Here is a 110,980-nt window from a genome sequence, read left to right as displayed (position 1 = left end):
GGGCGGGCAGCCGCCATCCCGGGCGGGGGAAGTGGCAGGTGTAGCCGTCCGGGTAGCGCTGCAGGTAGTCCTGGTGCTCGGGCTCGGCCTCCCAGAAGGGGCCGACCGGCTCCACCTCGGTGACCACCTTGCCCGGCCACAGGCCGGAGGCGTCCACGTCCGCGATCGTCTCCTCGGCGATCCGCTTCTGCTCGTCGTCCACGTAGTAGATCGCCGAGCGGTAGCTCAGGCCGATGTCGTTGCCCTGGCGGTTCTTGGTGCTCGGGTCGTGGATCTGGAAGAAGAACTCCAGGAGCGCGCGGTAGTCGGTCTTCTCGGGGTCGAAGAGGATCTCGATGGCCTCCGCGTGCGTGCCGTGGTTGCGGTACGTCGCGTTCGGCACGTCACCCCCGGTGTATCCCACCCGGGTCGCCGTCACGCCCGGAAGCCGGCGGATCAGCTCTTCCATCCCCCAGAAGCATCCGCCCGCCAGCACGGCCCTCTGCGTCTGCGCAGCCATTGCAGTCCTCCCATATCGGTCAGCTCGGTCACTCGGGCGACGCTGCTCACGCACCATCGGCATCCCGTGCCCACCCCCCTCAACGCGCGAGGGTCCCAGCCGATTCCGGGCCGCACCTCGGGGGGAAACCGGTCGCCGCGCGGGGCGACCGTCCCCCACGCTGCACGCCATGGAAGATCCACAGCGCGGCATCCGTGCGGTCCACACAGAGTCCACGATCACCGTCTACCAGGCCTACCCACCGGAGATCGGCGGGCCCGCGGCCCGCGCGGGAGTACTCGACCACGGAATCGGGATCCCGGCGCCTTACGCCTTCGGTTACCGCAACGACGCCGGCGTTGTGCCGCCGCAGATCAGCCAGCTGAGCGTCTGCCCACTGCTGGTACTCACGCTGGTACGACGCCAGCTGCTGCTGTCTTTGCCCCTCCGCGGCCTGGGCAGCATGCCAGTCCCGCTCGAAGCGCGCCTGTGCTTCGGCCTGAGCCTGGGCCCGGCGACTCGCAGTCCAACCGCTCTGCGTTTGGTAGTGATTGAGATCCGGCATGGGAACGGGCCGCGCCAATGGTCCTGGATCAAAGGGCTGGACCTCTTCAGGCCGCATGAGAGAGGAAGCCCTGAAAGCCGGAGCCTGGCACCCTGAGGCGAGAAGACCTTGCAGCGACGCCACCTGTGCGTCCAGTTCCGCTGTGCGGCGTTGTGCCTCTGCTTGCCTGTACTCACGGTGGCTCTGGGCGGCTCGCCGTTGGTAGGCACGTGCCTGTTGTTCCTGCTGCCTCCGCTGTCTGGCTTCAGCCTCCTGCTGGCGCTGTTGCTGCCGTTGCATCTCAGCCCAGACGCCGACAAAACCACTGGAGCGACGACTCATGTGCTGCAGGCCCTCCCCAGGACATTGGCAGCCGAAAGGCACTTTGGTTGTCCCCGCAACCAGTTGTGACGAGACGACTCTATCCAGCAATCACCGTCTCGGACATCCACTCGTCAAAGGCGACCAGATCGAGCCGTCCCCGCAGGTCAACGTGACTGTACGTTGACCAAGGCCGCTCCGGACCGCAGTGCGGCGGAACCGGGGTCGAAGCCTGGGAGCTGCTTCCGCGGGAGCAGCCGTACCCCGCGGGGGACGAACTCCTGGCCCGTCTGCGGCCGTCGGCTGCCGTAAATTCGGTTGCCGCGTCGCGTGCCGATGCGGGCTAATGCCACCCATGGCTGACATCCAGGGCTCGTACGACGGTCTGTTCACCGCGGTGCCCAACCGGCTGGCGCAGTTGCTGGACACCGGGGACGCGGGCGGCTCGGTGGCCGTCTTCGTGGACGGCGAGCCGGTGGTGGACGTGTGGGGCGGCTTCGCCGACGCCGAGCGCACCGTGCCGTGGGAGCGGGACACGATCGTCAACGTCTTCTCCGTCACCAAGACCATGACGGCGCTGTGCGCGCTCGTCCTGGCCGACCGCGGCGAGCTCGACCTGGACGCACCCGTGGCCCGGTACTGGCCGGAGTTCGCCGCGGCGGGCAAGGAGCGGGTCCTGGTCCGGCATCTGCTCTCGCACACCGCCGGTCTGCCCGACTGGGACGGGCCGGTCGAGGAGATCTACGACTGGCCGTCCGCCACGGCACGGCTCGTCGCGCAGGCCCCGCAGTGGGAGCCGGGCGGCGCGGCCGGGTACCACTCGCTCACCCAGGGGTTCCTCGTGGGCGAGGTGGTGTGGCGGATCAGCGGGCGCAGCGTGGGCGAGTTCTTCGCGGACGAGATCGCCGGGCCGCTGGGAGCCGACTTCCACATCGGGCTGGCCGCCGAGCACGACCGGCGCGTCGCGCTCACGGTGCCGCCACCGGGACGGGACGAGGAGTACACCGCGAGCGCGCCCGGCCGGGGCTCGACGCCCGCCGCCGGGACCGCCATCCGGGTCCGCGACGGCAACAGCGTGGCCTGGCGCCGTGCCCAGATCCCCGCGGCCAGCGGATTCGGCAACGCCCGCTCGGTCGCGCTCGTGCAGTCGGCGATGGCCTGCGCAGGGACGGTGCGCGGAGTGCGGTTGCTGTCGCGGGCGGGGTGCGAGCGCGCCTGGGAGGAGCAGTTCAGCGGTGACGACCGGGTGCTGGGCATGCCGGTGCGCTGGGGGCTGGGCTACGGGCTCTTCGGCAACACCTACGGGTGGGGCGGCTGGGGCGGGTCGATGGTGATGATCGAACCCGAGTCCCGGATGGTGGTGGCGTACGTGACCAACCAGATGCACGAACCCGCCGAGGACAACCGGGGGTTGGAGATCGTCATGTCCGCCTACGACGGTCTCGTGGGACTGCGGGCCTGACCGGCGGACGGGGAGAGAGTGGGGGCACTGATGGGCAGCGGGGGCAGCCGTACGTTCCTGATCGGGGGCGGCTGGGACGCGACGGCCGCGCACGCCGTCTACGGGCCGTTCCTGCGGGCGGCGACCGGGCCGCGCATCGGCTGCGTCGTGCTCGACGAGGGGGACGGCAGCGAGCAGTTCGGTCGGTACGAGGCCGTGCTGCGGAAGGTCGCCGACTGCAGCCCTGTACCGCTGCTGGTGCCGCTCGGCGCGGAGTTCGACCCGGACCGCCTCCAGGATCTGCACGGGCTTGTGGTCTGTGGCGGGCTGACCCCCGCGTATCAGGACGCGTTCGCCGGGTGCCTGGACCGACTGCGGTCCGCTCTCGCCGAGTTCGGCATCCCGTACGCCGGTTTCTCCGCCGGGGCGGCGGTCGCCGCGCGGCACGCTCTCGTCGGAGGGTGGCTCGACGACGGCGTACCCGTGTGCCACGAGGACACCGCCGAGGACCTGGAGGAGATCGAAGTGCGGCCCGGGCTCGGACTGGTGCCCTTCTCCGTGGAGGTGCACGCCGCGCAGTGGGGGACACTGCCGCGCATGATCGCCGCGGTCGCAGGGCACGGACTCCCGCAGGGCGTCGCGATCGACGAGAACACGCTCGTGGAGGTCGGCCCGGACGGACGCGCCCGGGTCTCGGGGCTCGGACGCGCACACCGCGTGCAACCGTCCACCGACGGGGGCGTCCTCGTGCGGTCCTACGGAGCCGGCGAGTTCCTTCCCGCGGGGTGAAGCGGCAGTTCAGCTCCCGCTGCCGTACGGCCTGGTGATGATCTCCAGGTTGTGGCCGTTGGGGTCGTCGAAGTACGCGCCCCGCCCGCCGTCGTTGTGGTTGATCTCGCCGCGGCGGTGGTGGTACGGATCCGCCCAGTAGGTCAGCCCGGCGTCCCGGATACGGCCGAAGATGGTGTCGAAGTCGTCCTCGGACACCAGGAACGCGTAGTGCTGGGGCGTGATCTCGCCGTCCGTCTCCATGTAGTCGAGGGTCACGCCGTTCGGGATCTGGACGGGGATGAAGGGACCGAACGGCGGGCTGGGCTCCAGCCCCAGGATGTCGGCGAGGAACTGGGCCGACGCCTTCTTGTCATGGGCGGCGACGATGGTGTGGTTCAGCTGCACGTTCATCGTGTGGGCCTCCTCACGCCCAAGATACTCCGAGCAGCGAAAGGCCCCGGCGTCGCCTTCCGCGCCGGGGCCCTGCTTGTCAGGCCTGTCAGACCTCTAAGACCATGCCAGACCTGTCAGACCTGACCTGTCAGATCGTCGCCGTGTCGATCACGAAGCGGTAGCGGACGTCGCTCGCCACCACCCGCTCGTACGCCTCGTTGATCTGGTCCGCGCTGATCACCTCGATCTCGGCGCCGAAGCCGTGCTCGGCGCAGAAGTCGAGCATCTCCTGGGTCTCGGCGATACCGCCGATCATGGAGCCGGCGAGGGTCTTGCGGCCGGCGATCACCGAGAAGAGGTTGAGGGCGATCGGCTCCTCGGGGGCGCCGACGTTCACCAGTGCGCCGTCCCGCTTCAGCAGCGACAGGAACGCACCGAAGTCGAGCGGGGCCGAGACCGTGGAGAGGATCAGGTCGAAGGAGCCCTGCAGGTCCTTGAAGGTCTGCTCGTCGCTGGTCGCGTAGTAGTGGTCGGCGCCCAGCTTCAGGCCGTCGTCCTTCTTGCGCAGGGACTGCGAGAGGACCGTGACCTCGGCGCCGAGGGCGTGGGCGATCTTGACGCCCATGTGGCCGAGGCCGCCCATGCCGAGGATCGCGACCTTCTTGCCGGGGCCGGCGTTCCAGTGCTTCAGCGGGGAGTAGGTGGTGATGCCGGCGCACAGCAGCGGCGCGGCCACGTCCAGCGACAGGGCGTCGGGGATGCGGACGACGAAGTTCTCGTCGACGACGACCTTCTGCGAGTAGCCGCCGTAGGTGGGCTCGCCGTCCTTGCCGATCGAGTTGTACGTGCCGACGTTGCCGCCGGTGCAGTACTGCTCCTCGCCGGCCTTGCAGCTCTCGCACTGACGGCAGGAGTCGACCAGGCAGCCGACGCCCACCCGGTCGCCGACCCGGTACTTGGTGACGCCCGCGCCGACCTCGGAGACGATGCCCGCGATCTCGTGACCCGGGACCATCGGGAAGATCGCCTCGCCCCAGCCCTCCCGCGCCTGGTGGATGTCGGAGTGGCAGATACCGGCGAACTTGATGTCGATCAGGACGTCGAACTCACCGACCTCGCGGCGCTCGATGGTGGTGCGCTCCAGCGGAGCCTTCGCGGCGGGGGCGGCGTAAGCGGCAACAGTGGTCATGCCGGGGGTCTCCTAGCGGTGGTTACGCGCCCGGCTGCCTTCCGACCGGGCATGTCGTTCAGCATGCCGAAGCGCGGGGCCTTCACCCAGCCCACGCTTCTGCGTACGTCCGCTGTGCCTACCACTGGTGGGGTCAGGATGGTGTGCGTACGACAGTGAATACTTGAGGCATGGACCAACAGCCCCGTCCCGTGTCCGAGCCCGCGGGGGCGCTGGACCGGCGTGCCGAGCTCAGCGAGTTCCTGCGCACCCGGCGCGCCCGGCTGAAACCGGAGGACGTGGGGCTGCCGGACTTCGGCCGGCACCGGCGGGTGCCCGGGCTGCGCCGCGAGGAGCTGGCGCAGCTGGCGGGCGTCTCGGTGGCGTACTACACGCGCCTGGAGCAGGGCAACGGGCGGAACGTGTCGGCGGAGGTGCTCGACGCCATCGCGCGGGCGCTGCGGCTGACCGACGCGGAGCACAACCACCTCACGCATCTTGCGAAGCCGAAGCAGCACAAGAAGAAGCCGGCGGCGCGGTCTCAGCAGGTGCGCAGGTCGCTGCGGCAGCTGCTGGACACGATGGACTCGGTGCCGGCGTACATCGGTGGCCGCTACTCGGACATTCTCGCCTGGAACCGGATGGCCGCGGCCGTCTTCGGCGACTGGGGGGAGCTGGCGCCGCCGGAGCGGAACTGGGCCCGGCTGGTGTTCCTGAACCCGGCATACCGCGAGCTGTTCGTGGCGTGGGAGGAGAAGGCGTCCGACGTCGTCGCCCTGCTGCGCATGCAGGCGGGCTGCTACCCGGACGATCCGCGGCTGTCCGCCCTGGTCGGCGAACTCTCCGTCAAGAGCGAGGAGTTCCGGCGGCTGTGGGCCATGCACGACGTCAAGGAGAAGAGCCACGGCGTCAAGCACCTGCACCACCCGCTGGTCGGCGACCTGATGCTGAACTACGAGTCGTTCCCCGTGACCGACGGCAGCGATCAGGCCCTGCTCGTCTACCACGCGGAACCCGGCTCGCCCTCGGCGGAGGCGTTGCGGCTGCTGGCCAGCTGGGGGGCGGACGCCACGCGGGCGGGGCAGTCGGCGACGTCTTCCTGAGCCGTGGCCGGCGGTTGGCGCGCCCTGCTGGGGGCTGCCGCCCCCAGACCCCGCTTTCGGCCTGAACCGCCTCGTCCTCAAACTCCCCCGCTCTCGGCTTCGCTCGAGCGGGGGGACCCCCATGACGGGCTGGTTTCACCGACCGCCGCTGAAGGACGTCACCCCCGGTACGGCGGCATCGCCCCCCACGTCCACCGCGGCACCGGCTGCTCCGCCGGCGGCTTTGCGTCGGGGCCGGAGAAGTACACCGCCAGCCTGGTCCCCCACTCCACATACGCCAAGAACGCCGACCGGAACTCGGCATCCGTCGGGAGTCCCGCCTCGTCCGCCGCGTCCTGGATCAGATTCACCCAGCGGCGGCGCTGTGGCTCGGTGATGTGCTTGCCGAGATGCTTGGCGACCATGTGGCCGTGGCCGCCCTGGGTGAGGGAGTAGGTGGCGGGGCCGCCGAAGACCTCGCCGAGCCAGACAGCCACGTGTTCGGCGTGGTCGGGGGCGAGATCGGCGAAGAGCGGGGCGAGGAGGTCGTCCTTCAGGACCTTGTCGTAGAAGACCGACGTCAGACGGGTGAAGGCGGCGGCGCCCCCGGCCCAGTCGTACAGCGTCGGCACCGAGGAGCCCGTACCGCGTACCGTCGTCGGCTTGTAGTGGCGCATCTCCTCGATGTTGCCGACGTACGGGCGGATCTCCGCGAGGAAGTCGGGGAACAGGTCCGAGCTGCGGAAGCCCTCCAGGTGGTCCTCGGTCGACGTCCAGGTGATGCGCAGGACGTAGTGCTCGAAGTCCTCCTCGCAGCGCGCGAGTTCGTAGTCCACGCACTGCGGTGCCGCGGCCAGCCGGCCCGCGGCCCGGGTGTAGGCGGCGAGGAACTCCGCCGAGTGGTCTTCCGGGATGCGGTAGCGGATGTACTCGACGGTCTGTGTGGTCATGCACCCACGGAAACACGGACCGTCCGCCGGAAGCTGTACTTCCGGCGGGCGGTCCGCTCAGCGCTCAGCGAACCTGCGGCTCACTTGGCGTAGTACGCGTTGTAGATCGAGATCGTCGACTTGTTGTTCTGCTTGTCGGTGATCTTGGCGTGGAAGGAGATGGCCTTGCCCTTCTCCGGGTTCTTCACCTTGATCTTGCCGCCGACGACGTCGAGCTTCGTCCAGGTCTGGCCGTAGTCGTACGACACGTACACCGACAGCGACTTGAGGTTGCTGCCCTTGGCTGCGCCCTCGACGGTGACCGGGATCGTCACCGTCTTGCCGGCCTCCACCTTGTTGTCCAGGCCGGTGGCCGCGTTGAAGCGGACCATGGACGCGGGCAGGGTGGCCACGTCGGAGGTCTTCTTCGAGCGGAACGTCCAGCTCGCGTCGATGCGCGTGGAGGCCTCGGCGACCAGCACGCTGCGCTTCACGGACGTCGTCAGCTTGTACTCGGCCTCGCCGGACGGGACCTTGAACTCCCTGCCGAAGAGCGGGTCGTCGTTGGAGCCGACCTTGGTGCCGTTGCGGTAGAGGGTCGTGGCGACCGCGGTGAGGTCCGAGGAGCCGGCGTGGCCCGCCCCGTCGGCGAACAGCGGCAGGGAGCCGTAGATGCTGTTGCCCTCGCGGAAGAGCCCGAAGTCCTTGTTCAGATGCGGGCCGAAGACCGCTGTGTTGAAGGTCTTCGTGTACTTCTGGCCCGCCTTGAAGGTCTGCGGGTAGCCGAGCGTGTAGGACGCCTCCGGGATCGGGATGCCGTTCGCGTCATGGCCCTTGATCTGAAGGAAGTCCCACGTCCACTGGATCTTGTCGGAGGTCGACAGGTACAGCGTGCGTACTCCCGGCAGCTTCTGCTCGACGCCGTTCACGAAGACGGCGTCGTCCGGGAACACCCCGACGGGCTCCAGGGCACCGGTCTTGCCGGGGACTCCCGAACCGAGGTTGTTCTTCACCGTGGCGAGCTCGCTCGCCTTGAAGTGGCGGACCTTGTCGCCCTGGATCTTCTTGACCTTGGCGGTGGTGGCCACGTCGTACTCGGCGTCGTCCCCCTTGGTCCACTGGCCGTTCCACGTCTGGCTCAGGCCCGAGACCTCGCCGCCCAGCGGCGCCATGCGTATGTCGGCGAAGGACTTCGCGTCGAAGCTGCCACCGCCGCCCGCGGGGTCATAGCTGTAGTTGATCGTCGCCAACTGCTGCTTCGCCTGCGCGTCCGGCACCGTGATGTCGGCCGCCCTGGTCCTGCGGGCGTCGATCGTCACCGTGGTGTTCTTGGTGACGCTCAGCTTCGGCTGGACCAGCCAGTCGAGGCCGCCCTCGAAGTGCACGAGGTCCTTCGCGATCCAGGCGTCCAGCAGGTAGTCGCCCTTGGGCAGCCGCATCGTCGTCGTACCGGAGTCCGAGACGGTCACCGGGTACGCACGGTCCTCGGCCAGGCCCGAGTAACCGGACAGGATGTCGTTGTAGTTCCCGGTCGGCTGCCCGTCCCGCCCGATGTGCTTGAACGTGACGCTGTACGACTGGATCTCGCGCTGTACGCCCGCTGCGGTGCGCACGGTCTGGCCGCCGCCCGTCGCCGTCACATACGCGGAGTACGCGCCGTCGAGCGTGCCGCCCAGCTTGGTGTTGACCGTCAGGTTGACGGAGGCCTTGCCGCCCGCCGGGACGGTCACCTTCGTCGCGCCGAGCTTGAAGAAGCCCGCGGGGGCCGCCCGGCCCTTGGGGTTCGTGGCGGCGGCGGACAGGTTGAGCGTGATGTCCTTCGTACCGAAGTTGCGGTACGTCAGCTTCTTGGTGACCGGCTTGTCGTCGCTGTGCGGCCACTGCTGCACACCGAAGCTCACCGACACCGGGTCGGCGATCACCGTCTGCTTGATGGCCTTGTCGACGGCGATACGGCCCGCGCCCTGCTGGAACGCCGTGTACTTGCCGCCCTTCGCGGAGCCCGTCAGCGCGCCCTTGAGCTCGGAGAACTTCCAGTCCGGGTGCTCCTGCTTCAGGATCGCCGCCGCACCCGCCACATGCGGGGTCGCCATCGACGTACCCGAGAGGGTCAGATAGCCGGGCGGGTTCTCGCCGAGCTCCTGGTCGATGACGCTGCCCTTGGCCGCGGCCGCCGTGATGTCCACGCCGGGCGCGGTGACGTCCGGCTTGATGGCGCCGTCGAAGGTCGGGCCGGTCGAGGAGAAGTCGGCCAGCTTGTCGTGGTCGTCGACCGCGCCGACGGTGAGGGCGTCCTCGGCGCTGCCGGGCGAACCGACCGACTCGGGGCCGGAGTTGCCCGCGGCGATCGCGAAGAGGATGCCCTTCTGCTCGGACAGCTTGTTGACCTCGGCCTCGAGCGGGTCGATGCCGGGCGCGTCCCGGCTGCCGAGGCTGATGTTGACGACGTCGGCGCCCTGCGCGGCCGCCCACTCCATGCCGGCGAGGATGGAGGAGTCGTCACCGGAGCCGGTGTCGTCGAGGACCTTGCCGTTGAGGATCTTCGCGCCGGGCGCGACACCCTTGTACTTGCCGCCCGACTTGGCGCCGGTGCCCGCCGCGATGGACGCGACGTGCGTGCCGTGCCCGAAGTGGTCGGTGGCGTCGGCGGCCGTGGAGAAGTTCTTGGACTCGATGACCTGGGTCGCCAGGTCAGGGTGGGTGGCGTCGACACCGGTGTCCAGTACGGCGATCTTGACGCCCTTGCCGTCGTAGCCGGCGGCCCATGCCTTCGGTGCGCCGATCTGCGGGACGGACTTGTCGAGGCTGGCCTTGCGGGTGCCGTCGAGCCAGACGTGCGCGATGCCCGAGGCGGCCCTGCCGCCGTTGGTGACGGCGTCCCAGAGTTCGGGAGTTTCCTTCTGCGGGGTCTGAACGGCGTCGGCATTCAGGGACTTGAGGGTCCTGCGGAGGGTGCCCGCGTCACGGACGTCGGCCTTCGCGGTGGTCGCCGTGCCCTGGTAGCCGACGATGACCTTCAGGCCCTTGGCCTGGGACGTGCGGGTCGCGGACTTGTTGAGCTCGGTGATGTCGAACAGCCGCTGGTCCAGCTTGCCGGTGGCGACCAGCCGGGCCGCGTCCGCCGGTACGACGAGCGTGTGCCCGCCTGCCTTGCGGAACTGAACGGGTATGTGCTCGCGCCCCTTCGCCCGCTCCAGGCCGACGACCCGGCCCTTGGAGTCGACGACCACGCGGTCGCCGGTGATCAGGGTGATGCGGTGCTTGGACGTGAACTGAGTCTGCGGAGCAGCCGCCGACTGCTCCGGCTTCGCGGACGCCGGGCTGGTCATGCCCGCCGCAAGGGCCACGGCCGCCGCCGTGGCAACGGTCGCCGCGCACGCTCTTTTCACTTGTCTGCGCAAGTCTCCCCCTGGAGATGAAGTACCGGGTGGTTTCCCCTGTCACCCGGCCGGGGGCGGTCCCGCACACATGAACGCGTGCACCCCCCGGAACACGCAGTATGCCGGGGGGTGATCAGGCACCTCAATAGTTGAGAGGAGGGTAAGAGCCGCCCCTGGGGACTGTTACGAGCCGGTCCCAGAGCCGTTACCTTCCCGCGCGGTCACGCGCCCGCGTTCTCCTTGACGGTGAGCTTGCCCTTGCGGATCGTCGCCAGCCGCGGGGCCTTCTTCGCGATCGCGGAGTCGTGGGTGACCATGATGAAGGTCAGCCCGAGCTCCTTCCACATGCGCTCCAGCACCTCCATGATCTCGTCACGCATCGACTCGTCGAGATTTCCGGTGGGTTCGTCGGCGAGCAGCACCTTCGGCTGCTTGACGAGTGCCCTGGCTATGGCGACGCGCTGCTGCTGTCCTCCGGACATCTCGCCGGGCAGGTGCCCCAGCCGCTCGCCGAGACCGACCGAGGTCAGCGCCTCGGCGGCCCGCTCGCGCCGCTCCTTCCCCCTCACCCCGAGGGGTACGAGAGCGGTTTCGACGTTCTCCTGGGCGGTGAGGGTGGGGATGAGGTTGAAGGACTGGAAGACGAAGCCGATGTTCTCGCTGCGGACGCTGGTGAGCTTCGCCTCGGAGAGCCTGGCCAAGTCCGTGCCGTCGAGGACGACTTCGCCGGAGGTGGGGCGGTCGAGACCGCCGAGCATCTGGAGGAGGGTGGACTTGCCGCCGCCGGTGGGGCCCTGGATGACCAGGCGGTCCCCGTCGGCGATGGAGAGGTCGACTCCGTCGAGGGCGTGGATGGTGTCCTTGCCTCGGGTGTAGCGCTTCGTGAGGTTTCTCAGCTCATACATGAGGTGACTCCTGGGTGGGTTCGGGGTGGTGCGCTGCGTGGTTTGCCTGCGGGTGAGTGGGGGCTTGTCGCGCAGTTCCCGCGCCCCTGAAAGCCGCTGCAGCCGCCGCAGGCGCGTAGCCGCCGTAGCTGCCGCAGTCGCTTAGCCGCCCTGGCTGCGGGCAGTCGTGCCGCTAGGGGCGGCTCCCGTCCCGAAGAGAGCGGCACCCCGCCGGCGCGGGCCGAGCACACCCGCCCTTGCCCAGCCCCAGCCGACATCAGCTACTCGACGCGCCTCAGCGCATCCGCCGGACGGAGCCGAGACGCCCGCCAGCCGCCGAACGCCCCCGCGATCAGACCGCCCGCCACCGCAAGAGCCACCGCCAGCACGATCGTCGTCACGCTCACCGGCGCCGTCAGCGCAACCTCCAGCGTCCTCGCCGCCCGCCGCCCGGGCCCCCCGAAGCCGCCCCCGGGGCCACCGCCCCCCAACTGCGCCTGCAGCGTGGGGCTGACGCTGGTCACGGCGTACGCCCCCGCCAGGCCCAGCGCGATCCCCAGCACACCGCCCAGCAACCCGTTGACCATGGCTTCGCCGACGACCTGCCGGGTCACCCGCCCCGACTTCCACCCCAGCGCCTTCAGCGTGCCGAACTCCCGCACCCGTCGCGAAACGGCAGCGGACGTCAGCAGCCCCGCCACCAGGAACGCGGCCACCAGCACGGCGATCGACAGCCACTTGCCGACATTCGTGGCGAGGGACGAGGCCGTGGACAGCGACCCGGACACCGTCTTCGCGAGGTCGGTGGACGTCGTGACCGTCGTACCCGGGACGTTCTTCTGGATGGTCGACTTGACGGAGTCGATCTGCTGGGAGTCGGTCGCCTTGACGTAGACCGTCGTGATCTTGTTCTTCTCGCCGGCCAGCGACTGCGCCTGCTGGAGCGGGACGTACAGGTTGGCCGCCGCGTCCCCGCTGTCCGCCGTCGCGATGCCGATCACCGTGAACTTGACGTTCTTGATGGTGACGGTCGAACCGACCTTGTACTTCTTCTCCTTGGCGTACGCGGAGTCCGCCACGACGACCTTGGCGTCGGTCTCGGTCGACTTGAAGGTACGGCCGCTGGTGATCTTCGACGAGGTCAGCGGGCCGAGCGCGGTCTTCGTGACGTCGGTGCCGTACACCGTGTACTGGTTGATGTCGAAGTCGGCGCCGCCGCCCCGCACCTGGCCCTGCGGCTGCCCGTTGCCGCCGCCCGCGCCGCGGCCGCCCGCGGAGTTCTGGTTCTGCTGGAACTGCCCTTGGGTGAACTGGCCGTTGACCTTCACCACGTTGAGGCTCAGCCCGCCCACCGCGGACGAGACGCCCTTCTGGTCCGCGACCTTGGTGACGGTCGAGGAGGCCAGGGTCGTGAAGCCCTGCACCAGGACCCGGTCGCTGCTCTGCGTCGAGTCGTCGCCGTCGCCCCGCGCGTCGAACTGGAAGCGCGGGCGCTGGGAGTCGCCCGCCGTCGGCGTCGCCGCCTTGGTGACCGTCATGTCCGTGCCCAGCCCGTACAGCGACTGGAGGACCTTGTCCTGCGCCCTGCCCATGCCGGACGACACGGAGCTGACCACGATGACGAGCGCGATGCCGAGGGCAAGACCGGAGGCGACGACGAGGGCCGCCTTTCTGCGGCGGCGCAGTTCGCGCCTCAGGTAGGTGAAGAACATGCGCCGCAAGCTAGGGACGCCCCGTGATGACTCGATAAGGCCCCCATAAGAGCTGCATGAGAACGCTGTGCAGGGGCCCGGAAACACCGAAGCCGCCCCTGGGGGGCGGCTTCGGAGAGCTGTGAACCGACGGTGGGTCAGATGGCCGAACCGGCCTTCCAGTCCGCCCAGCTCAGGTTCCAGCCGTTGAGGCCGTTGTCCGGCTGGACGATCTTGTCGCCGGTGTGGGAGACGACCACGACGTCACCGACGATCGAGTGGCTGTACATCCAGTAGCCCGGCGTGCTGGTGTCGTTGGCGCCCTTGGTGTCCGAGAGGCCCACGCAGCCGTGGCTGGTGTTCACCGAGCCGAAGATGGACTTCGCGCCCCAGTAGTTGCCGTGCAGGAAGGTGCCGGAGTTGGTGAGCCGGATGGCGTGCGGCACGTCCTTGATGTCGTACTCGGCCTTGCCGTCGTTGTCCGTGAAGCCGACGGTCGTGCCGTTCATGCGCGTCTGCTTGTACTTCTCGGACATCACCATGATGCCGTTGTACGTCGTGTGCTCCGGCGAACCGGCCGAGATCGGGATGGTCTTGATGACCTTGCCGTCCTGCGTGACCTTCATCTGCTTGGTCTTGGCGTCGACGTACGAGACCTGGTTGCGGCCGATGTGGAAGGTGACCGTCTTCTGCTGCACACCGTAGACACCGGAGGCGCCCTGGACACCGTCGAGCGCGAGCTTCAGCGTGACGGTGGAGTTCTCCTTCCAGTAGTTCTCGGGGCGGAAGTCGAGGCGGTTGGCGCCGAACCAGTGTCCGACGACCTCCTGGCCGCTGCTGGAGGAGACCGTGATGCCCTTCTGGACCGCGGCCTTGTTGGTGATCGCCTTGTCGAAGTTGATCGACACCGGCATGCCCACGCCGACGGTCGAGCCGTTCTCCGGCGTGAAGCTGCCTATGAAGCTGTGGGCCGGGGCGACCGTGGTGAACGAGGCGTTCTCGTGCGCGACGCGACCGGCGGAGTCCTTCGCCACCGCCGCGACCTTGTAGGTGGTCGAGCGCTCCAGCTGGGCGTTCGGCTTCCAGCTGGTCTTGTCGGCGGAGAGCGTGCCGGCGACGGCGGTGCCGCTCTCGGTCGTCATGGTCACGCCCGTGAGCGTGCCCTTGCTGACGGTGACGGCCGCGGAGTTGTTGATGGAGGCGTTGTCGGAGCCGTCCTTCGGCGTGATCTTGATATCCGCCTCGGACGCCTTCTGGGCCGCCGCCTCGTCGGCCTTGGCCTGCGAGGTGTCCTTGCCCTTGCCGCCGGAGGCGTCGTCGCCGCCACCGCCGGAACAGGCCGAGAGCACCAGAACCCCGCCGAGCAGTGCGGACGCGACCGTCAGGCCCCTGCGCCGCTTACTGTTCGTCATCACACGCTTCTCCATTGTCGCCGTATCCCCAAAAAGCCCCGAGAGTCACCGTCAACGAACTTCAACGCTACGGCCGGTTGATCCCGTTCCACATATGCCGCAGGTGTGGGGCACACCACGTCGGAGACGAAGAAACCCCGGACGGCGATCGCCACCCGGGGTCACGTTTTCCCAAGCCGCTCAGGAGACGCGGCCGGCCCCCTCGTCTTCGTCGTCCTCGGCCACATCATCCTCGTCCAGGTCCCAATCCGGCGAATCGGGGTCGTAGTCGATGGGCTCGCTCGACCAGGAGGCCTGCGCGAGGTCGACCCCCGGCACCTCGCTCACCAGGTCGAACGGGTCGATGAGAGAAGCCAGGGCCTCCGCCGTGTCTTCCGTCACAGCACCTTCGGCGTGCGCCCGCTCGTCGGCCGGCATGTCGGCGTCGTCGGCGAGGCGCCGCAGCGCCGCCTTGGTCAGTTCGCCGGCATCCTCGATTTCGAGGACGAGTTCCACCCGAAGGCGGACAAAACGTGATGTCTCTTCAGTGTTCATGTCCGGAGCGTAAGGCCCGGGGCTCCCGTGACTTTCCTGTGACCCGCGCCTTTCACTAACATCGCCCCACACGGCCAATTCGCCAGCGCCACAAGGGGATCGATATTCCGTGTCATCCGCTCGACGTCCGTTGCTGACCGCCACCGCCGCAGGCACCGTCCTGTGCGCCCTGTGGTTCGTTCCCTCCGCCAAGGCGACCGGGGAAGAACCGGCGGCAAGAGCGTCGGCGCCGGCCCCGACCTCGCAGGTCACAGCGCAGGCGCGAGCCGTCTCGGAGAGCACGGACAGCTCCGGCACCGAGGCCCAACTCGCCGACACGGGAAGCCCCGACACCACTCCGTACCTCATCGGCGGCACCGTCTTCCTCGGGATCGGCGCCGGATTCGTGGCGTATTCGGTGCGTCGCGAACGCCTCGGTTTTTGAATTCGCTTGACGTTTCCTTGACGCCACCTTCATAGTCCGCGCATGAAGAGATCATCGAGGGTGCGTACGGGCGCCACGGCTGCCGTGGGCGTGCTGTCGCTCACCCTCATCACGGGTTGCGGCGGGAATTCGGACGACTCCAAGGGCTCCGGCTCCACGGACTCGTCCTCCTCGCCGACTGCGGCCGCGAAGGCGCTCAGCGCGGCCGAGCTGAAGAAGCTCATCATCAGCCGGGCGGACCTCGACGGCTACGACGTCAAGCCCGCGGACACCGGCGGCAAGTTCGCCGCGTCCAAGGACCAGGTGAAGGTGGCCGACGCCAAGTGCGCACCGCTCGCCTACGTCCTCACCGGCTTCGCGCCGGGCGACACGAGCGCGTACGTCAACCGGATGGCCACGGAGAAGAGCGACAGGCCCACCCCGACGGGCACCTCCGACAAGGACCTCGACGCCGCGATGAACGGCCTTCAGGACGTCCTGGAGTCCAAGTTGACGATCGTCTCGCTGTCCTCGTACGACGGCGACGGCGCCCAGGACACGATGAAGTCCGTGTCGGACGCGGTGAGCGGCTGCGCGAACGGCTTCACGGTCTCGGCCAAGGGCCAGGACACCCAGAAGTTCACGAAGGTCGCCGAGGAGAAGTCCTCCGGCAGCGGTGACGAGTCGGTGGCGTTCGCCGTGACCAGCAGGGCCGACGGCGACACGACGACGGTGCACGGCGAGGTGGTGCGGCACGGCTCCACGGTCGCCACCTACTACTCGATCAGCCTGGCGGCTCTGGCCGGCAAGCAGGACAAGTACGGCGTCCCCGCCGAGATCGTCAAGGCGCAGGCGGCCAAGCTCGCCCAGAGCTGACACACGGGGAGGGCCGCCGCCGGGGGGGAACGGCGGCGGCCCTCGTACCTACCGGAGCGGTCAGGCGAGCGGTCCCGTCACTCGCTCCACCGCGGCGACCAGGTGCCCCTCGCGCACGAACGCGTCCGCGGCGGCGAGGTCGGGCGCCAGGAACCGGTCCGGGCCGGGGCCCTGCACCCCCGCCGCGCGTGCGGCCGTGATGGCGGCCTGCGAGGCGGGCGCCGGGGCCAGGCCCTCGCGCAGCTCGATGGCGCGGGTGGCGGCGTACAGCTCGATGGCGATCACCCGCGTGAGGTTGCCGACGGCCGTACGGAGCTTGCGGGCGGCGGACCAGCCCATGGAGACGTGGTCCTCCTGCATGGCGGAGGAGGGGATCGAGTCCGCGGACGCCGGTACCGCCAGCCGCTTCATCTCGCTGACCAGCGCGGCCTGCGTGTACTGGGCGATCATCAGCCCCGAGTCGACACCCGCGTCGTCGGCCAGGAACGGCGGCAGGCCGTGGCTGCGGTTCTTGTCCAGCAGCCGGTCGGTGCGCCGCTCGGCGATCGAGGCGAGGTCCGCGGCGGCGATGGCGAGGAAGTCCAGGACGTACGCCACCGGGGCGCCGTGGAAGTTGCCGTTGGACTCCACGCGCCCGTCGGGCAGTACGACCGGGTTGTCCACGGCCGAGGCCAGCTCGCGCTCGGCGACCAGCCGGGCGTGCGCCAAGGTGTCCCGTCCGGCGCCGGCGACCTGCGGGGCGCAGCGCACCGAGTAGGCGTCCTGGACGCGCGGCGCGTCGTCCTGGTGGTGCCCGGTGAGCTCCGAACCCTTCAGTACCGCCAGCATGTTGGCGGCGGAGGCGCCCTGCCCGGGGTGCGGGCGGATGGCGTGCAGCTCGGGGGCGAGCACCTTGTCCGTGCCGAGCAGCGCCTCGAGGGACAGGGCGGCCGTGATGTCGGCGGACTTGTAGAGGGCGTCCAGGTCGGCGAGGGCCATGACCAGCATGCCGAGCATGCCGTCGGTGCCGTTGAGAAGGGCGAGGCCCTCCTTCTCGCGCAGTTCGACGGGGGCGATCCCGTGCTCCGCAAGCAGCTCGCCGGCGGGACGCACGACCCCGTCCGGCCCTTCCGCCTCCCCCTCGCCCATGAGGGTGAGGGCGCAGTGGGACAGGGGTGCGAGGTCACCGGAGCAGCCGAGGGAGCCGTACTCGTGGACGACGGGGGTGATCCCGGCGTTGAGCACGTCGGCCATGGTCTGCGCGACCTCGGGCCGCACGCCCGTGTGCCCCGAGCAGACGGTCTTGAGCCGCAGGAACATCAGGGCCCGTACGACTTCCCGCTCCACCCGCGGCCCGAGGCCGGCGGCGTGCGAGCGGACGATGTTGCGCTGCAGCTGAGCGCGGAGTTCCGGGCTGATGTGCCGGGTCGCCAGGGCGCCGAAGCCGGTGCTGACGCCGTAGACGGGCTCGGGCTTGGCCGCCAGCGCGTCCACGATCTCCCGGGCGGCGGCCAGGGCCGCCACTGCCTCCGCGGAAAGCTCGACCCGGGCACCGCCGCGCGCCACGGCAAGAACGTCGGACGCGGTCACCCCGGACGTCCCCACCACCACAGTGTGCATATCCATATTCAGGAGCGTACGCAGTGAAGACGAAGATGTCACTACCGGGTTGCCAGTAGACCCCTTACACGCCGGTCACCTCTCGGCCCCCGGTCGGGCCATGGCCTTTCAGCCCGTCATGGGGGTCCCCCCGCTCGAGCGAAGCCGACAGTGGGGGAGTTTGAGGACGAGGCCGTTCAGGCCGATCGGGGGTCTGGGGGCGGAGCCCCCGGCACGTCCTTCCGGGCTCCCCGGAACCGCCGGCGCTCCGCAGGACCCTGCGGCGACGGCTCGTCGGCCAGCCGCACCACGGGGTCGTCGGGCCCCGCCCGCCCCGCGACCACGGGACTGCTCGCGCGGAGCGCCTTCGCCCGGTACTGGGCCGCGTCCGCCAGCCGGAACAGCCGCCGGGCCGACCGCACGGGCCCGATGGGGTCCCCGGTGGAAGCGACCCCGCAGGCGACCCCGTCGCCGAGTTCCAACTCGGCGGCGCGGCGGCAGAGTTCGTCGGCCGCCTTGACGGCCTCGTCGGCGGACGGGCCGACCGAGAGCAGACAGAACTCGTCGCCACCGAGGCGGGCGGCGAGCGTACCGGGGAGCATCGCGCCGCACAGGGAGAGGACGGAACCGAAACGCTCCAGGAGACGGTCGCCGACAGCGTGCCCCTGGGTGTCGTTGACGTGCTTGAGGCCGTTGAGGTCGCAGACGACGAGGCTGACGACCGTGCCGTCCGCGCGGTGCCGCTCGACGGCCTCGTCCAGCTTCGCGTCGACGGCACGGCGATTGGCGAGACCGGTCAGGGCGTCGGTGTAGGCGAGCCGCCGCACCTCCTCCAGCCGCTCGGCCTGCGCGATCCCGGCGGCGACGACAGCGGCCAGGACGGTCGCGAAGTCGGCGTCGCCCCGGTCGAAGACGGGAGCCCCGGCAGGGCGGGCCACGTAGAGCTCCCCCCACGCGCGCCCGTGCAGCACGATCGGGGCGACGACACAGCACCCGCGGCCCCGGCGGCGCAGGGCGGCGACCCGCTGGTGGAGGTATCCGGGGCGGCCGCCCGCCGCGGGCCCCTGCGCCGTCTCGACCCAGGCGTCGGGCTCGCCGCCGCCAGCCCACCGCTCGTGCAGGAACTCGGTGATCTCGGGGAACTGGTGCACGGGGTACGACTCGTCCTCCGGGAACTCCTCCTCCCCCTCCGCCCGCTCCCCCACGTTGGCGAGGACCCGCAGCCGGCCGAGCTCCCGCTCCCACACCGACAGGGCGGCGAAGCTCCCGCCGAGCGCACGGCACCCCCCGGCCGCCGCCGCCCGCCACGCCTCGCGCGAGCCGTGGGCCGCGGCCATGCCCTGCGCCAGCGCGACGACCGCTGCCAGACGTTTGTCCTCACCCATTACTCCAGGTTAGGGAGGTTTCCAGCGGTTTGTTCTATTGATACGGCGGTGGGGTGACCGGCCCCTGGGGGCGCTGCCCCCAGACCCCCGTGTCGGCCTGAACGGCCTCGTCCTCAAACTCCCCCACTCTCGGCTTCGCTCGAGCGGGGGGACCCCCATGACGGGCTGGTTCACTCGCCCGGCCACACCGGCTTCCGCTTCTCGTTGAACGCCGCCACACCCTCCGCCCGGTCCCCTGAGAACGCCACCGACCGCCATGCCGCGTCCTCGACCTCGAGCCCGGCGCGCAGGTCGAGCCCGTGCCCGAGGCGCAGTGCGCGCTTGGCGGCCCGCAGGCCGACCGGGGAGTTCACGGCGATGCGCGCGGCCAGCTCCAGCGCCGCCTCGCGGTCGCGTCCCTCCTCCACCAGCTCGTCCACGAGCCCCAACTCCCGTGCCTCCGCTGCCTGCAGCCGCCGTGCGGTGAAGATGAGCTCGGCGGCCCGCGCGGCCCCCACCCGGCGGGGCAGCAGTTGCGTACCGCCGCCGCCCGGGATGACGCCCACGGACACCTCCGGCAGCCCCACCACCGCCGTACGGTCGGCCACGATCAGGTCGCACGACAGCGCCAGCTCGAAGCCCCCGCCCAGGGCGAACCCGTGCACCGCCGCGATCGTCGGCACCGGCAGCTCCAGGACCCCGGTGTAGGCGGCCCGCGCGACCGGCCGCTGCCGGAGCAGATCGGCGTCGGTGAAGGAGTTGCGCTCCTTGAGGTCGGCCCCGACGCAGAACGCCCGCTCGTGCGTGGACGTCACCACGACCACCCGTACGTCACGGTCCGCGGCGAGTGCCGTGCAGGCCCCGGCGATCGACCGCGCCATCTCGCTCGACACGGCGTTCATGGCCTTGGGCCGGTCGAGAACGAGCTCCGCGACATGCCCGGCGTCCCCGACACCCTCGTCGCCGTGTCGCCGCACCACCACGAACTCCCCGAACCGCTCCTCACCCATGACACCCTCCGGTTAACGCGGGTTAACAACCGTCGGCCCGATCATTGCAGGGTTTCGTTCCGTTGTCCCCGTTCGGGTGACATCCCGCCCAACTCCCGCCACACCGCCCACGGGAGCGCATACGGTGCGTCCGCCACGGCGCGCAGGGGAGCGCGGGCGCAAAGGGGGAGGGGACATGATGACGGTGACGGCGGAAACATCGATGAGGCGCGGCCGGCATCGCAGGCCCCGCCCGCGCAAACTGCTGTTCGCCGTCAGCGGCCTGGCCCTGGCCGCGGGCGCCCTGAGCCTCGTCCGGATGGCCCCGGATCCGGGAAGCGCGGGTCTCGGAACCACGGAGGCGGACCCCCAGCAGGATCCGGCCACCGACACCGACCAGTCGACCACCACCGTCGCCGCTGCAGAGACGGCACCCCGGGTGAGCCCGTCGGCGACGTACCCGATGGGCGGCGCGAACACGACGCCGACGGTGCCTTCCACCCTCGTACGGCCCGAAATGGCAGCCCCGTCACCGAGTGTGGCGCCCACTGCGGGCACCACAACCATCCCGGTCACACCGAACACCCCGGCGCCCACGACCACTCAGCAGCCGCCTGCGCCGACGCCCTCCGCCCCCCAGCCGCGTGAGACACACGGCAGCACCACACCCCCACCGCCGCCGCAGCCGGGCGAGACCGGCCTGTGCGTGCCGGCAATCGGCCTGTGCCTAGGCTCACTCACCGCCGGGTGAGGAGTGCGCCCCAAAGGGGCGCGGGGAACTGCGCGACCAGCCACAACGAAGCCGCAGCCGAAAAGGAGCCCACGCGGCGGAGCCGCACATCGGGCACACCGGCGGGGCGCTCAGCCCCGCCGCGTGAGCAGCCACGGCTCAACGACACCAAGCCCCCGCACCGGCCGCTGCCACATCGGCTGCAGCGCGAACCGGTACACCGGCGGCTCCTCGCCCTCCTTCTCCGCCGCGGCAGCCGCTTCGGCCGCCTCGGCCTCGGAGGCCGGTGCCTCCCCGGTGCGGATCAGCTCCTGGGCGAAGTCGGCGTCGACCAGGACGGCGTCCCGCGGGGCTATCGACGTCAGCCGTGAGGCCAGGTTCACCGTCGTACCGAAGACATCGCCCATACGAGTGGTCACCGTGCCGAAGGCGATGCCGACGCGCAGCTCGGGCATCGTCTCGTCGTTCGCCATGGTCTCTATGAGACGCAGCGCGATCTCGGCGGCGATCCCGGCGTCGTCGGCCGCGTAGAGCACCTCGTCGCCCAGCGTCTTGACCAGCCGGCCGCCGTGCGCGGCGACCAGGTCGGCGGCGGTGGTCTCGAAGGCCTCGACGAGTTCGCCGAGTTCCTCCTCCTCCATGCGGCGGGTCAGACGGGTGAAGCCCACCAGGTCCGCGAAGCCGACGGCCAGCCGCCGGTCGACCATCTCCTCGTCGTCGGCGGCCTGCACCACCCGCCCGGCGGAGGCGGCGAGCTGGCGCCGCCAGACGTAGACGAGGAACTCCTCCAGCTCGGGCAGGAGCAGTTCGACGATCGGGTACGTGACCTCGGTGCGGGTCATTCCGGGCTCCGGGGGCTCGGTGAGGCCCTCCAGGAAGGAGTCGATCTGCCACTCGGCGAGCCGGGCGGTGGTCTGGCCGGTGGACCGGGCCACCTGCACCGCCATCGCCTCGCTCAGCAGCCCGGCCTCGACGAGACCGGACAGGCGGCGCAGCGCGAGCACGTCAGCCTCGGTGAGCGCCTTGGCCTGCCCGATGTCGGCGAAGCCCATGGCCCGCCAGAAGCGGGTGGCCAGCTCCACCGAGACGCCCGCGCTGCGGGCCGCCTGAAAGGGGGTGTAGCGTCGCTCCGCGCCGAGGATCAGGTGCTCGAGACGCAGGGCGAGCGGGTCCTCGCCGGGATCGGCGGCGTGGGGGTCCACCCGGCCGTCCGCGCCCGTGCCGGAGCCCGTGTCGTCGACGGTCACGCCTGCTGCCCTTCCGATCTGCCACGGTCAGGTATCGACCGGCCTCAACTGTACGGCAGGTGTGCGGTAGCTCACTCCGTTCGGGCGCCGGCAGGGGTGGTCACCCCTGTGCCGGTCGCAAGTGAACGACGTCTCCCGCACCCACCGGTTCCTGCACCCCGTCCGCCGTGGCGATCACCAGCCTTCCGTCGCCGTCCACCGCCACCGCCTCCCCGGTGATCGAACGGTCGCCCGGCAGCTCCGCCCGCACCGTCCTGCCCAGCGTCGCGCAGCCCGCCGCGTACGTCTCCTGCAGGCCGCTGACCGACGGATCGCCGCCCGCCTCGCGCCAGCGCCCGTACCACTCCTCCAGGGACCGCAGCACGGCCCTGAGCAGGGGGTCGCGGTCGGTGCTCACCGCTCCGGCGAGGGCCAGCGAGCCCGCCTGCGGCACCGGCAGCTCGGCCTCCCGCAGGGTGACGTTGATGCCGACCCCGATGACCACGCCGTCGTCCCCGGCCCGCTCGGCGAGGATGCCGCCGGCCTTGCGTTCCTCGCCGCCGATGGAAACAAGCAGGTCGTTGGGCCACTTGAGTGCCGTGTCGACGCCCGCGGAGCGGGACAGGCCGGTCGCCACGGCGACCCCGGTGAGGAGCGGCAGCCAGCCCCAGCGGGCGACCGGCACCCCGGCGGGTTTCAGCAGCACGGAGAAGAAGAGGCCGGAGCGGGCCGGTGCCGTCCACTGGCGGTCCAGGCGGCCCCGCCCGGAGGTCTGCTCCTCGGCGACCAGGACGTACCCCTCGCCGGCCTTGCCCGCGCCCGCCAGGGCGACCAGGTCGGAGTTGGTGGAGCCGGTGCTGCGCACCACCTCCACCTCGCGCCACAGCCCGCCCTCCTGCACGAGCCCGCGCCGCAGCGCGGTGGCGTTGAGCGGAGGCCGGTCCAGGTCGGACCAGCGGCTGTCGTCTGAAGCATCTCGCGGCGTCATGCAAGCCACCCTAGGTGTGTGAAACGCCGCACTGCTGATTCGTAGCGCCACCACTACTCTACGGATGAGTAACCGTCCCCCCTTTTGAGCAGGCAGGGAGCCGCGATCCCGATGTCCGAGCCGGAAGAGATCGATATCCACACCACCGCGGGCAAGCTCGCGGATCTCCAGCGTCGTATCGAGGAAGCGACGCACGCCGGCTCCGCACGCGCCGTCGAAAAACAGCACGCCAAGGGCAAGTTGACGGCCCGTGAGCGCATCGAGCTCCTCCTCGACGAAGGCTCCTTCGTCGAGCTGGACGAGTTCGCCCGGCACCGGTCGACGAACTTCGGTCTGGAGAACAACCGCCCGTACGGGGACGGCGTGGTGACCGGTTACGGCACCGTCGACGGCCGCCCGGTCGCGGTCTTCTCCCAGGACTTCACCGTCTTCGGCGGCGCCCTCGGCGAGGTCTACGGCCAGAAGATCGTCAAGGTGATGGACTTCGCGCTGAAGACCGGCTGTCCGGTCATCGGCATCAACGACTCCGGCGGCGCCCGCATCCAGGAGGGGGTCGCCTCCCTCGGCGCGTACGGCGAGATCTTCCGCCGCAACACCCACGCCAGCGGTGTCATCCCGCAGATCAGCCTGGTCGTCGGCCCGTGCGCGGGCGGCGCGGTCTACTCCCCCGCGATCACCGACTTCACGGTCATGGTCGACCAGACCTCGCACATGTTCATCACCGGCCCCGACGTCATCAAGACGGTCACCGGCGAGGACGTCGGCTTCGAGGAGCTGGGCGGCGCCCGCACCCACAACTCCGCCTCCGGCGTGGCCCACCACATGGCCGGCGACGAGAAGGACGCCATCGAGTACGTCAAGCAGTTGCTGTCGTACCTGCCGTCCAACAACCTCTCCGAGGCCCCGGTCTTCCCGGAGGAGGCGGACCTGGCGGTCACCGCCGAGGACCTCGAGCTGGATGCGATCGTGCCGGACAGCGCGAACCAGCCGTACGACATGCACACGGTGATCGAACACATCCTGGACGACGCCGAGTTCTTCGAGACGCAGCCGCTGTTCGCGCCGAACATCCTCACCGGGTTCGGGCGGGTGGAGGGCCACCCGGTCGGCATCGTCGCCAACCAGCCGATGCAGTTCGCGGGCTGCCTCGACATCGACGCGAGCGAGAAGGCCGCGCGCTTCGTGCGCACGTGCGACGCCTTCAACATCCCGGTCATCACCTTCGTCGACGTGCCGGGCTTCCTCCCCGGCGTCGACCAGGAGCACACCGGCATCATCCGCCGCGGCGCCAAGCTGATCTACGCCTACGCCGAGGCGACCGTCCCGCTGATCACGGTCATCACCCGCAAGGCCTTCGGCGGCGCCTACGACGTCATGGGCTCCAAGCACCTCGGCGCGGACCTCAACCTCGCCTGGCCGACCGCCCAGATCGCCGTCATGGGCGCCCAGGGCGCGGTCAACATCCTGCACCGCCGCACCATCGCGGAGGCGGAGGCCGCCGGAGACGTCGAGGCGACCCGCGCCCGGCTGATCCAGGAGTACGAGGACGCCCTCCTCAACCCCTACATCGCGGCCGAGCGCGGCTACATCGACTCGGTGATCATGCCGTCCGACACCCGCCGGCACGTCGTACGCGGCCTGCGTCAGCTGCGCACCAAGCGGGAATCCCTGCCCCCGAAGAAGCACGGCAACATCCCCCTCTAGGAGCCGCCATGACGATCAAGGTCGTACGGGGCAACCCGACCCCGGAGGAGCTGGCCGCCGCCCTGGCGGTGGTCCGAGCCCGCGCCGCGGCGGAGGCATCGGTCCCGCCGGGCGCACCACGAGACAGGGACTCCTGGTCCGACCCGGCCCGGATTGCCGGCCACCGCCTGCCCCAGCCGGGGCCGACGGCATGGAGCCGTACCTACTGGCCGGCGTAACGGCTTTTTGCTTCCAGGGGCGCGGGGCCTGCGCATCTCCTGGGTTCGCGGGGAACTGCGCGTTCTTAGGGGCGCGGGGAACTGCGCGACAAGCCCCCACCGGCCCGCAGACGAACAACAACGTCTGCGGGCCAAGTTGAGTACGCGTACTCAGGCCACGCCCCCCGCCCCAGCCCCACGCTGGTGGCATGCTGTGGTCCGACCCCGAGAACGAGCCCCCCAAGGAACTCCGCGACATGCAGGAGATGCTGCGGCGGCTCGGCCTCCTCATGGCGCTGGCCATGATCCTCGCGATGGTCGTGATCGGCCTGCGGTGACCCCGCCGCATCGATGTGCGGCTCCGCCGCCCCGCACCGCGCGGCTACGCTGACCGCATGACAGACGCGCCCCGCCGCCTCATCCTCGCCTCCCAGTCCCCCGCCCGGCTGAACCTCCTGCGCCAGGCAGGCCTCACGCCGGAGGTGATCGTCAGCGGCGTGGACGAGGACGCCGTGACCGCCCCCACCCCCTCCGAGCTCGCCCTCGCCCTCGCGGAGGCCAAGGCTTCCGTCGTCGCCGCCAGGCCGGAGGCGCACGGCGCCCTGGTGATCGGCTGCGACTCCGTGCTGGAGCTGGACGACCAGGCCCTGGGCAAGCCCGCGGACGCCGAGGAGGCCACGGCCCGCTGGAAGTCGATGCGCGGCCGGACGGGCATCCTGCAGACGGGGCACTGCGTCTGGGACACGGCGAACAAGCGGTACGCGTCCGGCACCGCCTCCACCGTCGTCCGCTTCGGCGAGCCCTCGGACGAGGAGATCGCCGCCTACGTGGCCTCCGGCGAACCCCTCCACGTCGCGGGGGCGTTCACGCTCGACGGCCGCAGCGCGCCGTTCATCGAGGGCATCGACGGCGACCACGGCAATGTGATCGGCATCAGCCTCCCCCTCGTCCGCCGGCTCCTCGCCCAACTGGGTGTCGGCATCACGGAGTTGTGGGCGCCGGCGGAGAGCTGACGGGGGATCCGCCGTCGCCCTTGCTGCCGTCGTTCTCGGGGCCGGGTGCCGCGGGCGGGGCCGCGTCCGCGGGTTCGGCCGGGCTGTCGTACGTCATCAGGAGCAGCACGATGAGGGCGAGCACGACCACCATGAACAGGAACGCGGTCCAGCCCACCAGCCCCCACACGAAGGCCCCCAGCAGCCCGTGCACGACCGCAACGCTGATCAGCAGGATGCGTCCGAAGCCGGCCGGCGGGCGGTTGCGGATCGCCACGAGGAGCGCGACCAGGCCGCACAGGGCGAAGTAGAGGCCGAAGACGACGCCGCCGATCTTCGAGGACGCCGCCATCATGTCGGGGTCGAGGCCGGCCAGCGACATGTCCTGCCGGTCGACGACGACCCCCAGGAACCAGTTCAGCGCCGCGAGGCCGAACGCCTCCGCGAAGAGCACGACCGCCACGACCCACGCCACCGGTCTGCGCACCACCGGGCCCACCCACTTTCGACTGCCGCCCGAGGGGGTCGGCCAAGGCTGCTGCTACCTCGAGTACGTACGAGACATCGTGAACGCTACTAACGGGTAAACCTCGGGACAAGGGTTCTGCGGGCGGCAAAGATTCGTTGGGCCATTCGTAGGGACTCCACAAAGAAACAGAGTGGCCCGCAGCACGCTCTCACAGAGACCTTGACCACATGGGAGAGCTAGGGTTTCCGGGAGGAGTCCTGCGTACCGAGGTGCGACAAGGGATTTCGCGGGTCGAGCAAGCCTCGCATCACGCTCCGTGTGGGCAAGCTCACCACTGGGGACGGGTCGTAGTGCCGTGTAGCCAGTCCCTAAACTCGGCTTGTTTCAAGGAGGGAGCCTCAATCGTGCGCAAGGTGCTCATCGCCAACCGTGGCGAAATCGCTGTCCGCGTGGCCCGGGCCTGTCGGGATGCCGGGATCGCGAGCGTGGCCGTCTACGCGGACCCGGACCGCGACGCTCTGCATGTCCGCGCCGCGGACGAGGCGTTCGCCCTGGGCGGTGACACCCCGGCGACCAGTTACCTGGTGATCGACAAGATCCTGAACGCGGCGCGCGAGTCCGGCGCGGACGCCGTCCACCCCGGATACGGCTTCCTCTCCGAGAACGCCGACTTCGCGCAGGCCGTCCTGGACGCCGGGCTGATCTGGATCGGCCCGCCCCCGCAGGCCATCCGCGACCTGGGCGACAAGGTCGCCGCCCGGCACATCGCCCAGCGCGCCGGCGCCCCGCTGGTCGCGGGCACGCCCGACCCGGTCTCGGGTGCGGAGGAGGTCGTCGCCTTCGCCGAGGAGCACGGTCTGCCGATCGCCATCAAGGCCGCCTTCGGTGGTGGCGGCCGCGGTCTGAAGGTCGCCCGCACCCTCGAAGAGGTGCCCGAGCTCTACGATTCCGCGGTGCGCGAGGCCGTGGCCGCCTTCGGCCGTGGCGAGTGCTTCGTCGAGCGCTACCTGGACAAGCCGCGGCACGTGGAGACCCAGTGCCTGGCCGACCAGCACGGCAACGTGGTCGTCGTCTCCACCCGTGACTGCTCGCTGCAGCGCCGCCACCAGAAGCTGGTAGAGGAGGCCCCGGCGCCGTTCCTGTCCGAGGCGCAGATCGCCGAGCTGTACTCGTCCTCGAAGGCCATCCTGAAGGAGGCCGGCTACGTCGGCGCCGGCACCGTCGAGTTCCTCGTCGGCAACGACGGGACGATCTCCTTCCTCGAGGTCAACACCCGCCTCCAGGTCGAGCACCCGGTCACCGAGGAGGTCGCCGGCATCGACCTGGTCCGCGAGATGTTCCGCATCGCCGACGGCGAGGAACTCGGCTACGGCGACCCCGAGCTGCGCGGCCACTCCTTCGAGTTCCGCATCAACGGCGAGGACCCGGGCCGCAACTTCCTCCCGGCCCCCGGCACCGTCACCACCTTCGCCCCGCCGTCCGGCCCGGGCGTCCGCCTGGACGCGGGCGTCGAGTCCGGCAGCGTCATCGGCCCGGCCTGGGACTCCCTGCTCGCCAAGCTGATCGTCACGGGCGCCACCCGTGAGCAGGCCCTGCAGCGCGCGGCCCGCGCCCTGGAGGAGTTCCAGGTCGAGGGTATGGCGACGGCGATCCCCTTCCACCGCGCGGTGGTGAAGGACCCGGCGTTCGCCCCCGAACTCACCGGCTCCGCCGAGCCGTTCACGGTCCACACCCGCTGGATCGAGACCGAGTTCGTCAACGAGATCCCCGCGTTCGCCGCCCCGGCCGAGGCCGAGGCCGAGGAGGACTCGGACCGCGAGACGATCGTCGTCGAGGTCGGCGGCAAGCGCCTGGAGGTCTCCCTGCCCTCCTCGCTGGGCATGTCCCTGGCCCGCACCGGTCTTGCGGCCGGCGCCAAGCCGAAGCGCCGCGCCGCCAAGAAGTCCGGCCCGGTCGCCTCCGGCGACACCCTCGCCTCGCCGATGCAGGGCACGATCGTCAAGGTCGCCGTCGAGGAGGGCCAGGAGGTCAAGGAGGGCGACCTGGTCGTCGTCCTGGAGGCCATGAAGATGGAACAGCCGCTGAACGCCCACAAGTCCGGCACCATCAAGGGCCTGTCCGCTGACGTCGGCGCGTCCGTCAGCTCCGGCGCCGCGATCTGCGAGATCAAGGACTGACCGGGCCCAGGCACTGACATCCCGAGGCGCCCGGCGGACTGAAGCAGTCAGTCCGCCGGGCGCCTCGTCTTCGTTTTCCCCCCGTCCCCCGAGTCGGTGGTCCACGCCGGGTACCGTCCGCGAACTGTTGCGGCTCCGCCGCGTGGGCGCGGCCGGCTCCAGTTTCTGAGGCGGCCCTGGGCGGCGATGAAGACGGTACGGGCCTGCGGGGCCGCTCCGGGAGGCCCGTTCGCGCGTTCTCGATGGCATGCTGGGGCAGACGGAGGCGTACGCCGAGAGCAGGTGGGAGGCATGGTGGGCACGACGTCGGCGGGGACCGCGGCGAACGGCGGCACAGCGGTGACGCCGGCGCCCCCGCGCGTCATGCGTGCCGACGCCCGCCGCAACTACGAGCGGCTGCTCACCGAGGCCCGCGCCGCCTTCGCCGCGCACGGCACGGACGCGTCCCTGGAGGACGTGGCCCGGCGCGCGGGCGTCGGCATCGGCACCCTGTACCGTCACTTCCCCAACCGTCACGCCCTGTTGAGCGCCGTCTTCGAGGAGGCGGTGAGCGATCTCCTGGACCGCTCCCACGAACTCCTGAACGCCCCCGAGCCGTGCACGGCCCTGGTGACCTGGCTGCGCGAGATCATCACCCACGCCGGCGAGTACCGCGGCCTGGCCCTGGCCCTCATGTCGGTGACCTCCGACGCCACCTCGGCCCTGGCCAGCTGCAGCACACCGATGCGCGAGGCGGGCGCCGCCCTGCTGAAGCGCGCGCAGCAAGCAGCCAAGGTCCGCGAGGACGTCACCATCACCGACCTCCTCCAACTCACCAACGCCATCGCACTGGCAGCAGAGGAGTCCCCGGGAGACCCGAACCTGGCAGACCGCTTGCTGGCCCTCACCCTGCGGGGCTTGAAAGCCGCCGGTTGAGCCTTTGGGGGCGCGGGGAACTGCGCGACAAGCCACAGACAACCTGCACGCGCACAACCACAAGAACCCCTACGGCGAATGGGCGAACAACCTAACGCCGCCGCAGATCCGCCACCCGAGCCCGCTCCCGCTCCCCCCCGGAGGGATCAAGCATCGCCGCCGTCCGAAGGCCGGAGGCCGGCTGCCCGCGCCGCGGCCCCGGCAGGGCGACGTCCCGACGCGGCCCCCTCGGGGGGACGGGTTCACCGGCCGCATTCCCCGAGGTCCCGGCCACAGCGATCTGCACGCCCTGATCGGCGAGCGCCTGCAACTCCGTGGCGGCCCGGTCGTCATGCACCGGCGGCTCATCGGTCACCAGCCGGGTGATCACATCCGTGGGCACGGTCTGGAACATCGTGTCCGTACCGAGCTTGGTGTGGTCGGCGAGGACGACGACCTCCGCGGCCGCCTGCACCAGCGCCCGGTCCACGGACGCCGACAGCATGTTGGACGTGGACAGGCCGCGCTCGGCGGTGAGCCCGCTCCCGGACAGGAACGCCCGGGACACCCGAAGCCCCTGCAGGGACTGCTCGGCGCCGCTGCCCACGAGGGCGTAGTTGGAGCCGCGCAGGGTGCCGCCGGTCATCACGACCTCCACGCGGTTGGCATGGGCCAACGCCTGGGCGACCAGCAGGGAGTTGGTGACGACGGTCAGCCCGGGGATCCGGGCGAGCCGGCGGGCCAGCTCCTGGGTGGTGGTACCCGCCCCGACCACGATGGCCTCGCCCTCTTCCACGAAGTTGGCGGCGAGGTCGGCGATGGCCGTCTTCTCGGCGGTCGCGAGATGTGACTTCTGCGGAAAGCCGGACTCCCGCGTGAACCCGCCCGGCAGTACCGCACCGCCGTGCCGGCGGTCGAGGAGTCCTTCTGCCTCCAGTGCGCGCACGTCCCGCCGTACGGTCACTTCGGAGGTCTGGACGACGCGGGCGAGCTCACGGAGCGACACGGCCCCGTTCGCTCGCACCATTTCGAGGATCAATTGGCGACGTTCTGCAGCGAACACGAAACTGACAGTAACCCCAACGACCGTCTGCTTTCAGCTGTTTGCGCCGAATAGCAGAAGTTGTTCGCACAGGAGGGCGGGAAGTGGTATAGGGCCTACCCGCCCCGCCTATGCCGTACGCATGCTCGACAACTCCCTGTGACCAGCGAGGAGTCGGTTTCGGCCGTCAGACCTCGCCGCCGGTCTTGCGGGTGTGGAGCTGCCGGGCGACCTCCGCGATCGACCCCGAAAGGGAGGGATACACGGTGAACGCGTTCGCGATCTGTTCGACCGTCAGATTGTTGTCGACGGCGATCGAGATCGGATGGATCAGTTCCGAGGCACGCGGGGACACGACCACACCGCCGACCACGATGCCCGTGCCCGGACGGCAGAAAAGCTTCACGAAGCCGTCGCGGATGCCCTGCATCTTGGCCCGCGGGTTGCGCAGGAGCGGGAGTTTGACCACCCGGGCGTCGATCTTGCCCGCGTCGACGTCGGCCTGCGTGTAGCCGACGGTGGCGATCTCCGGGTCGGTGAAGACGTTGGACGAGACGGTCTTCAGGTTCAGCGGGGCCACCGCGTCGCCGAGGAAGTGGTACATGGCGATACGTCCCTGCATGGCGGCCACCGAGGCGAGGGCGAAGACACCCGTCACGTCACCGGCGGCGTACACACCGGGAGCGGTCGTCCGCGAGACCTTGTCGGTCCAGATGTGCCCGGACTCGCGCAGCTTGACGCCGGCCTCCTCCAGGCCCATGCCCTCGCTGTTGGGGATGGCGCCGACCGCCATCAGGCAGTGGCTGCCGGTGATGACACGGCCGTCGGAGAGGGTGACCTCGACGCGGTCGCCGACCCGCTTGGCGGCGGCGGCGCGGGAGCGGGCCATGACGTTCATGCCGCGGCGCCGGAAGACGTCCTCCAGCACGGCGGCGGCGTCCGGGTCCTCACCCGGCAGCACACGGTCCCGGGAGGAGACCAGGGTGACCTTCGAACCCAGGGCCTGGTAGGCACCGGCGAACTCGGCACCGGTCACACCCGACCCCACCACGATGAGCTCCTCCGGGAGCTCGTTCAGGTCGTACACCTGAGTCCAGTTGAGGATGCGCTCGCCGTCGGGCTGGGCGTCGGGCACCTCGCGCGGGTGGCCGCCGGTCGCGATGAGCACGGCGTCGGCGGTGAGGGTCTCCTCGGTGCCGTCGGCGGCGGAGACGATCACCTTCCGCGACCCGTCGAGGGCCTGCATGCCCTCCAGCCGACCGCGGCCGCGCATGACCCGGGCGCCGGCCCGCGTGACGGAGGCGGTGATGTCGTGGGACTGGGCAAGGGCGAGCCGCTTCACCCGGCGGTTGACCTTCCCCAGATCGACCCCCACCACCCGGGCCGCCTGCTCCAGCGGCGGGGTGTCGTCGGCCACGATGATGCCGAGTTCCTCGTACGAGGAGTCGAAGGTGGTCATCACCTCGGCCGTAGCGATAAGGGTCTTCGACGGTACGCAGTCGGTCAGCACCGACGCCCCGCCCAGACCGTCGCAGTCGACGACGGTCACCTCCGCGCCGAGCTGGGCGGCCACCAGGGCCGCCTCGTATCCGCCGGGTCCGCCACCGATGATCACGATCCGAGTCACGTACCCCATTGTCCCGCACCGTTCAAGGTGCCACTGCCCGGGGGCGGGGCAATGGGTTGGCAAGAGGCCGCTGATACGTCAGGGGCCCGTGGGTCGGCTGCCGTACCCTCGACCCATGTCGCTCTACGCCGCGTACGCCGGCAACCTCGACGCGCGGCTGATGACCCGCCGCGCCCCGCACTCGCCGATGCGCGCCACGGGCTGGCTGAACGGCTGGCGGCTGACGTTCGGGGGCGAGCACATGGGCTGGGAGGGCGCCCTGGCGACGATCGTCGAGGACCCGTTCTCGCAGGTCTTCGTCGCGCTGTACGACATCGCGCCGCTGGACGAGGAGTCCATGGACCGCTGGGAGGGCGTCGGCCTCAATGTCTATCGCCGGATGCGGGTGCGGGTGCACACGCTGGACGGCGAGGAGCCGGCGTGGACGTACGTCCTCGACGGGTACGAGGGCGGACTGCCCTCCGCCCGGTATCTGGGCGAGATCGCCGATGCCGCCGAGTCCGCGGGGGCACCACACGATTACGTGATGGAGCTGCGGAAGCGTCCCTGCTGAGGGGGGCCGGCTCCTAGACTTGGAGCATCGACGCACCAACGGGAGATCGCATGGCCCCCACCACGTATGACGTCTACTACACGGTGCAGGCCGCCGAAGCCCGCGACCGGCTCGACGACCGGCAGCGCATCGCGTTCGACAAGGGCATCGCCCTGCTGGCCCGCGACCCGTTCCTTTCGGTGTCGCGGCCCATAAGCTCCACCGGCGACGACCGCACGATCCGGCTCACGCAGAACGTCCTCGTCGAATACACGGTCAGCCGTGGCCGACTGCTGATCTTCATCGTCGAGGTCTTCAACGACAAGGACGTCCTCATCACGGACGAGTAGCCGCCCGGCCACCGCACAGCTTGACCACAGGACCGCAAAGGTCCCGTTGTGTCACACCCTTCGTTGGAAACGACAAGACAACGATCGCCATCCCGTGAGCTCTGCCATCTACGCGCGTAGGCGTGGAGCGGCTACTCTCGACGCGTGAACGCATCTCTTCTTCCGGACGACATCCAGGGCGACCCGCACGCCGCCGCCGACGCCGCCGCCGCGCGCCTGCGCGAACTGACCGGCGCCGAGACCCACGACGTCGCCCTGGTGATGGGCTCCGGCTGGGCACCGGCCGTGGACGCCCTCGGCGCACCCGACGCCGAGCTCCAGGTCACCGACCTGCCCGGTTTCCCGCCGCCGGCGGTGGAGGGCCACGGCGGCAAGATCCGCTCGTACAGGATCGGTGAGAAGCGGGCCCTGGTCTTCCTCGGCCGTACGCACTACTACGAGGGCCGCGGGGTCGCCGCCGTCGCGCACGGCGTCCGTACCGCCGTCGCCGCCGGCTGCAAGACGATCGTGCTGACCAACGGCTGCGGAGGCCTCCGCGAGGGCATGCGCCCCGGCCAGCCGGTCCTGATCAGCGACCACATCAACCTGACGGCGACGTCCCCGATCGTCGGCGCGAACTTCGTCGACCTCACGGACCTCTACTCCCCGCGCCTCCGTGCCCTGTGCAAGGAGATCGACCCGAGCCTGGAGGAGGGCGTCTACGCCCAGTTCCCCGGCCCGCACTACGAGACTCCGGCCGAGATCCGGATGGCGCGGGTGATCGGGGCGGACCTGGTGGGCATGTCGACGGTGCTGGAAGCCATCGCGGCGCGTGAGGCGGGTGCGGAGGTGCTGGGTATCTCCCTCGTCACCAACCTCGCCGCCGGTATGACCGGCGAGCCGCTGAACCACGAGGAGGTCCTCCAGGCGGGCCGCGACTCGGCGACGCGGATGGGCTCACTGCTGGCACAGGTGCTCGGCCGGCTCTGAGCGCCTTGGGGGGTGCCGCGGAATGCCGGAGTGCGACTGCGCACCCGCGCCCCTTGGGAGGCTGCAGTCGCCCACGGCGGACACGCGCCCCTTTGGGGCTGGCTGCACCCGCGTACGGCGAGAAGGGGACGGGGCGGGGGTGTCCGCCCGCAGCGGCGGGCGTCCGCCGCCGGGCACGGCCCCGCCTGACGTCAACCGCCCGACCGAGGACGGACACCCCGGCGCGGCCCCGACCCACAATCGAACCGCAGGCGCTACGCGCACCCCACCGAACCCGCGGATGCGCCGCAGGCATCCCACACGAGAGGCTGGACCGACCGTGCACGACGACCTCATCGCCCGCGCCCACGCGTGGCTCGCCGAGGACCCCGACCCGGAGACCCGCGACGAGCTCGCCAAGCTCATCGAGGCCGGTGACGTCACAGAACTCACCGACCGCTTCAGCGGCACCCTCCAGTTCGGCACCGCCGGCCTGCGCGGTGAGCTCGGCGCGGGCCCCATGCGCATGAACCGTTCGGTCGTCATCCGGGCCGCCGCCGGACTCGCCGCGTACCTCAACGCCAAGGGAGAGCGCGGCGGGCTCGTCGTCATCGGCTACGACGCCCGGCACAAGTCCGCGGACTTCGCGCGCGACACGGCGGCCGTGATGACGGGCGCGGGCTTCCGGGCCGCGGTGCTCCCCCGCCCGCTCCCCACCCCCGTCCTCGCCTACGCGATAAGGCACCTCGGCGCGGTCGCGGGCGTGGAGGTCACCGCCAGCCACAACCCGCCCCGCGACAACGGCTACAAGGTCTACCTGGGCGACGGCTCGCAGATCGTGCCGCCGGCCGACGCGGAGATCGCCGCCGAGATCGACGCGATCGTCTCCCTGGACGACGTACCGCGCCCGGAAACCGGCTGGGAGACTCTCGACGACAGCGTCCTGAACGCCTACCTGGCCCGCACGGACGCGGTGCTCGCCGCCGGTTCCGCGCGCACCGCCCGCACCGTCTACACCGCGATGCACGGCGTCGGCAAGGACGTCCTGCTCGCCGCGTTCGCCCGGGCCGGTTTCCCCGAGCCCGTCCTGGTCGCCGAGCAGGCCGAGCCGGACCCGGACTTCCCGACGGTCGCCTTCCCCAACCCGGAAGAGCCAGGCGCCATGGACCTCGCCTTCGCGCAGGCCCGCACGACCGACCCCGACCTGATCATCGCCAACGACCCCGACGCCGACCGCTGTGCCGTGGCCGTCAAGGACGCCGGCGACTGGCGGATGCTGCGTGGCGACGAGGTGGGCGCGCTGCTCGCCGCCCACCTGGTCAGACGCGGCGCCCGGGGCACCTTCGCCGAGTCGATCGTCTCCTCCTCCCTCCTCGGCCGTATCGCCGAGAAGGCGGGTCTGCCGTACGAGGAGACCCTCACCGGCTTCAAGTGGATCGCCCGCGTCGAGGGGCTGCGCTACGGCTACGAGGAGGCTCTCGGCTACTGCGTGGACCCGGACGGGGTGCGCGACAAGGACGGCATCACCGCCGCGCTGCTGATCACCGAGCTGGCCTCCGAGCTCAAGGAGGAGGGGCGGACGCTGCCGGACCTCCTCGACGACCTCGCGGTGGAGCACGGGCTGCACGCCACCGACCAGCTCTCGGTCCGGGTGGAGGACCTGTCGGTCATCGCGCGCGCCATGCAGCGGCTGCGGGAGCAGCCGCCGACCGAGCTCGCGGGCCTCGCCATCACCAGGGCCGAGGACCTCACCCGGGGCACCGAGAAGCTGCCGCCCACCGACGGGCTGCGCTACACGCTCGACGGCGCCCGCGTCATCGTCCGCCCGAGCGGCACGGAGCCCAAGCTGAAGTGCTACCTGGAGGTCGTGGTCCCCGCTCCCACACACGCCGACCTCCCGGCGGCCCACGCCACCGCGAACGACCTCCTCGCAGCAATCAAGCGGGACCTCTCGGCCGCGGCCGGCATCTGAGCAGCACCGCTCGAACCCGCGTCATCTCGAAGGGGCGCCCTCGGCGATCGGCCGGGGGACGCCCCTTCGAGGGCTTTACCCAAGACTGTTGCCCCAGTCCGCCACATCCCGGGGCGACGGCGCACCGCAATCACACCACCGAGCCGGCCCTGAAGCCACGGCCACATCCACGACCCCACGCCGCCCCGCACCCGGCGGGCGAGAGCCCGCACCGCCATGCCGTGCCGTCCTCGCGGCGTCGCGTCCCCGCCCCAGCAGTACCGGCACCCCCGGCCACTCAGCCCCAGCTCAGCCCGCAGCCGCCAGAATCGCCAGCAGTACCGCCCCCGCCAGCGCGGGCCCCGCGATCTCGTACGCCCAGCGCACCGTCACCTCGCCCTGCCCCGTCCCCGTCCCCGTCCGCTCATGGGTCTCGAGCAGTTCGCGCAGGTCGTCCATGATCTTGTCGCTCTCGGCGCGGACGGGCCCCGCCGGGACGGCGGTGCCGCCCGGGAGTCCGCTCGGTCCGAAGACACCACCCGGACGGCCCCGCCGGCCCCGGCCACTCGCGTCCGCCGTGGCCCTGGCCTCCTGTCGCGCCGCCCTCTTGCGGGCGCGCAGCGAGACGGGGACCGCCCACAGCTGGTACTTGCTCCCGGACTTCACGACGACCTCGTTGGAGTAACCGGACCGCAGCGCGGCGACCTCGCTCCAGGGCACCACGACGATGCGGAAGGGGTTGCGGATGCGCAGCCGCTCGGCGTTGGCGTGGACGGCGGGGCGCAGGGTGAAGGCCAGGATCAGCGGCACGACGAGGATCAGTGTGGCGAGCGCCAGCCACGGGGTGCGGCCGTGCCCGGAGACGATCGCGTCGATGCCCAGCCAGCCCGCGATGGCAAGCAGCAGGACGCCGCCGGCGAGCCCCCCGGACGACCGGTAGGCCCGGTCCTTGTACTGGGGGGCCGGGGGCTGCGGTGCTGGTGACTCGTGGTCCGGGGTCGTCATACCGCCGATTCTGCCCGACGGCCACGACGATGCTCGTACCCGGTGCGTGCGCACGTGAAGAGCAGCCGGGGGTGTACAGCCGCTACGCGCGTAGATATGCTCGTCTGGTGACCATGCCCACCACTGCACCCAACGCAGCCCACGCACTCGAAGACGTCACCGCGTCCGACAGCACGCTGCGCCGCTTCCTCCACGGGCTGCCCGGCGTCGACGCGGTCGGCCTGGAGGCACGCGCCGCCTCGCTCGGCACCCGTTCCATCAAGACGACCGCGAAGGCGTACGCCATCGACCTCGCCATCTCGATGGTCGACCTGACGACGCTGGAAGGCGCGGACACCCCGGGCAAGGTCCGGGCGCTCGGCGCCAAGGCCGTCCACCCGGACCCCACGGACCGTACGACCCCGGCGACCGCGGCCGTCTGCGTCTATCCCGACATGGTGCCCGCCGCGAAGGAGGCCGTCGCCGGCTCCTCCGTGAAGGTCGCCTCGGTCGCCACCGCCTTCCCGGCGGGCCGCGCCCCGATCGCCGTGAAGCTGGCCGACGTCCGCGAGGCCGTCGCCGCGGGCGCCGACGAGATCGACATGGTCATCGACCGCGGGGCGTTCCTCGCGGGCGACTACATGAAGGTGTACGACGAGATCGTCGCCGTGAAGGAGGCCTGCGGCGCCTCGGCCCGGCTCAAGGTCATCTTCGAGACGGGCGAGCTGTCGACGTACGACAACATCCGCCGCGCGAGCTGGCTCGGCATGCTGGCGGGCGCGGACTTCATCAAGACGTCCACGGGCAAGGTCGCGGTCAACGCCACCCCCGCCAACACCCTGCTGATGCTGGAGGCCGTGCGCGACTTCCGCGCGCAGACCGGGATCCAGGTCGGCGTGAAGCCCGCCGGCGGCATCCGCACCTCCAAGGACGCCATCAAGTTCCTCGTCCTGGTCAACGAGACCGCGGGCGAGGACTGGCTGGACAACCACTGGTTCCGCTTCGGCGCCTCCTCGCTCCTGAACGACCTGCTGATGCAGCGTCAGAAGCTGGCCACCGGCCGCTACTCCGGCCCCGACTACGTGACGGTGGACTGATCACCATGGCATCCGCATTCGCATACGCCCCGGCACCCGAGTCCCGCTCGATCGTCGACATCGCGCCGTCCTACGGACTGTTCATCGACGGCGAGTTCACGGACGCGGCCGACGGCAAGGTCTTCAAGACGGTCTCCCCGAGCACCGAGGAGGTGCTGTCGGAGGTCGCCCAGGCCGGTTCCGAGGACGTCGACCGCGCGGTGAAGGCCGCCCGCAGGGCCTTCGAGAAGTGGTCGGCGCTGCCCGGCTCGGAGCGCGCCAAGTACCTGTTCCGCATCGCGCGGATCATCCAGGAGCGCAGCCGTGAGCTGGCGGTCCTGGAGACCCTCGACAACGGCAAGCCGATCAAGGAGACCCGCGACGCCGACCTCCCCCTGGTCGCCGCGCACTTCTTCTACTACGCGGGCTGGGCCGACAAGCTGGAGCACGCCGGTTTCGGAGCGAACCCGAAGCCGCTGGGCGTCGCCGGCCAGGTCATCCCCTGGAACTTCCCGCTCCTGATGCTGGCGTGGAAGATCGCCCCGGCACTGGCGACCGGCAACACGGTCGTCCTCAAGCCCGCCGAGACGACCCCCCTCTCCGCCCTGTTCTTCGCGGACATCTGCCGCCAGGCCGGCCTCCCCAAGGGTGTCGTCAACATCCTTCCGGGCTACGGCGACACGGGCGCCGCGCTCGTCGCGCACCCGGACGTCAACAAGGTCGCGTTCACCGGCTCGACGGCGGTCGGCAAGGAGATCGCCCGCACGGTGGCGGGCTCCCGCAAGAAGCTCACCCTCGAACTGGGCGGCAAGGGCGCCAACATCGTCTTCGACGACGCCCCGATCGACCAGGCCGTCGAGGGCATCGTCAACGGCATCTTCTTCAACCAGGGCCAGGTCTGCTGCGCGGGCAGCCGGCTCCTCGTCCAGGAGTCGATCCAGGACGAGCTGCTGGAGTCGCTCAAGCGCCGTCTGAGCACTCTCCGTCTCGGCGACCCGCTCGACAAGAACACGGACATCGGCGCGATCAACTCCGAGGAGCAGCTCTCCCGTATCACCACCCTCGTCGAACAGGGCGAGGCGGAGGGCGCCGAGCGCTGGTCCCCGGCCTGCGAAATCCCGTCGTCCGGCTACTGGTTCGCCCCGACGCTCTTCACCAACGTCACCCAGGCGCACCGGATCGCCCGCGACGAGATCTTCGGCCCGGTGCTGTCCGTCCTCACCTTCCGCACCCCGGACGAGGCGGTCGCCAAGGCCAACAACACCCCGTACGGCCTGTCGGCGGGCATCTGGACGGAGAAGGGCTCGCGGATCCTCGCCGTCGCGAACAAGCTCCGTGCGGGCGTCGTCTGGTCCAACACGTTCAACAAGTTCGACCCGACCTCGCCGTTCGGCGGCTACAAGGAGTCGGGCTTCGGCCGCGAGGGCGGCCGCCACGGCCTGGAGGCGTACCTCGATGTCTGAGAAGACCGAGAAGACCGAGCGGTTCGACCGTCTGTCGGTCTTCAAGACCTACAAGCTGTACGTCGGCGGGAAGTTCCCGCGTTCCGAGAGCGGCCGGGTGTACGAGGTGACGGACACAAAGGGCAACTGGCTGGCGAACGTGCCCCTTTCGTCCCGCAAGGACGCCCGTGACGCGGTGGTCGCCGCGCGCAAGGCGTTCGGCGGCTGGTCGGGCGCGACGGCGTACAACCGCGGTCAGATCCTCTACCGCATCGCCGAGATGCTGGAGGGTCGCCGCGAGCAGTTCGTGCGCGAGGTGGCCGACTCGGAAGGCCTGTCGAAGTCCAAGGCGGCCGCGGTCGTGGACGCGGCGATCGACCGCTGGGTCTGGTACGCGGGCTGGACCGACAAGATCGCCCAGGTCGTGGGCGGCGGAAACCCGGTCGCGGGCCCGTACTTCAACCTGTCCTCGCCCGAGCCGACGGGGGTGGTCGCGGTCCTGGCCCCCCAGGAGTCGTCGTTCCTCGGTCTGGTGTCCGTCATCGCCCCGGTGATCGCAACGGGCAACACGGCAGTGGTGATCGCCTCCGAGAAGTCCCCGCTCCCGGCCCTCTCCCTCGGCGAGGTCCTGGCCACCTCCGACCTGCCCGGCGGCGTCGTCAACGTCCTCTCCGGCCGTACGGCGGAGATCGCCACGCCGCTGGCCGCGCACCAGGACGTCAACGCGATCGACCTCGCGGGCGCCGACGACGTACTGGCGAAGGAACTGGAGATCGCGGCGGCCGACAACCTGAAGCGGGTTCTTCGTCCACAGCCTGTGGACGAAGTCGACTGGTCGGCGACTCCGGGTATCGACCGCATGACGGCGTTCCTGGAGACGAAGACGGTCTGGCACCCGACGGGGTCGCTGGGCGCGTCGGGCGCGTCGTACTGACCGGCCTCCGCAGACCGAGAGCCGCGTCCTCCCTCCGTCCGGGGAAGACGCGGCTCTCTTTCATGCGCCGGCCGGGCTCAGACCAGGCGCGGACCGCCCAGCAGCATGGCGGCCGTCGTCAGCGCCGCCGGAACCGTCCCGACCGGGCTGGTCTCGGCGAGGTAGCTCAGCCCGGAGAGCGGGCCGGCGATGTGGTTGTCCGTCGGGTCGACGGTGTTGCGGGTGAGGACATTGCGCTTGAGGCCCGGGACGGAGCCGGTGACCGACCGCACCTGGCCGGTCGGTCCCTGCAGGCTCTTCTGCGGGTCGAGCTTGCCGAGCGCGTCGGCCGCGGCCACCGGCGACACGGGCACCTTCACGGCGGCGGTGGAGTCCGCGGACGCCGTCGCCGCGCTCGCGCCGAGTGCCGCCGAGACGGTGGCGAGGGCGATCAGGGCGCGCCGGGCGTGCGGCTTGGAGGGGGAAGCGTGTCGTGCCATTGCAGTAGTCACCTTGGATTCGCTGAGTAATCAGGTCGACACGAAGGGTAGTTGAGATGTGATGCGCACACCAAAGCCGACCCGCGGGGTCGGCAGGACGTACGGAATACGTCAAACTGGTGTCCCGTGAGCATCCATCTCCCCTCCTCCGCCCGCGTCGTGCTGCTCTGCGGCCCCTCGGGCTCGGGCAAGTCCCTTGTCGCCGCCCGCTCCGGCCTCCCCGTGCTGCGCCTCGACGACTTCTACAAGGAGGGCGAGGACCCGACGCTGCCGCTGGTGGCGGGAAGCTCCGACATCGACTGGGACCATCCGGACTCCTGGGACACGGACACCGCCGTCGCCGCGATCGCGGAGCTGTGCCGCACGGGCCGTACGAAGGTTCCCGTCTACGACATCTCCCGCTCGGCGCGCACCGGTGAGGAGACCGTCGACATAGGACGGACCCCGCTGTTCATAGCGGAGGGCATCTTCGCGGCCGAGATCGTCGAGCGCTGCCGGGAGTTGGGGCTGCTGGCCGACGCCCTGTGCCTGAACCGCGGCGCGGTCCGCACCTTCCGCCGCCGCTTCCTGCGCGATCTCAGGGAGGGCCGCAAGTCGGTGCCGTTCCTGCTGCGCCGCGGCTGGCGCCTGATGCGCCAGGAACGCTCGATCATCGCCCGCCAGACGGCCCTCGGCGCCCACGCCTGCGACCGGGACGAGGCCCTGGGCCGGCTGGCCGCGGCGGCGGTGGGCCGGCGCCCGGCCGCGACCCCCGCGCGCTGACCGCACCCGTACACGCAAAAAAAGCGGGACTGGACGGACCCCCCGGCCCTCCAGTCCCGCTCTCCCCCGTTCCCCCGTGGTGCTTCCCCCAAGGCCCCCCGTTGTCCCCCGTGGGTCCCCCCCCGGTTACTGCTCCCCCGTGCTTCCCCCGTACTTGCTCCCCCCCGACCCTCAGGCGACGAGCTCCCCGAAGGCGTCCTCCTCGTCACGGCCGAAGCTGAGGACCTCGTCCTCGCGCAGCCGGCGGAGCGACCGCCAGATGCTGGACTTCACCGTGCCGACACTGATGTCGAGGATCTCCGCGATCTCCGGGTCCGTGCGGCCCTCGTAGTAGCGCAGGACCAGCATGGTGCGCTGGAGCTCGGGGAGGCGGGCGAGCGCCTGCCACAGGACCGCGCGCAGCTCCGTGCCGCGCATCGCGTCCGTGTCGCCGGGCGTCTCCGGCAGTTCCTCGGTCGGGTACTCGTTCAGCTTGCGGCGGCGCCACGCGCTGATGTGCAGGTTCGTCATGGTGCGGCGGAGGTAGCCCCCGACCGCGGCCTTGTCGCTGATCCGGTCCCAGGCCTTGTACGTCGAGAACAGCGCGCTCTGCAGCAGGTCCTCGGCCTCGAAGCGGTCACCGGTCAGGTGGTACGCGGTGGCGTACAGGGAGGCGCGGCGCTCCTGGACGTAGGCGGTGAACTCCGCCTCCGACAGCGAACGACGCTCCCCCGTGTCCTCCCTGTACGCGCTTCCCCCGTGTGCTTCCCCCGTGAAGGTGTCAACCACCGTCATGTACGCGGTGTGCTGACGCCCGGCGCCGCGAGCGCACCCCCGCCCGCTCACGGCACCGGACTTCTCGGAACCCCGGCCCCCGTTCACGTCGTGCAGGCGCGTGATCACTGCGCTGGTGCTGGTGCTGTGCAGCATGTTCATCTCGCGCCCCCCGTCGTGGACTTCCGGTGTTCGGCTTGCTCAGGCAGTCGATCTCCGCGGTGTCTCTGCGGTGCTTCCTTGCCTGTGCCGAAAAGCTTGCCCTCGCACCTTCATGGCCGTGTCCGCCGACTGTCACAGACCTGTCACAGGGGTCGGCCGCAGGGAAGACACAGCGCGGTCACAGAGCAGAGCGGTATGGGCACACAGGCGTACGGGTCCGCCGCAGAGTCGAAACCCCGACCCACCATGGGCCAGAATGAGCGGGTGCCTACCCTGTTGCTGATCGAGGATGACGACGCCATCCGTACGGCCCTGGAGCTGTCTCTTACGCGCCAGGGACACCGGGTTGCCACCGCTGCCACCGGTGAGGACGGTCTGAAGCTCCTGCGGGAGCAGCGGCCGGACCTGATCGTGCTGGATGTGATGCTGCCCGGCATCGACGGGTTCGAGGTGTGCCGGCGCATCCGGCGCACGGACCAGTTGCCGATCATTCTGCTGACCGCGCGGAGTGACGACATCGACGTGGTCGTGGGCCTGGAGTCCGGCGCCGACGACTACGTGGTCAAGCCGATCCAGGGACGGGTGCTCGACGCCCGGATCAGGGCCGTGCTGCGGCGCGGGGACCGCGAGTCGACCGACGCGGCGAGCTTCGGCAGCCTGGTCATCGACCGCGCGGCGATGACGGTGACCAAGAACGGCGAGGATCTGCAGCTCACGCCGACCGAGCTCAGGCTGCTCCTGGAGCTGAGCCGGCGGCCCGGGCAGGCGCTGTCCCGGCAGCAGTTGCTGCGGCTGGTGTGGGAGCACGACTACCTCGGCGACTCCCGGCTGGTGGACGCGTGTGTCCAGAGGCTGCGTGCCAAGGTCGAGGACGTGCCGTCGTCCCCGACGCTGATCCGTACCGTGCGTGGCGTGGGCTACCGGCTGGACACGCCTCAGTGACCGAAGCGCACGGGGGGGTTCGCGGCTGGGCCGCGACTCGCAAGGGACATCTTTCACGGCTGCGCTTCACCAGTCTGCGACTGCGCCTGGTGGTCGTCTTCGGGCTCGTGGCGCTCACCGCCGCCGTGTCCGCGTCCGGGATCGCGTACTGGCTCAACCGCGAGGCCGTGCTCACCCGCACCCAGGACGCGGTGCTCGGCGACTTCCGACAGGCGATGCAGACCCGGGCGGGCACGCTCAGCGCGCACCCCACGCAGGACGAACTGCAGCACACCGCGGGCCAGATGGCGAACAGCAGCCAGCGCTTCAGCGTGCTGCTCGTCGCACAGGACGCCGACGGCAGGACCGTCTACGGCAGTTCGAGCGGTCTGGACGGCTTCTCGCTGCAGGACGTGCCCACGTCGCTGCGGGCGGCCGTGACCAAGAAGCAACAGGTCGACTCCGGCAACAAGTACGCCTACCACCTGTACTGGCAGCGCGTCGTCAACCACGGCACCCCGTACCTGGTGGCGGGCACGAGGGTGATCAACGGCGGGACGACCGGCTACATGCTCAAGTCGCTGGAGCCGGAGGCCAAGGACCTCAACTCCCTCGCCTGGTCGCTGGGGATCGCCACCGGCCTCGCCCTGGTCGGCTCGGCGCTGCTCGCCCAGGCCGCCGCCTCGACCGTGCTCAAGCCGGTGCAGCGGCTCGGGGTCGCCGCGCGCCGGCTCGGCGAGGGCAAGCTGGACACCCGGCTGAGGGTGTCGGGGACCGACGAACTCGCCGATCTGTCACGGACGTTCAACGACGCGGCCGAGGCGCTGGAGAAGCGGGTCGAGGACATGGCCGCGCGGGACGAGGCGTCCCGGCGGTTCGTCGCCGACATGAGTCATGAACTCCGTACGCCGCTCACCGCGATCACCGCCGTGACGGAGATCCTGGAGGAGGAGCTGGAGGCGGACTCCGGGTCGATGGACCCGATGATCGAACCCGCCGTACGGCTCGTCGTCAGCGAGACCCGGCGGCTCAACGACCTCGTCGAGAACCTCATGGAGGTCACCCGCTTCGACGCGGGCACCGCACGGCTGGTCCTGGACGACGTCGACCTCGCCGACCAGATCACCGCCTGCATCGACGCCCGGGCCTGGCTGGACGCGGTCGAACTGGACGCCGAGCGCGGCATCCACGCCCGCGTCGACCCGCGCCGTCTGGACGTGATCCTCGCCAACCTGATCGGCAACGCGCTCAAGCACGGCGGGTCGCCGGTGCGGGTGTCGGTGCGGCCCGAGGACGACGAGATGGTCATCGCGGTCCGCGACCACGGGCCCGGCATCCCCGAGGACGTCCTGCCGCACGTCTTCGACCGCTTCTACAAGGCGAGCGCCTCCCGCCCGCGCTCCGAGGGCAGCGGCCTCGGACTGTCCATCGCCCTGGAGAACGCGCACATCCACGGCGGCGAGATCACCGCCGCCAACTCCCCCGACGGGGGCGCGGTGTTCACGCTGCGGCTGCCGCGGGACGCGTCGGCGCTGACGGAGGAGTCCGAGAAGGACGCGGGGAAGAACGGGAACGCCTCATGACCGTACGACGTCTCCTGGCGCTCCCCCTGCTCGCCGCGGTGCTCAGCGGCTGCGGCATCCGGCCCACCGAGGTGCCCACGGACTTCGGGGCGGCGCCCTCCCAGGTGCAGTGCTCGCCGGCCGAGCCGGACGTCTCGGCCCAGGCCTCGCGCGGGCTGCCCGTACAGGTGTTCCTGCTGTGCGGGTCCTCGCTGGTCGCCGTGGACCGGACGGTACGGGTCCCGGACGGCTCCCCGGACTCGCAGCGGCGGGTGCTGGTGGCGCAGGGGCTGCTCGACCAGCTCGCGGCGACGCCGTCGGCCGCCGAGAAGGACGCCGGGTACACCACGGCCGTACGCGGCGGCATGACCGTGACCGGCCCCCGCCCCGGCGACCCCGACGACACGCTCCGGCTCAGCTACCCGCCCGGCGATCTCACGTCCTTCGCGCTGGCCCAGCTCGTCTGCACCTTCTCCGACTCCACGGCGGCCGGGGGCGACGGCTCGGTCATCCTCGGCGGCCCCGGCAAGGAGCCGCTGCGCCGCTACGAGTGCACGGACGAGGTCCGCTCCCGCCCGGGCACCGAGCAGCCGCCGTCCGGCCCGGTCACGGGCGGCTGACGTACGGGTGTGGCGGAGGCCTCATCCAGGTACGTCCGGACAAGCCGGAACCGATCCCGCCGCACGCGGCGTCTTGGGGATCGTGCAGCGTCAAGGCTCCATCGGCGGCAACGCCGCGATCCGCATCCGTGCGACGGGGGGTGTCCTCCTTGTCGCACACCTCGCGTTCGTCGCCTGGCTCACGCTGCGCCCGCTGGACGTGCCGTGGGTGATGCCCCCCAACGTGCATCCGTTCGCGGGGATACGCGCCGACCTGGCGCTGGGCGGGCCCGAGGCGGCCCGCCGCATCGGCGAGGGCCTCGGCCTCCTCGCACCGCTCGGCGTACTGCTCCCGATGACGCACGGCAAGCCGTGGGCCCTCCCGTTCGCCTCGTTCGTCCGTACGGTCGCCGCGGGCGCGCTGGTCTCCGCGGGCATCCTGCTGCTGCAGACCGGGGTGCCCGGCCGGGCCCCGGACGTGGACTCGCTGCTGCTGAACACCGCGGGTGTGGCCCTCGCCCACCTCGCCGTCGTCCCCGCGGCCCGCTCCTGGCTCCGCCGCAGGTCCGAGTGGAAGGAAGGGGCGGCCGTCCGTCAGGAGGAAGCGGTTCAGGGTCGAACCCCGACGTTTCCCAGGGTCGGGATAGCCCCGTGGAGCGACGCTTTGCCCCCTTCGTCTCCGTAGCGTTGAAGGCAGATGAGGAAGCCACCCAGAGGCCTCCCTCCGACGCTCACGAAGGAGCCGCACATGTCCGCCCTCGTCCGCCCCACCCACGGCCGCATGATCGGCGGCGTGTGCGCCGGTCTGGCGCGGCGCTTCGGCACCTCCGCGACCACCATGCGCGTGATCTTCCTGCTGTCCTGTCTGCTGCCGGGCCCGCAGTTCCTGCTCTACATAGCGCTGTGGATCCTGCTCCCCTCGGAGGAGAAGGCCGCCCGCACCGCCTGGTGAGCCCCTTTTCGCAGGTACGCCGATGGGGCGCACCCCTTTGCCGGGGGTGCGCCCCATCGGCGCGTTCGGGAGGCGGGTCAGCCGAGCGGCAGACCGTTCACGGGCAGCCCGTGCGTGGGCAGGCTCGACTGCACCGGCATACCGCCGAGCAGCCCGGCGACCGGCGTGGACCCGTCGGTGAGCGCACCGGCCGAGGGCCGCACGGAGGACAGACCGCGTTCGAGGGTGGGCTTGCCCTGGGCCACCGCCGCCTGGGCACCCGGCAGCGCCTGGGAGACGTTCTGCGCCGGGAGCGCACTGGTGACGGAGCCCAGCATGCCGGTGGCGTCCGGGACCGCCGGGGCCGCGTTCGCGGCGCCCGCGCCCGTGGCGGCGAAGGCGGCACCGAGAGCGGCGACACCGAGGGTCTTGGCAGCAGACTGCTTCATGAAATGCATCCTAGAAATGGGGTTGCGGAAATGTGAGCGGTGTCTCGACCGTAAACACGGGCACCCACCCGCCGCAAACATCGAAATGCGAACGGGTTGTGAATACCCGTCCGCATTCCACACACCCCAATATCCCCGGTTACTCCCCCGAGGGCACAGAACCGCTGGTGGAAGCGGTTTGCTGGAACAGCCATTCGGACTTCAGCTCGGCATATCCAGGCTTGATCACGTCATTGATCATCGCCAGTCGTTCATCGAAAGGAATGAACGCTGATTTCATCGCATTGACGGAGAACCACTGCATGTCGTCGAGCGAATAACCGAATGCGTCGACAAGGTGCTCGAATTCCCGGCTCATGCTTGTGCCGGACATGAGTCGATTGTCCGTATTCACGGTCGCACGGAAGTGCAGTCGACGCAGCAGTCCGATCGGGTGTTCGGCATACGACTCCGCCGCCCCGGTCTGCAGGTTGGAACTGGGGCACAGTTCGAGCGGGATGCGCTTGTCCCGTACGTACGAGGCGAGCCGCCCGAGCTTCACCGAGCCGTCGGCGTGCACCTGGATGTCGTCGATGATGCGCACACCGTGCCCGAGCCGGTCGGCGCCGCACCACTGCAGGGCCTGCCAGATGGACGGCAGCCCGAAGGCCTCACCGGCGTGGATGGTGAAGTGGTTGTTCTCGCGCTTCAGATACTCGAAGGCGTCGAGGTGCCGGGTGGGCGGGTAACCGGCCTCGGCGCCGGCGATGTCGAAGCCCACCACGCCCAAGTCCCGGTAACGATTGGCGAGTTCGGCGATCTCCAGGGCACGGGCGGCGTGCCGCATGGCGGTGAGCAGGGCACCCACGCGGATCCGGTGACCGCTCTGCCGCGCGAGCCGCTCCCCTTCCCGGAAGCCCTCGTTGACGGCCTCGACGACCTCCTCGAGGCTCAGCCCGCCCTCCAGGTGCTGCTCGGGGGCGTACCGTACCTCGGCGTAGACGACCCCGTCCTCGGCGAGGTCCTCGGCGCACTCGCGCGCGACCCGGACGAGCGCGTCCCGGGTCTGCATCACGCCGACGGTGTGGGAGAAGGTCTCCAAGTACCGCTCCAGCGAACCGGAGTCGGCGGCCTCCCGGAACCAGACACCCAGCTTGCCGGAGTCGGTCTCGGGGAGGCGGTCATAGCCCGCGTCGCGGGCGAGTTCGACGATCGTCCCCGGGCGGAGGCCGCCGTCGAGGTGGTCGTGCAGCAGAACCTTCGGCGCCCGGCGGATCTGCTCCGGCGTCGGGGTGTTCGAGATGGTCTGGCTCGTCATTTCCGCACTCTACCTCCTACGCGCGTAGATCGCGTGTTGTACAACTCCGTCGATACGTAACGGTGACCGCATGGACGGGGCACGTACACCCGCGCTTCTGACACTGTTCTGTCATGGCACACCAAGCGACGCCGGTTCGACGGGCCCGGCTGGGGAGGGCGCTCGGCCCGGAACCGACGGCGGTGAGCGGAGTGGTTCTGCTGCTCCCCGGCGGCGACGAGGAGTCGGCCCGCAGACCGTCCCCCGTGCTGGCGACCGCCTCCGTCCGCGCACTGGGCCGCCGACTGGCCCGCGCGGGGCGGGAGGAGGGCCTCGCCACCCATGTCGTGCACTACCGCTACCGCGGCTGGAACGGCAGCGAGGCCCATCTCGCGGGGGACGCCTCCTGGGCCGCGGACGAAGCGGTACGGCGCTACGGCGACGTTCCCGTCTGCCTCGCGGGCCTCGGCATGGGCGGCCGGGCCGCACTGCGCGCGGGCGGGCACGAGGCGGTCAACTCCGTGCTGGCGATGGCGCCTTGGCTGCCGGAGGAGGACGTCGCGGCTTCGCCTGAACCGGTGAAGCAGCTGGCGGGGCGGCGGGTGCTGATCGTTCACGGGACGAATGACGAGCGGACCGATCCCGAGTTGTCGTTTCGGCTGGCGGCTCGGGCGAAGAAGGCGAACCGGGACGTGTGCCGGTTCGAAGTGCACTCCGACGGTCATGGCTTGCATCAGTACCGGAGTGAAGTGCATGCGCTGGCGGAGGACTTCGTGATGGGGGCGTTGTTCGGGCGGGCGTTTTCGCGGCCGGTGGAGGATGCGTTGGCGGCTCCGCCTCCGTTGGGGTTGCGGATGCCCCTGGCTGCGGGGTTCGGTAAATCTCTGCGCCGGTGAGAGCTCGGGGGTTCGGGTTCGTTGCGGGGTGCGGGTGCGTCGTGGTTGATCGCGCCCACGCGGCGGAGCCGCATATCGATGCAGCCCCGCGCCCCTGACGGGGCGCTCCGGCTCAGGTGGGTAGCAAGTTGCCCCTTCTTGAGAGCAGGAACCTCTTGAAGGCGGCCACCGGGGGTGTGTCCGGGTGGCCGTCGAGCCAGGCCACGCCGATCTCTCTTGCCGCTCTCGGGGCCGTGACCGTGAGTTCCACGACTCCCGGGCGGGGGAAGGCGGGTGGGGGCAGGAGGGCTACTCCGAGGCCTGCTGCCACCAGGCCTCGCAGGGTCTCCGCCTCCTCCCCTTCGAAGGCGATCCTCGGCCGGAAGCCGGCCTCCTTGCACAGGTCGTCCGTGATACGGCGCATGCCGTAGCCCGGTTCGAGGGTGACGAAGGTTTCGTCGGCCGCCTCGGCCAGACGGATGCGGCGGCGGGACGCCAGGGGGTGGTCGGCCGGGACGACCAGGCGGAGTTTCTGTTCGTCGAGGCGGCGGGCCACCAGGTCGGGGGCGTCGGGGACCGGGGAGGTCAGACAGAGGTCGAGTTCGCCCGCGCGCAGCTTCTCCAGCATCGCCTCGCCGTAGTTCTGGACGAGGCTGAAGCGGACGCGGGGGTGGTCGGCCCGGAAGGCGTGGATGAGGCCGGGGACGGTTTCGGCGCCCATGGTGTGCAGGAAGCCGAAGGCGACCTTGCCGGTGGCCGGGTCGGCGTCGGCACGGACCTCCTCGGCGGCGCGCTCGATCTCGGCGAGGGCGCGTTCGACGGAGCCCAGGAAGGTGCGGCCGGCCGGGGTGAGGGAGACGGTGCGGCCGCGACGGGCGAACAGGTCGACGCCCAGGTCCTGTTCGAGGCGGACCATCGCCCGGGAGAGCGTGGACTGCGGGACCTGCATCTCCTGGGCGGCGCGCGTGACGTGCTCGGTGCGGGCCACCCCTGCGAAGTGGGCGAGACGCGGGGCGAGCAGCGAGACGATGTCCTCGGTGTCTTTTGTGTCACTGGACGGTGACAGACGAGCTTGTGACCTCTGCTGATGCACCATGGGAACGATTATGGCGATTCCATGCATTGGACGGATGAGCGGGGTCGTACGTAGCTTCGAGGCATGTCTCCCGCCAGTACCGGGGCGTCCACCGTCGTGGGCGCCGCATCCGTTGTCCCTGCCGCCGATTCCCGTATGACGCCGGGTGGGCCCGGCTACCGCCGGATGAGCTTCGCGCTCTTCCTCGCGGGCGTGGCGACCTTCGCGCTGCTCTACTCCACGCAGGCCCTGCTGCCGCTGATCTCCGGCGAGTTCGGGGTGGCGGCGAGTTCGGCGAGCTGGACGGTGGCGGCGGCGACCGGTGGCCTCGCGGTGTTCGTCCTTCCGATGAGTGCGCTGTCGGAGCGGTTCGGGCGTCGTACGGTGATGACGGCCTCGCTGGCGGTCGCGGTGACGGTGGGGCTCCTGGTGCCGTTCGCGCCCTCGCTGACCGCTCTGGTGGTGCTGCGGGCGGTGCAGGGGGCCGCGCTGGCCGGGCTTCCGGCGTCGGCGACCGCGTATCTCGCCGAAGAGGTCCGGCCGAAGGCGCTGGTCACGGCGATCGGGCTGTTCGTCGCGGGCAACAGTGTCGGCGGGATGAGCGGCCGGGTCATCACCGGGTGGGTCGCCCAGGAGTGGGGCTGGCGGGTCGCGGTCGGTGTGATCGGGGCGATCGCGGTGATGTGCGCGGTGGCGTTCCGGCTGCTGCTGCCCGCTCCGCGTCACTTCAAGGCGGGTTCGCTGCGGCCGCGGGTCCTGGCCCGTACGGTCCGCGACCATCTGTCGAACCCGCTGCTGTGCCGGCTGTATGCGATCGGTGCGCTGTTCATGACGGTGTTCGGTGGTGTGTACACGGTGATCGGTTACCGCCTGACGGAGGCGCCGTTCTCGCTGCCGCAGGGAATCATCGGGTCGATCTTCCTGGTCTACCTGGTGGGTACGGTGTCCGCGTCCACCGCCGGGCGGCTGGTGGGGCGGCTGGGCCGGCGTGGAGCCCTGTACCTGGCGGGCGGTACGACGGCGTCGGGCCTGGCCCTGACGCTCGCGGGGTCCCTGGTGCCGGTTCTGCTGGGGCTGGTGCTGATCACCGCCGGGTTCTTCGCCGGGCATGCGGTCGCGTCGTCGGCGGTGAGCAAGACGGCGACGGCGGGGCGGGCGCAGGCGTCTGCGCTGTACCAGTCCGCGTACTACGTCGGGTCGAGTGCCGGCAGCACGGTGGGGGCGATCGCGTTCCACGCGGGGGGTTGGACCGGGACGGTCGGCGTCGGGCTCCTGGCGATGCTGGGGGTCGTGACGATCACGGTGTTCGGGACACGGGCGGCACGGGTCGCTGCGCGGCGGGCCCCGGTACCGGTGCACTGAGCTTCCTTCGCCCTCGCCGCCCCTACCCGTCCCGTACCGGGGGCCGGCCCCCGGACCCCCGCTCCTCAAACGCCGGAGGGGCTGATCTTTCGCCGGGCGGGGTTTGATCTTTTCAGCCCGTCCGGCGTTTGAGGACGAGGCCGTTCAGGCCCATCGGGGGTCCAGGGGGCGGAGCCCCCTGGGGACGGCAACCCCAACCCACCTGCACATTCCTCCGCTCGGCACGCCATTGTCAGTGCCCTGCGCTAGCTTCGGACGTGCTGGGCGCAAAGGCGCGACAGAACGGCCACAGGGGTGGGTGGACCATGACGACAGACCTCGACGTCAGGCTCGAGAAACACCGCGTCGAGCTGACCGGCTACTGCTACCGCATGCTCGGCTCTTCCTTCGAGGCCGAGGACGCGGTACAGGACACGATGGTCCGCGCCTGGCGAAGTTACGAGAAGTTCGAAGGCCGCTCCAGTCTGCGGTCGTGGCTCTACCGCATCGCGACGAACGTCTGCCTGGACATGCTGACCGCCGGCAACAAGCGCGCCCGCCCGATGGACCTGAGCGAGTCGACGCCCCTCGCCCAGGCCGCCCTCTCCCCCCGCCCGGACAACACCTGGCTCGAGCCGATGCCGGACGCCCGTGTACTGCCGACCGTCGAGGACCCGGCGGAGGCCGCCGTCGCGAAGGAGTCCGTGCGGCTCGCGTTCATGGCGGCCCTGCAGCAGTTGCCCGCCAAGCAGCGCGCCGTGCTGATCCTGCGCGAGGTCCTCGCCTGGAAGGCCAGTGAGGTCGCCGAGCTGCTCGACACCTCGGTGGCGTCGGTCAACAGCGCCCTGCAGCGGGCCCGGGCGACACTCGCCGAGCGCGAGCACGGCGACAAGGCGGCGGCCGCGGCCGTCTCCGACCCTCTCGACGAGGAGCAGCGCAAGCTCCTGGACCGCTATGTGGCGGCCTTCGAGGGCTACGACATGACCGCGCTGACGGCCTTGCTGCACGAGGACGCCGTGATGACGATGCCGCCGTTCGACCTGTGGCTGACGGGCCACGAGGACATCACGGGCTTCATGACGACCCTGGGCTCCGCCTGCGAGGGCTCCCGGCTGCTGCCGGTCCAGGTCAACGGCCTGCCGGGGTTCGCCCAGTACAAGCCGGACCCGGAGAAGGGCGGCTTCACCCCGTGGGCGGTGCAGGTGCTGGAGATATCAGACGGCGGGCTCTCCGGGTTCCACTTCTTCCTCGACACTCAGCGCTGGTTCCCGCTGTTCGGCCTGCCCCTCCACCTCGAAGCGGAGCCCGACCAGGTCGAGGAGGGCGTGTAGGGACGGGGCGGGATCGCGCAGCCGGATCCGGCCCCCGGACCGCCGGGCGGCCAGCTCCAGCCGCGCCAGCAGATCCACGGCACCCAGCCCCGGCGGCCCGATCGCGGCGACGTCGACCACCACCACCCCGGCACCGGTGGCCTCCAGCAGCGCCCGCACGTCCTCGCACAGCCCGCTCACCTCGTCACGGGTGACGGGGCCGGGCAGCACGAGTACGGCGGGTGTCATGGCGTCCACGTGCGGTAGACCGGCCGGGCGGGCGGAACTCATCGGGCTCATCGGGGCACACGCCTGCCGGGCGTGTCCGCCGACCGGGATCACATTGACCTGCCACCCTCGCCCCCGGAGGGTTGGGTGTATGCCCCAAGCATCAGCACCGCCCCGGATACCCGACGGCCTCCTCCCCGCCGAGGGGGCACCGTGCAGGGAGTGCTGACGGGCTTCGCGGTCATCGCGGTCGTCATCGGGGTGGGCTATGTCATCGGACGGCAGGGGCATCTCGGCGAGCACGGGCGGGAAGTGCTGACCAAGCTGGCCTTCCATGTGGCGTCCCCGGCGCTGCTGTTCACCACGCTCGCGCGGGCCGATCTGTCGGTGATCTTCTCCAGCCGGCTGCTGGTGACGGCCATGAGCACGGCGGCCGCGGCCGGTGTCTTCGTCGCGGTCGGTGTCGTACGGGGCTGGGGTGTGGGCCGTACGACGATCGGCGCCCTGTGCTCCAGCTACGTCAACTCGGGCAACCTCGGCATCCCGATCGCCGTGTATGTGCTGGGCGACGCCTCGCTGGTGGCGCCGGTGCTGCTGTTCCAGATCATCGCGGTCACCCCGATCGCCCTGACGGTCCTGGACCTGTCCGGCAAGGGCGAGAAGGGCCCGCTGTGGCTACGGCTGCTCACGCCCCTGCGCAACCCGATCGCGGTCGGCTCACTGGCCGGAGTGGCGGTCTCGGCGCTCGGCGTGAAGGTCCCGTCCGCGGTCATGGACCCGGTGACCCTGATCGGCAACATGTCCGTCCCGGCGGTCCTGCTGGCCTTCGGTATCTCCCTGTGCGGCAGCACGATGCCGGGGCGGGGCGCCGACAGGTTCCCGGTATTCCTGTCGGTCGCACTGAAGGCGGTGGGCCAGCCGGTGGCCGCGTGGGCGCTGGCGGCGGGGGCGTTCGGGCTGCACGGCCACCAACTCCTCGACGTGGTGGTGACGTCGGCGCTCCCGGCGGCGCAGAACTTGTACACGTACGCGAGTCGCTATCGGGTGGCCGACGGCTTGGCGCGGGACTCGATCCTGGTGTCGACGGTGTTGTCGGTGCCGGTGTTGGTGGTGGTGGCAGCGTTGTTGGGGTGATCTCGTCAGCCGACGGGAAACACGCTGGTGTCGAGCGTGCAGTCGAACGGCTCCGGCAACTTGATCGGGTCGCCGAACTTTCCTGCCTGCAGGACACGGTAGACGTCCCCCTTCGGCTCGCCGTACAGCGTGACCGTCGGACCGCCCGGAGCCCAGCTGTCGATGAGGAGGTAGAGGGGGACCCCGGCCTTGGCATACCCCGCTGCCTTGGTGATCCGATCTGTCTGTGCGTTGGACTTCGAGGTGATCTCCACGATGAGTTCAGCCGCACCGGCGGGGATGTACTCGTCGTCTCCCTCGTCGTCCAGCGCCGCCTCCGGCCCTACCGCGAGGTCGGGAATGTAGATGCTGTCACGGGACGGTACGGCCGTACCCAGTGTCGGGAAGATGCCCCAGTCCTCCGGAATCACCTCTGACATACGGCGAAGCACCTTGCTGGCGATCTTGTTGTGAGCCCTGGACGGCGGCGGTGCCACGGTGACGATCCCCTCAATGATCTCCACCTTGCAGCCCTCGGGCGCGTCCGTCTCCTTCCAGATCCGGACGAGGCCGTCCCACTCGTGGCCACTGGCCGTCATGTGGTCGACGGTGAGTGCGCTCATGGCGGTCTCCAATCGGTACGTCACCGATCCCAGCATGCCGAACGGGACCGGCAATGGTCCACCGATCCCGTTCACCCGAAAGAGGAAGCCGCAGGTCAGGCGATACGTTCCAGCACCACCGGAGACGCCGGGAACTCCGTGCCCGCCGCCCCGATGTCGTAGGAATCCTCCACCGCCTGCAGCGCGTACTCGAAGCGCTCGGGGGTGTCGGTGTGCAGGGTCAGCAGGGGCTGGCCCTCGGTCACCGTGTCGCCCGGCTTGGCGTGCAGCTCGACGCCCGCGCCCGCCTGCACCGGGTCCTCCTTGCGGGCGCGGCCCGCGCCGAGGCGCCAGGCGGCGACGCCGATGCCGTAGGCGTCGAGGCGGGTCAGGACGCCCGAGGACGGGGCCTTGATGACGTGCTGCTCGCGTGCCACCGGCAGCTGCGCGTCCGGGTCGCCGCCCTGGGCCGCGATCATGCGGCGCCAGACGTCCATCGCGGAGCCGTCGGCCAGGGCCTTCGCCGGGTCGGCGTCCTTCACGCCGGCCGCGTCGAGCATTTCGCGGGCCAGGGCGATGGTCAGCTCCACGACGTCGGAGGGGCCGCCGCCCGCGAGGACCTCCACCGACTCGCGGACTTCGAGGGCGTTGCCCGCCGTCAGGCCCAGCGGGGTCGACATGTCCGTCAGCAGCGCGACCGTCTTCACGCCGTGGTCGGTGCCCAGGCCCACCATCGTGGACGCCAGTTCCCGGGCGTCCTCGATCGTCTTCATGAAGGCGCCGGTGCCCACCTTGACGTCGAGGACCAGGGAGCCGGTGCCCTCCGCGATCTTCTTCGACATGATCGAGGAGGCGATCAGCGGGATCGCCTCGACCGTGCCGGTGACGTCCCGCAGGGCGTAGAGCTTCTTGTCCGCGGGGGCCAGACCGTCGCCCGCCGCGCAGATCACCGCGCCGGTGGTGTCGAGGACGTTCAGCATCTCCTCGTTGGAGAGCAGCGCGCGCCAGCCGGGGATCGACTCCAGCTTGTCCAGGGTGCCGCCGGTGTGGCCGAGGCCGCGGCCCGACAGCTGGGGGACGGCCGCTCCGCAGGCCGCGACCAGGGGCGCCAGCGGGAGGGTGATCTTGTCGCCGACGCCGCCCGTCGAGTGCTTGTCGGCGGTGGGGCGGGACAGGGACGAGAAGTCCATGCGCTCGCCGGAGGCGATCATCGCGGCGGTCCAGCGGGCGATCTCACGGCGGTTCATGCCGTTGAGGAGGATGGCCATGGCGAGCGCGGACATCTGCTCGTCGGCGACCTCCCCGCGGGTGTACGCGTCGATGACCCAGTCGATCTGCTCGTCGCTGAGCTCACCGCGGTCCCGCTTGGTGCGGATGACGGAGATGGCGTCCATGGCCATGGGGTGCGTTCCTTCCGAGGTTCATGGAAGTGTGCGGCCCCTCCGCTCGAAGGGTTCAAGACGGAGGGGCCGTACGGGAGTTACTTGGTGAGATGGTCCGGGCCGAAGGCCTGGGGAAGCATCTCCGACAGGGGCAGGATTCCCGCCGGTGTCTCCAACAGCAGGTCGGGGCCGCCGAACTCGTACAGCAGCTGGCGGCAGCGGCCGCACGGGACGAGGATCTCGCCCCTGCCGTCCACGCAGGTGAAGTGCGTCAGCCGCCCGCCGCCGGTGCGCTGCAGCTCCGAGACCAGCCCGCACTCGGCGCACAGGCCGAGGCCGTAGGAGGCGTTCTCGACGTTGCAGCCGCTGACCGTGCGGCCGTCGTCGACCAGGGCGGCGACCCCGACCGGGAAGCCCGAGTAGGGGGCGTACGCATGGGCCATGGCCTCGCGGGCCAGCTCCCGCAGCGCCTCCCAGTCGACGGCGGCCGGCGGGGTCACTTGCCCTGGCCCTTCCGGTAGCGCATACCGTCCGCCTTCGGCATCCGCAGCCGCTGCGCGGACAGCGACAGCACCAGCAGGGTGACGACGTACGGGGTGGCTCCCACGAAGTCGCTGGGGACCTCGTCGGTGACCAGGTACCAGACCAGGACGCCCGCGCCCACCAGGAGGCTGATGCCGCCCTGCCAGAGCGCCTTCTTGTACAGCTTCCAGCCGGCCAGGCCCGCGAGGAGCACGACCAGCAGGAGCAGCAGCGCGTGAACGGTCGCACCGCCGTTGCGCAGCTGCAGCGCGTCGGAGTAGCCGAACAGACCCGCGCCCATGGCGAGGCCGCCGACCCGCCAGTTGCCGAAGATCATGGCCGCGAGACCGATGAAGCCGCGCCCGCCGGTCTGGGCCTCCAGGTAGGTGTGCGAGGTGACCAGCGCGAGGAAGGCGCCGCCGAGGCCGGCGAGGCCGCCGGAGACGGCGACGGCCGCGTACTTGTATTTGTAGACGTTGACGCCGAGGGACTCCGCGGCGATCGGGTTCTCGCCGCAGGAGCGCAGCCGCAGACCGAACGGGGTGCGCCACAGCAGCCACCAGCTGCCGACGAACAGCAGGACGGCGAAGACCGTCACGACGGACAGGTCGGTGACCAGGCCGCCGATGATGCCGGCGAGGTCGGAGATCAGGAACCAGTGGTGGTTCTCGATGGAGTGCAGCCCGCTGGAGAGGCCGGGGACGTCGAAGTTGGGCAGCGAGTCGACCGGCGGGGACTGCTTGGGGTTGCCGCCCGCGTCGGCCGCCTTGCCGTTCGTGAAGAAGAGCTTGGCGAGGTACTGGGTGGCGCCCAGTGCGAGCAGGTTGACGGCGACACCGGAGACGATGTGGTCGACGCCGAAGGTGATGGTCGCCACCGCGTGCACCAGGCCGCCGAGGATGCCGAAGCCGATGCCGCACAGCAGGCCGAGCCACGGGTTGGACTGCCAGCCGATCCAGCCGGCGCCGAAGGTGCCGAGGATCATCATGCCTTCGAGGCCGATGTTGACCACACCGGAGCGCTCGGACCACAGGCCGGCGAGACCCGCGAGACCGATGGGTACGGCGAGGCTGAGGGCTGCGGAGACCTGGCCCTCGGAGGTGAGCTGGTCCGAGCCGGAGATGACCCGGACCGCGGCGACGAGCAGCAGCGCACCGGCGACGATCATCAGGATCTGGCCGAGCGAGCGGCCCGAGCGGCCGCGTTCCGTGTCCGCCTTGGGGGCCGCGGGGGGCGGCGTGTCGGTCATCGTGGCAGTCATCACGCCACCTCCTGCTTCTGGGTCGGGGCGGCGGCCTGGGCGGCGAGCTCGGCGCCGACCCGCTGCTGCTGGCGCCTGAGGCCGTAGCGGCGTACGAGCTCGTAGGCGATGACGACGCACAGGACGATGACGCCCTGGATGACGCCGAGGATCTCCTTGTCGTAGCCCTCGAACTCGAGGTGGTTGGTGGTGCGCTCCAGGAAGCCCCACAGCAGGGCGCCGAGCGCGATGCCGACCGGGTGGTTGCGGCCGAGCAGGGCGATGGCGATACCGGTGAAGCCGATGCCGGTCGGGAAGTCGTTGCTGAACTGGTGGCTGTCGTTGAGCAGGGTCGGCATGCCGATCAGACCGGCCACCGCACCCGAGATGACCATGCTGGTGGCGACCATCTTCTTGACGGAGACACCGCTGGCGGCGGCCGCGCTCTCGGACTGGCCGACGGTGCGCAGGTCGAAGCCGAAGCGGGTACGGCCGAGCACGAACCAGTACGCGATGCCGACGACCACGGCGACGACGATGAAGCCCCACAGCTCGCCCGCGGCACCGGTGTCGATCTGGAAGAAGTACGAGGACGACGGCAGCGGCTTGGTGGAGATCACCGTGCCGCCGCTCTGCAGCTCGGCGAGCTTCCCCGGCTGCAGGAGGTAGGCGATGATCGCGGTGGCGATCGAGTTCAGCATGATCGTCGAGATGACCTCGCTGACCCCGCGGGTCACCTTGAGGACGCCCGCGATGGCCGCCCACAGGGCACCGGTCGCCATGGCGCACAGGATGATCAGCGGGATGGAGATCCAGCCGGGCGTGGTCAGCGCGCCGCCGAGGACCGCGGCGAAGAACGCGGCGATCCGGTACTGGCCGTCGACGCCGATGTTGAACAGGTTCATCCGGAAGCCGATGGCCACCGAGACACCCGCCAGGTAGTACGTCGTCGCCTTGTTCAGGATGTAGACCTGGCTGTCGCTGGCGGTGCCGTAGCTCACCATGTCGCTGAAGGCGGAGCCCGGGTTCTTGCCGGTGGCGAGGATGACCAGGGCGGTGACGACGAGCGCGGCGACGATCGCCAGCAGCGGCGCCGCGATGGCGAGGAGCAGCCGCTCCTTGTCGATGCGTTGGGTCAGCTTGTTCATCGGGCGTCGTCCTCGTGGTCCTCGGCGGAGTCCTCTGTGTGCTCCAGGTGGCCGGTGGCCGCACCCGTCATGGCGGAGCCCAGTTCCTCGGGGGTGATGGTGGCGGGGTCGGCGTCGGCGACCAGACTGCCGCGGTACATCACCCGCAGGGTGTCGGACAGGCCGATGAGCTCGTCCAGGTCGGCGGAGATCAGCAGCACGGCCAGGCCCTCGCGGCGGGCCTCGCGGATGTGGTCCCAGATCGCGGCCTGCGCGCCGACGTCCACACCGCGGGTGGGGTGGGCGGCGATCAGCAGCTTGGGCGCGTGGCTCATCTCACGGCCGACGATCAGCTTCTGCTGGTTGCCGCCGGAGAGGGAGGCGGCGGTGACGTCGATGCCGGGGGTGCGGACGTCGTAGGCCTGGATGATGCGCTCGGTGTCGGTGCGGGCGGCCTTGATGTCGAGGAGCTGCCCGCGGGAGTTGGGCTTCTCGGTGACATGGCCGAGGATGCGGTTCTCCCACAGCGGCGCTTCCAGGAGCAGACCGTGGCGGTGGCGGTCCTCGGGGATGTAGCCGACGCCGGCCTCGCGGCGGCCCCGGGTGGGGGCGTGCGAGATGTCGGTGCCGTCGAGGGTGATGACACCGGCGTCCGGGTCGCGGATGCCCATGATCGCCTCGACCAGCTCGGACTGGCCGTTGCCCTCCACGCCGGCGATGCCGAGGACCTCGCCCTTGTGGATGGTGAAGGAGATGTCGTCGAGGATGACGCGCTCGACGCCGTCGAGGTCGGTCTGGCTCAGGTGCAGGCCGTCCACCTTGAGCAGCGGCACGTCGGTGACCGTCGACTCCTGGGTCTCCGGGGTGGGCAGTTCGCTGCCGACCATCAGCTCGGCGAGCTGCTTGGGGGTGGTGCCGGCCGGCTCGACCGTGCCGACGGTGGTGCCGCGGCGGATGACGGTGATCTCGTCGGCCACGGAGAGGACTTCGCCCAGCTTGTGGGAGATGAAGATGACCGTGAGGCCCTCGGCCTTCAGCTCGCGCAGGTTGTCGAAGAGGGCGTCGACCTCCTGCGGCACGAGGACGGCGGTGGGCTCGTCGAGGATGAGGGTCTTGGCGCCGCGGTAGAGGACCTTGAGAATCTCCACGCGCTGGCGGTCGGCGACGCCGAGTTCCTCGAGGAGGACGTCCGGGCGCACGTTCAGGCCGTAGGCGTCGGAGATCTCCTTGATCTTCGTACGGGCCTTGGCGCCGATGCCGTGGAGTTTCTCCGCGCCCAGGACGACGTTCTCCAGGACGGTGAGGTTGTCGGCGAGCATGAAGTGCTGGTGCACCATGCCGATGCCGCGGGCGATGGCGTCGGCGGGGTTGTGGAAGGTGACGGTCTCGCCGTTCACCGTGATGGTGCCCTCGTCCGGCTGCTGCATGCCGTAGAGGATCTTCATCAGGGTGGACTTGCCGGCGCCGTTCTCACCGCACAGGGCGTGGACGGTTCCGGTACGGACGGTGATGTCGATGTCCTTGTTGGCGACGACGCCGGGGAATCGCTTGGTGATGCCGCGCAGTTCGACGGCAGCGGGAGGGCTGGACGCGTTGATGGCGCACTCTCCTCGGGGACAAAGGGGGTTGAGGGGGAGGGCAGGCGTCGGCGACGCTAGCGCGGCAACTCCATGCTACACGCGTAGAGTTGACACATTGTTATGGCTCGGCGAGGGGCTGTGGGAACGCGCCCTCGCCGAGCCGGAGTTCGGCGGGAACCGCCAGGTCAGCTGGTCTTGACCTTGACGGTGCCGTCGACGATCTTCTTCTTCGCGGCGTCCAGCTGGGCCTTGATGTCGTCGATGAAGCCACCGCTGGTGGCCAGGCCGACACCGTTCTTGGCGAGCGAGTAGACCTGGTTGCCGGTCAGCGGCTTGCCGTCGTGCACGGACTTGATGAAGTCGTAGACACCGACGTCCACGTTCTTGACCATCGAGGTCAGGATCGAGTTCTTGTACTTGGCCAGACCCGGGATGTTGTACTGGTCCGAGTCCACGCCGATGGCCCAGGCGCCCTTGACGCCGTTGACGGCCTCGATCGAGCCGTTGCCGGAGGAGCCGGCCGCGGTGTAGATCACGTCGGCGCCGTTGTCGAGCATGCCGGACGCGGCCTCCTTGCCCTTGTCGGGGCTGGAGAAGCCGGACAGGTCCGAGCCGTGGGTCAGGTACTGGACGTCGACCTTGACGCTGGGCTTGGTGTCCTTGACGCCCTGGACGTAGCCCGCCTCGAACTTCTTGATCAGCGGGGTGTCGACACCGCCGATGAAGCCCACGTGGTTCTTCTTGGTCTTCAGCGCCGCGGCGACACCGGCCAGGTAGGAGCCCTGCTCCTCGGTGAACGTGATGCTGTCGACGTTCTTGGCGGTCGCGACCGAGTCGATGAGGCCGAAGTTGACCTTCGGGTACTTCGCGGCGACCTTGTCGACCGAGGTGGCGTAGGAGAAACCGACGGCCACGATCGGGTTGTAGCCGGCGTCCGCCAGGTCGGTCAGGCGCTGCTCGCGGTCGGCCTCGGTGTCGGAGTTCTTCGCCGTCAGCTCCTTGATGGAACCGCCGAACTCCTTCTCGGCCTTGTCGGCACCGCGCGCGGCGGAGTCGTTGAAGGAACGGTCACCACGGCCGCCGACGTCGTAGGCGAGACCGATCTTGATGCCCTTGCCGCCGCCGGCGGAGGCGGAGGACGAGTTGTCCTTCTCGGAGGAGGTACTGCCACACGCGGTGGCAGTCAGTGCGAGAGCTGCGGACACGACACACGCAGCAGAAAGCTTTGCTACCCGGCGCACGGGAAGGCTCCTTCACCTGACCTGAGCGCCTCGTCGGCGCTTCATGTGAGCACCATGCCAGTGCTCGGGCCCGGACGCCCCTGCGGCGTCGGCTTCGCGGCATCGTAACGCGCGTAGATGTCAGAAAAACACCCCTCTCGAAGCCGTTATCGATTCGAGGCAAACGCTGTCTGAACTCAGGCTCTTACCTCTTCACACACCCTGATTTCGATGCGCGCACGATTGGCTTACGAGCATGTTGCGCCGGTCGGTGGAACGGCCCCCGAGGGGGCCGTTCGGCGCGCTCGGATCACTCAGCCGCGTCCAGCAGAGCCGCGGCAGTGAACAGCTCCACCCCCACCGTGATCGCCGACTCGTCCGCGTCGAAGTCGCCCTGGTGCAGATCGCGCACCGTGCGCTCGCCCGGGGTGCGGACGCCGAGGCGGGCCATGGAGCCGGGGACGTGCTCCAGGTACCAGGAGAAGTCCTCGCCGCCGAGGCTCTGCTCGGTGTCCTCGATGGACTGGGCGCCGCGGCGGGCGGTCATGGCGTCGCGCAGCAGGTCGGTCACGCCCGCGTCGTTGACCACCGGCGGGACGCCGCGCACGTAGTTGATCTCCGACTTGGCGCCGTGCAGGTTGGCGACCTCGTCGATGGCGGCGACCACCAGGTCCGGGGCCTGCCGCCAGGCCTCGATGTCGAGGCAGCGGACGGTGCCGGAGAGCTCGGCGTGCTGCGGGATGACGTTCGGGGCGTGCCCCGACTCGATGCGGCCCCAGGTCACGGCGAGACCGGAGCGGGTGTCCATCCGCCGGCCGACGAGCGCGGGCACGTCGATGGCGACGCGGGCTGCGGCGGTGACCAGGTCGGTGGTCAGGTGCGGGCGGGCGGTGTGGCCGCCGGGGCCGTCGAGTGCGACCTCCAGCCGGTCGCAGGCGGAGGTGATGGCACCCTGCCTGAGGCCGATACGGCCGGCGTCCACGCGGGGGTCGCAGTGCACGGCGATCATCCGCCCCACGCCGTCGAGCACCCCGCAGTCGATCGCGTCCGCGGCGCCGCCGGGGAGCACCTCCTCGGCCGGCTGGAAGATCAGCCGCACGGGCCGCGGGAGCTTGCCCTGCCTGTGCAGTTCGGCCAGGACCAGGCCGGCGCCGAGTACCACGGTGGTGTGCACGTCGTGGCCGCAGGCGTGTGCGCGGTCCGGCACGGTCGAGCGGTACGGGCACTCGCTCTTCGTGTCCGGGATGGGCAGGCCGTCGATGTCGGCGCGCATGCCGAGCATGGGCCGCCCGCCGTCCCACTCCCCGATGTCACAGACGAGCCCGGTACCGGTGGCGAGCACCCGGGGCCGCAGGCCTGCCGCCTCGAGCCGCTCCTTGATCGCCGCGGTGGTGCGGAACTCCTGGTTGCCGAGCTCGGGGTGCATGTGCAGGTCACGACGGAAGGCGACCAGTTCGCCATACAGCGCCTCGGGCAGCGTGCCGTCGAGCACCGTCTCCCCGGCGAGATCGACCTCGGACTCTGGTGACATCAGTTGCTTCACCCTCTTAAGCGTAGGACGCCGGGGTGGCCAACTGACCCTCGATCAACAAAAGTTCAACCCCTCAGGGGGAAGAAAATCTGGCCGCTCGACGCATGGGCAAGGGTTGAGGTGGGTATACCTTGCTTTTCTCTACGCATACCACGCCGCGCCCCTCTCCATGGTTCCGGTCCACGTGTCGGGACCGCACTGTGGGACGTAGGGGCCCGGATCCCGGAATCATCACCACCGCGCGACGTTTCCGCCACGCAGCGCACACGGCGGGTGGATCGTGGGCAGCCTGCCCCCATGGAGGCGTGCGGCTGCGGTGAGGACCACATCCCCTGGATGCTGGCGACATTCGGTCTGCTCGGCACGGCCGGCCTCTTCCTGGGCCTGCTGGTCGCAATGATCCTCGCGGGCTGGCTGCTGGTGACGGCGGTCTCGCTGTACCTGCGGTGGCGGTACCCGCCCGGAGAGGTGGAGTTCGAAGAGACTTCGCAGGACTCTCTCGGCGGTTTCACCTGGACGACGGACGACCGCTAGTAGGGTGCGGGCCCGTGAGCTCCGCGATACCGGGCAGCCCGGACTTCCTGCATGCCACCCGAACCTCCTACGACGCGATCGCCCGCCCGTACAGCGAGCAGTTCTCCGACCACCTGAGCGGCAGACCGCTGGACCTGGCCCTGGTCAGCGCCTTCGCGGAGCTCGTCCGGGCGGCCGGTACGGCCCCTGTCGCCGATGTCGGCAGCGGGCCCGGTCATGTGACCGCCCGGCTCGAAGCGCTCGGGGTGCCGGCCTTCGGGGTCGACGTGTCGCCCGGCATGGTGGCGCTGGCCCGTCAGGCGCATCCCGGGCTGCGGTTCCACGTGGGGTCCATGACCGCGCTGGACCTGCCGGACGAGACGCTGGGCGGTGTGCTCGCGCTCTACTCCATCATCCATGTCCCGGACGATCACCTGCCGGGGGTCTTCGAGGAGTTCCGGCGCGTGCTGGTGCCCGGTGGGCATGTCCTGCTGGGCTTCCAGAGCGGTGCGGAGGACGAGCGGCTGCACCTGGAGGAGCGGTTCGGCCGTGAGATCGCGCTCGACTACTACTGGCGTACGCCGGATGCCGTGGCCGGGCGGTTGGTCAAGGCGGGGCTGCGGGTGGAGGCGCGGGTGCTGCGCGAGCCGGACGACGAGGAGACGCGGCCGCGGGCGTTCCTGCTGGCGCGGAAGGACGACTGAGGCGCGGTCATGCCGCCGTGACCGCCGACAGGCGTGTCACGTCCCGTGCCGTTCCCGTGACGCCCGACAGGAAGCCCTGTGCTCGTGGTGAGGCGTTCTGGGTGAGCCACTCGGGGTCGATGTCGCACACCGCGACCCGGACCTCCGTGCCCGTCAGGGCCAGCGGGAGGGTGTGGACGACCGTCGAGGGGAAGCTGAGGACCGTACGGCCGATGGGGCCGCGGCGGGCGATCAGCTCCAGGGGGAGGTCGGGGCGGACGATCTCCAGGCCCGTCTCGACGGCCAGGCGGTGGAGTTTGTCGGTGCTTTCGCGGCGGTGGGCGAAGTAGCGGGTGGCGCCGTGGGTCTTCGCCAGGGTGCGGACGGCCTCCAGGTAGCGGTCGCCGTCCACCACGCCGGTCTCCACCAGCGAGGTGCCCACCATGTCGGCGCCCTTGGTGATGCGGGGCGGGCCGAAGCGGGCCCGGGTCCAGGAGAAGTCGTTGGTGTGGACGGTCACGCCGGGCGGGATCTCCTCCATGGGCATGGAGGAGAAGACCGCCACCCTGCGCCTGTCGCTCGGGGTGAGCCGGCGGCGGGCCTTGGAGGACACCGGCGCGAAGATCAGGTCGCGGGCGCTCGGGCGGCCCCCCTTGCGGTGCCAGCGGACGAGACGTTCACCGCGGGCCAGCTGGGCGACGAACTCCATCGTGGCCGTGCCGTCGTCCACGACGACCAGGTCGCGGGCCTTGGTGATGGTCAGCAGGAGTTGTACGTAGCGGGAGAAGGGGTCGCCCAGGACGATGCGGTCGGCCCTGCGGAGCGTGCCCGCCAGGCCGCCGATGGTCTGGAAGGGGGCCGCGGGGCCGCCGCGGGCCTCCTCCCAGCGGACCGTGTGGCCCTCGTCGCGGGCGAGTTCGGCCATACGGCGCAGTTGGCCGCGGGTCATGGGGTCGGTCGGGGACAGGACGACGAGGGTGAGCCCCGCGCCGGGCGCCTGGGCATGCGCCCACTCCAGCACGTTCAGGAGCTGTACCGGGCTCTCGACGAACGCGAGAGTGGAGGTGCTGCCGGCGGATCCGGCGCGGCGGCTCATCGACGTATGACCGTCCCGTAAGTGGTGGTGGCTCAGACCGTGACCGGCTCGCCCGCGGCCGCGGCGATCTCCGCCTCGGCGACGACGCCCGTGACGCGGCGCAGCTTCTTCATGGGGCCGAGCTCGGACTCGTAGACCTTCTTGACGCCGTCGCCGAGGGAGGCCTCGATGGTGCGGATGTCGCGGACGAGGCGCGTGAGGCCCTGCGGCTCGACGGAGGCGGCCTGGTCGGAGCCCCACATCGCGCGGTCCAGGGTGATGTGGCGCTCGACGAAGGTGGCACCGAGGGCGACCGCGGCGAGGGTGGTCTGCAGGCCGGTCTCGTGGCCGGAGTAGCCGATCGGGACGTTCGGGTACTCGGCCTGCAGGGTGTTGATCACGCGGAGGTTGAGCTCCTCGGCCTTCGCCGGGTACGTCGAGGTGGCGTGGCAGAGCAGGATGTTCTCCGAGCCGAGGACCTCGACGGCGTGGCGGATCTGCTTCGGGGTGGACATGCCGGTGGAGAGGATGATCGTGCGGCCGGTGGCGCGCAGGGCGCGCAGCAGCTCGTCGTCGGTGAGGGAGGCGGAGGCCACCTTGTGGGCGGGGACGTCGAACTTCTCCAGGAAGGCGACGGCCTCGGTGTCCCACGGGGAGGCGAACCAGGCGATCCCCTTCTCCTTGCAGTACGCGTCGATCTGGCGGTACTCGTCCTCGCCGAACTCCACGCGGTGGCGGTAGTCGATGTAGGTCATCCGGCCCCAGGGGGTGTCGCGCTCGATGTCCCACTGGTCGCGCGGGGTGCAGATCTCCGGGGTGCGCTTCTGGAACTTGACGGCGTCGCAGCCGGCCTCGGCGGCCACGTCGATGAGCTTGAAGGCGTTCTCCAGCTCGCCGTTGTGGTTGATGCCGATCTCGCCGCAGATGTAGACGGGCTGACCGGGGCCGGCGATGCGCTCGGTACCGAAGGTGCGCAGGCGGGAGTTGATGCTCATGGCAGTGAACTGTCCTTACTTGGTTAGGGAGTCGAGAGAGGGGCCGAGGATCCAGCTGGCGATCTCTCGGATCGCGCCGTCGCCACCGGAGACGGTGGTGACCGCACGGGCGGCGCCGCGTACCACGTCGTGGGCGCTCGCGACCGCCACGGGCCAGCCCACGAGGGCGAAGCACGGGAGGTCGTTGACGTCGTTGCCGACGTAGAGCACGCGCTCGGGCGCGATGCCCTGCTCCTCGCACCACTGCTTCAGTGCGAGGTCCTTGCGGTCGATGCCGTGCAGCACGGGGATCTGCAGCTTTCGTGCGCGCGCGGCGACGACCGGGTTCTGCTCCGTGGAGAGGACCAGCATCCTGAGCCCGCCCTTGCGCAGGGCGGCGATGCCGAGCCCGTCCCCGCGGTGCACGGAGACGAACTCCTTTCCATCGGCGTCGATCAGCACCCTGTCGTCGGTCTGGGTGCCGTCGAAGTCCAGTACGACCGCGTCGATGTCGTCGGCGGTCGGGAGGGCGCCGGGCCGGTCGGCGTCGAAGAGGGGTGCCAGGGCCCGGGCCCGCGCGAGGTCGTGCGGGTCGTCGATCTCCAGCACGCGCGCGGGGTCGGTACGGACGAGTTCCGTACGGCCGAAGAAGCGGTGCTGGTGCTTGCGGAAGCCGGGGGCGTCCATCGCGTAGGCGGCGCCGGTCTCCAGGAGGTCCTGGGGGCGGTCCTGGCGGCGGGGGCGGTACGACTTGTCGTGGTTGACGCCGTAGCCGCCGCCGGTGGCCGCGTCGGCCTCGGCGACGGTGCCCGCGGTGGCCTCGTCGTCGGCGTCCCGCCAGATGAAGCCGTGGAAGGGAGCCACGGTCACCGCGGTGTCCGCGCCGTTCTCGACGACCGCGGCCGCCACCCCGTCGATGTCCTCGCGGACGATGAACGGGCTGGTGCACTGCACGAACACCACCACGTCGACGGCCGCGCCGTGCAGGGCCTCGTGGGCGTCCATGGCGTGCAGGACGGCGGCCTCGGAGGTCGCCGTGTCCCCGGCGATCGCGGCGGGCCGCAGCACGACCTCGGCGCCCGCCTCACGGGCCGCCGCGGCGATGGCCTGGTCGTCGGTGGACACGACGACGTCCGTCACCAGCCGGGTGGCGAGACACTCCCGCACGGCACGGGCCACCAGCGGCACACCGCCGACAGGCGCGAGGTTCTTCGCGGGCACGCCCTTGGAGCCGCCGCGCGCGGGAATCACCGCGAGCACCCGGCGCACCGAAGCGCCTCGGCCCGCTTGCGGGTTGGACATGGGGACTACTCCTTGGGCTCCTTGCGGAGGAATCGGGGCGAACGCGGCGGGGCGCTCCGCGGGCTGGGCGGATGTGCGGCTCGGCCGCGGGGCCGCGCTGGGACGTCGGTCGTGTGCGGCGCCGTCGTGGTTGGTCGCTCCCCCACTCTCGGCTTCGCTCGAGCGGGGGGACCCCCATGGCGGCGGAGCCGCATCTCGATACGGCCCCCCGCCCCTTCGGGGCGCGGCCGAACGGCAGCGGACTTCGTCGGGCCTACTCGGCGTGACTGAGATGTCCGGGGCGGGCAGTGCTCGCGCCGCAGCGTGTGCGGCAGGCACGACCTGTCCTGCCCCCGTGTGGGCGGTGCCCGCAACCCGCGCGCCGGCCGGCTGGATCGCGCCCTTCGTCGCGGCGGAGACGGCTCGCGCGACGGCCGCTTCCGCAGCGCCCGCGGTCGGTGCGGGCACGCTCGTCCTCTCGGCGGTCACAGCTCCCCCATCCGCCGGATGACGGGAGCCACCCGCTGGACCCCGTGCCGGTACGCACCGCGTGCGGCACGGCGGACGATCTGGCGGACCGGGCCCGGCTCCCTGTCGTGGGCGGGGGCTCCGGGCAGCGGGCTGCCGTCGGGGCCGAGGTGGTGGCGGGCGAGGATGCCGGGGAGGTAACCGGGCGCGGTCGCCGGTGTGTAGTACGGGGCGAGCGGGGGCAGCTCGGGCGCCGCGAGCAGCTTGGCGATGCGCTCCCTCGCCATGTCGAAGGCGGTCTCGTACGATCCGTCCGTCGCGACGCCCTGCCGGGCCACCCACTCCTCGTCGGCGGCCGGCCGGTGCCCGGCGTCCAGCTGGTCCCAGGAGGCGAGGCATCCGGAGCCCACGAAGTGGTGGTTGCCCAGGACCTCCCGGATGCCGAGGTCGGTCAGGACGACCGTGGGGATACGGCGGTGCAGGGACTCCAGCGCGGCCGTCGAGCTGATGGTGACCAGCAGGTCGGTGCGGTCGAGGACCTCGCCCATGTTCCCGTACACCAGGCGGAAGTTGGCCGGCGGATCGAGCCGCTGGACCAGCTTCTGGTAGGGCTGCTCCTCGATGTGCGTGGTGTGCTCGCCCGGCTTGGAGCGCAGCTTCAGCAGCACCTCGCGCTCGGGGTGCAGCCTGGCGTGCCGGATCAGCCGGTCGAGCAGGTAGATGCGGTCCCTGCGGCTGTCCGGGACGGACGGCTGCACGGCGAACACCACGGTGTAGGGGTCGTGTTCACCTTCGTAGGCCGCCCCGCCGAGGAACGGGAGTGCCACCTCCGTCACCGACGAGGCGTCGGCGCCCACCCCCTCGTACACCGCCCGGAAACGCTCCGCGTCCTGGCGGGAGTTGGCGAGGACGAGGTCCGCGCCGTGCCGCAGCAGCAGGCCGTCGGCGAGCTTCTCGTAGACGACCCCGACATAGCCGGTGACGACCGCGGGGCGCCGCTCGCGGCCCTCCCACACGCGCCGCAGTCCGTGCAGCATCGCCTGTACGCCACCGCCGACGAGGGCGAGGACGAGGACGTCGTACTCCTCCTCGGCCATCGCGCGCAGGAACTCGACCGCCGTGACCTCCCGGAGGGAGTCGGCGCGCACACCGACCTCCGCCAGCTGGCGGGCGGTGGGCGTCGCCCGCCCGCGCAGCAGGAATCCGCTCAGCTCGAGACCGACTTGCGCGTCCTCGCGGGCTGCGGTTTCCATGGACGGGCCCGGGGCGATACGAGCCGCGGTCAGCGCACCCCATTTCCAGCGGGTGTCGGAGTCCGCGAGTACGGCGATTCGCGTGGGCTTCGGGGTACTTGGTGGCACGCCGAAGACGGTAAGAAGCAATTCCGAGGCGCGCCCCAACCGCACCTCAACAAAAAGTTAACAACACCCCGCCGAGAGCCGAACTGGCCCGCGAAATCGCCGGAGCTACAGGTGATGCACCGTTCCGACACATTGAGTTCACCCTCTGTACGGACACCGGAAAGTTAGGCCGCCGACCCGCCTCTTACTCTTCTCGTGTGCCAAAGCTTTCCGTGATCGTGCCGTTCTACAACGTGCAGCAATACGCCCCGGACACCCTCAAAAGCCTCCGCTTGAACGCACAGCGGGATTTCGAGTTCGTACTGGTCGACGACCATTCGAAGGACGAAACTCCGGCGATTCTCGAACGCGCGGCCGAGGAACTCTCCGATGTGGCGCAGGTGCGGTATATCCGCCATGAGAAGAACGGGGGACTCGCCACCGCCCGCAACACCGGCCTGGACGCGGCGCAGGGCGAGTACCTGACGTTCCTGGACGGCGACGACTGGCTGGCTCCCGGCTACTTCGCCGAACTGGTCGCGGCCATCGAGGGGTTGGGCGTCGACTTCGTGCGCACCGACCATGTGCAGGCGACCGCCCGCGCGCGCAGTGTGAACAGGGTCCCCATCGGGCGCCGCTGGGAGGCGCTGAACCCGCGCGAGGCGATCCTGCCCGCCGACCGTTCCACCTCCGTGGACTACGCCTTCGCCTGGGCGGGCGCCTACCACCGCCGGCTCCTCGACCGGGGCCTGCTGCACTTCACCGACGGACTGCGCACGGCCGAGGACCGGCCCTGGATCTGGAAGCTGCACCGCGAGGCGGAGTCGTTCGCCGTGGTGAGCCTGCTCGGCGTCTTCTACCGGCGCGGGGTGGCGTCCTCCCTGACGCAGATCGGCGACGTCCGCCAGCTCGACTTCATCCGCGCCTTCGACCAGGTCATCGAGGAAACGGCGGAGGACCCGGACGCGGACCGGCTGCTGCCGAAGGCGGTGCGCACCTACTGCGCGATCATCGCCCACCACGTCTCGGACGAGGAGAAGTGGGAGCCCTCGGTGTACCGGCAGCTGCGGGCCAGGAGCGCGGCGGCCATCCAGCGTCTGCCGCAGGACATGCTCGGCGACGTGCTCGAGACGATGGACCTGCACCGTTCCTCCAAGCTGCGGCGGCTGCGGCGCAGGATCACGACAGCGAAGGCGGCTGCCTGATGCCCCGTACCACCCGCATCTACTGCGTCTCGACCCTGTACGGCGCCGCCACCCTGGCCGCCGCGCTGGACTCGGACTGCTTCGAGGACGAGGACCGCAGTCTGCTGCTGGTCTTCAACAACTCGGCGACCCCGGAGACGACACCGCCCGTCGACGAGATGCCGGGCTTCGAGCCGCTGCGCGACCACTTCGACGAGATCCTGTCCTGGAACGAGGCCATCAGCCCCTTCCACCCGGGCGCCTGGGCCCCGCGCCAGGACGACATCCCGCTCTTCGAACGCTATCTGCGGCTGCTCTGGGACCTGGGCGACGACCGGGTGGAGCTGGTCGTGGAGTCCATCCAGGTCGCGCCGGCGCTGACGGTGGCCCAGCTGTTCACCGACGCGCCCGTGCATGTCTACGCCGACGGCCTGATGAGCTACGGCCCGACCCGCAACAAGATCGACCCGCTGGTCGGTACGCGCGTGCGGCGCCTGCTCCATCTGGATCTGGTGCCGGACCTGACCCCTCGGCTGCTGACCGAGTTCGACGTCCCGGCGGAGCTCGTGCCCACCGATGCGTTCCTCAAGGTGATGGGCGAGCTCGCCTCCTCCGTCCAGGACTTGCCGGTGCTGCCCGAGAACTCGGCGCTCCTGCTCGGCCAGTACCTGTCCGCGCTGGGCATCCTCTCCCCCGAGGAGGAGGAGGACCTGCACGTACGGATGATGCGTGGGGCGGTCGAGCGCGGGCACCGCTCGATCGTCTTCAAGCCGCACCCCACCGCGCCGGCCCGCTACAGCCGCGCCCTGGAGACCGAGGCCGGGAAGCTGGGTGTGGACCTCACCGTCCTGGACCTGCCCGTCCTCGCCGAGGTGCTGTTCGAGCGGTCGCGGCCCGCCCTGGTCGTCGGCTGCTTCTCCACGGCGCTCTTCACGGCCTCCGCGTTCTACGGCCTGCCGGTCGCCCGTATCGGTACGGCACCGCTGCTGGGCGCGCTCACGCCGTTCCAGAACAGCAACCGGGTGCCGGTGGTCCTCGCGGATGCGCTGCTGCCGGATCTGGAGGGCGGCAAGGGCGAGAAGTCGCTGGACGCGAGCACGGTGGACGGTCTGCTCGACACGCTCAGCTACACGATGCAGCCGCAGATCTACCCGTCCCTGCGGGCGGCTGCGGAACGTTACCTCTCCCAGCATCTGTCCGCACGCACCAAGCGGTACTTCCGGCGGAAGCGGCTCACCGCGCTGGGGCTGCCCGGGGGCATCCCGGAGCGCCTAGCGTTCCTCCCCCGCAACTCCACGGCCCGCCGGGTGGTCCGCCGGGCGCGGGCGCTGAAGAAGGCCGTGGGGCAAAAGGCGCCGTAGGAGACGAGGCGAGCCGGGCCCCCCGTCGGAGGGGGCCCGCCGTCGGTCACTCCCCGAGGGGAGTTCCGAGTGAACGCAAGAAGCCAGGGCGACACTCAGATGAACTCACCGGTACCACAAGGCGAATCATGGCTTTCCCGGCCAAGGCATCACTGAAATTCGGACTAACGTGCCGTGAGGCACCCGTGAGAGTGAGCGCCCACCGAGGGGAATTCTGTGACCAGCACGACCGTCCGACCCGCGCCCGTCGCGCCGGTGCCCCAGCAGCCGGCACGGCCGCAACCCCGCGAAACCCGGCTCCGCGCCCTGGACGGACTGCGGCTGATAGCCGCGCTGATGGTGGCGGCATATCACTACGGCGGCCGCGGCGGCGAGGTCACCAAAGCCTGGGGAAGTTCCGCCAAGCACCAGTTCCCCATGCTGCACGGCTATTTCGCCTACGGCTGCCTCGGTGTCCAGGTCTTCTTCGTGATCAGCGGATTCGTGATCTGCATGAGCGGCTGGGGCCGGCCCCTGAAGTCGTTCTTCGCCTCCCGCGCCTCCCGGCTGCTGCCGGCCTACTGGGCCGCGATCCTCATCGTCTCCGCGGTGTTCGCGCTGCCGATGGTCGCCTACAAGGCGCTGTCGCCGAGCGACACCCTGGTGAATCTGACGATGCTTCAGCAACCGCTGGGCGTGGACCGGGTGCTGGGGGTGTGCTGGACGCTCTGGGCGGAGATCCGCTTCTACGCGCTGTTCGCGCTGTGCGTCGTCCTGCCCGGAGCGACCCGTCGCCGCGTGATCCTGTTCTGCGCCGGCTGGACGCTGGCGGCGGCGATCGCACAGGGAGCGAAGATGCCGCTGCTCGACATCGTACTGATACCCGAGTACGCCCCCTTCTTCATCGGCGGTGTCGGCCTCTACCTCGTCCACCGCGACCGGCGCGACGTGCACGCCTGGGGCATCGTGGCCGTGAGCTTCCTGATCGGACAGCACTACGCGGTGCGCGGCCTGCGGAACGCGTCGGACCCGAACGCCTTCGCCCACCGCTCCTCGCTCGGCATCGTCCTCGTCGTCGCATTCGGCTTCATCGCGGTCGCCGCCATCGCTCTGGGCTGGCTGAACCGGGTGAACTGGCGCTGGCTGACCGTGGCCGGGGCGCTGACGTACCCGTTCTACCTGGTCCACGAACACCTGGGCTGGGTGGTGATCCACGCCCTGCACATCGGCCTAGGCCTGTCGTCGGCAGTGACCTTCGCCCTGACGATCGCGTCGATGCTGTTGCTGGCCTGGCTGCTGAATCGTTACGTCGAGAACCGGCTGACGCCGAGGCTCCGGGCGGCACTGTCCGGACCGCGCTGAGCCCTGCTCACCGGACGCCGACGCATCGGCCGCCGGACCTCGCGCACTCTCGAACGGCCTGATGATGCTCGCGCAGCTCCCCCTCGGCTGGTTGGTCCTGATGGCGGCCTTCGCCACGTTCCTCCTCTGTCTCGCGGTCGACCGGTGGATGCGCCCACCACGCAAAGGGACGGTGGTCTTCCTGGTCGCGTCCGTCGTCTGCTGCCTCGGCATGGTTCTGGTCGGCAGCCTCCAGCCACAGCACTGGAACGCACGGCAGATGCTGGTCGCCTACTTCTTCACCTGGACCGGCATCGCGATGGGCCTGTTCCCGCCTCGCAAGCTCTTCCGGACCTACGGTGACGAGTGGCGCCGGGGGCGTCCGGCGGGAGACGTACGAGTATCCGGCGCGCTACCAATGGCCGGTATACGTGTCCGTCATCGGCATGGGCTTCCTGGCGTTCCTCCTGGCGAAGTGAACCGGTCCGGGAGCGGAGGAAGGCCGGACCGCGCCGATCAAAGGACGCCGTAGCGCGCCCCGATCCCCGCAATGACCAGCTCCAGCCCTTCCTCGAAGTGCCGGTCGTAGTCCTCGAAGATTTCCGCGCCAACGGCCGCCGAGAGCGGGAACTCGGCGAGCAGCCGGGCCCGTTCGGCCACGTCATAGCCTTCGCGGCGTTCGTCCGGCAGCGGGCGGACGCCCTGTTCCTCGGTGACGAAACCGACGGTGAAGGCGTACGCGGTCTGGTTGGCGCGCGCGGCCTGGGCGAGGGTGAAACCCGCGGTCGTGAACAGCCGTAGGTTCTGCTCCATCTCCCGGGCATGGTCCGTACCGGTGAAGCGCGCGCCGCTGTAGACCTTCGCGCCGTCGCGATAGCCGAGCAGGGCCTCCCGCAACCCTCGGTACGTCTTGGCCATCCGCTCCTGCCAGGTGTCGTGCGGATCGAGGGCGGCCCCGGCGACCATCCGCCGGTACATCTGGGTCGCCATCTCGTCGAGCAGGGCCTGCTTGTCCTTGAAGTGCCAGTACAGGGCGGGCGCCTTGACGTCCAGTTCCTTGGCGATGACCCGCAGGGACAGTCCGTCCAGGCCCACCTCGTTCAGGAGTCGCAGGGCGGTGTCCGCGACCCGCTTGCGGTCGAGGGGCGCGCGTCGTTCCGTACTCACGCTTGACAGCTTAACAGCGTTAAGGACACCCTCGGGACCCAGGGCACTTAACAGCGTTAAGGAGAGTGGATCGTGAGCCGTGCCGTAGATGGCGTGATCGATGTGGTGATCGTGGGGGCGGGCCCGACGGGGCTGGCCCTGGGTGTCGACCTCGCCCGGCGGGGAGTGGACGCACTGGTCGTGGAGAAGGCGGACGGGCTGTTCCCGGGCTCGCGTGGCAAGGGTCTGCAGCCGCGCACGATGGAGGTCCTGGAGGATCTCGGGGTGCTGGACGCGATCCTCGCGGCCGGTGGGCGCTACCCGGTCGGGATGATCTGGCAGGACGGCGAGCGGGCCGGCGAGCACCGGATGTTCGACGCGGACGAGGTGAAGGAGGCGGCCGGCGACTCGGCGTTCAGCGAGCCGTGGATGGTGCCGCAGTGGCGGACGCAGGAGATCCTGTTCGCGCGCCTGGAGGAGCTGGGCGGACGGGTGGAGTTCGGCCGGGAGGTCGTCGGGCTCGACCAGGACGAGGACGGCGTGAGCGTGCGCCTCGGGTCCGGGACAGAACTCCGCGCCCGGTACGTCGTCGCCGCCGACGGCGGACGCTCGGCCGTGCGGCGCGCGCTCGGCATCGGCATGACCGGCGAGACGGTCGACCCGAACCCGGTCCTGGTGTCCGACGTGCGGATCAGCGGCCTGGACCGCGACAACTGGCATGTCTTCCCGCCACGCGGGGACGGCGACGGCGGCTATATGGCGATCTGCCCGCTCGCCGGTACGGAGGACTTCCAACTGGTCGCCCAGTTCCCGGAGGGGACGGACGTGGATCTGTCCCTGGACGGCATCCGCAAGGTCGCCGCCACACGCTCGCACCTGGCGCCGGAGGACATCACGGAGGTCCGCTGGGCCTCGGAGTTCCGCCCGCGCGCAGCACTCGCGGACCGCTTCCGGAGCGGGCGTGTCTTCCTCGCGGGCGATGCGGCGCACGTCCACTCCCCCGCCGGCGGCCAGGGCCTGAACACCAGCATCCAGGACGCCTACAACCTGGGCTGGAAACTGGGCGCGGTACTGCGGGACGGGGCGGACACGGCACTGCTGGACACGTACGAGGAGGAGCGGCGCCCGATCGCGGCACAGATGCTCGGCATCTCCACCGGCGTCCACCGTGGCGAGGTGCGACGCGGTGCGGCGACGGTCCAACTGCGGCTGGGATATCGGGAGTCGTCGCTCGCCGAGGATATGCGCGCGGACGCGGGGGCGGTCCGGGCGGGCGACCGTGCGCCGGACACGACGCTCGAGGGGGTACGGCTCTTCGACGTGCTGCGGGGTCCGCACTGGACGCTGGTGGCACTGGGCACGGAAGCACCCGCCCTGGACGAGAAGTCGGTGCACCTCGTGCAGGGGCCAGCCCAAGAGCCGTACGGAAAGGGCCTGTTCCTCGTACGGCCGGACGGCTACGTGGGCTGGGCCAGTGACCGGGCAGCCGGGCTGACGGACTACCTGACCAGGCTCGGGGTTCGCTAGTCGTCGCCGTCGAGGAGGGTGTCGACGGAGAGATCGAGGGTCACGCCGACGGACTCGGGCACGGGGACGCTCTGGCCGCGCTTGTAGCGGACGGGGTCGGGGTACTTGCCGTCGGCCGGGTCGGTGTAGAGGAGGACCTCGTCGTGCTTGCGGTCGGCGATGAGGTAGGCGGGGACGTTGGCCCGGGCGTAGACATCGACCTTGGTGGCAGTGTCGTTGGTCCAGTTGGAGGAGGTCACCTCCAGGACCAGACGGAAGACGTGCGGCGCGTAGCAGTTCTTCTCGACGAGGGCGTCCTTGTAATCGGCGTCGACAACGGCCAAATCCGGCACCGCGTAGTCCTCGGGCCCCGTCGGCAGCCACAGGCCGATCCCCGCCACCGTTCTGAGCCCCGCCTTCCGTTCTCCCGCTTTGTGGCACTCCACGACCAACCGGGAAAGCGTCACTTGATGAGGCCCGTCCGGCGGCGGTGTCACAACAATGCTCCCGTTGAGGATCTCCACCCGGTGCCCGGGCAGCTCCTCCCAGAGCCGGTCGGCAGCATCAGAAAGCGACGACTCGTGCAGCATCACAGCCACGGCCCCCTCCTAACGGGAACACCTCCACGAGATTAACCGGGGCCGGGCCGTTTCCGCCCTCGATCACTCATTCGAGGGAATCGCCCCGTTCAGAACGCATCCGACGGCACGTAAGTCCCCCAAACCTCCCGCAACGCGTTGCACACCTCGCCCACCGTCGCCCGTGCCCGCAGCGCGTCCTTCATCGGGTACAGGACGTTGTCCTCGCCCTCGGCCGCCTTCTTCAGGGCCGCGAGAGCGGCGTCGACCGCGGGCTGGTCGCGCTCGGCGCGCAGCTTCGCCAGGCGTTCCGCCTGCTGGGCCTCGATGGCCGGGTCGACGCGGAGCGGCTCGTAGGGCTCCTCCTCGTCGAGCTGGAAGCGGTTGACGCCGACCACGACCCGCTCGCCGGAGTCGGTCTCCTGGGCGATGCGGTAGGCGCTGCGCTCGATCTCGGACTTCTGGAAGCCGTGCTCGATCGCGTTGACCGCGCCGCCCAGCTCCTCCACCTTGGCCATCAGCTCGACGGCGGCCGCCTCCACGTCGTCCGTCATCTTCTCGATGACGTAGGAACCCGCGAAGGGGTCGACGGTCGCCGTGACGTCGGTCTCGTAGGCCAGCACCTGCTGGGTACGCAGGGCGAGCCGCGCGGACTTGTCCGTGGGCAGCGCGATCGCCTCGTCGAAGGAGTTCGTGTGCAGCGACTGGGTGCCGCCGAGGACCGCGGCCAGGCCCTGGACGGCAACCCGGACGAGGTTCACCTCCGGCTGCTGGGCCGTCAGCTGGACGCCCGCGGTCTGCGTGTGGAAGCGCAGCATCAGCGACTTCGGGTTCTTCGCGCCGAACTCCTCCTTCATCACACGGGCCCAGATACGCCTGGCCGCACGGAACTTGGCGACCTCTTCGAGGATCGTCGTACGGGCCACGAAGAAGAAGGAGAGCCGGGGCGCGAAGTCGTCGACGTCCATGCCGGCGGCGACCGCCGTGCGGACGTACTCGATGCCGTCGGCCAGGGTGAAGGCGATCTCCTGCGCGGGGGAGGCGCCCGCCTCGGCCATGTGGTAGCCGGAGATCGAGATCGTGTTCCACTTCGGGATCTCGGCCTTGCAGTACTTGAAGATGTCGGCGATCAGCCGGAGCGAGGGCTTCGGCGGGAAGATGTACGTGCCGCGCGCGATGTACTCCTTCAGCACGTCGTTCTGGATCGTGCCGGTGAGCTGGGAGGCCGGCACGCCCTGCTCCTCGCCGACCAGCTGGTACATGAGCAGCAGCAGGGCCGCCGGCGCGTTGATCGTCATCGACGTCGAGACCTTGTCCAGCGGGATCCCGCCGAACAGCACCCGCATGTCCTCGACGGAGTCGATCGCCACGCCGACCTTGCCGACCTCGCCGTGCGCGATCGGGGCGTCGGAGTCGTGGCCCATCTGGGTCGGCAGGTCGAAGGCGACCGACAGGCCCATCGTGCCGTTGGCGATGAGCTGCTTGTAGCGGGCGTTGGACTCCGTCGCCGTGCCGAAACCGGCGTACTGGCGCATGGTCCACGGGCGGCCCGTGTACATCGACGGGTAGACACCGCGGGTGAAGGGGTACCGGCCGGGCTCGCCCAGCTTCTCGGCCGGGTCCCAGCCCGCCAGGTCCTCCGGCCCGTAGACCGGTTCGATGGGCAGTCCACTCTCGGTGGACCGGGCACTGCCCGACTCGCGCGCCATGGTGTGATGCCTCCCGCTGAGCTACTGGCCAGTACAGACCGACCCTCCTGCGGACTGTAGCGGGGTGCGTGCAGTCGGTGGAGGGAAGCACGCTGGGAGCTTCCTCACAGCGGTTTTGCGGTCTCCGTCACAACCATGCCCCGCCGTTCGCAACCAGTCATCCGCGGGCAGCATCTCAGGTGACACGCGGGGCTGTCGGTTGCCTCGGTGAGACGCCGGGGGGCACTGTGCGTATGACGGGCATGGGGAGATCGACCGCCGCCGCGGCGGCACTCGCGGCCCTGGCCGCCGTGTGCGGCTGCACCGTGCAGGGCACGGACGGCAAGGGTCACTCGCCCGTGCACATCCAGTTGCCGAGCAGCACCCCCACCGGCAAGTCCGGACCGGACTCCGGCTCCGGCTCCGAGGACAAGCCGAGTGCGTCGCCCTCGACGGCCGGTCCCGCCGTGCTGTGGTCCCCCGGCGACTCCGGGGACGGCGTGCGCGAACTCCAGGCCCGGCTGCGTCAGGTGGCCTGGCTCTACGACGGTCCGACCGGGACGTACGACGACCTGACCGAGGAGGCCGTGAAGGGCTTCCAGGGCAAGCGCGGGCTGCCGAAGACCGGGCAGACGGACACCGTGACCTGGCAACGGCTGCTGAAGATGACGCACGAGCCGGGGAAGTGGGAGCTGTATCTGATGGGCGGTCAGCCTGCGGGTCCCGCCGATCCGCGGTGCCTGACCGGGCGGGTGCTGTGCATCGACAAGACGAGCCGCACCCTGCGCTGGATGATCGACGGGCGGACGGTGTCGACGATGTCGGTCCGCTTCGGCGCGATCGGCACGCCCACCCGCGAGGGCGTCTTCCACGTGTACTGGAAGTCGCGCCACCACTGGTCGACGCTCTACGACTCGTCCATGCCGTACGCCATGTTCTTCAGCGGCGGCCAGGCCGTGCACTACTCGTACGACTTCGCAGCCCGCGGTTACGCCGGCGCCTCGCACGGCTGCGTCAACGTCCGGGACGAGTCGGCGATCGCGGATCTGTATGCACAGGTGAACAACGGCGACAAGGTCGTCGTGTACCGGTGAACCCCCGGAGCCGGGGAGGGAGAAGAGTGGGGCGCGGGCGGAACCGGGGGAACGTGTCCCGCCCGCGCCGATGCACGAGCCGTGGGTACGGGGGGAACCCCGGCTCTGTGCGACGGCCGATGACCAGTCGGCTCACTCAGTACTGCGCTGGTGGGGCCGAAAACGTTACTGGTGGGCCGAAGAAAATTTTGCGAGCCGCAAAACCGCAGGTCAGAGCGCGCTGTAGGTCGGCTTCGGCGACGGGTTCGGTGTCGTCACCAGCCGCCTCGGCAGAAACGGCGGAAGGGGGGACGGTGTGACGGTGGGGCCGGGGGCTATGTGGTGGCCGTCGCCGTCACCGCCCTGATCCCCCTGGTCGCCGCCCTTGCCGTTGTGGTTGCCCCGTCCGCCCTTGCCCTTGCCGTCCTTGTCGTCGCCGCCACGGGAGGCACCGTCGATGCCGGCGAGAACGTTCTTGCAGTACTTCCAGACGCGGGCCGCGCCGGAACCGCCCGCCGCACCCTCCAGGGCCCGCCTGCGGTCGGCGGTGAGGTCCTTGCCGTCGCGCACGTCGCGGCAGGCCGCCGGGGCGCCCAGCCACCAGCCACCGCCGGTGGCCTGTCCGTCGTCGGAGCCGGAGCCGGGCTTGGCCGAGGAGCCGCCGCCGGTCGAGCCGTGCGGGGTCCTCGGGTGGGTGGAAGGGGCACGGGAGCCGTCGGGGGTGGTGTCGCCCAGGGCGCTGTTCTGCGAGGGCGACACCCGCGGACGGTTCGGGCTCGCGCCGACCGAGACGGAGGCGACGGGGCCGGGCTCGTCGTGGCCGAACGGTGTCGGGAGCACTCCGGAGGTCGCCGCGAACGCGACACCACCGACCATGCCGGCCGCCAGTGCGGCCGTCAGCCCGAAGCGCGCGGGCCGGCCCCAGCGGGTGCGCCGGGAGGCCGGGGCGGAGCCGCCGACGCGGACCAGCCCGGCGTCGGACGCCCGGGAGCGGGAACGGTGCCGCCCGACGGCGTTCTGCTCGGCGAGCGCGCCGGACCGGGCCGCGCGGAAGGCGGCCAGCGCGGCGGCCTCGCCGGGGAGTTCGGCGCTGCTCAGCGGGGCCTCGACGATCAGCCCGTCGAGGGTCTTCGCGAGCCGTTCGGCCTGGTCGCGGGAGGCGGGGTCGACACCTTCGAGTGACTCTCCGCGCAGCAGGAGCTCCGCTGTTTCGCGGTCCAGCCACCGGGCGGGGGCCGGTCCCGCGGCGAAGCCGTCGGCGGACTCCGGATCCCCCGGAAAGGCACAGCGCTCGTCGGCCATCACATGTCCTTCTGCGTCCGCGCAACGCTTTGCGTCACACTCGCGGACGTCACCGCGCGGCCGCGCGGTGCCCTCTGGAGCGGCAGCCCGTCCAGGCCGACGCTCGATTCCGGATCCTCGCCGAGCAGCTCCGCGAGCCGCTTCAGACCGCGGTGCGCCGCCGTGCGTACGGCACCCGGGCGCTTGCCGAGCGTCTCGGCGGCGGTCTTGGCGTCGAGGCCCACGACCACGCGCAGCACGACGGCCTCGGCCTGGTCCTGCGGCAGCCGGGCGATCAGCGAGAGGGTGTGGTCGGTGGCCAGGGACTCCATGGCCTCGCCCGCGGTGTCGGACTCGGCGGCCCTGCCGGTCAGTTCCGTCTCGTCGCCGCCGATCGCCGGGCGGCGGCCGCGCATCCGTATGTGGTCCAGCGCACGGTTGCGGGCTATCCGGGCGGCCCAGCCGCGGAAGCGGTCCGCGTCGCCGCTGAACCGGTCCAGATCCCGGGCGATCTGCAGCCAGGCCTCGGACGCGACGTCCTCGGCGTCCGGATCGCCGACGAGCGTGCGGACGTACCCGAGCAGCCGCGGATGCACGGCTCGGTACACAGTCCGGAACGCGGTCTCGTTCCCGTCCTGTGCCGCAAGCACCGCGGCGGTCAGCTCCGCGTCGTCCCCCAGCACCCGATGGTTCCTCGTTCGATGGTTGCGGCGTCGAGGCCGCCGATCGTTGCGATGGTCTGCTTGGTCGTTCGTCTTCCGCGCCCGGCGCGAAAGGCACGTTACGACCTGAAACCGCCGCTCGTCCATGTCGGTACACCATGCAACCACCTCACGGAGGCGCTCCCCGTACCCGGGGTGTGACAGAAACGGCACTCTCGGCGCTGTAGAGAGTACGGGCCGCCGCGCGGCCCGACCGCGCGACGGCCGGGGCCTCTCCTGTGGGGGGTGGCGGCCCCGGCCGTTGCTTCGGTTGCTGCTCCTGACGGCGGACGTCCGCGGCGCGTGGGGCGTGCCGGAGCATGACGAGTCGGCTGTTCGCGCCGCTCGCGCCTTCGCCCGGGGGTCAGTTGCCGGTCTTGCCGCTCGGTTTGCCGGTGCTCTTCTCCGGCTTCCCGGACTTGCCGGAGTCGTCGGCCCTGCCCTTGCTGCCGGCCTTCGCGGTGTTCTCGGCTTTGACGGTCTTGTCGTTCTTGCCCGGCTTGGGGGTGGCCGTCGACTGCCCGAGTTTCTCGGCGCAGTAGGCCGTGACGTTCGCCTCGCCGCCGGCCGCCGCGATCAGCCGCTGCCAGGCCGTCGAGTCCAGCGCCTTGCCGTTGCCGTCGGCCTTCTTCTCGTACGCCCGGCAGTGCGCCTCGGTGTCCTTCGCCGTGTCCGGGCGGTCGGATGCGGCGGCGGCACCGGGCGTGCCGGAGGCCGTCGCGGAGGGCACGACCGGCGCGTGCCGCCGCTGCCGGGCCCCCTGACCGTCGTGCGAGGAGCCGCCGACCGAGCCGATCGCGGCGAAGGCGACACCGCCCATGGTGACTCCGGCCAGGGCCAGCGTCAGGGTGGCCCGCAGGGAGCGGTGGGTCCGGCCGTGCTCACGGGGACGCCAGTCGTCGCGGCGCCGGGTCCGCGCGCGTAGCGCCCCGGCGTCACGGGCGGCCCGGAACGCGGCAACGGCCCGCTGCTCGGCGTCGGCGTCGAGTGCGCCCGCGCACATCGCGTCGGCGAGCAGGCCCTCCAGTGCGGGTCCGGCAGGCCAGTCCTCGGTGCCCGACAGGGTCCCGCCGGGGTGTACGCGCCGACGGCCACCGGGGGCACTGCCGTCGCTCTGCCGCTCACCCATGTCCGTATCCATCCGTGTCCGACGGCCGGCCCTCGCGGCCGTCCCTGCCGTCGTTGACGTTCATCGCGTCGTTGATGTTCATTCCGTCGTTGACGTACGTTTCGCCGTCGACGTTCATTTCGACTCCCCCAGCGTCCGGGGATCCTCATTCGTCACACCTGGGGCGCCCAGCCGGGCCGCGAGGCGCTTCAGCCCGCGGTGCGCGGCGGTGCGTACGGCGCCGGGGCGCTTGCCGAGCACGCGGGCCGCCGCGGGGCCGTCAAGGCCGACGACGATGCGCAGCAGCACGGCCTCGGCCTGGTCGCGGGGCAGGCTGCGGACCAGCTCCAGGGCGCGTTCGGTGGAGAGCGCCTCCAGCGCCTGGTCGTGGGTGTCGTGGGTGCCGGGCAGCTCCAGCACGTCCTGTTCCAGCGCCGCCGACCGGGGCCGTACCTTCTGCCGGCGCAGATGGTCCAGGGCGCGGTGCCGGGCGATGGTCGCGGTCCAGCCGCGGAAGCCCGCCCCGTCGCCCTTGAAGCGCCTGAGGTCCCGGGCGATCTCCAGCCAGGCGTCGGACGCCACGTCCTCGGCGTCCTCGCCGACGATCCCGCGCAGATAGCCGAGCAGGCCGGGCTGCACGATCCGGTACGCGACCGCGAAGGCGGCCTCGTCGCCCTCCTGGGCCCGCGCGACGGCCGCGCCCAGCTCCCCGTCGTACGGCTGCACGGGGCGGGGTTCGCGTCCCTGGCGCAACAACTGTCCTCGTTCGTACGAGTGCGAAGGTGGCTCTGCCGAGCCCGCGCCGCGCGTCACCTCTGTCCGTGCGCGCGCCTTCACGACCCTCTGCGTCAGGCGTCACGGAAGTGTCACAGCTAGTCGCCTGTGACGTTTGGCCAGAGCCGAGCGCTGTGTGTATGTGCCACCTGCTCTGTGACAGGTGTGGCAGACATGGTCCTTCTCTAGGGGTGGGGTAAGTGAGTCCTCGCGGTACGCGTGCGTACAGACCGCTGAGCATGAAGCGACGGGCGTGGATCACGCTCGGCGCGGTGGTACTGGGCGGCGGGGGTGTGGCGACGTACGCGGTCGCCGGCCAGTCCTCCGGGCACGGCCAGGCCAAGCGGCCGGCGAAGGTCTACGCCCTGGCCCTGAAGAGCGCGGCGAGCGGCAAGCGGGAGCTGCCGCGCACGCACACCGCGCAGTTCTCGATGCTCGGCGTCTCCTGGAAGGACGCCGGCAAGCGGCTGCACGGCACGGCCCAGGTGCGCACGCACAGCATCGAGACCGGCGAGTGGACCGCCTGGAAGGACCTCGAGGCGAACGTCGACCCGCTCGAGGACCCGGAGGCGGGCGCCCGCGCGCGCGGTGCCTCCGAGCCGCTGTGGGTCGGCCCCTCCGACGGCGTGCAGGTGCAGGTCGTCCACAAGGACGGCTCCACCAGCTCCGCCCTGCCCAAGGGACTCGAGGTCAACCTGGTCGACCCGGGGGTGGCGCCCACCGACGGGCAGAAGGCCGAGCCGGCCGCGTATGCGGCGGATGTGACGCCCACGGACTCCGCATCGCCGACGGACTCCGCGTCGCCGACCGATCCGGTTCCTCCGACCGATTCCGCCTCGCCGACCGATTCCGCCTCGCCGACGGACTCCGCCTCCCCGAGCGCCTCCGCCTCCCCGAGCGGCTCCGCGTCCCCCTCGACCAGCGCGTCTGCTTCGGCTAGCACCTCCGCGAGCCCCACGGCCGGCGCGCCCACCGCGCCGCCGTCGACCGTGCCCGAGCCGCCGATCGTCTCGCGGGCCGGCTGGGGTGCGGACGAGTCGCTCAGCCCCGACCCGTCGGAGTACAACGCCGATGTGAAGGCCGTCTTCGTGCACCACACGGACGGCACGAACGACTACTCGTGCGCCGACTCGGCGGCGATCGTCCGGGGCATCTACGCGTACCACACGCAGACCAACGGCTGGAACGACATCGGCTACAACTTCCTGGTCGACAAGTGCGGCACGATCTTCGAGGGCCGCAAGGGCGGCGTCGACCTCCCGGTGCTCGGCGCGCACACCTACGGCTGGAACCGCGAGTCGGCCGGCATCGCGGTGCTCGGTGAGTACACCTCCACCGGCGCCACCAACGCCGCCCTGGAGTCGATCGCCCGTGTCGCGGCCTGGAAGCTCGGCCAGTACCACGCCGACCCGGCGACGACCGTGCAGCTCAAGGCGGGTGCGACCCAGACGAACTACTTCGGGACCGGCTTCACCGCCGGCAACTCGTACACCTTCAACCGGATCTCCGGCCACCGGGACGGCTACAACACCCAGTGCCCAGGCAGCTCCCTCTACGCCCAGCTGCCGACGATCCGCGCCTGGGCGTCCGGCCCGGTGCAGGGGCTGAAGCTGACCTCGCTGTCCGGTGCGGGTCTGTCCGGCTCGACGTACTACACCAAGGGCGCCGTCACGGCGAAGTGGTCGACGACCACGCCCGGTTCCCTGATCTCCAGGTTCGAGCTGCTGGTGGACGGCAAGGTCGCCGCCACCGCCTCCGGCACGTCGACCTCGGTGGGCGCGACTCTCGCCCTGGGCACCCACACCGTCGCCGTGCGGGCCGTGCACCAGTCCGGCAGGACCACGACGACCGCCGCGCTGAACGTCGTCGCGGAGACGACCGCGCCGACCTTCACCACCGCGCCGCAGCTCTCCCTGCGCACCGGCACGGTCAACACCGGCGCCGTCCCGGTCACCCTCGGCTGGAAGGCGACCGACAACGCCGCCCTGAAGTCGGTGAGCCTGCTGACCCCGACGACGGCCACCTTCGGCCCGACCACCACCAGCTCCAGCCGCACCGCCGCGTCCGGCACCGCGAGCACCTGGTCGATGAGGGCGTACGACTACGCGGGCAACACCCGTACGGCGTCCGCGTCCTTCACGCCGGTGATCCTCCAGGAGACCTCGGCCACCAAGTCCGGCAGCTGGACGGCGCGTTCCTCCACCAGCTACCTGGGCGGGAAGTCGTACTCCAGCGGTTCGAAGGGCGCGAGCCTGACCTGGACCTTCACCGGCCGCTCGGCCTCCTGGGTGGTCAGCCGGGCCGCCACCTCCGGTCAGGCGTACATCTACGTCGACGGCGTGAAGGTCAGCACCGTCGACCTGAAGTCCTCGACCACCCTGTACCGCCAGGCGATCTGGACGAAGGCCTGGTCGTCCAGCGCCAAGCACACGGTGAAGATCGTGGTGGTCGGCACCAGCGGCCGCCCGACGGTCACGACGGACGGCCTGGTCTACCTCAAGTAGCCGATATCCCCCGGCGGTTCGCATCGCGGCCTCCACTGGTTCGGGCGTCCGCTCCTGCGCAGCTTGCGGGGGTGGGCGCCCGGTCCGCGTTGCCAGGGTGTCGCCGCCGCGGTCACCTTCGGACGCCGTCGGTCGCATCCCGGCACAGCAGCCGCAGCGAACCGTCCCCGTGCCAGCAGCGCCGGGCCTCGTCGAAGGGGTCCCACATCCGGCCGTCGGGGGTGCGTATCCAGTGGTCGCCGCCGGTCGCCCACCACTCGGCGCCGACCTGACGGACGATCACCTCACCGGCGTACGCCCCGAAACCGCGCAACACGCTCTCCACCGCGGCGTACGGCGCCCCTTCCTGCCGTATCCCCTCGATCATCCGGTCGACGCGCCACAGGCTCTGCGCCGAGTAGTCGAGGCGCAGCCGGGCGCCCTCACGCATGGCCGCGACCGCGTCCGCCGCCCACCGCACGGGCTTGGTCGCCGCGCTGGGCCTGGTCTCGTGGAAGGTAGTCACACAGACAGGAGCGGGGTCGGCGGGTCATCCGTCACGCGATTTCCGGGGAGTTCCCGATACCGGCGCAGTACCGCCCCACCGCCGCCGCAGGACGGTCACAGGACTCCCTCAGGTGCGAGTTTTGCCCGGGAGTGACGCTTCGCCCCTTCCGTGCGCTCCTCTCACTGATGAGCCCGTACTTCCATCTCCGCGCGGTGCCGCCCTCGGCCCTGCGCAACAGCGCGCCCTGGCTGCAACGGCTGTTCGAGGACGACTGGGACACCGTGCGCCGACGGATCGACCGCCACCGGGAGGAGATGCTGGACCACCACTACGTCGACCACGACACCCTCTACGCCGGCGCACGCCCGCACCGCGCCGAAGAGGGCCCCCGCACCCACGTGGTCCTCGGCGGCCGCCCGGTCCCCCACCACGCCCCCGAAGCCCCACCGTTCCTCCTGCTGACCGCGGCTCAGGCGGCCCGGGTGGCGGCCTTCCTCACCACGACCGACATCGAGCCCCTCTGGCACCAGGCCCGCGACCACCTCCTCCCGCGTTACGGCGGCCCCGCCACGGAACAGCAAACCCACACCCTCATCACGTCGACCCACCGCGACCTCACGGCCTTCTACCAGAAGACGGCCGAGTACGGCGACGCGGTGGTCAAGTGCCTACTGCACTGATTTCTCACCTTCGGCGCAGATCGCCCTTCGGGGCCGCGGGGGCCGGCTCCTCCCCGAGGGACCGAGCGGCGGCCTCTCCCCGAGGGGCCCCGAGCAGCGGCTTGTCCCCGAGGGTCCGGCAGCCGGCTCCTCCCCGAGGGACCGAGCGGCGGCATCTTCCCCAAGCACCGGGCGGCGGCTCCTCCTCGACGGACCAAGCCGCGGCATCTTCCCCAAGCACCGGGCAGCGGCTCCTCCTCGACGGACCAAGCCGCGGCATCTTCCCCAAGGGGCCGGGCAGCGGCTCCTCGACGGACCGAGCCGCGGCATCTTCCCCAAGGGCCGAGAGGCGGCTTCTCCGGTGGCGCAAAGACCAGCTTTTCCCAAGGCGCGCGGGAAGCGGCTTCGCCGAGGGCGGCGGAGGGAGGCTTTGCCGAGCACACCGGAAACTGCTTCCCCGAGGGCGCCGGAGGGTGGCTTTCCCGAGCACGCCGGAAGACGGCCCCCCCGAACGCGCCTGGAGCGGCTTCCCCAAGCCCGCAGGAAGATTCCCCGAGCGCGCCGGAAGGCGACTTTGCCGAGCCCGCCTGCAGATGGCTTTCCCGAGCACGCCGGGAGCGGCTTCCCCAAGCGCACCAGAAGCCACTTCCCCACGCGAGCCGGAAGACGGCTTCCCCCGCCCGCCGAAAGACGGCTCCGCCGAGCGCGCCGGAAGGCGACTTTGCCGAGCCCGCCGGGAGCGGCTTCCTCGGGGCCGTCGGCGGCGGCTTTCAGGGGCGCGGGGAACTGCGCGACCAGCCACAACGCGCCCGCACACGCCCCCGCCCAACACCCCCTACCGCCCTACCCCCGCCGCGCCCGACGAGACACCACGGCCTGCAGAACCCGCCGCCCCTCGATGGACACCTCAAGCGCCCGGCGCAGCCCACCCACCCCATGCCCGGCAAGCAACTCGAGTACGGCGACCTGTCGCCGCAACTCCGCGGCGACGAGCGGCGACATCCCCTCCGTACGCCCCTCCCGCCGAGAGTCGACGGAGGACGCCTCGTCCTCCAGCGGATCCAGCATCCGATGAATCTGCAGCGCAGCGACCGAGCACGCATCGGCCCACACCCGCACCTGCGCCCCGGACCGCTCCACCGGCGCAGCCTCCAGCATCCGGCGGGCCAGCCGCGCCGCCTCGCCCTCGCCCGGCTCCCCGGCACCACCGAGCCTCCCGCGCGCATGCTCCAGCCGCTCGCCCCAGTCACCGACGTCACCGGAGTCCGCGAGGCTGGCCCACAGCGGCCGCAGGATCTCGTCGTCACCGCCCAGCAGCGGCACACACCGATCCAAACAAGCCAACCCGCTGGCGGCCAGTCCGCGGTCGTCGGCCTGAGCGATCAGTTCCACCAGGCTCATCCACGCCTCCTTCTGCGGGTCCCGTACCGGGCCCAGCAGGGCTCTTCCCTTACGGAGCCCGCACTTCCCCTTACTGCGTGCGACGGCCCGGGAGTGTCACAGCGGTACCACACCGAGCCGGTCGAGCAACTGGAAGAACAGGTTTTCGGCCAACGGATCGGCGTCGGCGGTCAGAACGTCCAGCAACGGCCCGATGTCCACGTCGTGCCCCGCCTCGGCGGCCCAGGCGACCGCACGGTCGGCCGCGTCCCGGGGCTCCAGGAAGTAGTCCTCGATGGTGAGCCCCTCGCTCGCGGCGCCGAGGTACCCGGCCATCGCGGCCCGCGCGAGGCAGGTGGTCCACGCCCCGCTCTCGGGCGCCGCCGCCTCCACCACCACCGAGGCGCTGTCCATGACGTAGCCGAAGAGCGCGGGCGCCCCGGTCTCGGCGGCGAGGACGTTCATGTTCCCGACCTCGCCGTCCCCGCTCGGGTACTCCCACACCTGCCAGCCACCGACCGCCGTCGACCGCTGGCGTATGCCCTTCACCCCGGCGAGCGCCTCGAGCTCCGCAAGCGGCCGCTCGCTGCGGCCCACGACGAAATACCCCCAGTAGCCCATCCCGGCCCCCACGGCTGTGTCTCCTACGGCTCGCGCCGAATACACCACAGTCGTACGACCGTTCGCAGCTGTATGGGCCAAGAAAGCCCTGCCGCCCGGCGCGCTCAGCCCAGCCGGCCCGCCAGCGCCTTGAACCGGGTCCACGACAGCCCCGGCCGCCCCGGATCCCACAGCTTCTGCACCGTCGCCCGCAGCGGCATCCGGATCCCGGCCGCGACCTGGTCCTGCGTCTGGGAGTGCGACAGGTCGCACCACACGGCGAAGGACCCGCCGAGGATCTGCCCGTCGTACTGCGCCGGGACCGCCTGCGTGCCGCGCACGACGCGCGGCGTCCACTGCTCGTAGATCCGCTGCCCGGTCGGGTAGACGAAGTTGTTGGGCTGCCCGAGGACGTAGTACAGGAACGCGTCGTTGTAGTTGATCAGCTTCCGCCCGGCGCTCAGGTACTCCACCGGCTGCCGTGCGCCGATCTCCTTGCCCGTCCAGTACCCGACCTGCAGATCCTTCGCGGGCTGCACGGACGTCCCGCGGAAGAACCCGTCGTTCCACACCCGCATGGTCCGGCCGTGGGCCCGGATCGTGCCGGCCCGGTCGTTGAGCCACCCGGTGGTCAGATCGGAGACGGTGCCACCGGGCCCGTACTTGTTCACCGCGGCGGCGGCCAGCTGCGGATAGGAGGCGGCCGGGTTGGAGGCCATCAGCGCCAGGTACTCGTCACCGCCGAGATTCCACTGGTCGCCGGGGAAGAAGCCGGCGTACTCGTTGAGCAGATCGTCGACGATCTTGGCGGCGGCCGGCTTGGAGATGTCGACGGCTCCCCTCGCCGCCACGCCCCGCGCATTGCGCAGCTGCAGATCGGGGTGAGCGGCGATGACGGCACCCAGATGCCCGGGCGAGTCGATCTCGGGCACCACGGTGATGTGCCGGCTCGCGGCGAGATCGACGATCTGCTTCACCTCGGCCTTCGTCAGGTGCTGCGGCGAGACGATCTCGGGGTGGGTGTCGGACTGGATCCGGAAGCCCTGGTCGTCGGAGAAGTGCAGCCCCAGCTGGTTGAACTTCAGGTCCCCGAGCTCCCGCACCCGGTCCTCGATCCAGCCCGCGGTGAAGTGCTTGCGCGCGATGTCCAGCATGAACCCGCGCACCGGCTTGGCCGGCTCGTCCCGCACGATGCCCTCGGGCGCCGTACCGCCGCCGTGCACCTCCTGCTTGAGGGTCCGCGTGCCGTAGAACACACCGGTATCCGACGGCCCGCTGATGGTGACCCGGCCACCGCGCACGGTCATCGCATACGACTCCGGGTTCGCCCCGTCGCCGTCACCCAGCGCCAGCCGTACGTCCCCGGCCTGCACGTCGTCCTTCTCACCCGCGTACGTCAGCCCCAGCTCACCGGCGATCAGGCGACCCTCGTCGGCCAGATCGGCATCGTTCACGACGACCCGCTCACCACGCGCCGGACGCCAGCCGGGCCCGCGCGCCGCGGTGTGGGAGCGCACGGCGGGGATGGTCTGCGGAGCCTTCGACAGGGCGTACGAACGGGTCGGGCGCGGCGCCGGACTCGCGCCGTCCGAGGCGCTGGACGCCGTGCCGGATCTGCCGTCCGACGGCGACTGCCGCTGCGCGGACCCGGCAGGCCCGCTGTCGTCGCCGGAGGCACAGAACCCCAGTCCGATCCCGAGCACGACGGTCCCGGCGATCGCACCCGCGATGATCACGCGCCGCCGCTGCTTCACGTTCTGCGCCGGAGACCGGCGCCTGTGCTGGCTCACACCGTCAACCTAAAGCCCATGGACAACACAACGCGTCCACCACGCGTTCCAAAACTCTCTCTTGCGGGTGAAATTCGGGCATCCGTCGGACACCTCGCGCCCATCCTCGATAACGTAAGACCACATCCTTCGCAGCTCTCACAGCATCCTCTGCCGAAACCCACGTGACGCCCACACACCTTCCTGGCCGAGCCGCCGCCATACCGACGCTGCCCAGCATCCTGGACGCCTTCAACATCGCGCCCGCGGAAGAGGCCCGCAAACTCCTCCTGGACTGCCTCCGCAGCCTCCGCTGGGCCCACCGAGTGGCAGACCACCGCCCGTACCCGGACATCGACTCCCTGCTCGCCGCATCGGACGAGGCGGCGTACGACCTGTCCCCGACGGACCTGTCGGAAGCCCTGGCAGCCGAGACACTGCCGACGTTGCCGGACGAAACCTACGCGGTCGCCTATACCGCCCTGAGGGCGGCGCACGCGGCGTACGAGGCGAAGTTCGGCCACTCGTTCGTCATCTGCCTGGAGGGTCTCTCCCCGGCCGAGATCCTGGACCACGCCCTGGCGGGAATCCGGTCACGCTTGACGAACGATCCGGAGGATGAGCGGGTCGTGGCGGCAGAGGAGCTCCGGCGCCTTGCAAGGCACCGCTTGGTGCAGCTCCTGAGGGGCGCGGGGCAGTGACGATGTGCGGCCACCGCCGCGCGGGCGCGACCAGCCCCCACGAACCCGCACCCGGCAAATAACAGGACACCCCACCCCAGAAGCCGCGAACGCTAACCCAAACGCGTGCCACATTGATCACACCGGTAGGCCCCCTGTAAGCACCAAGCCGACGGCTGGCTACGATGCTGGGGGCCGGTGGACCGTACCCGGCCGGGCCCGACCGACAGGCAAAGCCGGCGCGGCCCCAATCCCCGCTCCCGGAGGGACTTCCGTGCCGGCTGGAACGCTGTACCGCGGCCGGGAAGGAATGTGGTCCTGGGTGGCTCACCGAGTCACCGGCGTCCTCATCTTCTTCTTCCTGTTCGTTCACGTGCTGGACACCGCTCTCGTCCGTGTCTCACCCGAGGACTACGACAAGGTCGTAGCCACGTACAAGACCCCGATCGTCGCGTGCCTGGAGTACGGCCTCGTCGCCGCCATCCTCTTCCACGCGCTGAACGGCCTGCGCGTCATCGCCGTCGACTTCTGGTCGAAGGGCCCGCGCTACCAGAAGCAGATGCTCTGGTCCGTCGTAGGCCTGTGGGTCGTGCTGATGCTCGGGGCGATCTACCCCGTCCTCGGGCACGCCGCTCGTGAACTGTTCGGGAGCTGACACCGATGGCCACCACTGAAACCACCGCGTCCGGGATCGGCCCCGTGGAGGGCGGCTCGCTCTACAACGTGGACAACCCGGCGCCCCTCATCGAGGCCCCGCGCAAGCGCACCAAGAAGACCCCGAAGTCAACCCGGGGCAACTTCGAGATGGCCGCCTGGCTCTTCATGCGCCTGTCCGGCATCGTGCTGGTCGTCCTGGTCCTCGGCCACCTGCTGATCCAGCTCGTGCTGGACGGCGGCGTGTCGAAGATCGGCTTCGCCTTCGTGGCGGGCCGCTGGGCGAGCCCGTTCTGGCAGGTCTGGGACCTGCTGATGCTGTGGCTCGCGATGCTGCACGGCGCCAACGGCCTGCGCACGGTCATCAACGACTACGCGGAGCGCGCGAACACCCGGCTGTGGCTCAAGGGCCTGCTCTACACCGCCACGGTGTTCACCATCCTGCTGGGCACGCTGGTGATCTTCACCTTCGACCCGAACATCCGCTAGGCACGGGGCTGAGGCAACCACCATGAAGATCCACAAGTACGACACCGTCATCGTCGGCGCCGGTGGCGCGGGCATGCGCGCGGCCATCGAGTCCACGAAGCGCAGCCGCACCGCCGTGCTGACCAAGCTCTACCCCACCCGCTCCCACACGGGCGCCGCGCAGGGCGGCATGGCCGCCGCGCTGGCCAACGTGGAGGAGGACAACTGGGAGTGGCACACCTTCGACACGGTCAAGGGCGGTGACTACCTGGTCGACCAGGACGCCGCCGAGATCCTGGCGAAGGAGGCCATCGACTCGGTCCTCGACCTGGAGAAGATGGGCCTGCCGTTCAACCGCACCCCGAACGGCACGATCGACCAGCGCCGCTTCGGCGGTCACAGCCGCAACCACGGCGAGGCGCCGGTCCGCCGGTCCTGCTACGCGGCCGACCGCACCGGCCACATGATCCTCCAGACGCTGTACCAGAACTGCGTGAAGGAGGGCGTGGAGTTCTTCAACGAGTTCTACGTCCTCGACCAGCTGATCACCGAGGTCGACGGCGTCAAGAAGTCGGCCGGTGTCGTGGCCTACGAGCTGGCGACCGGCGAGATCCACGTCTTCCAGGCGAAGGCCGTGATCTACGCGTCCGGCGGCTGCGGCAAGTTCTTCAAGGTGACGTCGAACGCGCACACCCTGACCGGTGACGGCCAGGCCGCCGTGTACCGGCGCGGGCTGCCGCTGGAGGACATGGAGTTCTTCCAGTTCCACCCGACCGGCATCTGGCGCATGGGCATCCTGCTGACGGAGGGCGCCCGTGGTGAGGGCGGCATCCTCCGCAACAAGGACGGCGAGCGCTTCATGGAGAAGTACGCGCCGGTCATGAAGGACCTCGCCTCGCGTGACGTCGTCTCCCGCTCCATCTACACGGAGATCCGCGAGGGCCGCGGCTGCGGCCCCGAGGGCGACCACGTGTACCTGGACCTGACGCACCTCCCGCCGGAGCAGCTGGACGCCAAGCTGCCCGACATCACGGAGTTCGCGCGTACGTACCTCGGTATCGAGCCGTACACGGACCCGATCCCGATCCAGCCCACCGCGCACTACGCGATGGGCGGCATCCCGACGAACGTCGAGGGTGAGGTCCTGGCGGACAACACGACGGTCGTTCCCGGCCTGTACGCGGCCGGAGAGGTCGCCTGTGTGTCGGTGCACGGCGCCAACCGCCTCGGCACCAACTCGCTGCTCGACATCAACGTGTTCGGCCGCCGGGCCGGCATCGCGGCGGCGGAGTACAGCCAGAAGGCGGACTTCGTCGAGCTCCCGGAGAACCCGGCGGAGCTGGTCGTCTCGCAGATCGAGCGGCTGCGCACGTCCACCGGCACCGAGCGCGTGTCCGTCCTGCGCCGCGAGCTGCAGGAGACCATGGACGCGAACGTCATGGTGTTCCGCACCGAGCAGACGATCAAGACCGCGGTCGAGAAGATCGCCGAGCTGCGCGAGCGCTACAAGAACGTCGCGATCCAGGACAAGGGCAAGCGGTTCAACACCGACCTGCTCGAGGCCGTCGAGCTGGGCAACCTGCTCGACCTTGCCGAGGTCATGGCGGTGTCGGCGCTGGCCCGCAAGGAGTCCCGCGGCGGTCACTACCGCGAGGACTACCCGAACCGCGACGACGTCAACTTCATGCGCCACACCATGGCGTACCGCGAGGTGGGCGACGACGGCACCGAGTCCATCCGTCTCGACTACAAGCCGGTCGTCCAGACCCGCTACCAGCCGATGGAGCGTAAGTACTGATGGCAACCCCCGTTCTGGACAAGGTGGAGGCGGAGTCCGCCGCGTCCCCCTACATCACCGTCACCTTCCGCGTCCGCCGGTTCAACCCGGAGGTCTCGGCCGAGGCGACCTGGGAAGACTTCCAGCTGGAGATCGACCCCAAGGAGCGCGTCCTCGACGGCCTCCACAAGATCAAGTGGGACCTCGACGGCACGCTGACCTTCCGCCGCTCCTGCGCCCACGGCATCTGCGGCTCGGACGCGATGAGGATCAACGGCAAGAACCGTCTTGCCTGCAAGACCCTCATCAAGGACATCAACCCCGAGAAGCCGATCACGGTCGAGCCCATCAAGGGCCTGACGGTCCTCAAGGACCTCGTGGTCGACATGGAGCCGTTCTTCCAGGCGTACCGGGACGTCATGCCCTTCCTCATCACGAAGGACACGAACGAGCCCACGCGCGAGCGTCTCCAGACCGCCGAGGACCGCGAGCGCTTCGACGACACCACGAAGTGCATCCTCTGCGCCGCGTGCACCTCGTCCTGCCCGGTCTTCTGGAACGACGGCCAGTACTTCGGTCCGGCCGCCATCGTCAACGCGCACCGCTTCATCTTCGACTCGCGCGACGAGGCCGGCGAGCAGCGCCTGGAGATCCTCAACGACCGTGACGGCGTGTGGCGCTGCCGCACGACCTTCAACTGCACGGACGCCTGCCCGCGCGGTATCGAGGTCACGAAGGCGATCCAGGAAGTGAAGCGAGCGCTGATCACGCGCCGCTTCTGACCTCCTTTCGCAGGTCTGTCGTACGTCCTCCGTACGCCGCTGAGGGCCCCGCCCCCGGAATCCGTTCCGGGGGCGGGGCCCTTGCTCATGGGGCCGTGCGCGTGCCGGGTGACGGCGTCGCTCGCCCCAATGAGTGACCCCGCACGGCCGGTCCGCACGGGTGCGCTACACCGCTCCTATTCTGACGGTATGTCAGATGACCAGTCGTACGAACTGCTCGGATTCGACAACGTGCTGCTGCCCGTCGGGGACCTCGCCGTGGCGGTCGACTTCTACCGGCGCGCCGGGTTCACGGTGGGCTTCCGGTTCGACGAGGCCGGGATCGCCCTGCTGAAGGTCGGGGTCGAGACACCGGGGATCCTGCTGCGGCAGGAGGAGGAACTGGGGCACCGGTCGCCGCCGTGGCCCTCGCCCCGTGTGTGGATCGAGGTGGCCGACGCGCGGAAAGCGGCCGACTCCCTCGCCGCGGCGGGCATTCCGCTCCTCGACGACCCCTTCTCCGTCGCCACCGGCTGGACCGCGGAGATCGCCGACCCGTGGGGGAACGTCATCGGGTTCACCGACTACAGCAAGCGCCCGGAGCTCGGCCGCCGCCCCTGAGCCCCGCCCGCGATCCCGCGTCCTCGCGATGCCACTTCGGGCTTGAACGTGTTCAAAAACAGGTCTACAGTCATCCCTGTCAGCGTTTTGAACGCGTTCAAGAAGGGGTGGGGCATGGACCGCACGGTCATCGCCTACGTCATCTACCTGCTGGTCAGCATCGCGCTGACCGTCTGGGTGGCCCGCACGCTCAGCCGCAACGGGCGGATCTTCCTCGCCGACGTGCTGAAGGGGAACGAGAAGCTCGCCGAGGCCGTCAACCACCTCCTGGTGGTCGGCTTCTACCTCGTCAACCTCGGCTTCGTCGCCCTGTACCTGAGCGGCGACGAGACCATCGAGGACACCCGGGGGATCTTCGAGGCCCTGTCGACCAAGCTGGGCGTGGTGCTGCTGGTGCTCGGTGTGATGCACCTGGGCAATGTGTACGTCCTCAACAAGATCCGGCGGCGCGGGATGCTGGAGCGGGAGCAGGTGCCGCCGGTCGCGCCGCAGGACTGGGTCGGGGCGTGAGCGACGTGAGCGCCACGAAGGCGGACCGGGCCCCGGTCCGCCGGCTCACCGTCCTGTACGACGCCGAATGCGCGCTCTGCACCTTCCTGCGCGACTGGCTCGTACGGCAGCCGCAGCTCGTGCCACTGGAGCTGGTGCCCGCGGCTTCGGACGAGGCCCGGCGGCGCTTCCCCGGGCTCGACCACGGCGCCACCCTCGACGAGATCACCGTCGTCGGCGACGCAGGCCAGGTCTACCGGTCCGCCGCCGCCTGGATCGTCACCCTGTGGGCGCTGCGCGAGCACCGGCCGCTCGCCCACCGGCTCAGCACCCCGTCGGGGGCGAGGCTCGCCCGAGGCGCGGTCCTCGCGGCCGCGAAGTGGCGGGGCTCGATGTGGGGCGGGCGGGTGTACCGCCGCGCCGACGGGTGGGCGTACCACCCGGGCCAGGGCTGGACGTACAGCGCACCGGGCTGCGACAGCGGCTCCTGTGTCACCCCGTAGGCTCTGTTTCCGTGCCTGCGAAGAACGACGGCCCCGACGAGGGCGGCAACCCCAGCAAGTCCGAGCAGACCCGTGCGCTGATCCTGGAGACCGCCATGCGGCTGTTCCAGGAGCGCGGCTACGAGAAGACGACGATGCGGGCCATCGCCCAGGAGGCCGGGGTCTCCGTCGGCAACGCGTACTACTACTTCGCCGGCAAGGAACATCTGATCCAGGGCTTCTACGACCGGCTCGCCGCCGAGCACCGGGTGGCGATCCGGGAGGTCCTGGACCGGGAGACCGATCTGGAGGCGCGGCTCGCGGGCGTCCTGAAGGTGTGGCTGGACATCGCCACGCCGTACCACGAGTTCGCGGTGCAGTTCTTCAAGAACGCCGCCGACCCGGACAGCCCGCTCAGTCCCTTCTCCGAGGAGTCGGAGCACGCGCGCGTGGAGGCCATTTCGGTCCACCGGGAGGTCCTGGCGGGCGCGACGAAGACGAAGGTGCCGGAGGAACTCCGCGACGTCCTGCCCGAGTTGATGTGGCTCTCCCAGATGGGCCTCGTCCTGTACTGGATCTTCGACCGGACCGAGGGGCGGGAGCGGAGCTACCGGCTGGCCGAACGGGGCGCCCGGCTGACGGCCCGCGGTGTGTCGCTGGCCCGGTTCCGGGTGCTGCGGCCGCTGGTGCGGGAGGTGCACGAGCTGTTCACGGACTTCCTGCCGGGGATGACCAAAGCGCTGCCGGATCCGGGAGGTACGGGACGGGCATGATCCACGATCGAGTGAATGGACTTGAACGGGACGTTCGGGTCCTCACCTGCCTACGATGATGCTCTCGACACCAGCCCCTAGGAGGCACGCGATGTCCGCTGCATCCGTCGAGCAGCCCTACTACGACGACGAGCCGTTCTCTCTCACGGCCCTCGCCGACGAGATCATGGAGCGCCATCCGGGGTACCGCGTCGAGATCATCGGAGGCCATCTCCTCGTGACCCCTTCACCGGATGCCCCCCACGCCCGCTCTCTCACCAAGCTCATGCGCCCCTTCATCGCCGCCGGACTGGACGACGACGAGACCGAGGTGCTCCAGAGCGTCGCGATCAAGCTCCCCACCGGCGACGAGGACTACTGCATCCCCGACCTGGTGGTGGTCGACGCCGACATCGACGACCACTTCATCGACAACAACGCCTACGACCCGGTCTGTTTCCGCCTCGTCCTGGAGGTCACCTCCAGCAACTGGCGGGACGACCTGAAGACCAAGGTCGCCGCCTATGCCGAGGCGAAGGTCCCCGTCTACCTCGTGGTCGACCGCAAGCACCGGCGCCTCCACGTTCTCACGGACCCCACCGGGAGCGAGTACAAGAGCCACCGCCCCTACGCCCCCGGCGAGACCGTCACCCTCCCCGACACCATCGGCGCCAAAGTCACCCTCGACGTCGACGAGATCCTGAAGGCCGGGCAGCCGAAGGCTAATTGACCGCGTCCACCTCCCCCTCCGCCAACTCCACGTCGAACACCAACGGCCCGTCCGCCACGACCACATGCGCCGCCCGCGACCCGTACGACGCAGCCGTGGTCGCCAGCAGATACGCCCCCGGCCCCGGCACCGACACGATGTACGAGCCGTCCGCCAGCGTCGTCACCCGGTCCAGTTGACGCCCGCCCTTCGACAGCAGCGTCACCGAGGCGCCGTCCACCGGGTCACCGTCGGCCGTACGGACGAAGCCGTGGACCGCCGACGCGGGGCCCTCCGCAGCCGGTGACTCGAGCGCCTCCTCCTGCGGCTCCACCGCCAGGTGCGGCAGCCGCTTCTCCAGCCAGGCCGGCAGCCACCAGTTGGAGTTGCCCAGCAGATGCATCGCGGCCGGCACCAGTGCCGTGCGCAGGACGAACGCGTCGAGGGCGACCGCGGCGGCCAGGCCGACGCCCGCCATCGCCGCCCCCGAGTCTCCGCTCAGGACGAAGGCCAGGAACACACAGACCATGATCAGGGCCGCGGAGTTGATGACCCGGCTGGTCTCCGCCAGACCGACCCTGACCGCGCGGGCGTTGTCGCGCGTGTGCACCCACTCCTCGTGCATCCGGCTCACCAGGAAGACCTGGTAGTCCATCGAGAGACCGAAGAGCAACGACAGCATGATGACCGGCAGGAAGGCGTTGATCGGGCCCTCCTTGCCCAGGCCCAGCAGGTCCAGGCCCCAGCCCCACTGGAAGACCGCGACGAGGACGCCGAAGGAGGCGGCCGCGGCGATCAGGTTCATCAGGGCGGCCGTCAGCGGCACCACCAGGGAGCGGAAGGCGATCAGCAGGAGCAGGAAGCCGAGGCCGATGATCGTCGCGATGAACAGCGGCAGCCGGTCGCCGGTGACGGACGCGAAGTCCTTGGACACCGCGGTCACACCACCGACGTGGGCGTTCGCCCCGGCCTTCGGGATCACCTCGCCCCGCAGGGTGTCGATCAGGTCGTCCGTCTCCTTGGACTGCGGTGACGTCTTCGGTACGACCTGGATGACCGTCACGCCCTGCGCGGGCGGCAGGGCGGCCACGCGGGCCACTCCGGGGGTGCTTTCGATGCCCTTGACCAGGGTGGCGGTGTCGCCGCCCTGAGTGACCACCTGGAGCGGGCCGTTGAAGCCGGGGCCGAAGCCCTCGGCGAGCAGGTCGTACGCCTTCCTGGTGGTCGTCGACGAGTCGTCGTTGCCCTGGTCGGTGGCGCCGAGGCGGAGCGACAGGACGGGGACGGCGAGGACGGCCATGACGACCAGGGCGAGGGCGGCGATCCTGCGGGGCCGCTTCTCGACGCTGGTCGACCAGCGGGCCGCGAGGCCGCTCGCCCGCTCCGGCTCGGGCCCCTCGGCGGCCAGCTTGCGGCGCTGGCGGCGGCTGAGCACCCGCGGGCCCAGGAAGCCGAGCAGGGCCGGGAGCAGGGTGGTGGCGGCCATGACGCTGAGCACGACCGTCAGCGAGGTGCCGATGACCACGCCGTCCAGGAAGCGCAGTCGCGTCACGAGCATGCCGGCGAGCGCGATGCAGACCGTGCCGCCCGCGAACAGCACCGCCCGGCCCGAGGTGTTGAGCGCCGTGACCGCCGACTCCTCGGGGTCCAGGCCGCGCAGGATGCCGCGCCGGTGCCGGGTGACGATGAACAGCGCGTAGTCGATGCCGACACCGAGGCCGATCAGGGAGGCGAGCAGCGGGGCGATGTCGGGGATGTCGGTGGTGTGGCTGAGCAGTTGGGTGGAGAACAGGCCCATGCCGACGCCGAAGACCGCGATGGCGATCGGCAGCATCATCGCGAAGAACGAGCCGAAGGCCAGGAACAGCACGACGGCCGCTGCGATGATGCCGACCATCTCCGACAGGCCCTGCGGGGGCTGCTGGACGCGCTGGATGGCCTGGCCGCCCAACTCGACGTGCAGACCGCTCTGCCTGGCGCCCTGTGCGGTGTCGAGGACGTTCTGGACGAGGTCCTTGGGCACCTCGTTCGCGCGCTTGGCGAAGGTCAGCTGGGCGTATGCGATCCTGCCGTCGCCGCTGATCTGCGCGGCGCCCCGCGGGCCCGCGTAGGGGCTGGTGACCGCGCCGACGCCCGGCATCTTCGCGATCTCGTCGAGAGCAGGGGTGATCCGGGACCGGACCGCCTGGTCCCGCACCGAGCCCCGGTCCACCTTCCACACCACCGTGTCGGTGTCGCCCGAGGTGTTCGGGAAGGCCTTCTCCATCAGGTCGTACGCGCTCTTGGAGTCCGTGTCCGGGAGCGAGAAGACGTTCGCGTAGTTCGTGCCCGCCGTCGAGGCCGAGAAGCCCAGGCCGAACAACGCCCCCACCCACAGCAACAGGACCACCAGCCGGTGCCGATAGCACCACCGTGCCAATGCCGCCACGATCAACGCTCCTCTACGGTCGTCGGTTGGTCCCCCAGGTCCTGCGCAACAGGATTGGCGGCGCCGCGCGCGCGTGGACCCGAATGCCGATGACTCTCAAGGAACTCCAAAGACGGATCCGGCCCCGCTGTCAGTGGGGCGTCCGATACTGGGGTCATGACGACGGCTCCAGGCACCGTGCTGGTGGTGGAGGACGAGCCGAGCATCGCGGACGTCCTCGCCATCGCCCTGCGCTACCACCGGTTCGAGGTGATGGTCGCCGGCACCGTCCGCGAGGCCCTCGCGCTCGCCGAGCGCACCCGGCCCGACGCGGCGCTGCTCGACGTCATGCTCCCGGACGGGGACGGCCGGGCGCTCGGGCGCGAACTGCGCGCCAGGCGGCCCGACCTGGCGCTGGTCTTCCTCACCGCGCGGGACTCCCCCGCCGAGATCGTCGGCGCCCTCGGCTTCGGCGACGACTACATCACCAAGCCGTTCAACATCGACGAGGTCGTCGCCCGTATCACCGCGGTGCTGCGGCGCACCCGCACGGCGGACGTCCTGCCGCAGCGGCCCCCGCTGCGCTACGGCGACCTGGAGCTGGACGAGACGACGTACAGCGTCCACCGCGCGGGCCGCTCCGTCGAGCTCACCCCCACCGAGTACGCCCTGCTGCGCTTCCTGGTGCGCAACGGCGGCCGGATCGTGCCCAAGGAGCAACTCCTGCGCCATGTCTGGCAGTACGAGCACACACCGCCCGAGTCGACCGTCGTGGAGACCTACATCAGCTATCTGCGGCGCAAGCTGGACGCGCTGGGCCCGCCGGTGATCACCACGCGGCGTGGTGTGGGATACGGGCTGGCATGAGGATCCGGTGGCCGCACTGCGAGCGCGGCATCCATTCGCTGCGCGCCAAGCTGACGCTGGCGAACGTCGCGCTGCTCGCCCTCGGCATCGTCGCGGCGACCGCGGTCAGCCTGATGGGCATGCGGTACTACCTGCTGAACCAGGTGGACGCCCAGCTGAACAAGACCCGGCAGTCGCTGGGCGGTTCGCTCACCATGGAGCAGATCGACGCGCTGGGGGCGATGGCGATCGTCCGCGACCGGTTCCTGCCGCAGCACGACGAACAGGCCCGGCCGAACTCGATCCTCACCGCCGTCGACGCGCACGGGAAGCCGCTCTCCCTGGCCCGCTTCGCCCCGACGGACACCCAGCGCGCCCTCGCGAGCGCGGTGGACGATCCCCGTGCCCTCGCCGCGGCCGCCGACCCGCACGACATCCGGGTGCACGGCGCCCGCTACCGCGCCACCGCGACCCGCCTCGCCGACGGCACGTACATCCTGTTCGCCACCTCCACGGATGCCCTCCACCACGGCATGCTCAAGGCCCTCAAGCTGGACCTCGCCATCGGTTCGCTGCTGCTGGTGCTGCTGGCCTGGCTCACGATGATGAGCGTCAGCCGGCGGATGCGGCCGCTGGAGGACATGGTGGAGACGTCGACGGCGATAGCCGAGGGCGACCTGACCCGGCGCGTGCCCTCCAGCCACCACCCGACCCAGGAGGTCGAACAGCTGCGGCTCGCCCTCAACTCCATGCTCCACCAGGTGGAGTCGGCGTACCGCACGCGCGAGGACAGCGCGGCCCAGCTGCGCCGCTTCGTCGCCGACGCCTCGCACGAACTGCGCACCCCGCTGTCCGCGATACGCGGCTATCTCCAGCTGTACGACAAGGGCATGCTCAGCGACCCGGACGAGCGCAAGCGGGCCTGGGAGCGGGTGCTGGCGGAGACGGACCGCATGGGGCGGCTCGTCGACGAACTGCTCACCCTGGCCCGCCTCGACCAGCAGCCCGAGCTGCGCTTCAGGAACGTCGACGTGAGCCGTCTGGTGCGGGACGCGGCCGAGGACCTGCGGGTGCAGCAGCCGGACCGGCCCATCAAGGTCGCGGCCGACGGCGCCGTACTGGTGCACGCCGACGAGTCCGGGCTCAGACAGGTGCTGGGCAACCTGGTGGGCAACGTACGCACGCACACGCCGGCGGACGTGGCGGTGCGGCTCGGGGTGGAGCGCGAGGACGGGGTGGTGCGGCTGTGTGTCGCGGACGAGGGTCCGGGGCTGTGCGCACAGGACGCGGCGCGGGTCTTCGACCGCTTCTTCCGGGCCGGCGGCGGCGCGGGCAGCGGGCTGGGCCTGGCGATCGTGCAGGGGGTGGTGGAGGCGCACGGCGGTGAGGTGACGGTGGAGACGGCGCCGGGCGAGGGCTTGCGGGCGACGGTCACCCTGCCGGCCCGGACGGCGGTACGGCCGTGACTACCCGGGCGGTGCCCAGGTGCCGGTCATGACGAGGGCCCACACCGTCTTGCCGTGGTGCCCTCTGTTCCACACCCCCCAGGCCGCCGCGACGGTCTCCACCAGATGCAGGCCCCGGCCGCTCTCCTCCCACTCGCCCACCAGCCGTGATCGGGGCTCCAGCCGGCCCTCGTCTGAGACCTCTATGAGGCAGGAGCCGTCGGCGAGGGCGGTCACCGCCACCTCGAACTCCCGCTCGAGGAGCGGTCCGTGGCGTACGACGTTGGTCGCCAGCTCGGACACCAGCAGCACCGCGTCCGCCAGCGCCGGATCGGCCGGACCGTGCCCCCAGTCGGCCAGATGGTCCCGCACCCGGCGCCGTGCCAGACCGACGGACGCCGGATGTCGGGGCAGCCGGAAGGAGTTGCGTCTCAACACGTTCACCCCTCACCCCGCGCACACCTCCGCCACATGGTCCCGCGTCAGGTGAGCGTCCGACGTCACCGGGGCGCATGTCAACGCCGCGAGAAGCGTCAGATCCAGCCCAGGCTCCACAGCCGGAACACACCGGTGCCGTCGTCGAGATACTGGCTGCCGCCGACGTCCTCGGTGCTGAGGACGTACTCCTTGCCCTGCCACAGCGGGATGACCGGCACGTCGTGGGCGACGTCCCGCTGCAGCGTGCTGAAGTCGGAGGCGGCGTCGCCGCGGTCGGCGTACCGCTGGCTGGCCTGGATCAGCTGGTCGACGGCCTTGTTGCTGTAGCCGGTGCTCATGGTTCCCTTGGTGCCGACGAGCGGGGCGCCGAAGGTGTCCGGGTCCGGGTAGTCGGCGACCCAGCCGACGGCGTACGCGTCCAGCTTGCCGGTGGCCCAGGCCTCCTGGAAGGAGGTCCACCCGTAGCCCTTGAGGGTCACCTTGAACAGGCCGCTCGATTCGAGCTGCTTCTTGATGGCCTGGGCCTCCGCCTCGGAGGAGCCGCGGTTCTCGGCGTAGCCGTAGGTGAAGCGGACCGGTGTCGTCACACCGGCCGCGGTGAGCAGGGCCTTCGCCTTCTGCGGGTCCTGCTTCGGGTAGGCGTCGAAGAAGGAGGTGGTGTGGCCGGTGATGCCCGTCGGGATCAGCGAGTACAGCGGGTCGACGGTCCCCTGGTAGACCGTGGCGGCCAGCTCCTCGCGGTCGATCAGCCATGCCATGGCCTGCCGGACCCTGGTGTCGTGCAGGGGCGCGTTCGCGCGGGTGTTGAGGTACAGGTTGCGGGTCTCGGCGCTGTCGGACTCGGACAGTCGCTGGTTCGGGTCGCTCGCCGAGAGCCGGGACAGCACCTTGGGCGGCAGCTGGCGGGTGGCGACGTCGACCTTCTTCGCGTTCCAGGCCTTGTCGAGGGCGTCCGAGTCGGCGTAGTAGAGCAGGTCGACGGGCCGGCCCGTCTTCTGGACGGCGCCCTGGTAGTGCGTGTTCGGCGTGAGAGCCGCCTTCTTTCCCTTTGTGTACGACGTCAGCTCGTACGGTCCGGTGCCGTCGGCGCCGGGGTCGGTGCGCAGGTGGTTCTTCGGGTACTTGTGGCTGTCGACGATCGAGCCCGCCCCGGTGGCCACCTTGAACGGGAAGGTGGCGTCGGGCGAGGACAGATGGAAGGTGACCGTCAGGCCGTTCGCGTCGACCGAGCGGAGCGTGCTGAGCAGCGAGGACGGACCGACGTCGGACTTGATCGCCTTGACCCGGTCGAAGGAGTACTTGACGTCCTCGGCGGTCATCGTGCGACCGCTGGGGAAGGCAAGTCCCGTACGCAGGGTGCAGCGGTAGGTCGTCAGCTGACTGCCCACGAAGTCGCAGCTGCGGGCCGCGTCGGGCACCGGTGAGGCGCCGCCCGGCTCGAAGGTCAGCAGTGACTGGAAAACGTTGCTGAACAAGGCCCAGGACCCCGCGTCGTAGGCGCCGGCCGGATCGAGCGAGGTGACCTCGTCCGTCGTGCCGACCTCGATGGTCCTGTCGGTGTTCTCCTGCGACGGCAGCAGCTGCCAGCCGCCGACCCCCACGCCCGCCAGTACCAGCAGTGTCGCGAGAATCCGCATGCGAACCGAGCGCATCGGTTGCCCTCCCCGGGGCCCGACGGGCCCCACCCCACATGCCACTCCCCTGGTGGCGCGGCTCACCTAATCACAGGTTTTTCAGCCGGGGGAAGAGGGATTTCGCGAGTTGAGAAAGCCATTACCGCAAGGGGTTTCGGGGAGGTTTCACAGCGCTCTCACAGGGTGTGCGGCAAACGGTTTCGGTCAGGCCCGTGTCGAGGCCAGTTCGATCACGGTGATGTCCGAGGGTGCGCCCACGCGCGTGGGCGGCCCCCAGGCGCCCGCACCCCGGCTGACGTAGAGCTGGGTGTCGCCGTAGCGCTCAAGGCCCGCGACGGTCGGGTTCGCGGCGGCCGCGATGAAGTTGCCGGGCCAGAGCTGACCGCCGTGGGTGTGGCCGGAGAGCTGGAGGTCGACGCCGTGCTTGACGGCGTCGTGGATCTGGACCGGCTGGTGGGCGAGGAGCACGCACGCGCGTGCCGTGTCCCGGTCGCCGAGCGCCTTGGTGAAGTCGGGGCCCTGGCCCTCGCTCTTGCCCGCGATGTCGTTGACGCCCGCGAGGTCGAACCAGGGCAGCTCGGTGCGGGCGTTCTCCAGCGGGTGCAGCCCGAGCCGCCGTACCTCCTCCACCCACTGAGCGGCGCCGGAGAAGTACTCGTGGTTGCCGGTGACGAAGTAGGAGGGCGCCTTGAGCTGCGACAGCGGTGCCGCCGCGGGGCCCAGGTTCTGCACGCTGCCGTCCACCAGGTCGCCGACGACCGCGACGATGTCCGGCTGGGTGGCGTTGACGGTGTCGACGACCTTCTGCGCGAAGCCGCGGCCGAGGACCGGACCCAGGTGGATGTCGCTGACCACGGCGATGCGGTAACCGTGGGCCGCGCGCGGGAGTTTGGCCAGCGGCACGGTGACGCGCTTCACAGCGGGGCCGCGCAGCACGCCGTACGTGCCGTAGCCGACCGTTCCCACGGCTGCGGCGGCCGCGGCTCCTGCGACGACACGGGAGACGAAGAGACGGCGCGACGGCTCCGGGAGCGGCGCGGGTTCGGGCTCGGCCTCCGGTGCCTGCGGGGGCCCCGCCGGTACCGACTGGGGCTGCGGTACGGCCGCCGTGGCGCGCGCCCGCCGTTCCAGCAGGCGGCGCAGCAGGGGCCGTACCACCTCGCCCGCCACGACGCCGAGCAGCAGGTAGACCGACAGCGCGAGCCAGAGGAAGCCCGGCCAGGCCAGGACCTGCTGGAGCCAGAAGGGCGCGCCCGCCCGCTCGCCGACGACGGCTCCGACGGCCAGCACCCAGCCGGCCGCGATGCCCGCCGCACCCGCGCGGCGCGCGAGGCCAGGGCCCCGGGTCGGGTCGCGGAACAGCCGGCGCCACAGGTACCAGTTGCCGGCGACGAGAACGGCGACCGCGAGGAGTCCGAATACCCCGAAGACGACGACCATCGTGCCGTGACCCCCGTTGCCGGTTCTGCCGTTTGTGTGTATTTGCCCGCAGCTATGAGGTCTGGCGCAAAGCGCGCAGTCCGCGCAACCCGATGCCCCCGATGACCGTCCCCAATACGAAGGAGACGACGGCGAGCGTGAGATGCACCCAGAAGTACGCCGTCGGGTGACCGTCATGGAACGCGAGCCCGCTGCCGTCCTTGATGAGATTTTTGACGAAAGTGACCCAGATGACCCAGGACCACACCCCGAAGGCGAGCAGGAACCAGGAGACCGGGCGGCTGAGCTTCATGCGTTCAGTATCGCCGCCGCCTCTTCCGTTCCGTGTCCGGGGTGGGGTGGGAGGCGGGACTTCACGGCCCGTGGCATGTACTTTCTCGTCCGTGTCCGCTCCCCAGAAGACCCTCAGGCGATCCCTGCTGGTCACCTCCGCCGTCCTGTCCTCGATCGCGCTGACCTCGCCCGTCGCCTTCGCGGCCCCGAAACCCTCGCCGAGTCCGACGGCCACTCCCCCGGCGGACATGTCGTCCGTGGGCGGCGCCCGTCTCGGGCAGCCGGGCACACAGGTCGATCTGGGCAGCGGCGCGCCCGTTCTCCCCAAGGACATCACCGCGCGCTCCTGGATCGTCGCCGACGCCGAGTCGGGCGAGGTGCTCGCCGCGCACAACGCACACTGGCGGCTGCCCCCGGCCAGCACGATGAAGATGCTGTTCGCGGACACGGTGCTGCCGAAGTTCCCGAAGACCCAGGAGCACGAGGTGGCACCCTCCGACCTGGCCGGCATGGGCGCCGGTTCCAGCATGGTCGGGATAAAGGAGGGCGAGACGTACACCGTGCGCGACCTGTGGCTGGGCGTCTTCCTGCGCTCGGGCAACGACGCGGTGCACGTCCTTTCGGCGATGAACGGCGGCGTCGAGACCACCGTCGAGGAGATGAACGAGCACGCCGAGGAGCTCCAGGCCCTCGACACCCATGTGGTCACGCCGGACGGGTACGACGCACCGGGGCAGGTCTCGTCCGCGTACGACCTGACGCTGTTCGCCCGCTCCGGGCTGCAGAAGAAGGACTTCCGCGAGTACTGCTCGACGGTGCGCGCGAGCTTCCCCGGCGACACGAAGGAGAAGAAGGGCAAGTCGGTCCGCGGGTCCTTCGAGATCCAGAACACCAACCGGCTGCTGACCGGCGACTCCGACGTCTCCGTCTACCAGGGCATCGCGGGCGTCAAGAACGGCAACACGACGAACGCCGGCGCGACCTTCACCGGGGTCGCCGAGCGCAACGGCAGGGTGCTCCTCGTCACCGCGATGAACCCGGAGAAGAAGGAGCACAACGAGGTCTACAAGGAGACCGCCAGGCTCTTCGACTGGGGTTTCCAGGCGGCCGGGAAGGTCCGCCCCGTGGGTGAGCTGGTGGCGCCGAAGAGCGCCGCGCAGTCGGGCGGACAGTCCGGGGGGAACGGGTCGGCGGGCCAGGCGGGCGGGGCCGCCGGCAAGGCGTCCGGTTCGCCGGTGGCGAGCGCCTCGGCCGCGGGCCGCTCCGGTGGCATGGGGGTCGCCTTCGCCATAAGCGGTGGGGTGCTGGTGCTGCTCGCGGCGGCCGCGTTCCTGGTCAACCGCCGCTGGCCGCTGCCCGATCTGGTACGTCGCCGGTCGTCCCGTCCGTGAGGTCCGCCCCGGCGCCCTCCTTCTGTTCCTCCGGCTCGTCCTGCCCCTCCTCCTGGTCCTGTGCGTGCTGCTCGCTCGGCGTCGCCGTCCACGCGGCGCAGAACAGGACCAGCTTCGCCGTGAAGTTGATCCACAGCAGCAGGGCCACGGGGACGCCGAACGCGCCGTACATGCTCTTCGCGGCCACGCCCTGCAGATAGCCGCTCAGCAGCGTCTTCAGCAGTTCGAAGCCGACGGCGCCGGTCAGCGCCGCGACGACCAGGCGGCGGCGCCGCGGTTCGACGCCGGGCAGCAGCGTGAGGACGTACAGGAGCAGCAGGAAGTCGGCGAACACGGCGACGGCGAATGCCGCGATGTAGAGCAGGACCCCGCCCCAACCTCCGTTGTCGATGTCGAGCTGCCGGGTGATCCAGCCGACCATCGCGGAGGCGACGGCGGAGGCGGCGATCGTGACGAGGACGGCGCCGCCGAGACCGACGAGGATGCCCAGGTCCTTGGCCTTGCGCAGGAAGGGGTTCTCCTCCTCTTCGGGCAGCTCCCACACCGCGCGCAGGCACTCGCGCATCGAACCGGCCCAGCCGATGCCGGTGAACAGCAGGGCGGCGCCCGCGATGAGGCCGATGGTGCCGGCGTTCTGGACCAGGTTCTGGATGTCGAGCTGGTCGGAGATGCCGGGCACCTGCTCGGCGAGCCTGTTCTGCAGGTCGCTCTGCTGTTGCGTGCTGAGTGTGGCCGCGGCGATCGCGGCGGCCACGGTGAGCAGCGGGAACAGGGCGACGAAGCTGGTGAAGGTCATCGCGGCGGCCAGCCGGGTCCACTTCACCCTGTCCAGTCGTTCGAACGACCGCCAGGCGTGCGTGAGCATGAGGCGCGCCAGCAGCGGCCCTACGACGGGGAGCTTCTTCAGCCAGTCCATGATCAGACTCTCCCCCAGGTGTGGAAGACCAATGTGCGAGTACCCCGAAAACCGGGCACTGTGCTGCGCGGCGGTCGGCGCGGGGACTCCGGGGGCGCCTCATTGCACCAGGAGGCGACATCCCATTAATCCCCCATTCCGGTCATAGGCGTCCTGTTTCACTGCTGGACGGTCATATACGGGCGATACGGTCACCGATATGTCCGCCGACACCGCTCCCGTCACCGTCACCGGCTGGGGCCGCACCGCTCCCACCGCGGCCCGTCTGATCCGCCCACGGTCGTACGAGGAGGCCGCGGCCGCCGTCCGGGGCTGCGGGGTCCGCGGCGGCATCCCCAGGGGGCTTGGACGGGCGTACGGCGATGCGGCGCAGAACGCAGGCGGTGCGGTGCTCGACATGACGGGCCTGGACCGCATCCACGCGATCGACGCCGACGGCGGCACCGTGCTGTGCGACGCGGGCGTCTCGCTGCACCGGCTGATGGAGGTACTGCTGCCGCTGGGCTGGTTCGTGCCGGTGCTGCCCGGCACGCGCCATGTGACGGTCGGCGGCGCGATCGGTGCGGACGTCCACGGCCCGAACCACCACGTCTCCGGCTCCTTCTCCCGGCACGTGCTGTCGCTGGAACTCCTCACCGCCGACGGCGGTGTCCGCACGGTGAGCCGCGGCACGCCCCTGTTCGACGCCACCACCGGCGGCATGGGCCTGACCGGTGTGATCCTCACGGCCACCTTCCGGCTGCTGCCGGTCGAGACCTCCCTGATGTCGGTGGACACGGATCGGGCCGCGGATCTCGATGACCTGATGGCGCGTCTGACGGCCACCGACCACCGCCACCGCTACTCGGTGGCGTGGATCGATCTGCTGGCCCGCGGCGCGGCGACCGGACGCGCGGTCCTCACCCGCGCCGACCACGCCCCGCTCGACGCGCTGCCCGCACGCGTGCGTGGAGCGCCACCGGCGTTCCGCGCCCAGCGGTTCCCACCGGCCCCCGCCTTCCTCCCGGAGGGCCTGCTCGGCCGCACCACCGTGGGCCTCTTCAACGAGGTCCGGTACCGGACGGCGCCACGCGCGCGTACCGGCCGACTGCGGCGGATCTCCGCCTTCTTGCACCCGCTGGACGGCGTGCCGCACCGGAACCGCGTCTACGGCCGCGGGCTCGTGCACTACCAGTTCGCCGTCGGACGCGGCCAGGAGGACGCCCTGCACCGGATCGTGCGGCGCATCTCCGAGCAGCGCTGCCCGGCCTTGTGGGCCGTCCTCAAGCGCTTCGGGGAGGCCGCCCCGGGGTGGCTCTCGTTCCCCGTACCCGGCTGGACGCTCGCCGTGGACCTCCCGGCGGGCCTGCCCGGGCTCGGCGCCCTCCTCGACGAACTCGACGAGGAGGTGGCCACCGCCGGCGGCCGCGTATGCCTCGCCAAGGACTCCCGGCTGCGCCCCGAACTCCTCACCGCGATGTACCCGCGCCTCGACGACTTCCGGTCCCTGCGCACGGAACTGGACCCGCGCGGCGTGTTCACATCCGACCTGTCCCGCCGCCTTGCCCTGTGACCATGCGCCGCATCGGCCGGGGCCCGGGCTCGCCCCCGGAGATGCAACACGACCGACCTCTCCCACCGCCTCGTCCTGCGACGATGCCCCGCGCGCCCCGGGGTCCGGGGACGCCACCCGAGAACTACACCACGACCGGCCTCTCCCACCGCCTCGCCCTGTGACCATGCGCCGCATCGGCCGGGGCCCGGGCTCGCCCCCGGAGATGCAACACGACCGACCTCTCCCACCGCCTCGTCCTGCGACGATGC

The 110,980-nt window shown here is 70.5% G+C and carries 107 protein-coding genes (1 of these 107 only partly in view); 53 read left to right on the top strand and 54 right to left on the bottom strand.

The genetic code is table 11. From position 1 onward, the window contains the following. Positions 1–499, bottom strand: partial view of a peptide-methionine (S)-S-oxide reductase MsrA gene (msrA, locus tag ACIBW9_RS20925; protein WP_398957051.1) — the 5' portion only. 14 nt of this gene lie to the left of the window's left edge; only the first 499 of its 513 coding nucleotides appear in the window; its start codon is at positions 497–499; its stop codon lies beyond the left edge, outside the window. 169 nt (positions 500–668) lie between these two features. Here msrA and ACIBW9_RS20920 point away from each other — a divergent pair, with 169 nt between their 5' ends. The 3 genes from ACIBW9_RS20920 (at position 669) to ACIBW9_RS20910 (ending at position 3,573) form a co-directional block, all read left to right on the top strand. After that, entirely contained in the window at positions 669–1,139 is a 471-nt protein-coding gene (locus ACIBW9_RS20920; RefSeq protein WP_398957049.1) for a hypothetical protein, read from the top strand. A 559-nt stretch (positions 1,140–1,698) separates the two neighbouring features. Continuing rightward, on the top strand, positions 1,699–2,805 hold the full coding sequence (locus tag ACIBW9_RS20915; protein ID WP_398957047.1) for a serine hydrolase domain-containing protein: 1,107 nt from the start codon (positions 1,699–1,701) through the stop codon (positions 2,803–2,805). Between the two features lie 18 nt (positions 2,806–2,823). Then, positions 2,824–3,573 carry a hypothetical protein gene (locus tag ACIBW9_RS20910; protein ID WP_398957046.1) on the top strand — a complete coding sequence of 250 codons (750 nt, stop codon included), beginning with the start codon at positions 2,824–2,826 and terminating at the stop codon, positions 3,571–3,573. Between the two features lie 9 nt (positions 3,574–3,582). On the opposite strand, the gene ACIBW9_RS20905 is transcribed toward ACIBW9_RS20910, so the two are convergent. Together ACIBW9_RS20905 and ACIBW9_RS20900 are read right to left on the bottom strand one after the other, a co-directional pair. Then, complete coding sequence (locus ACIBW9_RS20905; protein WP_398957044.1) at positions 3,583–3,966, bottom strand: VOC family protein; 384 nt, start codon at positions 3,964–3,966, stop codon at positions 3,583–3,585. A 130-nt stretch (positions 3,967–4,096) separates the two neighbouring features. Continuing rightward, the gene (locus ACIBW9_RS20900) at positions 4,097–5,137 is read right to left on the bottom strand and encodes an NAD(P)-dependent alcohol dehydrogenase (RefSeq protein WP_398957042.1); all 1,041 of its coding nucleotides are present in this window, start codon (positions 5,135–5,137) and stop codon (positions 4,097–4,099) included. Between the two features lie 170 nt (positions 5,138–5,307). On the opposite strand from ACIBW9_RS20900, the gene ACIBW9_RS20895 reads away from it, so the two are divergent. Beyond that, the gene (locus ACIBW9_RS20895; RefSeq protein WP_398957040.1) at positions 5,308–6,219 is read left to right on the top strand and encodes a helix-turn-helix domain-containing protein; all 912 of its coding nucleotides are present in this window, start codon (positions 5,308–5,310) and stop codon (positions 6,217–6,219) included. A 158-nt stretch (positions 6,220–6,377) separates the two neighbouring features. On the opposite strand, the gene ACIBW9_RS20890 is transcribed toward ACIBW9_RS20895, so the two are convergent. The 6 genes from ACIBW9_RS20890 to ACIBW9_RS20865 form a co-directional block, all read right to left on the bottom strand. After that, complete coding sequence (locus tag ACIBW9_RS20890) at positions 6,378–7,148, bottom strand: group II truncated hemoglobin (RefSeq protein WP_398957038.1); 771 nt, start codon at positions 7,146–7,148, stop codon at positions 6,378–6,380. An 80-nt stretch (positions 7,149–7,228) separates the two neighbouring features. Next, positions 7,229–10,528: a S8 family peptidase gene (locus ACIBW9_RS20885; RefSeq protein WP_398957036.1), complete on the bottom strand. Its 3,300-nt coding sequence runs from the start codon at positions 10,526–10,528 to the stop codon at positions 7,229–7,231. Between the two features lie 200 nt (positions 10,529–10,728). Beyond that, positions 10,729–11,412, bottom strand: coding sequence for an ABC transporter ATP-binding protein (locus ACIBW9_RS20880; RefSeq protein WP_398957034.1), 684 nt, complete (start codon positions 11,410–11,412; stop codon positions 10,729–10,731). A gap of 260 nt (positions 11,413–11,672) precedes the next feature. Then, the gene (locus ACIBW9_RS20875) at positions 11,673–13,103 is read right to left on the bottom strand and encodes an ABC transporter permease (RefSeq protein WP_398957032.1); all 1,431 of its coding nucleotides are present in this window, start codon (positions 13,101–13,103) and stop codon (positions 11,673–11,675) included. Between the two features lie 137 nt (positions 13,104–13,240). Continuing rightward, positions 13,241–14,509, bottom strand: a complete 1,269-nt coding sequence (locus tag ACIBW9_RS20870) for an Ig-like domain-containing protein (protein WP_398957031.1) — start codon at positions 14,507–14,509, stop codon at positions 13,241–13,243. 165 nt (positions 14,510–14,674) lie between these two features. Further along, positions 14,675–15,028, bottom strand: coding sequence for a hypothetical protein (locus ACIBW9_RS20865; protein ID WP_398957029.1), 354 nt, complete (start codon positions 15,026–15,028; stop codon positions 14,675–14,677). A 109-nt stretch (positions 15,029–15,137) separates the two neighbouring features. Here ACIBW9_RS20865 and ACIBW9_RS20860 point away from each other — a divergent pair, with 109 nt between their 5' ends. Then, the gene (locus ACIBW9_RS20860) at positions 15,138–15,452 is read left to right on the top strand and encodes a hypothetical protein (protein ID WP_398957027.1); all 315 of its coding nucleotides are present in this window, start codon (positions 15,138–15,140) and stop codon (positions 15,450–15,452) included. Positions 15,453–15,494: 42 nt separating this feature from the next. Beyond that, on the top strand, positions 15,495–16,307 hold the full coding sequence (locus ACIBW9_RS20855; RefSeq protein WP_398957025.1) for a hypothetical protein: 813 nt from the start codon (positions 15,495–15,497) through the stop codon (positions 16,305–16,307). A 60-nt stretch (positions 16,308–16,367) separates the two neighbouring features. Here ACIBW9_RS20855 and hutH read toward each other — a convergent pair whose 3' ends face one another. From hutH to ACIBW9_RS20840, 3 genes are all read right to left on the bottom strand, one after another. After that, on the bottom strand, positions 16,368–17,906 hold the full coding sequence (hutH, locus tag ACIBW9_RS20850; protein ID WP_398957643.1) for a histidine ammonia-lyase: 1,539 nt from the start codon (positions 17,904–17,906) through the stop codon (positions 16,368–16,370). A 176-nt stretch (positions 17,907–18,082) separates the two neighbouring features. Then, positions 18,083–19,270: a diguanylate cyclase domain-containing protein gene (locus tag ACIBW9_RS20845; protein WP_398957023.1), complete on the bottom strand. Its 1,188-nt coding sequence runs from the start codon at positions 19,268–19,270 to the stop codon at positions 18,083–18,085. 170 nt (positions 19,271–19,440) lie between these two features. After that, positions 19,441–20,259 carry an enoyl-CoA hydratase/isomerase family protein gene (locus ACIBW9_RS20840; RefSeq protein WP_398957021.1) on the bottom strand — a complete coding sequence of 273 codons (819 nt, stop codon included), beginning with the start codon at positions 20,257–20,259 and terminating at the stop codon, positions 19,441–19,443. A gap of 175 nt (positions 20,260–20,434) precedes the next feature. Here ACIBW9_RS20840 and ACIBW9_RS20835 point away from each other — a divergent pair, with 175 nt between their 5' ends. Then, on the top strand, positions 20,435–20,989 hold the full coding sequence (locus ACIBW9_RS20835) for a hypothetical protein (RefSeq protein ID WP_398957019.1): 555 nt from the start codon (positions 20,435–20,437) through the stop codon (positions 20,987–20,989). A 110-nt stretch (positions 20,990–21,099) separates the two neighbouring features. On the opposite strand, the gene ACIBW9_RS20830 is transcribed toward ACIBW9_RS20835, so the two are convergent. Further along, positions 21,100–22,215, bottom strand: a complete 1,116-nt coding sequence (locus ACIBW9_RS20830) for an adenylate/guanylate cyclase domain-containing protein (RefSeq protein WP_115906251.1) — start codon at positions 22,213–22,215, stop codon at positions 21,100–21,102. 100 nt (positions 22,216–22,315) lie between these two features. Continuing rightward, complete coding sequence (locus tag ACIBW9_RS20825; RefSeq protein WP_398957017.1) at positions 22,316–23,182, bottom strand: biotin--[acetyl-CoA-carboxylase] ligase; 867 nt, start codon at positions 23,180–23,182, stop codon at positions 22,316–22,318. Positions 23,183–23,293: 111 nt separating this feature from the next. On the opposite strand from ACIBW9_RS20825, the gene ACIBW9_RS20820 reads away from it, so the two are divergent. The 4 genes from ACIBW9_RS20820 (at position 23,294) to ACIBW9_RS20805 (ending at position 26,096) form a co-directional block, all read left to right on the top strand. Beyond that, positions 23,294–24,886, top strand: coding sequence for an acyl-CoA carboxylase subunit beta (locus ACIBW9_RS20820; RefSeq protein ID WP_398957015.1), 1,593 nt, complete (start codon positions 23,294–23,296; stop codon positions 24,884–24,886). A gap of 8 nt (positions 24,887–24,894) precedes the next feature. Then, positions 24,895–25,104 (top strand): acyl-CoA carboxylase epsilon subunit, encoded by a 210-nt coding sequence (locus ACIBW9_RS20815; protein ID WP_398957012.1) that lies wholly within the window; start codon positions 24,895–24,897, stop codon positions 25,102–25,104. Positions 25,105–25,292: 188 nt separating this feature from the next. Beyond that, positions 25,293–25,421 carry a morphogenic membrane protein MmpB gene (gene mmpB / locus ACIBW9_RS20810; protein ID WP_344404440.1) on the top strand — a complete coding sequence of 43 codons (129 nt, stop codon included), beginning with the start codon at positions 25,293–25,295 and terminating at the stop codon, positions 25,419–25,421. 57 nt (positions 25,422–25,478) lie between these two features. Further along, positions 25,479–26,096, top strand: a complete 618-nt coding sequence (locus ACIBW9_RS20805; protein WP_398957009.1) for a Maf family protein — start codon at positions 25,479–25,481, stop codon at positions 26,094–26,096. On the opposite strand, the gene ACIBW9_RS20800 is transcribed toward ACIBW9_RS20805, so the two are convergent. Beyond that, entirely contained in the window at positions 26,065–26,565 is a 501-nt protein-coding gene (locus ACIBW9_RS20800; protein ID WP_398957007.1) for a hypothetical protein, read from the bottom strand. The two genes, ACIBW9_RS20805 and ACIBW9_RS20800, sit on opposite strands and share 32 nt — an antisense overlap. A gap of 383 nt (positions 26,566–26,948) precedes the next feature. Between ACIBW9_RS20800 and ACIBW9_RS20795 the strand changes: the two genes are divergently transcribed. Together ACIBW9_RS20795 and ACIBW9_RS20790 are read left to right on the top strand one after the other, a co-directional pair. Continuing rightward, complete coding sequence (locus tag ACIBW9_RS20795; RefSeq protein ID WP_398957005.1) at positions 26,949–28,721, top strand: acetyl/propionyl/methylcrotonyl-CoA carboxylase subunit alpha; 1,773 nt, start codon at positions 26,949–26,951, stop codon at positions 28,719–28,721. A 291-nt stretch (positions 28,722–29,012) separates the two neighbouring features. Further along, positions 29,013–29,636: a TetR/AcrR family transcriptional regulator gene (locus tag ACIBW9_RS20790; protein ID WP_398957003.1), complete on the top strand. Its 624-nt coding sequence runs from the start codon at positions 29,013–29,015 to the stop codon at positions 29,634–29,636. Between the two features lie 91 nt (positions 29,637–29,727). On the opposite strand, the gene ACIBW9_RS20785 is transcribed toward ACIBW9_RS20790, so the two are convergent. Both ACIBW9_RS20785 and ACIBW9_RS20780 read right to left on the bottom strand, forming a co-directional pair. Next, the gene (locus ACIBW9_RS20785) at positions 29,728–30,678 is read right to left on the bottom strand and encodes a DeoR/GlpR family DNA-binding transcription regulator (RefSeq protein ID WP_398957001.1); all 951 of its coding nucleotides are present in this window, start codon (positions 30,676–30,678) and stop codon (positions 29,728–29,730) included. 166 nt (positions 30,679–30,844) lie between these two features. Further along, positions 30,845–32,293, bottom strand: a complete 1,449-nt coding sequence (locus tag ACIBW9_RS20780; RefSeq protein WP_115906258.1) for an NAD(P)H-quinone dehydrogenase — start codon at positions 32,291–32,293, stop codon at positions 30,845–30,847. 106 nt (positions 32,294–32,399) lie between these two features. On the opposite strand from ACIBW9_RS20780, the gene ACIBW9_RS20775 reads away from it, so the two are divergent. From ACIBW9_RS20775 to ACIBW9_RS20760, 4 genes are all read left to right on the top strand, one after another. Beyond that, on the top strand, positions 32,400–32,837 hold the full coding sequence (locus ACIBW9_RS20775) for a gamma-glutamylcyclotransferase (RefSeq protein ID WP_344404446.1): 438 nt from the start codon (positions 32,400–32,402) through the stop codon (positions 32,835–32,837). Positions 32,838–32,887: 50 nt separating this feature from the next. Then, positions 32,888–33,166: a type II toxin-antitoxin system RelE/ParE family toxin gene (locus ACIBW9_RS20770; protein WP_398956999.1), complete on the top strand. Its 279-nt coding sequence runs from the start codon at positions 32,888–32,890 to the stop codon at positions 33,164–33,166. 144 nt (positions 33,167–33,310) lie between these two features. Continuing rightward, positions 33,311–34,135: a purine-nucleoside phosphorylase gene (locus ACIBW9_RS20765; RefSeq protein WP_398956997.1), complete on the top strand. Its 825-nt coding sequence runs from the start codon at positions 33,311–33,313 to the stop codon at positions 34,133–34,135. Between the two features lie 319 nt (positions 34,136–34,454). Further along, the gene (locus tag ACIBW9_RS20760) at positions 34,455–36,086 is read left to right on the top strand and encodes a phospho-sugar mutase (RefSeq protein WP_398956995.1); all 1,632 of its coding nucleotides are present in this window, start codon (positions 34,455–34,457) and stop codon (positions 36,084–36,086) included. A 288-nt stretch (positions 36,087–36,374) separates the two neighbouring features. Here the strand turns inward: ACIBW9_RS20760 and ACIBW9_RS20755 are convergent, their stop codons facing one another. Beyond that, a complete protein-coding gene (locus tag ACIBW9_RS20755) occupies positions 36,375–37,070 on the bottom strand; it encodes a PH domain-containing protein (RefSeq protein WP_398956993.1) in 696 nt (231 codons plus the stop codon). 113 nt (positions 37,071–37,183) lie between these two features. Between ACIBW9_RS20755 and deoC the strand changes: the two genes are divergently transcribed. Genes deoC through ACIBW9_RS20740 form a run of 3 tightly spaced genes read left to right on the top strand, consistent with a single transcriptional unit; the run spans position 37,184 to position 40,501 of the window. Beyond that, the gene (deoC, locus tag ACIBW9_RS20750) at positions 37,184–38,146 is read left to right on the top strand and encodes a deoxyribose-phosphate aldolase (protein WP_398956991.1); all 963 of its coding nucleotides are present in this window, start codon (positions 37,184–37,186) and stop codon (positions 38,144–38,146) included. Positions 38,147–38,151: 5 nt separating this feature from the next. Next, positions 38,152–39,588 carry an aldehyde dehydrogenase family protein gene (locus ACIBW9_RS20745; RefSeq protein ID WP_398956989.1) on the top strand — a complete coding sequence of 479 codons (1,437 nt, stop codon included), beginning with the start codon at positions 38,152–38,154 and terminating at the stop codon, positions 39,586–39,588. Beyond that, positions 39,581–40,501, top strand: coding sequence for an aldehyde dehydrogenase family protein (locus ACIBW9_RS20740; RefSeq protein WP_398956987.1), 921 nt, complete (start codon positions 39,581–39,583; stop codon positions 40,499–40,501). The genes ACIBW9_RS20745 and ACIBW9_RS20740 overlap by 8 nt, the downstream gene beginning before the upstream one ends. A 77-nt stretch (positions 40,502–40,578) precedes the next feature. Here the strand turns inward: ACIBW9_RS20740 and ACIBW9_RS20735 are convergent, their stop codons facing one another. Then, positions 40,579–40,980 (bottom strand): hypothetical protein, encoded by a 402-nt coding sequence (locus ACIBW9_RS20735; protein WP_398956985.1) that lies wholly within the window; start codon positions 40,978–40,980, stop codon positions 40,579–40,581. A 126-nt stretch (positions 40,981–41,106) separates the two neighbouring features. On the opposite strand from ACIBW9_RS20735, the gene ACIBW9_RS20730 reads away from it, so the two are divergent. Further along, on the top strand, positions 41,107–41,742 hold the full coding sequence (locus ACIBW9_RS20730) for a uridine kinase (RefSeq protein ID WP_398956983.1): 636 nt from the start codon (positions 41,107–41,109) through the stop codon (positions 41,740–41,742). A gap of 171 nt (positions 41,743–41,913) precedes the next feature. Here the strand turns inward: ACIBW9_RS20730 and ACIBW9_RS20725 are convergent, their stop codons facing one another. Beyond that, positions 41,914–42,657 carry a SigE family RNA polymerase sigma factor gene (locus tag ACIBW9_RS20725; RefSeq protein ID WP_398956981.1) on the bottom strand — a complete coding sequence of 248 codons (744 nt, stop codon included), beginning with the start codon at positions 42,655–42,657 and terminating at the stop codon, positions 41,914–41,916. A gap of 264 nt (positions 42,658–42,921) precedes the next feature. On the opposite strand from ACIBW9_RS20725, the gene afsQ1 reads away from it, so the two are divergent. From afsQ1 to ACIBW9_RS20700, 5 genes are all read left to right on the top strand, one after another. Further along, the gene (afsQ1, locus tag ACIBW9_RS20720) at positions 42,922–43,599 is read left to right on the top strand and encodes a two-component system response regulator AfsQ1 (protein ID WP_030929935.1); all 678 of its coding nucleotides are present in this window, start codon (positions 42,922–42,924) and stop codon (positions 43,597–43,599) included. After that, the gene (locus ACIBW9_RS20715) at positions 43,596–45,161 is read left to right on the top strand and encodes an ATP-binding protein (protein ID WP_398956979.1); all 1,566 of its coding nucleotides are present in this window, start codon (positions 43,596–43,598) and stop codon (positions 45,159–45,161) included. The genes afsQ1 and ACIBW9_RS20715 overlap by 4 nt, the downstream gene beginning before the upstream one ends. Then, the gene (locus ACIBW9_RS20710; protein ID WP_398956977.1) at positions 45,158–45,760 is read left to right on the top strand and encodes a hypothetical protein; all 603 of its coding nucleotides are present in this window, start codon (positions 45,158–45,160) and stop codon (positions 45,758–45,760) included. The genes ACIBW9_RS20715 and ACIBW9_RS20710 overlap by 4 nt, the downstream gene beginning before the upstream one ends. A gap of 82 nt (positions 45,761–45,842) precedes the next feature. After that, positions 45,843–46,424, top strand: coding sequence for a VanZ family protein (locus ACIBW9_RS20705; protein WP_398956975.1), 582 nt, complete (start codon positions 45,843–45,845; stop codon positions 46,422–46,424). A 63-nt stretch (positions 46,425–46,487) separates the two neighbouring features. Then, positions 46,488–46,691 (top strand): PspC domain-containing protein, encoded by a 204-nt coding sequence (locus ACIBW9_RS20700; RefSeq protein WP_030929945.1) that lies wholly within the window; start codon positions 46,488–46,490, stop codon positions 46,689–46,691. A 77-nt stretch (positions 46,692–46,768) separates the two neighbouring features. On the opposite strand, the gene ACIBW9_RS20695 is transcribed toward ACIBW9_RS20700, so the two are convergent. Continuing rightward, positions 46,769–47,119 (bottom strand): ATP-binding protein, encoded by a 351-nt coding sequence (locus ACIBW9_RS20695; RefSeq protein ID WP_398956973.1) that lies wholly within the window; start codon positions 47,117–47,119, stop codon positions 46,769–46,771. Positions 47,120–47,258: 139 nt separating this feature from the next. Beyond that, positions 47,259–48,416: an adenosine deaminase gene (locus ACIBW9_RS20690; RefSeq protein ID WP_398956972.1), complete on the bottom strand. Its 1,158-nt coding sequence runs from the start codon at positions 48,414–48,416 to the stop codon at positions 47,259–47,261. A gap of 113 nt (positions 48,417–48,529) precedes the next feature. Between ACIBW9_RS20690 and ACIBW9_RS20685 the strand changes: the two genes are divergently transcribed. Further along, positions 48,530–49,291 (top strand): prolyl oligopeptidase family serine peptidase, encoded by a 762-nt coding sequence (locus ACIBW9_RS20685; RefSeq protein WP_398956970.1) that lies wholly within the window; start codon positions 48,530–48,532, stop codon positions 49,289–49,291. A 112-nt stretch (positions 49,292–49,403) separates the two neighbouring features. Here ACIBW9_RS20685 and ACIBW9_RS20680 read toward each other — a convergent pair whose 3' ends face one another. Continuing rightward, complete coding sequence (locus ACIBW9_RS20680) at positions 49,404–50,366, bottom strand: LysR substrate-binding domain-containing protein (protein WP_389076564.1); 963 nt, start codon at positions 50,364–50,366, stop codon at positions 49,404–49,406. 63 nt (positions 50,367–50,429) lie between these two features. On the opposite strand from ACIBW9_RS20680, the gene ACIBW9_RS20675 reads away from it, so the two are divergent. Further along, positions 50,430–51,707, top strand: coding sequence for an MFS transporter (locus tag ACIBW9_RS20675; protein WP_398956967.1), 1,278 nt, complete (start codon positions 50,430–50,432; stop codon positions 51,705–51,707). A gap of 305 nt (positions 51,708–52,012) precedes the next feature. Beyond that, positions 52,013–53,017 (top strand): sigma-70 family RNA polymerase sigma factor, encoded by a 1,005-nt coding sequence (locus tag ACIBW9_RS20670; RefSeq protein ID WP_398956966.1) that lies wholly within the window; start codon positions 52,013–52,015, stop codon positions 53,015–53,017. Here ACIBW9_RS20670 and ACIBW9_RS20665 read toward each other — a convergent pair. Further along, complete coding sequence (locus tag ACIBW9_RS20665) at positions 52,901–53,287, bottom strand: STAS domain-containing protein (RefSeq protein ID WP_398956964.1); 387 nt, start codon at positions 53,285–53,287, stop codon at positions 52,901–52,903. The genes ACIBW9_RS20670 and ACIBW9_RS20665 overlap by 117 nt on opposite strands. 150 nt (positions 53,288–53,437) lie before the next feature. Here ACIBW9_RS20665 and ACIBW9_RS20660 point away from each other — a divergent pair, with 150 nt between their 5' ends. After that, on the top strand, positions 53,438–54,358 hold the full coding sequence (locus ACIBW9_RS20660) for an AEC family transporter (protein ID WP_398956962.1): 921 nt from the start codon (positions 53,438–53,440) through the stop codon (positions 54,356–54,358). 5 nt (positions 54,359–54,363) lie between these two features. Here ACIBW9_RS20660 and ACIBW9_RS20655 read toward each other — a convergent pair whose 3' ends face one another. The 8 genes from ACIBW9_RS20655 to ACIBW9_RS20620 all read right to left on the bottom strand — a co-directional run bounded on the left by ACIBW9_RS20655 (position 54,364) and on the right by ACIBW9_RS20620 (position 63,541). After that, positions 54,364–54,960, bottom strand: coding sequence for a Uma2 family endonuclease (locus tag ACIBW9_RS20655; protein ID WP_398956960.1), 597 nt, complete (start codon positions 54,958–54,960; stop codon positions 54,364–54,366). A gap of 95 nt (positions 54,961–55,055) precedes the next feature. Next, complete coding sequence (locus ACIBW9_RS20650; RefSeq protein WP_398957641.1) at positions 55,056–56,333, bottom strand: thymidine phosphorylase; 1,278 nt, start codon at positions 56,331–56,333, stop codon at positions 55,056–55,058. An 86-nt stretch (positions 56,334–56,419) separates the two neighbouring features. Beyond that, positions 56,420–56,821, bottom strand: a complete 402-nt coding sequence (locus ACIBW9_RS20645; RefSeq protein WP_398956959.1) for a cytidine deaminase — start codon at positions 56,819–56,821, stop codon at positions 56,420–56,422. Next, complete coding sequence (locus ACIBW9_RS20640) at positions 56,818–58,104, bottom strand: ABC transporter permease (protein WP_398956957.1); 1,287 nt, start codon at positions 58,102–58,104, stop codon at positions 56,818–56,820. The genes ACIBW9_RS20645 and ACIBW9_RS20640 overlap by 4 nt, the downstream gene beginning before the upstream one ends. Continuing rightward, the gene (locus ACIBW9_RS20635) at positions 58,104–59,231 is read right to left on the bottom strand and encodes an ABC transporter permease (protein ID WP_398956955.1); all 1,128 of its coding nucleotides are present in this window, start codon (positions 59,229–59,231) and stop codon (positions 58,104–58,106) included. Before ACIBW9_RS20635 ends, ACIBW9_RS20640 begins: the two co-directional genes overlap by 1 nt. After that, a complete protein-coding gene (locus ACIBW9_RS20630; RefSeq protein ID WP_398957639.1) occupies positions 59,228–60,775 on the bottom strand; it encodes an ABC transporter ATP-binding protein in 1,548 nt (515 codons plus the stop codon). The genes ACIBW9_RS20635 and ACIBW9_RS20630 overlap by 4 nt, the downstream gene beginning before the upstream one ends. Before the next feature lie 200 nt (positions 60,776–60,975). Next, complete coding sequence (locus ACIBW9_RS20625; RefSeq protein ID WP_398956952.1) at positions 60,976–62,031, bottom strand: BMP family protein; 1,056 nt, start codon at positions 62,029–62,031, stop codon at positions 60,976–60,978. 289 nt (positions 62,032–62,320) lie between these two features. After that, complete coding sequence (locus tag ACIBW9_RS20620) at positions 62,321–63,541, bottom strand: M20 family metallopeptidase (RefSeq protein WP_398956950.1); 1,221 nt, start codon at positions 63,539–63,541, stop codon at positions 62,321–62,323. A gap of 297 nt (positions 63,542–63,838) precedes the next feature. Between ACIBW9_RS20620 and ACIBW9_RS20615 the strand changes: the two genes are divergently transcribed. Both ACIBW9_RS20615 and ACIBW9_RS20610 read left to right on the top strand, forming a co-directional pair. Beyond that, complete coding sequence (locus ACIBW9_RS20615) at positions 63,839–64,075, top strand: hypothetical protein (protein ID WP_398956948.1); 237 nt, start codon at positions 63,839–63,841, stop codon at positions 64,073–64,075. A gap of 14 nt (positions 64,076–64,089) precedes the next feature. Beyond that, the gene (locus tag ACIBW9_RS20610) at positions 64,090–64,758 is read left to right on the top strand and encodes a class I SAM-dependent methyltransferase (protein ID WP_398956947.1); all 669 of its coding nucleotides are present in this window, start codon (positions 64,090–64,092) and stop codon (positions 64,756–64,758) included. A gap of 7 nt (positions 64,759–64,765) precedes the next feature. Here ACIBW9_RS20610 and ACIBW9_RS20605 read toward each other — a convergent pair whose 3' ends face one another. From ACIBW9_RS20605 to ACIBW9_RS20590, 4 genes are all read right to left on the bottom strand, one after another. Then, entirely contained in the window at positions 64,766–65,833 is a 1,068-nt protein-coding gene (locus ACIBW9_RS20605; RefSeq protein WP_398956945.1) for a hypothetical protein, read from the bottom strand. A 32-nt stretch (positions 65,834–65,865) separates the two neighbouring features. Further along, on the bottom strand, positions 65,866–66,807 hold the full coding sequence (locus tag ACIBW9_RS20600; protein ID WP_351462316.1) for an N-acetylneuraminate synthase family protein: 942 nt from the start codon (positions 66,805–66,807) through the stop codon (positions 65,866–65,868). A gap of 15 nt (positions 66,808–66,822) precedes the next feature. Continuing rightward, positions 66,823–68,088 (bottom strand): cytidylyltransferase domain-containing protein, encoded by a 1,266-nt coding sequence (locus tag ACIBW9_RS20595; RefSeq protein ID WP_398956942.1) that lies wholly within the window; start codon positions 68,086–68,088, stop codon positions 66,823–66,825. 464 nt (positions 68,089–68,552) lie between these two features. Further along, positions 68,553–69,896 (bottom strand): DUF6716 putative glycosyltransferase, encoded by a 1,344-nt coding sequence (locus ACIBW9_RS20590; RefSeq protein ID WP_398956941.1) that lies wholly within the window; start codon positions 69,894–69,896, stop codon positions 68,553–68,555. A gap of 197 nt (positions 69,897–70,093) precedes the next feature. On the opposite strand from ACIBW9_RS20590, the gene ACIBW9_RS20585 reads away from it, so the two are divergent. The 3 genes from ACIBW9_RS20585 (at position 70,094) to ACIBW9_RS20575 (ending at position 73,761) form a co-directional block, all read left to right on the top strand. Next, positions 70,094–71,080 carry a glycosyltransferase family 2 protein gene (locus tag ACIBW9_RS20585; RefSeq protein WP_398956939.1) on the top strand — a complete coding sequence of 329 codons (987 nt, stop codon included), beginning with the start codon at positions 70,094–70,096 and terminating at the stop codon, positions 71,078–71,080. Then, positions 71,080–72,420 carry an alpha-2,8-polysialyltransferase family protein gene (locus ACIBW9_RS20580; RefSeq protein WP_398956937.1) on the top strand — a complete coding sequence of 447 codons (1,341 nt, stop codon included), beginning with the start codon at positions 71,080–71,082 and terminating at the stop codon, positions 72,418–72,420. The genes ACIBW9_RS20585 and ACIBW9_RS20580 overlap by 1 nt, the downstream gene beginning before the upstream one ends. A 216-nt stretch (positions 72,421–72,636) precedes the next feature. Beyond that, on the top strand, positions 72,637–73,761 hold the full coding sequence (locus tag ACIBW9_RS20575) for an acyltransferase family protein (protein ID WP_398956935.1): 1,125 nt from the start codon (positions 72,637–72,639) through the stop codon (positions 73,759–73,761). 495 nt (positions 73,762–74,256) lie between these two features. Here ACIBW9_RS20575 and ACIBW9_RS20570 read toward each other — a convergent pair whose 3' ends face one another. Beyond that, complete coding sequence (locus ACIBW9_RS20570) at positions 74,257–74,907, bottom strand: TetR/AcrR family transcriptional regulator C-terminal domain-containing protein (protein ID WP_398956933.1); 651 nt, start codon at positions 74,905–74,907, stop codon at positions 74,257–74,259. Positions 74,908–74,979: 72 nt separating this feature from the next. On the opposite strand from ACIBW9_RS20570, the gene ACIBW9_RS20565 reads away from it, so the two are divergent. Continuing rightward, positions 74,980–76,413, top strand: a complete 1,434-nt coding sequence (locus ACIBW9_RS20565) for an FAD-dependent oxidoreductase (RefSeq protein ID WP_398956931.1) — start codon at positions 74,980–74,982, stop codon at positions 76,411–76,413. Here ACIBW9_RS20565 and ACIBW9_RS20560 read toward each other — a convergent pair. Together ACIBW9_RS20560 and ACIBW9_RS20555 are read right to left on the bottom strand one after the other, a co-directional pair. Further along, complete coding sequence (locus ACIBW9_RS20560) at positions 76,410–76,982, bottom strand: Uma2 family endonuclease (protein WP_398957637.1); 573 nt, start codon at positions 76,980–76,982, stop codon at positions 76,410–76,412. The two genes, ACIBW9_RS20565 and ACIBW9_RS20560, sit on opposite strands and share 4 nt — an antisense overlap. Positions 76,983–77,080: 98 nt before the next feature. Beyond that, entirely contained in the window at positions 77,081–78,679 is a 1,599-nt protein-coding gene (locus ACIBW9_RS20555) for a methylmalonyl-CoA mutase (protein ID WP_398956929.1), read from the bottom strand. Positions 78,680–78,921: 242 nt separating this feature from the next. Here ACIBW9_RS20555 and ACIBW9_RS20550 point away from each other — a divergent pair, with 242 nt between their 5' ends. Next, positions 78,922–79,752 carry a L,D-transpeptidase family protein gene (locus ACIBW9_RS20550; protein ID WP_398956927.1) on the top strand — a complete coding sequence of 277 codons (831 nt, stop codon included), beginning with the start codon at positions 78,922–78,924 and terminating at the stop codon, positions 79,750–79,752. Between the two features lie 210 nt (positions 79,753–79,962). Here the strand turns inward: ACIBW9_RS20550 and ACIBW9_RS20545 are convergent, their stop codons facing one another. From ACIBW9_RS20545 to ACIBW9_RS20525, 5 genes are all read right to left on the bottom strand, one after another. Then, positions 79,963–81,033, bottom strand: coding sequence for a hypothetical protein (locus ACIBW9_RS20545; protein ID WP_398956925.1), 1,071 nt, complete (start codon positions 81,031–81,033; stop codon positions 79,963–79,965). After that, entirely contained in the window at positions 81,033–81,695 is a 663-nt protein-coding gene (locus tag ACIBW9_RS20540; protein WP_398956923.1) for an RNA polymerase sigma factor, read from the bottom strand. The genes ACIBW9_RS20545 and ACIBW9_RS20540 overlap by 1 nt, the downstream gene beginning before the upstream one ends. Before the next feature lie 382 nt (positions 81,696–82,077). After that, entirely contained in the window at positions 82,078–82,842 is a 765-nt protein-coding gene (locus tag ACIBW9_RS20535) for a hypothetical protein (protein WP_398956921.1), read from the bottom strand. Then, positions 82,835–82,960, bottom strand: coding sequence for a hypothetical protein (locus ACIBW9_RS20530; protein WP_398956918.1), 126 nt, complete (start codon positions 82,958–82,960; stop codon positions 82,835–82,837). Before ACIBW9_RS20530 ends, ACIBW9_RS20535 begins: the two co-directional genes overlap by 8 nt. After that, complete coding sequence (locus ACIBW9_RS20525; protein WP_398956916.1) at positions 82,957–83,574, bottom strand: RNA polymerase sigma factor; 618 nt, start codon at positions 83,572–83,574, stop codon at positions 82,957–82,959. Before ACIBW9_RS20525 ends, ACIBW9_RS20530 begins: the two co-directional genes overlap by 4 nt. 260 nt (positions 83,575–83,834) lie before the next feature. Between ACIBW9_RS20525 and ACIBW9_RS20520 the strand changes: the two genes are divergently transcribed. Then, a complete protein-coding gene (locus tag ACIBW9_RS20520) occupies positions 83,835–86,099 on the top strand; it encodes an N-acetylmuramoyl-L-alanine amidase (protein ID WP_398956914.1) in 2,265 nt (754 codons plus the stop codon). Positions 86,100–86,211: 112 nt separating this feature from the next. Here ACIBW9_RS20520 and ACIBW9_RS20515 read toward each other — a convergent pair whose 3' ends face one another. Beyond that, positions 86,212–86,604 (bottom strand): hypothetical protein, encoded by a 393-nt coding sequence (locus ACIBW9_RS20515; protein ID WP_344404504.1) that lies wholly within the window; start codon positions 86,602–86,604, stop codon positions 86,212–86,214. A 167-nt stretch (positions 86,605–86,771) separates the two neighbouring features. On the opposite strand from ACIBW9_RS20515, the gene ACIBW9_RS20510 reads away from it, so the two are divergent. Next, positions 86,772–87,266 carry a DUF1877 family protein gene (locus ACIBW9_RS20510; protein ID WP_398956912.1) on the top strand — a complete coding sequence of 165 codons (495 nt, stop codon included), beginning with the start codon at positions 86,772–86,774 and terminating at the stop codon, positions 87,264–87,266. An 822-nt stretch (positions 87,267–88,088) separates the two neighbouring features. On the opposite strand, the gene ACIBW9_RS20505 is transcribed toward ACIBW9_RS20510, so the two are convergent. From ACIBW9_RS20505 to ACIBW9_RS20495, 3 genes are all read right to left on the bottom strand, one after another. Beyond that, complete coding sequence (locus tag ACIBW9_RS20505) at positions 88,089–88,646, bottom strand: hypothetical protein (protein ID WP_398956910.1); 558 nt, start codon at positions 88,644–88,646, stop codon at positions 88,089–88,091. A 96-nt stretch (positions 88,647–88,742) separates the two neighbouring features. Next, positions 88,743–89,246 carry a hypothetical protein gene (locus ACIBW9_RS20500; protein ID WP_398957635.1) on the bottom strand — a complete coding sequence of 168 codons (504 nt, stop codon included), beginning with the start codon at positions 89,244–89,246 and terminating at the stop codon, positions 88,743–88,745. 104 nt (positions 89,247–89,350) lie between these two features. Next, the gene (locus tag ACIBW9_RS20495; RefSeq protein ID WP_398956908.1) at positions 89,351–91,015 is read right to left on the bottom strand and encodes a glycoside hydrolase family 20 protein; all 1,665 of its coding nucleotides are present in this window, start codon (positions 91,013–91,015) and stop codon (positions 89,351–89,353) included. A gap of 164 nt (positions 91,016–91,179) precedes the next feature. Here ACIBW9_RS20495 and ACIBW9_RS20490 point away from each other — a divergent pair, with 164 nt between their 5' ends. From ACIBW9_RS20490 to ACIBW9_RS20445, 10 genes are all read left to right on the top strand, one after another. Next, complete coding sequence (locus tag ACIBW9_RS20490; RefSeq protein WP_398956906.1) at positions 91,180–91,695, top strand: 2-oxo-4-hydroxy-4-carboxy-5-ureidoimidazoline decarboxylase; 516 nt, start codon at positions 91,180–91,182, stop codon at positions 91,693–91,695. A gap of 253 nt (positions 91,696–91,948) precedes the next feature. Further along, a complete protein-coding gene (gene sdhC, locus ACIBW9_RS20485; RefSeq protein ID WP_115906317.1) occupies positions 91,949–92,329 on the top strand; it encodes a succinate dehydrogenase, cytochrome b556 subunit in 381 nt (126 codons plus the stop codon). A 5-nt stretch (positions 92,330–92,334) separates the two neighbouring features. Next, entirely contained in the window at positions 92,335–92,817 is a 483-nt protein-coding gene (locus ACIBW9_RS20480) for a succinate dehydrogenase hydrophobic membrane anchor subunit (protein ID WP_398956904.1), read from the top strand. 22 nt (positions 92,818–92,839) lie between these two features. Beyond that, entirely contained in the window at positions 92,840–94,594 is a 1,755-nt protein-coding gene (gene sdhA / locus ACIBW9_RS20475; protein WP_398956902.1) for a succinate dehydrogenase flavoprotein subunit, read from the top strand. After that, the gene (locus tag ACIBW9_RS20470; RefSeq protein ID WP_398956900.1) at positions 94,594–95,355 is read left to right on the top strand and encodes a succinate dehydrogenase iron-sulfur subunit; all 762 of its coding nucleotides are present in this window, start codon (positions 94,594–94,596) and stop codon (positions 95,353–95,355) included. Before sdhA ends, ACIBW9_RS20470 begins: the two co-directional genes overlap by 1 nt. Positions 95,356–95,544: 189 nt before the next feature. After that, entirely contained in the window at positions 95,545–95,955 is a 411-nt protein-coding gene (locus ACIBW9_RS20465) for a VOC family protein (RefSeq protein WP_398956898.1), read from the top strand. Positions 95,956–96,069: 114 nt separating this feature from the next. Further along, entirely contained in the window at positions 96,070–96,465 is a 396-nt protein-coding gene (locus ACIBW9_RS20460; RefSeq protein WP_398956896.1) for a hypothetical protein, read from the top strand. Beyond that, positions 96,462–96,947 (top strand): thiol-disulfide oxidoreductase DCC family protein, encoded by a 486-nt coding sequence (locus tag ACIBW9_RS20455; protein ID WP_398956894.1) that lies wholly within the window; start codon positions 96,462–96,464, stop codon positions 96,945–96,947. The genes ACIBW9_RS20460 and ACIBW9_RS20455 overlap by 4 nt, the downstream gene beginning before the upstream one ends. A gap of 11 nt (positions 96,948–96,958) precedes the next feature. Beyond that, positions 96,959–97,699, top strand: a complete 741-nt coding sequence (locus ACIBW9_RS20450) for a TetR/AcrR family transcriptional regulator (protein WP_398956892.1) — start codon at positions 96,959–96,961, stop codon at positions 97,697–97,699. Between the two features lie 91 nt (positions 97,700–97,790). Further along, a complete protein-coding gene (locus ACIBW9_RS20445; protein ID WP_398956890.1) occupies positions 97,791–98,408 on the top strand; it encodes a Uma2 family endonuclease in 618 nt (205 codons plus the stop codon). Here ACIBW9_RS20445 and ACIBW9_RS20440 read toward each other — a convergent pair. Continuing rightward, entirely contained in the window at positions 98,401–100,806 is a 2,406-nt protein-coding gene (locus ACIBW9_RS20440; protein WP_398957634.1) for an MMPL family transporter, read from the bottom strand. The two genes, ACIBW9_RS20445 and ACIBW9_RS20440, sit on opposite strands and share 8 nt — an antisense overlap. A 165-nt stretch (positions 100,807–100,971) precedes the next feature. Here ACIBW9_RS20440 and ACIBW9_RS20435 point away from each other — a divergent pair, with 165 nt between their 5' ends. Together ACIBW9_RS20435 and ACIBW9_RS20430 are read left to right on the top strand one after the other, a co-directional pair. Beyond that, positions 100,972–101,661, top strand: a complete 690-nt coding sequence (locus ACIBW9_RS20435) for a response regulator transcription factor (RefSeq protein WP_115906323.1) — start codon at positions 100,972–100,974, stop codon at positions 101,659–101,661. After that, positions 101,658–103,106 carry a sensor histidine kinase gene (locus tag ACIBW9_RS20430; RefSeq protein WP_398956887.1) on the top strand — a complete coding sequence of 483 codons (1,449 nt, stop codon included), beginning with the start codon at positions 101,658–101,660 and terminating at the stop codon, positions 103,104–103,106. The genes ACIBW9_RS20435 and ACIBW9_RS20430 overlap by 4 nt, the downstream gene beginning before the upstream one ends. Here the strand turns inward: ACIBW9_RS20430 and ACIBW9_RS20425 are convergent, their stop codons facing one another. From ACIBW9_RS20425 to ACIBW9_RS20410, 4 genes are all read right to left on the bottom strand, one after another. Further along, a complete protein-coding gene (locus ACIBW9_RS20425; protein ID WP_398956885.1) occupies positions 103,107–103,523 on the bottom strand; it encodes an ATP-binding protein in 417 nt (138 codons plus the stop codon). It abuts the gene before it with no gap. Between the two features lie 95 nt (positions 103,524–103,618). Further along, entirely contained in the window at positions 103,619–105,175 is a 1,557-nt protein-coding gene (locus ACIBW9_RS20420) for an ABC transporter substrate-binding protein (protein ID WP_398956883.1), read from the bottom strand. A gap of 186 nt (positions 105,176–105,361) precedes the next feature. After that, positions 105,362–106,597: a metallophosphoesterase gene (locus tag ACIBW9_RS20415; RefSeq protein WP_398956881.1), complete on the bottom strand. Its 1,236-nt coding sequence runs from the start codon at positions 106,595–106,597 to the stop codon at positions 105,362–105,364. A gap of 52 nt (positions 106,598–106,649) precedes the next feature. Further along, on the bottom strand, positions 106,650–106,889 hold the full coding sequence (locus ACIBW9_RS20410; RefSeq protein ID WP_266959238.1) for an SCO4848 family membrane protein: 240 nt from the start codon (positions 106,887–106,889) through the stop codon (positions 106,650–106,652). Between the two features lie 91 nt (positions 106,890–106,980). On the opposite strand from ACIBW9_RS20410, the gene ACIBW9_RS20405 reads away from it, so the two are divergent. Next, positions 106,981–108,261: a D-alanyl-D-alanine carboxypeptidase family protein gene (locus ACIBW9_RS20405; RefSeq protein WP_398956878.1), complete on the top strand. Its 1,281-nt coding sequence runs from the start codon at positions 106,981–106,983 to the stop codon at positions 108,259–108,261. Here the strand turns inward: ACIBW9_RS20405 and ACIBW9_RS20400 are convergent. Next, the gene (locus ACIBW9_RS20400; RefSeq protein ID WP_398956876.1) at positions 108,206–109,177 is read right to left on the bottom strand and encodes a YihY/virulence factor BrkB family protein; all 972 of its coding nucleotides are present in this window, start codon (positions 109,175–109,177) and stop codon (positions 108,206–108,208) included. The two genes, ACIBW9_RS20405 and ACIBW9_RS20400, sit on opposite strands and share 56 nt — an antisense overlap. Before the next feature lie 199 nt (positions 109,178–109,376). Between ACIBW9_RS20400 and ACIBW9_RS20395 the strand changes: the two genes are divergently transcribed. Then, positions 109,377–110,729 (top strand): FAD-binding protein, encoded by a 1,353-nt coding sequence (locus ACIBW9_RS20395; RefSeq protein WP_398956874.1) that lies wholly within the window; start codon positions 109,377–109,379, stop codon positions 110,727–110,729. The last annotated feature ends 251 nt before the right edge of the window (positions 110,730–110,980 follow it).

Origin of the sequence: Streptomyces sp. NPDC049541, assembly GCF_044465725.1 — a bacterium.
Lineage (GTDB): Bacteria > Actinomycetota > Actinomycetes > Streptomycetales > Streptomycetaceae > Streptomyces.
This window is presented reverse-complemented; position numbering and strand designations above follow the sequence as displayed.

Excerpts from the sequence above, each read along its gene's own strand:
- ACIBW9_RS20805 (WP_398957009.1), top strand. The coding sequence starts at position 25,479 with ATGACAGACGCGCCCCGCCGCCTCATCCTCGCCTCCCAGTCCCCCGCC.
- ACIBW9_RS20480 (WP_398956904.1), top strand. The coding sequence starts at position 92,335 with ATGGCCACCACTGAAACCACCGCGTCCGGGATCGGCCCCGTGGAGGGC.
- ACIBW9_RS20510 (WP_398956912.1), top strand. The coding sequence starts at position 86,772 with ATGAGCCCGTACTTCCATCTCCGCGCGGTGCCGCCCTCGGCCCTGCGC.
- ACIBW9_RS20605 (WP_398956945.1), bottom strand. The coding sequence starts at position 65,833 with ATGAGCCGCCGCGCCGGATCCGCCGGCAGCACCTCCACTCTCGCGTTC.
- ACIBW9_RS20500 (WP_398957635.1), bottom strand. The coding sequence starts at position 89,246 with ATGGGCTACTGGGGGTATTTCGTCGTGGGCCGCAGCGAGCGGCCGCTT.
- ACIBW9_RS20635 (WP_398956955.1), bottom strand. The coding sequence starts at position 59,231 with ATGAACAAGCTGACCCAACGCATCGACAAGGAGCGGCTGCTCCTCGCC.
- ACIBW9_RS20675 (WP_398956967.1), top strand. The coding sequence starts at position 50,430 with ATGTCTCCCGCCAGTACCGGGGCGTCCACCGTCGTGGGCGCCGCATCC.
- ACIBW9_RS20600 (WP_351462316.1), bottom strand. The coding sequence starts at position 66,807 with ATGAGCATCAACTCCCGCCTGCGCACCTTCGGTACCGAGCGCATCGCC.
- ACIBW9_RS20670 (WP_398956966.1), top strand. The coding sequence starts at position 52,013 with ATGACGACAGACCTCGACGTCAGGCTCGAGAAACACCGCGTCGAGCTG.
- ACIBW9_RS20555 (WP_398956929.1), bottom strand. The coding sequence starts at position 78,679 with ATGGCGCGCGAGTCGGGCAGTGCCCGGTCCACCGAGAGTGGACTGCCC.
- ACIBW9_RS20505 (WP_398956910.1), bottom strand. The coding sequence starts at position 88,646 with ATGAGCCTGGTGGAACTGATCGCTCAGGCCGACGACCGCGGACTGGCC.
- ACIBW9_RS20420 (WP_398956883.1), bottom strand. The coding sequence starts at position 105,175 with ATGCGCTCGGTTCGCATGCGGATTCTCGCGACACTGCTGGTACTGGCG.
- ACIBW9_RS20855 (WP_398957025.1), top strand. The coding sequence starts at position 15,495 with ATGAAGAGATCATCGAGGGTGCGTACGGGCGCCACGGCTGCCGTGGGC.
- ACIBW9_RS20775 (WP_344404446.1), top strand. The coding sequence starts at position 32,400 with ATGTCGCTCTACGCCGCGTACGCCGGCAACCTCGACGCGCGGCTGATG.
- ACIBW9_RS20725 (WP_398956981.1), bottom strand. The coding sequence starts at position 42,657 with ATGAACATGCTGCACAGCACCAGCACCAGCGCAGTGATCACGCGCCTG.
- ACIBW9_RS20640 (WP_398956957.1), bottom strand. The coding sequence starts at position 58,104 with ATGACTGCCACGATGACCGACACGCCGCCCCCCGCGGCCCCCAAGGCG.
- ACIBW9_RS20415 (WP_398956881.1), bottom strand. The coding sequence starts at position 106,597 with ATGGTCGTCGTCTTCGGGGTATTCGGACTCCTCGCGGTCGCCGTTCTC.
- mmpB (WP_344404440.1), top strand. The coding sequence starts at position 25,293 with ATGCTGTGGTCCGACCCCGAGAACGAGCCCCCCAAGGAACTCCGCGAC.
- ACIBW9_RS20535 (WP_398956921.1), bottom strand. The coding sequence starts at position 82,842 with ATGGGTGAGCGGCAGAGCGACGGCAGTGCCCCCGGTGGCCGTCGGCGC.
- ACIBW9_RS20815 (WP_398957012.1), top strand. The coding sequence starts at position 24,895 with ATGACGATCAAGGTCGTACGGGGCAACCCGACCCCGGAGGAGCTGGCC.
- ACIBW9_RS20650 (WP_398957641.1), bottom strand. The coding sequence starts at position 56,333 with ATGGACGCCATCTCCGTCATCCGCACCAAGCGGGACCGCGGTGAGCTC.
- ACIBW9_RS20895 (WP_398957040.1), top strand. The coding sequence starts at position 5,308 with ATGGACCAACAGCCCCGTCCCGTGTCCGAGCCCGCGGGGGCGCTGGAC.
- ACIBW9_RS20395 (WP_398956874.1), top strand. The coding sequence starts at position 109,377 with ATGTCCGCCGACACCGCTCCCGTCACCGTCACCGGCTGGGGCCGCACC.
- ACIBW9_RS20465 (WP_398956898.1), top strand. The coding sequence starts at position 95,545 with ATGTCAGATGACCAGTCGTACGAACTGCTCGGATTCGACAACGTGCTG.
- ACIBW9_RS20685 (WP_398956970.1), top strand. The coding sequence starts at position 48,530 with ATGGCACACCAAGCGACGCCGGTTCGACGGGCCCGGCTGGGGAGGGCG.
- ACIBW9_RS20680 (WP_389076564.1), bottom strand. The coding sequence starts at position 50,366 with ATGGTGCATCAGCAGAGGTCACAAGCTCGTCTGTCACCGTCCAGTGAC.
- ACIBW9_RS20620 (WP_398956950.1), bottom strand. The coding sequence starts at position 63,541 with ATGTCACCAGAGTCCGAGGTCGATCTCGCCGGGGAGACGGTGCTCGAC.
- ACIBW9_RS20595 (WP_398956942.1), bottom strand. The coding sequence starts at position 68,088 with ATGTCCAACCCGCAAGCGGGCCGAGGCGCTTCGGTGCGCCGGGTGCTC.
- sdhA (WP_398956902.1), top strand. The coding sequence starts at position 92,840 with ATGAAGATCCACAAGTACGACACCGTCATCGTCGGCGCCGGTGGCGCG.
- ACIBW9_RS20905 (WP_398957044.1), bottom strand. The coding sequence starts at position 3,966 with ATGAACGTGCAGCTGAACCACACCATCGTCGCCGCCCATGACAAGAAG.
- ACIBW9_RS20780 (WP_115906258.1), bottom strand. The coding sequence starts at position 32,293 with ATGGGGTACGTGACTCGGATCGTGATCATCGGTGGCGGACCCGGCGGA.
- ACIBW9_RS20835 (WP_398957019.1), top strand. The coding sequence starts at position 20,435 with ATGATGACGGTGACGGCGGAAACATCGATGAGGCGCGGCCGGCATCGC.
- ACIBW9_RS20400 (WP_398956876.1), bottom strand. The coding sequence starts at position 109,177 with ATGGACTGGCTGAAGAAGCTCCCCGTCGTAGGGCCGCTGCTGGCGCGC.
- ACIBW9_RS20690 (WP_398956972.1), bottom strand. The coding sequence starts at position 48,416 with ATGACGAGCCAGACCATCTCGAACACCCCGACGCCGGAGCAGATCCGC.
- ACIBW9_RS20820 (WP_398957015.1), top strand. The coding sequence starts at position 23,294 with ATGTCCGAGCCGGAAGAGATCGATATCCACACCACCGCGGGCAAGCTC.
- ACIBW9_RS20655 (WP_398956960.1), bottom strand. The coding sequence starts at position 54,960 with ATGAGCGCACTCACCGTCGACCACATGACGGCCAGTGGCCACGAGTGG.
- ACIBW9_RS20900 (WP_398957042.1), bottom strand. The coding sequence starts at position 5,137 with ATGACCACTGTTGCCGCTTACGCCGCCCCCGCCGCGAAGGCTCCGCTG.
- ACIBW9_RS20875 (WP_398957032.1), bottom strand. The coding sequence starts at position 13,103 with ATGTTCTTCACCTACCTGAGGCGCGAACTGCGCCGCCGCAGAAAGGCG.
- ACIBW9_RS20580 (WP_398956937.1), top strand. The coding sequence starts at position 71,080 with ATGCCCCGTACCACCCGCATCTACTGCGTCTCGACCCTGTACGGCGCC.
- ACIBW9_RS20695 (WP_398956973.1), bottom strand. The coding sequence starts at position 47,119 with ATGAAGCAGTCTGCTGCCAAGACCCTCGGTGTCGCCGCTCTCGGTGCC.
- ACIBW9_RS20920 (WP_398957049.1), top strand. The coding sequence starts at position 669 with ATGGAAGATCCACAGCGCGGCATCCGTGCGGTCCACACAGAGTCCACG.
- ACIBW9_RS20870 (WP_398957031.1), bottom strand. The coding sequence starts at position 14,509 with ATGGAGAAGCGTGTGATGACGAACAGTAAGCGGCGCAGGGGCCTGACG.
- ACIBW9_RS20710 (WP_398956977.1), top strand. The coding sequence starts at position 45,158 with ATGACCGTACGACGTCTCCTGGCGCTCCCCCTGCTCGCCGCGGTGCTC.
- ACIBW9_RS20520 (WP_398956914.1), top strand. The coding sequence starts at position 83,835 with ATGAAGCGACGGGCGTGGATCACGCTCGGCGCGGTGGTACTGGGCGGC.
- ACIBW9_RS20740 (WP_398956987.1), top strand. The coding sequence starts at position 39,581 with ATGTCTGAGAAGACCGAGAAGACCGAGCGGTTCGACCGTCTGTCGGTC.
- ACIBW9_RS20410 (WP_266959238.1), bottom strand. The coding sequence starts at position 106,889 with ATGAAGCTCAGCCGCCCGGTCTCCTGGTTCCTGCTCGCCTTCGGGGTG.
- ACIBW9_RS20755 (WP_398956993.1), bottom strand. The coding sequence starts at position 37,070 with ATGACGACCCCGGACCACGAGTCACCAGCACCGCAGCCCCCGGCCCCC.
- ACIBW9_RS20550 (WP_398956927.1), top strand. The coding sequence starts at position 78,922 with ATGGGGAGATCGACCGCCGCCGCGGCGGCACTCGCGGCCCTGGCCGCC.
- ACIBW9_RS20530 (WP_398956918.1), bottom strand. The coding sequence starts at position 82,960 with ATGAACGTCGACGGCGAAACGTACGTCAACGACGGAATGAACATCAAC.
- ACIBW9_RS20560 (WP_398957637.1), bottom strand. The coding sequence starts at position 76,982 with ATGCTGCACGAGTCGTCGCTTTCTGATGCTGCCGACCGGCTCTGGGAG.
- ACIBW9_RS20665 (WP_398956964.1), bottom strand. The coding sequence starts at position 53,287 with ATGAGTTCCGCCCGCCCGGCCGGTCTACCGCACGTGGACGCCATGACA.
- ACIBW9_RS20880 (WP_398957034.1), bottom strand. The coding sequence starts at position 11,412 with ATGTATGAGCTGAGAAACCTCACGAAGCGCTACACCCGAGGCAAGGAC.
- ACIBW9_RS20470 (WP_398956900.1), top strand. The coding sequence starts at position 94,594 with ATGGCAACCCCCGTTCTGGACAAGGTGGAGGCGGAGTCCGCCGCGTCC.
- ACIBW9_RS20865 (WP_398957029.1), bottom strand. The coding sequence starts at position 15,028 with ATGAACACTGAAGAGACATCACGTTTTGTCCGCCTTCGGGTGGAACTC.
- ACIBW9_RS20430 (WP_398956887.1), top strand. The coding sequence starts at position 101,658 with ATGAGGATCCGGTGGCCGCACTGCGAGCGCGGCATCCATTCGCTGCGC.
- ACIBW9_RS20825 (WP_398957017.1), bottom strand. The coding sequence starts at position 23,182 with ATGACGCCGCGAGATGCTTCAGACGACAGCCGCTGGTCCGACCTGGAC.
- ACIBW9_RS20770 (WP_398956999.1), top strand. The coding sequence starts at position 32,888 with ATGGCCCCCACCACGTATGACGTCTACTACACGGTGCAGGCCGCCGAA.
- ACIBW9_RS20915 (WP_398957047.1), top strand. The coding sequence starts at position 1,699 with ATGGCTGACATCCAGGGCTCGTACGACGGTCTGTTCACCGCGGTGCCC.
- ACIBW9_RS20790 (WP_398957003.1), top strand. The coding sequence starts at position 29,013 with ATGGTGGGCACGACGTCGGCGGGGACCGCGGCGAACGGCGGCACAGCG.
- ACIBW9_RS20435 (WP_115906323.1), top strand. The coding sequence starts at position 100,972 with ATGACGACGGCTCCAGGCACCGTGCTGGTGGTGGAGGACGAGCCGAGC.
- ACIBW9_RS20460 (WP_398956896.1), top strand. The coding sequence starts at position 96,070 with ATGGACCGCACGGTCATCGCCTACGTCATCTACCTGCTGGTCAGCATC.
- ACIBW9_RS20700 (WP_030929945.1), top strand. The coding sequence starts at position 46,488 with ATGTCCGCCCTCGTCCGCCCCACCCACGGCCGCATGATCGGCGGCGTG.
- ACIBW9_RS20735 (WP_398956985.1), bottom strand. The coding sequence starts at position 40,980 with ATGGCACGACACGCTTCCCCCTCCAAGCCGCACGCCCGGCGCGCCCTG.
- ACIBW9_RS20845 (WP_398957023.1), bottom strand. The coding sequence starts at position 19,270 with ATGGGTGAGGACAAACGTCTGGCAGCGGTCGTCGCGCTGGCGCAGGGC.
- ACIBW9_RS20445 (WP_398956890.1), top strand. The coding sequence starts at position 97,791 with ATGTCCGCTGCATCCGTCGAGCAGCCCTACTACGACGACGAGCCGTTC.
- ACIBW9_RS20745 (WP_398956989.1), top strand. The coding sequence starts at position 38,152 with ATGGCATCCGCATTCGCATACGCCCCGGCACCCGAGTCCCGCTCGATC.
- deoC (WP_398956991.1), top strand. The coding sequence starts at position 37,184 with ATGCCCACCACTGCACCCAACGCAGCCCACGCACTCGAAGACGTCACC.
- ACIBW9_RS20545 (WP_398956925.1), bottom strand. The coding sequence starts at position 81,033 with ATGGCCGACGAGCGCTGTGCCTTTCCGGGGGATCCGGAGTCCGCCGAC.
- ACIBW9_RS20615 (WP_398956948.1), top strand. The coding sequence starts at position 63,839 with ATGGAGGCGTGCGGCTGCGGTGAGGACCACATCCCCTGGATGCTGGCG.
- ACIBW9_RS20840 (WP_398957021.1), bottom strand. The coding sequence starts at position 20,259 with ATGGGTGAGGAGCGGTTCGGGGAGTTCGTGGTGGTGCGGCGACACGGC.
- ACIBW9_RS20890 (WP_398957038.1), bottom strand. The coding sequence starts at position 7,148 with ATGACCACACAGACCGTCGAGTACATCCGCTACCGCATCCCGGAAGAC.
- hutH (WP_398957643.1), bottom strand. The coding sequence starts at position 17,906 with ATGCACACTGTGGTGGTGGGGACGTCCGGGGTGACCGCGTCCGACGTT.